Source organism: Hydrogenophaga sp. PML113 (assembly GCF_001777155.1).
GTDB classification, from domain to species: Bacteria; Pseudomonadota; Gammaproteobacteria; order Burkholderiales; family Burkholderiaceae_C; genus Hydrogenophaga; species Hydrogenophaga borbori.
Genome location: NZ_MIYM01000007.1, coordinates 1 through 111240, shown reverse-complemented (window position 1 = coordinate 111240; position 111240 = coordinate 1). Strand labels below are relative to the sequence as shown.

The 111240-nt window shown below is 68.8% G+C and carries 110 protein-coding genes, 2 tRNA genes and 1 pseudogene (1 of these 113 only partly in view); 51 read left to right on the top strand and 62 right to left on the bottom strand.

The window, feature by feature from the left end:
• Positions 1-638 carry the 3' portion of a phosphoserine phosphatase SerB gene (gene serB, locus BHU06_RS14810; protein WP_070399980.1) on the top strand. Its footprint begins 91 nt before the window's first position, so 638 of the gene's 729 nt are visible here — the last part of the coding sequence; the start codon falls outside the window, past its left edge; its stop codon occupies positions 636-638.
• Positions 639-1449: 811 nt separating this feature from the next.
• Here serB and BHU06_RS14800 read toward each other — a convergent pair.
• From BHU06_RS14800 to thrS, 13 genes are all read right to left on the bottom strand, one after another.
• Positions 1450-3249, bottom strand: coding sequence for a DUF3987 domain-containing protein (locus tag BHU06_RS14800; protein WP_083293254.1), 1800 nt, complete (start codon positions 3247-3249; stop codon positions 1450-1452).
• A complete protein-coding gene (locus tag BHU06_RS14795; protein WP_070399977.1) occupies positions 3249-3527 on the bottom strand; it encodes a hypothetical protein in 279 nt (92 codons plus the stop codon). The genes BHU06_RS14800 and BHU06_RS14795 overlap by 1 nt, the downstream gene beginning before the upstream one ends.
• 10 nt (positions 3528-3537) lie before the next feature.
• Complete coding sequence (locus BHU06_RS22160; RefSeq protein WP_254668181.1) at positions 3538-3780, bottom strand: AlpA family transcriptional regulator; 243 nt, start codon at positions 3778-3780, stop codon at positions 3538-3540.
• Positions 3781-4549: 769 nt separating this feature from the next.
• The gene (locus BHU06_RS14790) at positions 4550-5791 is read right to left on the bottom strand and encodes a site-specific integrase (RefSeq protein WP_070399976.1); all 1242 of its coding nucleotides are present in this window, start codon (positions 5789-5791) and stop codon (positions 4550-4552) included.
• Between the two features lie 193 nt (positions 5792-5984).
• Positions 5985-6061: transfer RNA gene (locus BHU06_RS14785), tRNA-Pro, on the bottom strand.
• Between the two features lie 37 nt (positions 6062-6098).
• Complete coding sequence (locus BHU06_RS14780) at positions 6099-6560, bottom strand: MerR family transcriptional regulator (RefSeq protein WP_070399975.1); 462 nt, start codon at positions 6558-6560, stop codon at positions 6099-6101.
• Between the two features lie 125 nt (positions 6561-6685).
• Positions 6686-7012 (bottom strand): integration host factor subunit alpha, encoded by a 327-nt coding sequence (locus BHU06_RS14775; RefSeq protein ID WP_009517529.1) that lies wholly within the window; start codon positions 7010-7012, stop codon positions 6686-6688.
• A gap of 29 nt (positions 7013-7041) precedes the next feature.
• Positions 7042-9462, bottom strand: a complete 2421-nt coding sequence (gene pheT, locus BHU06_RS14770) for a phenylalanine--tRNA ligase subunit beta (RefSeq protein WP_070399974.1) — start codon at positions 9460-9462, stop codon at positions 7042-7044.
• A 9-nt stretch (positions 9463-9471) separates the two neighbouring features.
• Positions 9472-10524, bottom strand: a complete 1053-nt coding sequence (gene pheS / locus BHU06_RS14765; RefSeq protein WP_070399973.1) for a phenylalanine--tRNA ligase subunit alpha — start codon at positions 10522-10524, stop codon at positions 9472-9474.
• 105 nt (positions 10525-10629) lie between these two features.
• A complete protein-coding gene (gene rplT, locus BHU06_RS14760; protein WP_009517526.1) occupies positions 10630-10992 on the bottom strand; it encodes a 50S ribosomal protein L20 in 363 nt (120 codons plus the stop codon).
• Between the two features lie 23 nt (positions 10993-11015).
• The gene (rpmI, locus tag BHU06_RS14755) at positions 11016-11219 is read right to left on the bottom strand and encodes a 50S ribosomal protein L35 (protein ID WP_070399972.1); all 204 of its coding nucleotides are present in this window, start codon (positions 11217-11219) and stop codon (positions 11016-11018) included.
• A gap of 185 nt (positions 11220-11404) precedes the next feature.
• Complete coding sequence (infC, locus tag BHU06_RS14750) at positions 11405-12010, bottom strand: translation initiation factor IF-3 (protein WP_083293252.1); 606 nt, start codon at positions 12008-12010, stop codon at positions 11405-11407.
• A gap of 115 nt (positions 12011-12125) precedes the next feature.
• Positions 12126-14033 carry a threonine--tRNA ligase gene (gene thrS / locus BHU06_RS14745; protein WP_070399970.1) on the bottom strand — a complete coding sequence of 636 codons (1908 nt, stop codon included), beginning with the start codon at positions 14031-14033 and terminating at the stop codon, positions 12126-12128.
• A 243-nt stretch (positions 14034-14276) separates the two neighbouring features.
• Here thrS and BHU06_RS14740 point away from each other — a divergent pair, with 243 nt between their 5' ends.
• Positions 14277-15146 (top strand): alpha/beta fold hydrolase, encoded by an 870-nt coding sequence (locus BHU06_RS14740; RefSeq protein ID WP_070399969.1) that lies wholly within the window; start codon positions 14277-14279, stop codon positions 15144-15146.
• Positions 15147-15332: 186 nt separating this feature from the next.
• Here the strand turns inward: BHU06_RS14740 and aceA are convergent, their stop codons facing one another.
• The gene (gene aceA / locus BHU06_RS14735) at positions 15333-16664 is read right to left on the bottom strand and encodes an isocitrate lyase (protein ID WP_070399968.1); all 1332 of its coding nucleotides are present in this window, start codon (positions 16662-16664) and stop codon (positions 15333-15335) included.
• 319 nt (positions 16665-16983) lie between these two features.
• Here aceA and BHU06_RS14730 point away from each other — a divergent pair, with 319 nt between their 5' ends.
• Complete coding sequence (locus BHU06_RS14730; RefSeq protein ID WP_083293251.1) at positions 16984-17886, top strand: DMT family transporter; 903 nt, start codon at positions 16984-16986, stop codon at positions 17884-17886.
• Positions 17887-17902: 16 nt separating this feature from the next.
• Here BHU06_RS14730 and BHU06_RS14725 read toward each other — a convergent pair whose 3' ends face one another.
• Positions 17903-18574: a sulfite exporter TauE/SafE family protein gene (locus BHU06_RS14725; protein WP_070399966.1), complete on the bottom strand. Its 672-nt coding sequence runs from the start codon at positions 18572-18574 to the stop codon at positions 17903-17905.
• Between the two features lie 8 nt (positions 18575-18582).
• Positions 18583-19980 carry an oxygen-independent coproporphyrinogen III oxidase gene (gene hemN, locus BHU06_RS14720; RefSeq protein ID WP_070399965.1) on the bottom strand — a complete coding sequence of 466 codons (1398 nt, stop codon included), beginning with the start codon at positions 19978-19980 and terminating at the stop codon, positions 18583-18585.
• Positions 19981-20095: 115 nt separating this feature from the next.
• Between hemN and fnr the strand changes: the two genes are divergently transcribed.
• A complete protein-coding gene (gene fnr / locus BHU06_RS14715; RefSeq protein WP_070399964.1) occupies positions 20096-20815 on the top strand; it encodes a fumarate/nitrate reduction transcriptional regulator Fnr in 720 nt (239 codons plus the stop codon).
• Here the strand turns inward: fnr and BHU06_RS14710 are convergent.
• The 9 genes from BHU06_RS14710 to BHU06_RS14670 form a co-directional block, all read right to left on the bottom strand.
• On the bottom strand, positions 20793-21041 hold the full coding sequence (locus BHU06_RS14710) for a hypothetical protein (RefSeq protein ID WP_070399963.1): 249 nt from the start codon (positions 21039-21041) through the stop codon (positions 20793-20795). The genes fnr and BHU06_RS14710 overlap by 23 nt on opposite strands.
• Position 21042: 1 nt before the next feature.
• Positions 21043-21333 carry a hypothetical protein gene (locus BHU06_RS14705; protein ID WP_070399962.1) on the bottom strand — a complete coding sequence of 97 codons (291 nt, stop codon included), beginning with the start codon at positions 21331-21333 and terminating at the stop codon, positions 21043-21045.
• Positions 21334-21352: 19 nt separating this feature from the next.
• Positions 21353-22777 (bottom strand): cytochrome c oxidase accessory protein CcoG, encoded by a 1425-nt coding sequence (gene ccoG / locus BHU06_RS14700; RefSeq protein ID WP_070399961.1) that lies wholly within the window; start codon positions 22775-22777, stop codon positions 21353-21355.
• Positions 22778-22817: 40 nt separating this feature from the next.
• Positions 22818-23729, bottom strand: a complete 912-nt coding sequence (ccoP, locus tag BHU06_RS14695; protein ID WP_070399960.1) for a cytochrome-c oxidase, cbb3-type subunit III — start codon at positions 23727-23729, stop codon at positions 22818-22820.
• A gap of 25 nt (positions 23730-23754) precedes the next feature.
• Positions 23755-23892 carry a cbb3-type cytochrome c oxidase subunit 3 gene (locus BHU06_RS14690; protein ID WP_070399959.1) on the bottom strand — a complete coding sequence of 46 codons (138 nt, stop codon included), beginning with the start codon at positions 23890-23892 and terminating at the stop codon, positions 23755-23757.
• 12 nt (positions 23893-23904) lie between these two features.
• Positions 23905-24531, bottom strand: a complete 627-nt coding sequence (gene ccoO, locus BHU06_RS14685; RefSeq protein WP_070399958.1) for a cytochrome-c oxidase, cbb3-type subunit II — start codon at positions 24529-24531, stop codon at positions 23905-23907.
• Positions 24532-24541: 10 nt separating this feature from the next.
• Complete coding sequence (gene ccoN, locus BHU06_RS14680; RefSeq protein WP_070399957.1) at positions 24542-25990, bottom strand: cytochrome-c oxidase, cbb3-type subunit I; 1449 nt, start codon at positions 25988-25990, stop codon at positions 24542-24544.
• A gap of 78 nt (positions 25991-26068) precedes the next feature.
• Positions 26069-26206 (bottom strand): cbb3-type cytochrome oxidase assembly protein CcoS, encoded by a 138-nt coding sequence (gene ccoS / locus BHU06_RS14675; RefSeq protein WP_070399956.1) that lies wholly within the window; start codon positions 26204-26206, stop codon positions 26069-26071.
• Positions 26207-26212: 6 nt separating this feature from the next.
• Complete coding sequence (locus BHU06_RS14670; RefSeq protein WP_070399955.1) at positions 26213-28489, bottom strand: cation-translocating P-type ATPase; 2277 nt, start codon at positions 28487-28489, stop codon at positions 26213-26215.
• Positions 28490-28604: 115 nt separating this feature from the next.
• On the opposite strand from BHU06_RS14670, the gene BHU06_RS14665 reads away from it, so the two are divergent.
• Entirely contained in the window at positions 28605-29048 is a 444-nt protein-coding gene (locus BHU06_RS14665) for a universal stress protein (protein WP_070399954.1), read from the top strand.
• Between the two features lie 37 nt (positions 29049-29085).
• Here the strand turns inward: BHU06_RS14665 and BHU06_RS14660 are convergent, their stop codons facing one another.
• The 6 genes from BHU06_RS14660 to BHU06_RS14635 form a co-directional block, all read right to left on the bottom strand.
• Positions 29086-30645, bottom strand: a complete 1560-nt coding sequence (locus BHU06_RS14660) for a malonyl-CoA synthase (protein WP_070399953.1) — start codon at positions 30643-30645, stop codon at positions 29086-29088.
• Positions 30646-30653: 8 nt separating this feature from the next.
• Complete coding sequence (locus tag BHU06_RS14655) at positions 30654-31424, bottom strand: enoyl-CoA hydratase/isomerase family protein (protein WP_070399952.1); 771 nt, start codon at positions 31422-31424, stop codon at positions 30654-30656.
• A 4-nt stretch (positions 31425-31428) separates the two neighbouring features.
• A complete protein-coding gene (locus BHU06_RS14650) occupies positions 31429-32424 on the bottom strand; it encodes a tripartite tricarboxylate transporter substrate binding protein (RefSeq protein ID WP_070399951.1) in 996 nt (331 codons plus the stop codon).
• A gap of 52 nt (positions 32425-32476) precedes the next feature.
• The gene (locus tag BHU06_RS14645; RefSeq protein ID WP_083293250.1) at positions 32477-33886 is read right to left on the bottom strand and encodes a malonyl-CoA decarboxylase; all 1410 of its coding nucleotides are present in this window, start codon (positions 33884-33886) and stop codon (positions 32477-32479) included.
• Positions 33883-34551 carry a GntR family transcriptional regulator gene (locus BHU06_RS14640; protein ID WP_070399950.1) on the bottom strand — a complete coding sequence of 223 codons (669 nt, stop codon included), beginning with the start codon at positions 34549-34551 and terminating at the stop codon, positions 33883-33885. Before BHU06_RS14640 ends, BHU06_RS14645 begins: the two co-directional genes overlap by 4 nt.
• 88 nt (positions 34552-34639) lie before the next feature.
• Positions 34640-35059, bottom strand: a complete 420-nt coding sequence (locus BHU06_RS14635) for a PaaI family thioesterase (RefSeq protein ID WP_070399949.1) — start codon at positions 35057-35059, stop codon at positions 34640-34642.
• Positions 35060-35254: 195 nt separating this feature from the next.
• Here BHU06_RS14635 and BHU06_RS14630 point away from each other — a divergent pair, with 195 nt between their 5' ends.
• Positions 35255-37861 carry a hypothetical protein gene (locus BHU06_RS14630; RefSeq protein WP_139147080.1) on the top strand — a complete coding sequence of 869 codons (2607 nt, stop codon included), beginning with the start codon at positions 35255-35257 and terminating at the stop codon, positions 37859-37861.
• Here BHU06_RS14630 and BHU06_RS22840 read toward each other — a convergent pair.
• Genes BHU06_RS22840 through BHU06_RS14615 form a run of 3 tightly spaced genes read right to left on the bottom strand, consistent with a single transcriptional unit; the run spans position 37842 to position 39929 of the window.
• Positions 37842-38174, bottom strand: a complete 333-nt coding sequence (locus BHU06_RS22840) for a hypothetical protein (protein ID WP_175442862.1) — start codon at positions 38172-38174, stop codon at positions 37842-37844. The two genes, BHU06_RS14630 and BHU06_RS22840, sit on opposite strands and share 20 nt — an antisense overlap.
• 17 nt (positions 38175-38191) lie before the next feature.
• Complete coding sequence (gene lgt, locus BHU06_RS14620) at positions 38192-39004, bottom strand: prolipoprotein diacylglyceryl transferase (RefSeq protein ID WP_070399946.1); 813 nt, start codon at positions 39002-39004, stop codon at positions 38192-38194.
• Between the two features lie 4 nt (positions 39005-39008).
• The gene (locus tag BHU06_RS14615; RefSeq protein WP_070399945.1) at positions 39009-39929 is read right to left on the bottom strand and encodes a LysR family transcriptional regulator; all 921 of its coding nucleotides are present in this window, start codon (positions 39927-39929) and stop codon (positions 39009-39011) included.
• 107 nt (positions 39930-40036) lie between these two features.
• Here BHU06_RS14615 and ilvD point away from each other — a divergent pair, with 107 nt between their 5' ends.
• Positions 40037-41731, top strand: coding sequence for a dihydroxy-acid dehydratase (gene ilvD / locus BHU06_RS14610; protein ID WP_070399944.1), 1695 nt, complete (start codon positions 40037-40039; stop codon positions 41729-41731).
• Between the two features lie 25 nt (positions 41732-41756).
• Here the strand turns inward: ilvD and BHU06_RS14605 are convergent, their stop codons facing one another.
• The gene (locus tag BHU06_RS14605) at positions 41757-41999 is read right to left on the bottom strand and encodes a TIGR04438 family Trp-rich protein (RefSeq protein ID WP_070399943.1); all 243 of its coding nucleotides are present in this window, start codon (positions 41997-41999) and stop codon (positions 41757-41759) included.
• 117 nt (positions 42000-42116) lie between these two features.
• Between BHU06_RS14605 and BHU06_RS14600 the strand changes: the two genes are divergently transcribed.
• Positions 42117-42422 carry a c-type cytochrome gene (locus tag BHU06_RS14600; RefSeq protein WP_070399942.1) on the top strand — a complete coding sequence of 102 codons (306 nt, stop codon included), beginning with the start codon at positions 42117-42119 and terminating at the stop codon, positions 42420-42422.
• 55 nt (positions 42423-42477) lie between these two features.
• Here the strand turns inward: BHU06_RS14600 and BHU06_RS23140 are convergent, their stop codons facing one another.
• Both BHU06_RS23140 and BHU06_RS14595 read right to left on the bottom strand, forming a co-directional pair.
• Positions 42478-42612 (bottom strand): hypothetical protein, encoded by a 135-nt coding sequence (locus BHU06_RS23140; protein ID WP_287492372.1) that lies wholly within the window; start codon positions 42610-42612, stop codon positions 42478-42480.
• Positions 42613-42780: 168 nt separating this feature from the next.
• A complete protein-coding gene (locus BHU06_RS14595) occupies positions 42781-43659 on the bottom strand; it encodes an MBL fold metallo-hydrolase (protein WP_070399941.1) in 879 nt (292 codons plus the stop codon).
• 107 nt (positions 43660-43766) lie between these two features.
• Between BHU06_RS14595 and BHU06_RS14590 the strand changes: the two genes are divergently transcribed.
• From BHU06_RS14590 to BHU06_RS14570, 5 genes are read left to right on the top strand one after another with little or no spacing between them, the layout of a single operon-like run.
• Entirely contained in the window at positions 43767-44078 is a 312-nt protein-coding gene (locus BHU06_RS14590; protein ID WP_083293249.1) for a helix-turn-helix transcriptional regulator, read from the top strand.
• 14 nt (positions 44079-44092) lie between these two features.
• Positions 44093-44530 (top strand): YeeE/YedE family protein, encoded by a 438-nt coding sequence (locus tag BHU06_RS14585; protein WP_070399939.1) that lies wholly within the window; start codon positions 44093-44095, stop codon positions 44528-44530.
• An 11-nt stretch (positions 44531-44541) separates the two neighbouring features.
• Entirely contained in the window at positions 44542-44973 is a 432-nt protein-coding gene (locus tag BHU06_RS14580; RefSeq protein ID WP_070399938.1) for a YeeE/YedE family protein, read from the top strand.
• 9 nt (positions 44974-44982) lie between these two features.
• Positions 44983-45399, top strand: coding sequence for a TIGR01244 family sulfur transferase (locus BHU06_RS14575; protein WP_070400114.1), 417 nt, complete (start codon positions 44983-44985; stop codon positions 45397-45399).
• Positions 45400-45415: 16 nt separating this feature from the next.
• Positions 45416-47146, top strand: coding sequence for a SulP family inorganic anion transporter (locus BHU06_RS14570; RefSeq protein ID WP_070399937.1), 1731 nt, complete (start codon positions 45416-45418; stop codon positions 47144-47146).
• A gap of 11 nt (positions 47147-47157) precedes the next feature.
• On the opposite strand, the gene BHU06_RS14565 is transcribed toward BHU06_RS14570, so the two are convergent.
• From BHU06_RS14565 to BHU06_RS14555, 3 genes are read right to left on the bottom strand one after another with little or no spacing between them, the layout of a single operon-like run.
• Positions 47158-47949 (bottom strand): extracellular solute-binding protein, encoded by a 792-nt coding sequence (locus BHU06_RS14565; RefSeq protein ID WP_239478341.1) that lies wholly within the window; start codon positions 47947-47949, stop codon positions 47158-47160.
• Positions 47950-47954: 5 nt separating this feature from the next.
• Entirely contained in the window at positions 47955-48707 is a 753-nt protein-coding gene (locus BHU06_RS14560) for a phosphate ABC transporter ATP-binding protein (protein WP_070399935.1), read from the bottom strand.
• Positions 48704-49432, bottom strand: coding sequence for an ABC transporter permease (locus BHU06_RS14555; protein ID WP_070399934.1), 729 nt, complete (start codon positions 49430-49432; stop codon positions 48704-48706). The genes BHU06_RS14560 and BHU06_RS14555 overlap by 4 nt, the downstream gene beginning before the upstream one ends.
• A gap of 98 nt (positions 49433-49530) precedes the next feature.
• Here BHU06_RS14555 and BHU06_RS14550 point away from each other — a divergent pair, with 98 nt between their 5' ends.
• Positions 49531-50658 carry a substrate-binding domain-containing protein gene (locus BHU06_RS14550; protein WP_070399933.1) on the top strand — a complete coding sequence of 376 codons (1128 nt, stop codon included), beginning with the start codon at positions 49531-49533 and terminating at the stop codon, positions 50656-50658.
• A gap of 13 nt (positions 50659-50671) precedes the next feature.
• Here the strand turns inward: BHU06_RS14550 and BHU06_RS14545 are convergent, their stop codons facing one another.
• Positions 50672-51535 carry a putative selenate ABC transporter substrate-binding protein gene (locus BHU06_RS14545; RefSeq protein ID WP_070399932.1) on the bottom strand — a complete coding sequence of 288 codons (864 nt, stop codon included), beginning with the start codon at positions 51533-51535 and terminating at the stop codon, positions 50672-50674.
• A gap of 243 nt (positions 51536-51778) precedes the next feature.
• On the opposite strand from BHU06_RS14545, the gene BHU06_RS14540 reads away from it, so the two are divergent.
• Entirely contained in the window at positions 51779-52999 is a 1221-nt protein-coding gene (locus BHU06_RS14540) for a hypothetical protein (RefSeq protein ID WP_139147079.1), read from the top strand.
• Between the two features lie 10 nt (positions 53000-53009).
• On the opposite strand, the gene BHU06_RS14535 is transcribed toward BHU06_RS14540, so the two are convergent.
• From BHU06_RS14535 to BHU06_RS14525, 3 genes are all read right to left on the bottom strand, one after another.
• The gene (locus tag BHU06_RS14535) at positions 53010-53600 is read right to left on the bottom strand and encodes a nitroreductase family protein (RefSeq protein ID WP_070399930.1); all 591 of its coding nucleotides are present in this window, start codon (positions 53598-53600) and stop codon (positions 53010-53012) included.
• 108 nt (positions 53601-53708) lie between these two features.
• Positions 53709-54746, bottom strand: coding sequence for an MBL fold metallo-hydrolase (locus BHU06_RS14530; protein WP_139147078.1), 1038 nt, complete (start codon positions 54744-54746; stop codon positions 53709-53711).
• Positions 54747-54830: 84 nt separating this feature from the next.
• Positions 54831-55826 (bottom strand): YafY family protein, encoded by a 996-nt coding sequence (locus BHU06_RS14525; RefSeq protein ID WP_070399928.1) that lies wholly within the window; start codon positions 55824-55826, stop codon positions 54831-54833.
• A gap of 80 nt (positions 55827-55906) precedes the next feature.
• On the opposite strand from BHU06_RS14525, the gene BHU06_RS14520 reads away from it, so the two are divergent.
• A complete protein-coding gene (locus tag BHU06_RS14520; RefSeq protein ID WP_070399927.1) occupies positions 55907-56470 on the top strand; it encodes a hypothetical protein in 564 nt (187 codons plus the stop codon).
• Between the two features lie 130 nt (positions 56471-56600).
• Here the strand turns inward: BHU06_RS14520 and coaBC are convergent, their stop codons facing one another.
• Positions 56601-57818, bottom strand: coding sequence for a bifunctional phosphopantothenoylcysteine decarboxylase/phosphopantothenate--cysteine ligase CoaBC (gene coaBC / locus BHU06_RS14515; protein ID WP_070399926.1), 1218 nt, complete (start codon positions 57816-57818; stop codon positions 56601-56603).
• Between the two features lie 113 nt (positions 57819-57931).
• Here coaBC and BHU06_RS14510 point away from each other — a divergent pair, with 113 nt between their 5' ends.
• From BHU06_RS14510 to BHU06_RS14490, 5 genes are all read left to right on the top strand, one after another.
• On the top strand, positions 57932-59602 hold the full coding sequence (locus BHU06_RS14510; protein ID WP_070399925.1) for a CTP synthase: 1671 nt from the start codon (positions 57932-57934) through the stop codon (positions 59600-59602).
• A gap of 22 nt (positions 59603-59624) precedes the next feature.
• A complete protein-coding gene (gene kdsA, locus BHU06_RS14505; protein ID WP_070399924.1) occupies positions 59625-60482 on the top strand; it encodes a 3-deoxy-8-phosphooctulonate synthase in 858 nt (285 codons plus the stop codon).
• A gap of 48 nt (positions 60483-60530) precedes the next feature.
• The gene (gene eno / locus BHU06_RS14500; RefSeq protein ID WP_070399923.1) at positions 60531-61814 is read left to right on the top strand and encodes a phosphopyruvate hydratase; all 1284 of its coding nucleotides are present in this window, start codon (positions 60531-60533) and stop codon (positions 61812-61814) included.
• A 120-nt stretch (positions 61815-61934) separates the two neighbouring features.
• The gene (locus BHU06_RS14495) at positions 61935-62210 is read left to right on the top strand and encodes a septum formation initiator family protein (protein WP_070399922.1); all 276 of its coding nucleotides are present in this window, start codon (positions 61935-61937) and stop codon (positions 62208-62210) included.
• A gap of 35 nt (positions 62211-62245) precedes the next feature.
• A complete protein-coding gene (locus BHU06_RS14490) occupies positions 62246-62770 on the top strand; it encodes a hypothetical protein (protein WP_070399921.1) in 525 nt (174 codons plus the stop codon).
• Positions 62771-62773: 3 nt separating this feature from the next.
• Here BHU06_RS14490 and BHU06_RS14485 read toward each other — a convergent pair whose 3' ends face one another.
• Together BHU06_RS14485 and BHU06_RS14480 are read right to left on the bottom strand one after the other, a co-directional pair.
• Positions 62774-63751, bottom strand: a complete 978-nt coding sequence (locus tag BHU06_RS14485; protein WP_070399920.1) for an Hsp33 family molecular chaperone HslO — start codon at positions 63749-63751, stop codon at positions 62774-62776.
• A 34-nt stretch (positions 63752-63785) separates the two neighbouring features.
• Positions 63786-64310, bottom strand: a complete 525-nt coding sequence (locus tag BHU06_RS14480) for a gamma carbonic anhydrase family protein (RefSeq protein ID WP_070399919.1) — start codon at positions 64308-64310, stop codon at positions 63786-63788.
• Between the two features lie 48 nt (positions 64311-64358).
• Between BHU06_RS14480 and BHU06_RS14475 the strand changes: the two genes are divergently transcribed.
• The 5 genes from BHU06_RS14475 to BHU06_RS14455 all read left to right on the top strand — a co-directional run bounded on the left by BHU06_RS14475 (position 64359) and on the right by BHU06_RS14455 (position 69970).
• A complete protein-coding gene (locus BHU06_RS14475; protein WP_070399918.1) occupies positions 64359-65222 on the top strand; it encodes a ferritin-like domain-containing protein in 864 nt (287 codons plus the stop codon).
• Positions 65223-65258: 36 nt separating this feature from the next.
• A complete protein-coding gene (dbpA, locus tag BHU06_RS14470) occupies positions 65259-66653 on the top strand; it encodes an ATP-dependent RNA helicase DbpA (protein WP_070399917.1) in 1395 nt (464 codons plus the stop codon).
• A gap of 197 nt (positions 66654-66850) precedes the next feature.
• Entirely contained in the window at positions 66851-67879 is a 1029-nt protein-coding gene (locus BHU06_RS14465) for a sensor histidine kinase (RefSeq protein ID WP_070399916.1), read from the top strand.
• Positions 67876-69360, top strand: a complete 1485-nt coding sequence (locus BHU06_RS14460; RefSeq protein WP_070399915.1) for an ATP-binding protein — start codon at positions 67876-67878, stop codon at positions 69358-69360. Before BHU06_RS14465 ends, BHU06_RS14460 begins: the two co-directional genes overlap by 4 nt.
• A gap of 31 nt (positions 69361-69391) precedes the next feature.
• On the top strand, positions 69392-69970 hold the full coding sequence (locus tag BHU06_RS14455; protein WP_070399914.1) for a DUF1439 domain-containing protein: 579 nt from the start codon (positions 69392-69394) through the stop codon (positions 69968-69970).
• A gap of 6 nt (positions 69971-69976) precedes the next feature.
• On the opposite strand, the gene xerD is transcribed toward BHU06_RS14455, so the two are convergent.
• Both xerD and BHU06_RS14445 read right to left on the bottom strand, forming a co-directional pair.
• Positions 69977-70894, bottom strand: coding sequence for a site-specific tyrosine recombinase XerD (gene xerD / locus BHU06_RS14450; RefSeq protein ID WP_070399913.1), 918 nt, complete (start codon positions 70892-70894; stop codon positions 69977-69979).
• Positions 70895-70902: 8 nt separating this feature from the next.
• Positions 70903-71841 carry a tripartite tricarboxylate transporter substrate binding protein BugE gene (locus BHU06_RS14445; protein WP_254668186.1) on the bottom strand — a complete coding sequence of 313 codons (939 nt, stop codon included), beginning with the start codon at positions 71839-71841 and terminating at the stop codon, positions 70903-70905.
• A gap of 256 nt (positions 71842-72097) precedes the next feature.
• Between BHU06_RS14445 and BHU06_RS14440 the strand changes: the two genes are divergently transcribed.
• The 5 genes from BHU06_RS14440 to BHU06_RS14420 all read left to right on the top strand — a co-directional run bounded on the left by BHU06_RS14440 (position 72098) and on the right by BHU06_RS14420 (position 77182).
• Positions 72098-73057, top strand: a complete 960-nt coding sequence (locus BHU06_RS14440; RefSeq protein WP_083293248.1) for a TAXI family TRAP transporter solute-binding subunit — start codon at positions 72098-72100, stop codon at positions 73055-73057.
• A 72-nt stretch (positions 73058-73129) separates the two neighbouring features.
• A complete protein-coding gene (locus BHU06_RS14435; RefSeq protein ID WP_070399911.1) occupies positions 73130-75184 on the top strand; it encodes a TRAP transporter permease in 2055 nt (684 codons plus the stop codon).
• Between the two features lie 13 nt (positions 75185-75197).
• Positions 75198-75608 (top strand): DUF1850 domain-containing protein, encoded by a 411-nt coding sequence (locus BHU06_RS14430; RefSeq protein ID WP_083293247.1) that lies wholly within the window; start codon positions 75198-75200, stop codon positions 75606-75608.
• 29 nt (positions 75609-75637) lie between these two features.
• Positions 75638-76552 (top strand): AEC family transporter, encoded by a 915-nt coding sequence (locus BHU06_RS14425; RefSeq protein ID WP_070399910.1) that lies wholly within the window; start codon positions 75638-75640, stop codon positions 76550-76552.
• A gap of 75 nt (positions 76553-76627) precedes the next feature.
• Positions 76628-77182, top strand: coding sequence for a glutathione peroxidase (locus BHU06_RS14420; RefSeq protein ID WP_070399909.1), 555 nt, complete (start codon positions 76628-76630; stop codon positions 77180-77182).
• A gap of 66 nt (positions 77183-77248) precedes the next feature.
• On the opposite strand, the gene BHU06_RS14415 is transcribed toward BHU06_RS14420, so the two are convergent.
• The 3 genes from BHU06_RS14415 to BHU06_RS14405 form a co-directional block, all read right to left on the bottom strand.
• On the bottom strand, positions 77249-78448 hold the full coding sequence (locus BHU06_RS14415; protein ID WP_070399908.1) for a branched-chain amino acid ABC transporter substrate-binding protein: 1200 nt from the start codon (positions 78446-78448) through the stop codon (positions 77249-77251).
• A gap of 163 nt (positions 78449-78611) precedes the next feature.
• Positions 78612-79043 (bottom strand): DNA polymerase III subunit chi, encoded by a 432-nt coding sequence (locus tag BHU06_RS14410; protein ID WP_070399907.1) that lies wholly within the window; start codon positions 79041-79043, stop codon positions 78612-78614.
• A 14-nt stretch (positions 79044-79057) separates the two neighbouring features.
• Complete coding sequence (locus BHU06_RS14405; RefSeq protein ID WP_070399906.1) at positions 79058-80551, bottom strand: leucyl aminopeptidase; 1494 nt, start codon at positions 80549-80551, stop codon at positions 79058-79060.
• 27 nt (positions 80552-80578) lie between these two features.
• On the opposite strand from BHU06_RS14405, the gene lptF reads away from it, so the two are divergent.
• From lptF to BHU06_RS14380, 5 genes are all read left to right on the top strand, one after another.
• A complete protein-coding gene (gene lptF, locus BHU06_RS14400; protein ID WP_070399905.1) occupies positions 80579-81685 on the top strand; it encodes an LPS export ABC transporter permease LptF in 1107 nt (368 codons plus the stop codon).
• The gene (gene lptG, locus BHU06_RS14395; RefSeq protein WP_070399904.1) at positions 81682-82800 is read left to right on the top strand and encodes an LPS export ABC transporter permease LptG; all 1119 of its coding nucleotides are present in this window, start codon (positions 81682-81684) and stop codon (positions 82798-82800) included. Before lptF ends, lptG begins: the two co-directional genes overlap by 4 nt.
• A 2-nt stretch (positions 82801-82802) precedes the next feature.
• Complete coding sequence (locus tag BHU06_RS14390) at positions 82803-83168, top strand: sirohydrochlorin chelatase (RefSeq protein ID WP_070399903.1); 366 nt, start codon at positions 82803-82805, stop codon at positions 83166-83168.
• Positions 83165-84109: a CysB family HTH-type transcriptional regulator gene (locus tag BHU06_RS14385; protein WP_070399902.1), complete on the top strand. Its 945-nt coding sequence runs from the start codon at positions 83165-83167 to the stop codon at positions 84107-84109. Before BHU06_RS14390 ends, BHU06_RS14385 begins: the two co-directional genes overlap by 4 nt.
• A gap of 112 nt (positions 84110-84221) precedes the next feature.
• Positions 84222-85400 (top strand): pyridoxal phosphate-dependent aminotransferase, encoded by a 1179-nt coding sequence (locus BHU06_RS14380; protein ID WP_070399901.1) that lies wholly within the window; start codon positions 84222-84224, stop codon positions 85398-85400.
• Between the two features lie 72 nt (positions 85401-85472).
• Here BHU06_RS14380 and BHU06_RS14375 read toward each other — a convergent pair whose 3' ends face one another.
• Together BHU06_RS14375 and hrpA are read right to left on the bottom strand one after the other, a co-directional pair.
• Complete coding sequence (locus BHU06_RS14375) at positions 85473-86189, bottom strand: (2Fe-2S)-binding protein (protein WP_083293246.1); 717 nt, start codon at positions 86187-86189, stop codon at positions 85473-85475.
• Positions 86190-86297: 108 nt separating this feature from the next.
• Positions 86298-90188: an ATP-dependent RNA helicase HrpA gene (gene hrpA, locus BHU06_RS14370; protein ID WP_070399900.1), complete on the bottom strand. Its 3891-nt coding sequence runs from the start codon at positions 90186-90188 to the stop codon at positions 86298-86300.
• A gap of 76 nt (positions 90189-90264) precedes the next feature.
• On the opposite strand from hrpA, the gene argA reads away from it, so the two are divergent.
• Positions 90265-91605 carry an amino-acid N-acetyltransferase gene (argA, locus tag BHU06_RS14365; RefSeq protein ID WP_070399899.1) on the top strand — a complete coding sequence of 447 codons (1341 nt, stop codon included), beginning with the start codon at positions 90265-90267 and terminating at the stop codon, positions 91603-91605.
• A 7-nt stretch (positions 91606-91612) separates the two neighbouring features.
• On the opposite strand, the gene BHU06_RS14360 is transcribed toward argA, so the two are convergent.
• Entirely contained in the window at positions 91613-92128 is a 516-nt protein-coding gene (locus BHU06_RS14360) for a disulfide bond formation protein B (RefSeq protein ID WP_070399898.1), read from the bottom strand.
• Positions 92129-92135: 7 nt separating this feature from the next.
• Positions 92136-92906: a ferredoxin--NADP reductase gene (locus BHU06_RS14355; protein ID WP_070399897.1), complete on the bottom strand. Its 771-nt coding sequence runs from the start codon at positions 92904-92906 to the stop codon at positions 92136-92138.
• Between the two features lie 242 nt (positions 92907-93148).
• On the opposite strand from BHU06_RS14355, the gene BHU06_RS14350 reads away from it, so the two are divergent.
• Both BHU06_RS14350 and BHU06_RS14345 read left to right on the top strand, forming a co-directional pair.
• Positions 93149-93424 carry an oxidative damage protection protein gene (locus tag BHU06_RS14350; protein WP_070399896.1) on the top strand — a complete coding sequence of 92 codons (276 nt, stop codon included), beginning with the start codon at positions 93149-93151 and terminating at the stop codon, positions 93422-93424.
• A gap of 55 nt (positions 93425-93479) precedes the next feature.
• Positions 93480-94610, top strand: a complete 1131-nt coding sequence (locus tag BHU06_RS14345; RefSeq protein WP_083293245.1) for an FAD-dependent oxidoreductase — start codon at positions 93480-93482, stop codon at positions 94608-94610.
• A gap of 26 nt (positions 94611-94636) precedes the next feature.
• Here BHU06_RS14345 and BHU06_RS14340 read toward each other — a convergent pair whose 3' ends face one another.
• On the bottom strand, positions 94637-95437 hold the full coding sequence (locus BHU06_RS14340; RefSeq protein ID WP_139147077.1) for a hypothetical protein: 801 nt from the start codon (positions 95435-95437) through the stop codon (positions 94637-94639).
• A gap of 186 nt (positions 95438-95623) precedes the next feature.
• Between BHU06_RS14340 and BHU06_RS14335 the strand changes: the two genes are divergently transcribed.
• The 12 genes from BHU06_RS14335 (at position 95624) to BHU06_RS14280 (ending at position 105343) form a co-directional block, all read left to right on the top strand.
• Positions 95624-97411, top strand: a complete 1788-nt coding sequence (locus tag BHU06_RS14335; RefSeq protein ID WP_070399893.1) for a nitrite/sulfite reductase — start codon at positions 95624-95626, stop codon at positions 97409-97411.
• Between the two features lie 14 nt (positions 97412-97425).
• The gene (locus tag BHU06_RS14330; protein WP_070399892.1) at positions 97426-97809 is read left to right on the top strand and encodes a DUF934 domain-containing protein; all 384 of its coding nucleotides are present in this window, start codon (positions 97426-97428) and stop codon (positions 97807-97809) included.
• A 9-nt stretch (positions 97810-97818) separates the two neighbouring features.
• Positions 97819-98556: a phosphoadenylyl-sulfate reductase gene (locus tag BHU06_RS14325; protein ID WP_070399891.1), complete on the top strand. Its 738-nt coding sequence runs from the start codon at positions 97819-97821 to the stop codon at positions 98554-98556.
• Positions 98553-99512 (top strand): sulfate adenylyltransferase subunit CysD, encoded by a 960-nt coding sequence (gene cysD, locus BHU06_RS14320; RefSeq protein ID WP_070399890.1) that lies wholly within the window; start codon positions 98553-98555, stop codon positions 99510-99512. The genes BHU06_RS14325 and cysD overlap by 4 nt, the downstream gene beginning before the upstream one ends.
• Positions 99512-100804, top strand: coding sequence for a sulfate adenylyltransferase subunit 1 (locus tag BHU06_RS14315; RefSeq protein ID WP_070399889.1), 1293 nt, complete (start codon positions 99512-99514; stop codon positions 100802-100804). Before cysD ends, BHU06_RS14315 begins: the two co-directional genes overlap by 1 nt.
• 101 nt (positions 100805-100905) lie before the next feature.
• Positions 100906-101235, top strand: coding sequence for a ferredoxin FdxA (gene fdxA / locus BHU06_RS14310; protein WP_070399888.1), 330 nt, complete (start codon positions 100906-100908; stop codon positions 101233-101235).
• 66 nt (positions 101236-101301) lie between these two features.
• Entirely contained in the window at positions 101302-102363 is a 1062-nt protein-coding gene (locus BHU06_RS14305; protein ID WP_070399887.1) for an NAD(P)/FAD-dependent oxidoreductase, read from the top strand.
• Between the two features lie 55 nt (positions 102364-102418).
• Positions 102419-102494 (top strand) — tRNA-Asn (locus BHU06_RS14300).
• Positions 102495-102564: 70 nt separating this feature from the next.
• Positions 102565-102927, top strand: a complete 363-nt coding sequence (locus BHU06_RS14295) for a VanZ family protein (protein WP_070399886.1) — start codon at positions 102565-102567, stop codon at positions 102925-102927.
• A 45-nt stretch (positions 102928-102972) separates the two neighbouring features.
• Positions 102973-103743, top strand: coding sequence for a leucyl/phenylalanyl-tRNA--protein transferase (gene aat / locus BHU06_RS14290; RefSeq protein WP_070399885.1), 771 nt, complete (start codon positions 102973-102975; stop codon positions 103741-103743).
• Positions 103740-104480: an arginyltransferase gene (locus BHU06_RS14285; RefSeq protein WP_070399884.1), complete on the top strand. Its 741-nt coding sequence runs from the start codon at positions 103740-103742 to the stop codon at positions 104478-104480. Before aat ends, BHU06_RS14285 begins: the two co-directional genes overlap by 4 nt.
• Before the next feature lie 80 nt (positions 104481-104560).
• The gene (locus BHU06_RS14280) at positions 104561-105343 is read left to right on the top strand and encodes an IclR family transcriptional regulator (RefSeq protein ID WP_070399883.1); all 783 of its coding nucleotides are present in this window, start codon (positions 104561-104563) and stop codon (positions 105341-105343) included.
• Positions 105344-105364: 21 nt separating this feature from the next.
• On the opposite strand, the gene BHU06_RS14275 is transcribed toward BHU06_RS14280, so the two are convergent.
• From BHU06_RS14275 to BHU06_RS22560, 5 genes and pseudogenes are all read right to left on the bottom strand, one after another.
• On the bottom strand, positions 105365-106519 hold the full coding sequence (locus BHU06_RS14275) for a serine hydrolase (RefSeq protein ID WP_070399882.1): 1155 nt from the start codon (positions 106517-106519) through the stop codon (positions 105365-105367).
• Between the two features lie 179 nt (positions 106520-106698).
• A complete protein-coding gene (locus BHU06_RS14270; RefSeq protein ID WP_070399881.1) occupies positions 106699-108240 on the bottom strand; it encodes a 2-isopropylmalate synthase in 1542 nt (513 codons plus the stop codon).
• 27 nt (positions 108241-108267) lie between these two features.
• On the bottom strand, positions 108268-109956 hold the full coding sequence (gene leuA, locus BHU06_RS14265; protein WP_070399880.1) for a 2-isopropylmalate synthase: 1689 nt from the start codon (positions 109954-109956) through the stop codon (positions 108268-108270).
• A 220-nt stretch (positions 109957-110176) separates the two neighbouring features.
• Positions 110177-110986, bottom strand: a complete 810-nt coding sequence (gene pssA, locus BHU06_RS14260) for a CDP-diacylglycerol--serine O-phosphatidyltransferase (protein ID WP_070399879.1) — start codon at positions 110984-110986, stop codon at positions 110177-110179.
• 116 nt (positions 110987-111102) lie between these two features.
• Positions 111103-111240: pseudogene (locus BHU06_RS22560) on the bottom strand (ketol-acid reductoisomerase); the annotation flags it as partial.

The window sequence follows — 111240 nt, the reverse complement described above, 5'->3', positions numbered from 1 at the left end:
TCGACATGGATTCCACGCTCATCAGCATCGAGTGCGTGGACGAGATCGCCGACGTGGTCGGCAAGAAGGCGGAGGTCGCCGCCATCACCGAGGCCGCGATGCGCGGCGAAATCACCGACTACAAGGACAGCCTGCGCCGTCGTGTGGCCCTGCTCAAGGGCGTGACCGTGGCCGACATGGAGCAGGTGCTGGTCGAGCGCCTGCGCATCAACCCCGGCGCGGCCGAACTCGTGCGCGCCTGCCAGGACGCCGGACTCAAGGTGCTGCTGGTCTCTGGCGGCTTCACCTATTTCGCCTACCGTGTGCGCGACACGCTGGGCATCGACTTCGTGCGCGCCAACGTGCTGGAGATCGCGAGCGGCGCGAACTGCGGCGAACTCACGGGCCGCATGGTCGACCAGACCTGGGGCGACATCTGCGACGGCGCCGAGAAGCGGCGCACCCTGCTGGAGGTGGCCTCGCTGCTGGGCATCGAGCCCTCGGAGTGCATTGCCATGGGCGACGGCGCCAACGACCTGCTCATGATGGGCGCGGCGGGCCTGTCCGTGGCCTACCACGCCAAGCCCGCCGTGCGCGAACAGGCCATGGTGTCCATCGAAACCGGCGGACTGGACCGCCTGCTGGAGGTGCTGCGCTGAAGCGCGGGCGCCCGAGACAAAAGAAAAAGCCCGTCATCGCAAGATGACGGGCTTTCGCATAAATGGCGTGGCGGGATTCCAAGGAATCACCTAAAGCATTGATTTAAAACACATCAAAGCGCAGGATTTCGATTTCGTTCCCCGATTTGTTCCCCGGTCGAAGCCTCGATACCCTGCTCTCCGCACCGTTGAATCAGTGCTGCGGCGACGGCCAGCAAGTCTGCGGCAGCATGTCGCCAGCAGACCACAAGCCGCCGGTGCAAGCACTACTCGCACCACACCTCGCACTTGTTGCGGGTTCGGAGATTGAGCAATGTCGCGCTCACGCAGACCCCAAAAGGGCTTCCTTCCAGGAACATCACGTCGTCTCCCTCTTCCATGTTGAAGCAATAGGTTTTTGCCTCGAACTTTTCCCCGTTGATTACGAACAACTCGTCGTTGTGGGACACCTCGATTGGGTATGCGTCAGCACGCCGCACTCCACCAACACGCGGCACCGCGCCCTGGGGGTACTGTGCTGTCGGCGGCGCAGGATGTGCTCTCGGCGGTGTTACTCCCGACGTAAGCGCACGTATCTCGCGCTCAGCACAAGACCTGTAAATGCTTGGCCCGAGACTTTGCGGGCAGGACTGCTGCACCCACGCACGGTTCTCAGCACTCAGTCGATCAAGCGTAGGCATCCCAGCCTTCAGCGCATTCAACTCCCGAGACAAGCACGCAATGGTCAGATTTGGGCCCAATGAGGCAGGACAGCTTCTGTGTGCCCAGTTCCGATCCGATTCACTGAGGGCCACCCATCACGCGCCCCCCTTCAACAGCATGGGGTGCAACAGGTAGCGCTCGCTGGGCCTGCCACGGCCCAATGCATCGCCGGATTGCACGGTCTCACGCCCCAGCCACCGCCGGCCACGGCCTCGCGCACGTAGCTCTGCAACTTGCCGGGTTGAATGCCCCCCAGCATGGCCAGGCACACGCGCGGCACAAACGATTCGCCGCGCCCGATGCGGTCAACCGCGTGGCCTTGGTTGCCGTCATAGCCGGTCAGGTAGAAGCCCCGCGCCCCTTCCTGCCCTTGGCGATCCATGCTGCACAGCAGGCCGTGTATTTCATCGCGGTACACCAGCAGGCCCCATGCGTTCACCGTCAACAGGTCGGCCAGCTTTTCCACGGTGGCGTCGTTGACGACATAGCGCCGCATCGTGGGTTCCTCGGGCGCATCCACCGGGGCCAGCATCGCGCGGGCCTTGGTCGGTTCCTTGATGGCCAGCGCACGCGCCTGTTTCTCGTTGGCTTCTGCGGCCAGTTTGGCCACCTTGGCGTCAAGCTCCCATGCCTCATGCGCCGCCGCCCATTGCTCACGCTCGCGGGTTTCCAGGCGGTGCAAGGGCTTCAACACCTCGGACAAAGCAGGCGACTTCATCACCCCCGGCCTGCCGACGATGGCACCCCACAGATTGGGCACCACGCGCCAGTCATCGCGCGCCTTGGGTGCCACAACAACACGCGCGCCAATCAGGCCCGACAACGCCACCACGGCCCCCACTGCCGGAAAGTCCGGCGGGCACTGCATCCGGTGCGCTATGTCGGCCACCCAGCCGCGCAGCGTCTCGGGCAGTAACTCGGGGTCAAACGCCTGCACCGCCGGCAAGGCATCGGGCAATGGTTCCGGCTCGGGCCACTCGGGCGCGTTGGCCGATGGCTCGGCATGCGCAGCCGCCTCGATACACGCGCGCACCGCGTCGGCCCCCGCGATCTGGTGCAGGTCGTTGAAGTCGGTCGCGCCATCGGGCCGGTCGCTGCCGAAGTCGGGCACCGCCACATACCCGCCCACGCATTGCGCGGCCTCGGTCGCTTTGCTCAGGCCCGGATTGCCGGGGGTGCGTGCGTCGTCATCAGCGGCCATGATGATTTTCAGCGCCGGGTGTTTGTCGCGCAGCGCCTCAACCACGGCCCGCAGGTTGCCCGCATTGAAGGCTACGGCCACAGCGTGCCCGGTAGCCTCATGAATGCTCGCGCCGGTGGCGTAGCCCTCGCACACGATCAACAGACCGTCAGGCTTGCCAATGGCGTGATAGCAGCCCTTCACCCGCCCGCCGGGTTGAAAGCGCTTCACTCCATCCGGTGCGATGCTTTGCAGGCTGTGCAGCATGCCCGACGTGTCGCGCATCGGGATCAGCAGGTGGTGCCCGCTGCACCTCACGCCGTGGGCCTCGATGCCTTTGCGGGTCAGGTAGTCATGCCCGGTGGCCGGCGTTGCGACCTTCCAGGCGAGCGCCGCCGCCTCGCGGGCCTGCTGCTGCACCTGGGCATGTTCGGCCTCGCGCTGCGCCTGCATGGCCCTGATCCGTTGCCGGTGGGCCTCGCGCTCAGCCGCCGTCATGTCGTTGTCGGCCTTCGCGCACCAGCTCGATTGCCGGCCACTGCGCCAGCACCCGAAGGCCCCGGCGGGTATGCCATCGCCATGCAACACGTACCAGCCAGAAGCGTCACCACGCCGCCCATTGGTGGGAAAGCGGTGCAATCGACCATCGGCCACTATGTCATCCGGTGGGGTTAAACCAGCGGCCAGGATTTCGGCGCGGAATTGTTCTATGGGGTCGGTCGCAACCATCACAACCGGCCCCCGATCTGTGCCAGAAATTGCGCCGCGTCGTGCAAGGTGGGCAGGTAGCGCACCAACCCCCAGCGTTCGACCCAGTAGGTCACTTTGCCGTCGGCCGGGTCCGTGCGGTGCAGCGAATGGCCACGCAACTCAAACGCCGCGCGCAGCCGGGAAAACGCTTTGTCGTTTCGCTCGCCGGTGGGAAAATCCAGATCGTTGATCGCGCCGCCTGCCGTGGGATTGCCGTCCCCGGTGGGCATTTCTTTTGGGGTGGTGTTGATCGCCATGTCCACCCCCTCAAGCCGCCATCAGCACGGCCAGCTTTTCCGCCCGCATTGCGTGCAACTGCTTCACCAGCGCCCGGATTTGCTCATCGCTTGCGCCAGCAACTCGCGCCGCGTTGATGGCCTTCACCTCATCATCGGGCCAGCCTACGGCCCTTTGTCCGATGGGTACGGGATTGGTGAAAAGTCCCGCCCTGATAGCGTTGTAGATACTCGCGTGCGAGCGGTGCCCGGTTTCGGCCTTGACGGCCGGCATACGTAGTAGTGACATAGTGAGTAAGCAAAAAAAAGCCCGCTGGGCAAAACCATGCGGGCATAAAAAAACCGGCCACCCTTGCGAGTTAGCCGGTCACGGTTTTGCCCTTGCGGGCAAATTCAGTCGATCACATCAAAGTGACAGATACAAACAAAAAGCCCGCAGATCGCGGGCTTTCAAAGAGTTAACGCCCCAAGGAAAGGGGTACAGGGAAAATTAGAGCGAGCAAGGCTTAAGCAACGGGTGGCCACCGTCATGCAGTGGATCACCCCCCCTTCAGAAGCCATATCGCCGGGAGGGAACGTAGGAACTGCTGCGGTAAGTTGCAGTAGCCCGGAAGAATCGCCGCGCGACACACTCAGCAGTGCGTGCAATCGGCTTCGATTTCTACAGGCGTGACTAATCCCCAAAATGGGGCGCCTCTTTTTGCTCTACCGCCAACACAGCGGCTCTGTCGGCATTGATCATCGGCGGTATGGGAAGGTGACAAAAAGACGCACCTCGCTCCGCCGGAGCGAAGAGTAACACACTTGTCTTTCTTTGTCGCGATGTGTTGTCCGCTATACAGGACAAGAACTAGGAAGCCACCAGAACTGGTGGTTTCAAAGCATCGGGACATAGCTCCGCCATCTTTCGACGTGCCCCTTTTTGCTGTTGGCCAGAACACCCGGCCTTTCTCGGCGGGCGGAGTTTAACGTGACTTCTCCCGATCAGGCAATGGACGTCTTTGGTAGCCAATGCCTGATGTAAATCGATACTCGTGCGCAGGCTAAGCGGCGCGATTCAGTTGAATCACATCAGCACCGGCAGCTAACTTGTCCAGGTAGTCCGCCCACCGCTGCATCATGTCTGCGCGTTGCTTCAGGTAGGTGGTGCGGTTGTAGGCACGCCCGTTGGCATCCTTCACCGCATGCGCCAATTGCGCCTCGATTACCAGCGGATCAAACTCCAGCACCTCATCCAACAGCGTGCGCGCCGTGGCCCTGAAGCCGTGGACGGTTTGCACATCGGGGCCATAGCCCAGCGTCAACAGCGCCGCGCGCAGTGTGTTGTCGCTGATCGGGATGGATCGGCCTTTCTCGCCAGGGAATAGCAGCACACCGTCGCCGGTGAGGTGGTGCAATTCGCGCAGGATCGCGACGGCCTGCGTGGGCAATGGCACCAAGTGCGGATCGCCGTTGGCCTTGCCGTCGTAGGTGCGTTTCATGCGCTTTGCCTGAATCGTCCACAGCGCCGCATCAAGATCGAACTCGGACCATTCCGCCGCGCGTAGCTCGGTCGGTCGCTGAAACAGCATCGGGGCCAGTTGCAGCGCCGCGCGCACCACAAGCCCGCCCTTGTATCCCCGGATGGCCCGGATCAACTCGCCCACCCTCACCGGGTCGGTAAGCGCCGCGAAGTGTCGGCCCTTGTGTGGCGTCAATGCGCCCTTCAAGTCCATCGCAACATTGCGGCCCGCCTTGCCGGTGGCCACCGCGTAAGCGAACACGCCCCGCGCCGTGGTGAGCACCCGGTGAGCCACATCCAGCGAACCGCGCGCCTCTACCCGTCGAAGTGTCTGCAACAACTCCACCGGCTCGACTTCGGCAATGCGCCGCTTGCCGATCCAGGGGAAAAGGTCTTTCTCAAGGTTGCGAAGCTCGCGCGTCTTGTGGTGAGCACTCCACAGCGCAGATTTTTTGCCGTACCACTCGCGGGCCACATGCTCGAAGGTTTCGCCCTCGCTCATGGCTTGCTTCAGCCGGTCCAGCTTGCGCGCTTGCACTGGGTCGAAGCCATCGGCCTTTTTCAGCTTCGCCGCATCGCGGGCTTTGCGCGCCGCCGTGAGCGTCACCGCTGGGTAACTGCCCAGCGCCATGCGAGTTTCCTTGCCGCTCACGTACAGCTTTTGAAACCAGCGCTTCGACCCCGCTGGCGAAACCTCAAGGTACAGCCCGCCGGAATCGGTCAGGCGCTCCCGCCGTTTGTCAGGTGGGCATGTGGCGTTTCTGCACTGGGCGTCGGTCAGCATGGGCGTTCCCCGGTCAAAACGGGGGGGTTGTTCCCCGGTCTGGGGAAAAACGGGGTTTTGTTCCCCGGTATGTTCCCCGGCGCCGTGCTGGCTGTCAATGTCGGTCCCTGTACGCCATAGCAGGATAAACCGTTGATTTGGCAAAGAAAAAGCCCGCTAGGTGGATGTTCCTAGCGGGCTTCGTCAGTACTAATGGTCGGCGTGGCGGGATTCGAACTCGCGACCCCTTGCACCCCATGCAAGTGCGCTACCAGGCTGCGCTACACGCCGACAAGCCTCGCATTATAGCCGGCAAAAAAGCGCGCTCTCAGGCCGATAGCCGAAGCAACTCACGAATCTCAAGCAGTTCGCGGCGCATGTCGCTCAACAGCGTGGGTTCGGCCGATGCCGCTGGCGCGGCGTGCGACACCATGGCCGACACCACGGTGGTGTCGTCGTCGTGGATGACGGCGTCCAGGTCGATCACGTCGATCGGATCTTCATCGTCCTGGCGGCGCTTCTCGCGCTCGGCCTGGGCCAGTTCCTGCAGCTTGTTGCGTGCACCGCTGATGGTGAAGCCCTGGTCGTACAGCAGCTCGCGGATGCGGCGGATCATCAGCACCTCGTGGTGCTGGTAGTAGCGCCGGTTGCCCCGGCGCTTCATGGGGCGAAGCTGCGTGAACTCCTGCTCCCAGTAGCGCAGCACATGCGGCTTGACGCCACACAGCTCGCCCACCTCACCAATGGTGAAGTAGCGCTTCGCTGGAATGGGGGGCAGCGATTTTTCCATGTAAATCAAGGCGGTAGAAACCGAAGCTTGAATTTACTCTAAGTCAGGAAACCCCGGGGACTACCCCGGGGCTTTTCGTGCGAAATGTTGTAAGCGACCCCTATCGGGCCGCGCGACAGCGCCGTTCAGCCGCCGATGACCGCCGCCTGCACCTGCTCCTTGAGCTTGGGACTGGCGTGGAAAGTGACAACCCGCCGGGCCTGGATGGCCACCGGTTCGCCGGTGCGCGGGTTGCGGCCCGGGCGGGCCGCCTTGGTGCGGATCTGGAAGTTGCCGAAGCCCGAGATCTTCACGTCCGTGCCATTGACCAGGCTCTCGGTGATGAGATCGAAGAAGGCGTCGATCATGTCCTTGGATTCCCGCTTGTTCAGGCCGATCTGGTCGAACAGCAGCTCGGCGAGCTGCGCCTTGGTGAGGGCGGGGGTTTCCAGGCTTTCGACGGCCAGTTCCATCGGGTTCTCCTTCTTGTCGGTGTCGGGGCTCAAGCGCGCAGACGGGCTTTCACGCGCTGCTGCAGGGACACGAGCGTCTGCTGCACGGCGGCTTCGATCTGTTCGTCGGCCAGTGTAGCGTCCTCACGGTTCATGACGAGGCGCACGGCCAGGCTCTTCTCATGCTCCGCCAGGCCGGGCACCGTGGCGCCTTTCTTCGGTCGGTAGACATCGAACAGCACGGCGTCCTGCAGCCAGGGGTTGCCGGCGGCGCGGATGGCGGCCATCACGGCGTCGTGCGAGACGGCTTCGTCGACCACCAGCGCCAGGTCGCGCTGCACCGGCTGGTGGCGGCTGACCGCGCGGAAGGCCGGCACCGGCCGGGCCAGCACGGCGTCGAGTTCCAGTTCGAACAGCACCGGCGCCTGGGGCAATTCGTATGCCTGGCGCCAGCGCGGGTGCAATTCGCCCACGTGACCGATGCAGCGGCCGTCCAGCCACACGGCCGCGCAGCGGCCCGGGTGCATCGCCGGGTGTTCGGCCGCGCGGAACTCGGCGCGGCGCGGCGCCAGCAAGGCCTCCACATCGCCCTTGGCGTCGAAGAAATCGGCTCCGCGATCGCTCTCGCCCCACTGCAAGGCGTTCAGCGGCCCGCCCGCGAGGCCGGCCACGCGCATGGGCTGGTCGAAGCCGGCCACGGTGGTGTCGCTGTCGGCCACGCCCGCGTCCTTGCGGAACACACGGCCGATCTCGAACAGGCGCACGCGCTCGGCGCGGCGGTCGAGGTTGAACTTGCACACCGCCACCAGGCTGCCGATCAGCGAGGAGCGCATCACGCTCATCTGGCTGGCGATCGGGTTGAGCAACTGGATCGGGTCGGCGTTGCCCGCGAGCTCACGCTCCCAGCGCTCTTCGACGAAGCTGAAGTTGATCGTCTCCTGGTAACCCAGCTGCGCGAGCTGGCGGCGCACGGCGAAAGCGCCGCGGCGCGCCTCGGGACGCAGCTTGGCGGTGATCGGCGCCAGCGGCGGCGCGGTGGGCAGTTGCTCGTAGCCCACGAGGCGCACCACTTCTTCGATCAGGTCCTCCTCGATCTGCAGATCGAAGCGGTAGAGTGGCGGCGTCACGGTGACCGTGCCCTCGCCCTCCTGCAAGGCCAGACCCAGGCGGCGCAGCGCACCCACGCACTGCGCCTGCGTGAGCGGCATGCCGATGACCTTGGCCGCGCGCGCCACGCGCAAGGTGACGGGCTTGGCCTCGGGCAGGCGCGCCACCTGGTCGTCCATGGGACCGGCCTGGCCGCCGCAAATCTCCAGCACGAGCTGCGTGATGCGCTCGATGTGCTCGACCGTCGTGGACGGATCGACACCACGCTCGAAGCGGTGGCCCGCGTCCGTGCTGAAGTTGTAGCGGCGCGACCGCCCGGCCACCGCCTTGGGCCACCAGAAGGCGGCCTCGATGTAGATGTTCTGGGTGTCGTCGGACACCGCGGTGGCGTCGCCGCCCATGATGCCCGCCAGCGACTCGACCGCCTGGTCGTCGGCGATCACGCCCACGCCGGCGTCCACCGCGATGGTGTTGCCGTTGAGCAGCTTGAGCGTTTCGCCCTCGCGCCCCCAGCGCACCTGCAGGCCGCCGTGGATCTTGTCGAGATCGAAGATGTGCGAGGGCCGGCCGAGCTCGAACATCACGTAGTTGGAGATGTCCACCAGCGCGGTGACGCTGCGCTGGCCGCAGCGCGCCAGGCGATCGACCATCCAGGCCGGCGTCTGCGCCCGGGTGTTCACGCCGCGCACCACGCGGCCGCTGAAGCGGCCACACAGGTCGGGCGCCTCGATGCGCACCGGCAGCCGGTCGTCCAGCGACACCGGCGCGGCCGGGAAGCTGGGCGCCTGCAGCGGCGCGCCGGTGATGGCCGCCACTTCGCGCGCGATGCCGTACACGCTCAGGCAGTGCGCCAGATTGGGCGTGAGCTTCAGGATGAACAGCATGTCGTCCAGCGCCAGCTGCTCGCGGATGTCGCGCCCCACCACGGCGTCGGCGGCGAGTTCGAGCAGGCCTTCGTGGCTGTCGGACAGCTGCAGCTCGCGCGCCGAGCACAGCATGCCCTGGCTTTCCACGCCGCGCAGCTTGCCGAGCTTGATGGCGAAGGGCTTGCCGTCTTCGCCCGGGGGCAGTTCGGCGCCCACCAGCGCGCAAGGCACCTTGATGCCCACGCGGGCGTTCGGCGCGCCGCAAACGATATTGAGCGGCACGCCCTGCCCCACGTCCACCTCGCACACCCGCAGGCGATCGGCGTTGGGGTGCTGAGCAGCGGACTTGATCTCGCCCACCACGACCCGGGTGAACGGCGGCGCCACCGGGCGCAGCTCTTCGACCTCGAGCCCGGCCATGGTGAGGGTGTCGGCAAGTTGCTGGCTCGTCAGCGGCGGGTTGCAGAAGCTGCGCAGCCAGGATTCGGGGAATTGCATGGTGGTCGCTTATCGGAACTGGCTGAGGAAACGCACGTCGCCGTCGAAGAACAGGCGCAGGTCATTGACGCCGTAGCGCAGCATGGTCAGGCGGTCGGGGCCCATGCCAAAGGCGAAGCCGATGTAGCGCTCGGGGTCGAGGCCCATGTTGCGCACCACGTTCGGGTGCACCTGGCCGGAGCCCGCCACTTCGAGCCAGCGCCCGGCCAGCGGGCCGCTCTGGAACTGGATGTCGATCTCCGCGCTCGGCTCGGTGAACGGAAAGAAGCTGGGGCGAAAGCGCAGCACCAGGTCGTCGCTCTCGAAGAAGGTGCGGCAGAAATCGGTGAAGACGACCTTGAGGTCCTTGAAGCTCACGTTCTCGCCAATCCACAGGCCCTCGCACTGGTGGAACATGGGCGAGTGGGTGGCGTCGCTGTCCACGCGGTAGGTGCGGCCCGGCGCGATGACGCGGATCTCGGGCATGCCCTGGCCGGCGTCCAGGGCCGCGCGGTGGCGCTTGACGTGCTGCACCGCGTGGCGGATCTGCATCGGGCTGGTGTGCGTGCGCAGCAGATTGGGCGCTTTCGCCGAGCCGCCTTCCACGTAGAAGGTGTCGTGCATGGAACGCGCCGGGTGGTCCTCGGGGGTGTTCAGGGCCGTGAAGTTGAACCAGTCGGACTCGATCTCGGGCCCCTCGGCCACCTCGAAACCCATGGAGCCGAAGATGGCCTCGATGCGCTCCAGCGTGAGGCTCACCGGGTGCAGCCCGCCCGCGCCGCGCTGACGGCCCGGCAGGCTCACGTCCAGGGCCTCGGCCTTGAGCTGGGCGTCCAGCTCCGCGTCGGCCAGGGCCTGGCGGCGCTGCGTCAGCGCGCCCTCGATGGCCTGCTTGGCCAGGTTGATCGCAGCACCGCGGGTCTTCTTCTCGTCCACCGACAGGGCAGCCATGCCCTTCATCAACTCGGTGATGCGGCCCGACTTGCCCAGGTAGCGCGCCTTGGCGTTCTCCAGGTCGGCCGGCGTGGCGGCCTGCGCGAACTCGGCGCGCGCCGCCTCGGCCAGGTTGTCCAACTCGTTCATTCGATGCGTGTCCGATGCAATGAAAAAAGGGTTGAAGCCGGCGGGTCACCCCTCAAGCCTCAACCCCTTAGAACGGCAGCGGGCGCCTGCGCGCCCGGCCGGGAATCAAGCGGTGGCCAGCTTGGCTTTGACCTGCTCCACGATGCTGCCAAAAGCCGCCGGGTCGTTGACGGCCAGGTCGGCGAGGACCTTGCGGTCGATCTCGATCTGGGCCTTCTTCAGACCGTTGGCGAACTGGCTGTAAGTCAGGCCGCAAGCGCGCGCACCGGCGTTGATACGCGCGATCCACAGCTGGCGGAACACGCGCTTCTTGGTGCGGCGATCGCGGTAGGCGTACTGGCCCGCCTTCATCACCGCCTGTTTGGCGATGCGGAAGACGTTGCCGCGGCGGCCGCGGAAACCTTTGGCCAGAGCCAGGACTTTTTTATGGCGGGCGCGAGCCGTGACACCACGTTTGACGCGAGGCATATGCTTCTCCTAGTTCGTCTTGATTACAGGCCAGCGAACGGCAGCATCTGCGCCATGTGACCCATGTTGGTCTCATGGACGTTGACGGCCCCGCGCAGGTGGCGCTTGTTCTTGGTGGACTTCTTGGTCAGGATGTGACGCTTGAAGGCTTGACCGCGCTTGACGGTGCCACCGGGACGAACGCGAAAACGCTTCTTCGCGCTGCTCTTGGTCTTCATTTTGGGCATGGAAATGCTCCTTTTGATTTGTGCTCGCGAGGCGCCGCGGCAACCAGCCACGGTCTTGATGGGCCCCGAGCCACTTCTGGTAAGGCCCTTTCGGGTCTTCCTTTCGGCACCGGCCTTGCGGCTGGTACCTCAAGCCGGCAGGGGACCAACCCTGCCCGCTCAATTCTTCAAACAACCCCGGCGTCTCAGGCCGCCGTGGGGCTGGCCGCCGGCGCCGCCGTTTCGGCCGCGGGCTTCGCCGCCACCTTCTTGCGGCTCGGCGCGATCATCATGATCATCTGGCGCCCTTCCAGCTTCGGGAACTGCTCCACGATGATCAGGTCACCCAACTCGTCGCGGATGCGGTTCAGCAGCGCCAGACCGAGTTCCTGGTGCGTGATCTCGCGGCCACGGAAGCGCAGCGTGATCTTGCACTTGTCGCCGTCGTCCAGGAACCGGCGGATGTTGCGCATCTTGATGTTGTAGTCGCCGTCGTCGGTACCCGGGCGGAACTTGACTTCCTTGATCTCGATGACCGTCTGCTTGGCTTTCGCTTCGGCCGCCTTCTTCTGTTCCTGGTACTTGAACTTGCCGTAATCCATCAGGCGGCACACCGGCGGATTCGCGGTGGCGGCGATCTCCACGAGATCGACGTCGAGCTCGCCAGCCATCCGAAGGGCTTCCTGCAAGCTCACGATGCCCAAGGGCTCGTTGTTCGGGCCGTTGAGGCGAACCTCGGGGGCCATGATTTCCCGGTTCAGGCGGTGCGCGCGTTCTTCACGCTGGCGGCGGTCGCGAAAGTTGGTAGCGATGGTGCGTTTCCTTCAAGTGGGCCGGTGAATCAAAAGCGGCCTGTCGGCCGCGGGGCTGCTCGCACCATGGGCGCCCGGTGATGCGGCGGCTTCACCGGGCCATGCCCGAGGGCGTTCAAGCCTTGGATGAAACCGATGTCGCGACGAGCTGGGAGAAGGCCTCCAGCGACATCACGCCCAGGTCTTTGTTGCCCCGGGCCCGCACCGCCACGGCGCCAGCGGCCTTTTCCTTGTCGCCCACAACGGCAATGAAAGGCAGCTTTTGCAATGCGTGCTCCCGTATTTTATACGTTATTTTCTCGTTGCGCAGATCTGTTTCGACTCTAAGCCCTTGATTCTGCAGTGATTTCGCGATTTCACGACAGTAATCGGCCTGCGCGTCCGTGATGTTGAGCACCGCCACCTGCACCGGCGCCAGCCAGGTGGGCAGCGCGCCGGCGTGCTGTTCGATCAGGATGCCAATGAAACGCTCCAGGCTGCCAACGATGGCGCGGTGCAGCATGATGGGGCGCTGCCGGGAGCCATCTTCGGCCACGTACTCGGCGTCCAGGCGCTCGGGCATGTTCGGGTCGACCTGCATCGTGCCGCACTGCCACTGGCGCCCCAGGGCGTCCTTCAGCGTGTACTCGATCTTCGGGCCGTAGAAGGCGCCCTCGCCCGGCAGGTACTCGAATTCGCAGCCCGACGCTCGCAGGCCCTGGGCCAGGGCGGCCTCGGCCTTGTCCCAGCTCTCCTCGCTGCCGATGCGCTTCTCGGGGCGCGTCGAGAGCTTGTAGAGGATCTCAGTGAAGCCGAAGTCCTTGTAGACCTTCTGCAGCAGCGTCGTGAAGGCGGCGACCTCGGCCTGGATCATGTCTTCGGTGCAGAAGATGTGGCCGTCGTCCTGCGTGAAGGCGCGCACGCGCATGATGCCGTGCAGCCCGCCCGTGGGCTCATTGCGGTGGCAGTTGCCGAACTCACCGAAGCGCAGCGGCAGGTCGCGGTAGCTCTTGATGCCCTGCTTGTAGATGAGGATGTGGCCAGGGCAGTTCATCGGCTTGAGCGCGTAGTCGCGCTTTTCCGACTCCGTGGTGAACATGTTCTCGCGGTACTTGTCCCAGTGGCCGGTCTTTTCCCACAGCGCCTTGTCCAGGATCTGCGGACCCTTGACCTCCAGGTAGCCGTTGTCTCGGTAGACGCGGCGCATGTACTGCTCCACCTCCTGCCAGACCACCCAGCCCTTGGGATGCCAGAACACCGTGCCGGGGCTGTGCTCGTCCAGGTGGAACAGGTCCAGCTCGCGGCCCAGCTTGCGGTGGTCGCGCTTCTCGGCTTCCTCCAGCATCGTCAGGTATTGCTGCAGCTCTTCCTTGGTGGCCCAGGCCGTGCCGTAGATGCGCTGCAGCATCTCGTTGCGGTGGTCCCCTCGCCAATAGGCGCCGGCCACCTTCATGAGCTTGAAGTGCTTGAGCTTGCCCGTGCTGGGCACGTGCGGACCGCGGCAGAGGTCCTCGAACCCGCCTTCACGGTAGAGGCTCACGTCCTCGTTGGCCGGGATGCTGGCGATGATCTCGGCCTTGTAGTGCTCGCCCATGGCCTTGAAGTGGGCCACGGCCTCATCGCGCGGCAACACGCGGCGCTCGACCTTCTCGTCCTTGTTGGCGAGTTCGGCCATGCGCTTCTCGATGGCGGCCAGGTCGTCGGGCGTGAAAGGACGTTTGTACGAAAAATCGTAGTAGAAGCCGTTCTCGATGACCGGGCCGATGGTGACCTGCGCCTCGGGATACAGCTCTTTCACGGCGTAGGCCAGCAGGTGGGCGGTGGAGTGGCGGATCATCTCCAGGCCGTCGGCGTCCTTGGCCGTGACGATCGCGAGCGAGGCGTCGCGATCGATGGTGTAGCTGGTGTCGACCAGCCGGCCGTCCACCTTGCCGCCCAGCGCGGCCTTGGCCAGGCCACTGCCGATGGAGGCCGCGACGTCGGCCACCGTCACCGGTGCGGGAAAGCTGCGTTGCGAACCGTCGGGAAGCGTGATCTGGGGCATGGTGGGTATCCGGAAAACAAAAAAGCGCGGCTGGGGCCGCGCTTTCATGGGGAAGAGGAAAAGGACTCGGGCAGGCGCGAACTGCTGGCCTCAAGAGGCCGCGAAGAAAAACGCCTGAGTTCGCGGTGTCATAACCGACATGCCTTTCTCGCTCTTTCTGGTGGACGGAAACATAGATTGTCCCACAAAGGGCCCTGGCCGTCCCCTGCGGACAGGGCACGGCGTTTGCCGGCAAGACGTCCCATGAATCCCATCACCCTTCTGCGGGTCCAGGGCACCGACGTGGCGGTCCGCCTGAGTGGCGACCGGGGCCAGCCAGCCCTGCTGATGATCCACGGCTTCCCGAGCTCGTCCGGATCGTTCCGGCACGTGATCGACCCGCTCGCGCGCGACTGCTTCGTGATCGCACCCGATCTGCCGGGCTTCGGCCGCTCTTCGCCCATCGAGCCAGCCTCCTTTTCGCGCCTGGCGGACATCGTCGGCGAACTGTTGGAGCGACTCGGGGTGGCCTCTTTCCACCTCTACCTGCACGACCACGGCGCAGCGGTCGGACTCCACCTCGCCACGCGCACGCCGGACCGCATCCGCGGGCTCATCGTCCAGAACGCCAACGCCCATGAGAGCGGCCTGGGACCGCAATGGTTGGCCACCCGGGCCTACTGGAAGGCCCCCTCACCCGAGCGGGAAGCCGAGGCGACCGCGCACCTGAGCTTCAAGGGAACACGCGACCAATATGTGGCCGGCATACCGGACGACCTGGCCGCGCGCATCGACCCGCAACAGTGGGAAAGGGACTGGCGCACCATGAACCTGCCCGGCCGGCTGGCGACGCAGCGCCAGCTGGTGCTGGACTACCGCCACCACGTCGCGCGCTTCGCGGACATCGCCGACTGGCTCGCCCGCTGGCAACCGCCAGCGCTGATGCTGTGGGGCCGGCACGACGCCTTCTTCGCGCTCGAAGAGACCCTCTCGTGGATGAAGGACCTGCCGCGCATGGAAGCGCACATCCTTGATGGCCCGCATTTCCTGCTGGAAACACACGCGGCCGAATGCGCGGCCCTCATGCGCGCCTTCATCGAACGCGTGGAAACACGGCACCGACCGAACCCCTGACCCACCCAACGTGGCCCCGAAGGTCGCGCCGTCAGCGCCCCCTGCCGAAAAGAAGCCCCCCTGGCAGACAGCGGAGCGGCTGGCGGATCGGACCGCCGGGCGGCCGACTGTCCGCCCCCCAGCAAAAAGGCCGCCCCGAAGGGCGGCCCTGTCTCCTCGAGTGTCCTCGCGATCCGTGGATCCGGCTCAGTGGAACTGCTCTTCCTCCGTCGAGCCCGTCAGCGCCTTCACGCTCGACGAACCGCCCTGGATCACCGTGGTCACGTCGTCGAAGTAACCCGCGCCCACCTCCTGCTGGTGCGACACGAAGGTGTAGCCCTGCTCGCGCGCCTTGAATTCGGGCTCCTGCACCATCTCCGTGTAGTGCTTCATGCCTTCGCCGCGGGCGTAGGCGTGGGCGAACTGGAAGGTGTTGAACCAGTTGATGTGGATGCCGGCCAGGGTGATGAACTGGTACTTGTAGCCCAGCGCCGAGAGCTCGTCCTGGAAACGGGCGATGGTCTTGTCGTCCAGGTTCTTCTTCCAGTTGAACGAGGGCGAGCAGTTGTAGCTCAGCAGCTTGCCCGGGCTCTTGGCGTGCACGGCCTGCGCGAATTCGCGCGCGAAGCCCAGGTCGGGCGTGCCGGTCTCGCACCACACCAGGTCGGCGTAGGGCGCGTAGGCCACGCCGCGGCTGATGGCCTGCTCCAGGCCGTTCTTGACGCGGTAGAAGCCTTCCTGGGTGCGCTCGCCGGTGAGGAAGGGCTTGTCGTTGGCGTCGTGGTCGCTGGTGATGAGGTTGGCTGCCTCGGCGTCGGTGCGGGCCAGCACGATGGTGGACACGCCCATCACGTCGGCGGCGAAACGTGCAGCGATCAGTTTTTCGATGGCTTCCTGCGTGGGCACCAGCACCTTGCCGCCCATGTGGCCGCACTTCTTCACGGCGGCCAGCTGGTCCTCGAAGTGCACACCGGCGGCGCCGGCCGCGATCATGTTCTTCATCAGCTCGAAGGCGTTGAGCACGCCGCCGAAGCCGGCTTCCGCGTCGGCCACGATGGGCAGGAAGTAGTCGATGAACTCCTTGCTGCCCGGCTCGATGCCGCGGCCCCACTGGATCTCATCGGCGCGCTTGAAGGTGTTGTTGATGCGTCGGACCATGGTGGGCACCGAGTCGTAGGCGTAGAGCGACTGGTCCGGGTACATGGTTTCGCTGGTGTTGCCGTCGGCCGCCACCTGCCAGCCCGACAGGTAGACCGCCTCCAGCCCCGCCTTGGCCTGCTGCATGGCCTGGCCGGCGGAGATCGCGCCGAAGGCGTTCACGTAGCCCTTCTTGGCGCCGCCGTTGATTTTTTCCCAGAGCTTTTCCGCGCCGCGCTTGGCCAGGGTGTGCTCGATGTGCATGCTGCCGCGCAGGCGCACCACGTCGGTGGCGCTGTAGCCGCGCTTGACGCCTTTCCAGCGCGGGTTCGTCGCCCAGTCTTTCTCCAGGGCTTCGATCTGTTGCGCGCGGCTGAGCTGTTCGGTGAGGGACTGGGGCATGGGGACACTCCTTGGGGGGGTTGATGGGTACCGGGGCGGCGTTCGCGGCAAAGGCGTTGCCGTTGGACATGACTCTAAGTCTTGTAGAAGACTTAAATCGTCTCTTATGTCTTATACAAGACAAAAATTTTCTTCTTATAAATCAATGAAATTTTCATTGATTTTTTCAATACGAAATTCAATTTCCCATATCAAGAAATTTTTCCGCGACGCAGCATTCCACATTTTCTTGATGTGAAAAGCAAATTCCTCATCCCGAAACCCACGCCAGTGGCTGAGGCATGATGCGGACCACCCCGCCCCCGCCCACACTTTTCCCGTGACCTCCCTTCACCGTGCCACGGCCTACGCTTGCCTGGCCCTGAGCATGGCGCTCGTGGGCAGCTATGTGGCGCTGTCCAAGCCCCTGGTGCTGGTGTTTCCGGTGTTCCTGCTGGCCTGGCTGCGCTTCGGCATCGGCGCCCTGGCCATGTGGCGCTGGCTGCGCAAGCCCGCCGACGAGCCCCCCCTGAGCCCGCGCACGCGCGCCCTGCTCTTCCTCGAGTCCTTCCTGGGCAATTTCCTGTTCTCCATCTGCATGCTCTACGGCGTGAGCCTGACCACCGCCGTGGCCGCGGGCGTGGTGATGTCGTCCATTCCCGCCGTGGTGGCGGTGCTCAGCGCCATCTTTCTGCGCGAGCGCATCGGCGCGCGCAGCGCGGCGGGCATCGCCTGCGCGGCCTTGGGCATCGGCCTCTTTTCGCTCGACAAGGGCGCCGGCCCGGCCGTGGGCGGCGCCCAGGCCCTGCTCGGCAACCTGCTCGTGTTCGCAGCGGTGGTGTGCGAGGCGTCCTACGTGGTCATCGGCAAGCGCCTCACCGAGGGCCTGGGACCCAAGCGCATCTCGGCCATCATCAACCTCTGGGGGCTGGCGCTGGTCACGCCCCTGGGCGTGTGGGCCGCGCTGAGCTTCAACTTCGGCGCCGTGGCCCTGCCCACCTGGGGCCTGTTGGTGTTCTACGCGCTGGCGGCCAGTGTGTGGACGGTGTGGCTGTGGATGACCGGGCTCAAGACCGTGCCCGCCTCGCAGGCCGGCGTGTTCACCGTGATGCTGCCCATCAGCGCGGCGCTCATTGGCGTGGTCTTCATGGGCGAACGCCTCAGCGGCCTGCAGCTGCTGGCTTTTGGCATCGCTCTGCTGGGCCTGGTGCTGGCCACACTCCCGAGCCGTACCAAGACCTGACGCCGGGCGGCGGTCTTCACAAGCACCACAGACCCGTCGGTTGGGTGATGCCCATCCACAGGGCCCAGCCCGAGGCCAGCAGCAGCGCCAGCCCCGCGAGCCGGATGCCCCAGGCGCCCGAGCGCGCCTCGCGCAGGCGCAGCAGCAACCAGGGCCCGGCGAACAGCGACACGGACGAGCCGATGGCGAACAGCGCCATCACCGCCGCGCCCTGCACCGCGTCGGCCGAGAGCGAGGCCACCAGCAGCGCCGAATAGAGCAGACCGCAGGGCATGAGCGCCCAGCCGAAGCCCAGCACCCAGGGCGCGCGCGGGCCCAGGCGGGCGATGGCGGGTTTCGCGCGGCGCCAGATGCCCTGGCCCATGCCGTCAACCCACGCCGGCTGGCGCGCCCGCCAGAGCAGCCAGGCGCCCAGCAGCAGGGCCGCGACGTGGAACATGGTCCACAGCGGCCGGATCACCTGCGTGTGCGCGCCCAGCCAGGCCAGCCCCTGCACCGAGCCCGCCGCCAGCGCTCCCACGCTGGCGTAGCCAGCGACGCGGCTGAACTGGAACGCCAGCAGCGCGCGCGTGCCGCGCTCGCCGGCCACACGGCCGATGCCCGCGCAGGCCGCGCCGCACATGGCGATGCAGTGCGGCCCACCCACCAGGCCCATGAGCAGCGCCGTGATCAGCAGTGAACCGGACATCGGTGCGCTCAGAGAATCCTTGAAAACCGCGCGCGGTCCTGGTCGGCCTGCAGGTGGCGGTCGAACACCATGGCGATCGCGCGCACCAGGTACCAGCCGGTTTCGGTCACCTGCACGCCCTGCTCGTCCATGGTGACCAAGCCCTCGTCCACGAAGGGCTCGAGCGCGCGCAGCTCGTTGGCGAAGTAACGGCGACTGTCGATCAGGTGCCCCAGGTCGATGGCCTCGAACTGCAGTTCGCCCTGGCACATCAGGGACATGATCACCGCACGGCGCAGCACGTCGTCGCGCGTGAGCGCCAGGCCACGCACGATGGGCAGGCGGCCCTGGTCGAGCAGGTCCACGTACTCGTCCAGGGTCTTGGCGTTCTGGCTGTAGGTGGCGCCCACCCGGCCGATGGCCGACACACCGAGCGCGATGAGGTCGCAATCGGGCTGGGTGCTGTAGCCCTGGAAGTTGCGGTGCAGCCGGCCCTGGCGCTTGGCCACGGCCAGGGCGTCGTCGGGAAGGGCGAAGTGGTCCATGCCGACGTAAACGTAGCCCGCCGCGCGCAGGATGTCCAGCGAGGCCGATAGCATGGCCAGCTTGTCGGCCGCGCCCGGCAACTCGGCCGCCACGATGCGCCGCTGCGGCTTGAAGCGCGCCGGCAGGTGCGCGTAGGCGTACAGCGCCACGCGGTCCGGCCGCAGGGCCTGCAGCTGCGCCAGCGTGCGCCGGAAGGACTCGGGCGTCTGCAGCGGCAGACCGTAGATCAGGTCCACGTTGACCGACTCGAAGCCGATCTGCCGCGCCGCGTCGACCAGCGCGAACACCTGCTCGGCCGGCTGCACGCGGTGCACGGCCTTCTGTACGGCGGGATCGAAGTCCTGCACACCGAAGCTCAGGCGGTTGAAGCCCAGGCGGTGCAGCGCGCGCAGGCGTTCGGCGCTCACGGTGCGCGGGTCCACCTCGATGGAGTACTCGCCGCCCGGCGCGAGCGCGAAGTGGCGCCGCAGCATGGCCATCAGGTCTTCCAGCTCGGCATCGCTCAGGAAGGTGGGCGTGCCGCCCCCCAGGTGCAGCTGGGACACCGACTGGCCCGCGCCCAGGTGCTCGATCTGCAGGTCCAGCTCGCGCGAGAGGTGGCGCAGGTACTCGGCGCCGCGCGAATGGTGTTTTGTAATAACTTTGTTGCAAGCGCAGTAGTAGCACACCGATTCGCAGAACGGGATGTGCACATACAGCGACAGGGGCAGCGCCATCGACCCGGCCCGCCGCTGTCCCAGCGCCAGACGGTAGTCCTGCTCGGTGAAGGCCTCCACGAAGCGGTCGGCCGTGGGATAGGAGGTATAGCGCGGCCCCGGAACGTCGAAGCGACGCAGCAGTTCATCGGGGATCACATGGCTCACGGCGGGTCCTTCTGGCATGGCCCCACTGTGCCGGCTGGCGGGCCCAGACGCCTTGATCCTGGTCAAGCGGCTCTGTGATCCCGAACCCAAAGGGGTATGCTCGCTCCCTGTCATGCACTCAGGAACGACGCACATGGACGCGCAACGCATCAAAGTGGCGTGCTCAAGCTGCAACCTTCGCGAACTCTGCCTGCCCATGGGCCTGAGCGCAGAGGAAATGGGCCAGCTCGACACACTGATTTCCTCCCGCAAGCGCGTCAAGCGCGGCGAAGCCCTGTTCTCCGTCGGCGATCGCTTCACCTCGCTCTACGCCGTGCGCTCGGGCTTCTTCAAGACCTGCGTGACCACCGCCGACGGGCGCGACCAGGTCACGGGTTTCCAGATGGCGGGCGAGATCATCGGCCTGGACGGCATCGTGAGCGACCACCATGCCTGCGACGCGGTGGCGCTGGAAGACGCCGAGGTCTGCGTGATGCCCTTCAACCAGGTCGAAGAGCTGTCGCGCCAGTTCACCCCGCTGCAACACCACGTGCACCGCATCATGAGCCGCGAGATCGTGCGCGACCACAGCGTGATGCTGCTGCTGGGCAGCATGCGCGCCGAGGAGCGGCTGGCGGCCTTCCTGCTCAACCTGGTGCAGCGCCTGCAGGCGCGTGGCTTCTCGCCGTCCGAGTTCAACCTGCGCATGACGCGCGAGGAGATCGGCAGCTACCTGGGCATGAAGTTGGAGACGGTGAGCCGCACCTTCTCCAAGTTCGTCGACGACGGCATCATCGACGTCAAGCAGCGCTACGTGCACATCAAGGACACCGAGGCGCTGCGGCGCATCGTCAATCCGCAGACCTGCTCCTGAGCGCTTCCTGCGGCGGCAAGGCCAGCCACAGGCTCAGGCTGCAGGCGACGGCCGTCACCGCCCAGAACACGAAGAAGGCCACCGTGTAGACGGCGGGGCGCGACCAGTCGAGCGCGACGCCCTGCCAGTGCAACTCGCCCGGGTCCACCACCGCGAACACCAGCATCTCCAACACGCCGGCCATCAGGAATGACGGCCAGCCCACCCACATCCAGCGGCGGCCCATGTCAGTGGCCACCCTCGCGGACCACGGGCGAGGCCGCGTGGTTGCGCGCCTGGTGCGCGGGCTGCAGGCCGATCAGCGCCTCGTCGCGCTGCGGGCCCTGCAGGCGGCGTGCCTGCTCCAGTGTGGCCTGGTAGGCGGCCTTGTCGAGCACCGGGTCGGCGCCCTCGATGGCGATGACGGCGGTGCCGATGGCCGCCACCACCACCACCAGCGGCCCGCCCACCACCAGCCACATGGGGCCCACGCGCCACCAGGGCTCGGGCGCGTCGGTGCTCATCGGATCGGGGTTCATGGGGTCTCCTGCGAAAGCGTCATCGGGGAACGAGGAAGGTGCTCTTCTCACGCACCCGCACGCGCTCGTCCTGGGCGGCGCGCACTTCGAACTGGATGGGGTGCGAGCCGCTCGCGGCCACCCCGGGCGGCACCTGGACCCGCGCGGCGACGGCGCGCACCTCGGCGGGCGCCACCTCCACACGATCGCCAGACGCCAGGGCGATGCCCGGCAGGCCCTCCACGCGCAGTTCGTAGGTCTGCGCCACCTCGGTGGCATTCATGATCTGCAGCCGGTAGACGTTCTCGACGCGGCCTTGCTCCACCTCGCGCGCCAGCGCGCCGCGGTCGCGGATCACGTCCACCTTGAGCGGCGTGCGCAGCCAGAGGCTGCCCAGCACCGCCAGCGACACCGCCAGCAACACGCCGCTGTAGACCAGCACGCGCGGGCGCAGGGCGCGGCGCAGCATCTGCGCGCGGTTCCAGCCCTTGGCGACACCGTTCTGCGTGGCAAAGCGGATCAGGCCACGCGGGTAGCCCACCTTGTCCATCACCTCATCGCACACGTCCACGCAGGCGGCGCAGCTGATGCACTCGTACTGCAGGCCTTTTCGGATGTCGATGCCGGTGGGGCAGACCTGCACGCACAGGGTGCAATCCACGCAACTGCCCAGACCAAGGGCCTTGGGGTCGGCCTTGCGGCTGCGCGCGCCACGCGGCTCGCCGCGCCCCTCGTCGTAAGTGACGATCATCGTGTCCCGGTCGAACATGGCGCTCTGGAAGCGCGCGTAGGGGCACATGTACTTGCACACCTGCTCGCGCAGGAAGCCCGCGTTGCCGTAGGTGGCCAGGCCGTAGAACAGGATCCAGAAGGTCTGCCAGGGCCCGAGCGACAGGCTGGCCACCAGGCCCGCGAGCTCACGGATCGGCGTGAAGTAGCCGACGAAGGTGAAGCCCGTCCACAGCGACAGCGCGCCCCACAGCCCGTGCTTGAGCGCGCGTTTGCCGAACTTGGCCGCGCTCATGGGCGCGGCGTCCAGGCGCAGCCGCGCGGAGCGATCGCCCTCGACCCGGCGCTCGATCCACATGAAAATTTCCGTGTACACCGTCTGCGGGCAGGTGAAGCCGCACCACAGGCGCCCGGCCACCGCCGTGAACAGGAACAGCGCCAGCGCCGAAATGACCAGCAGCCCGGTGAGGTAGATGAAGTCCTGCGGATACAGGATCAGGTCGAACAGGTAGAAGCGCCGCGCCTCCAGGTCGAACAGCACGGCCTGGCGGCCGTTCCAGGGCAGCCAAGCCAGGCCGTAGAACACCAGCTGCGTGGCCCACACGAAAAACCAGCGCCAGCGCGCGAACACGCCAGTGACCGAGCGCGACTGAATCTTCTCCTGCGCGGCATAGAGCGAAACGACGATTTCCTCGTCGTCGCCGGGCGGCGCGGGCTGGATCGGAATGGTCTTCATGTCGTCTGGCGGGCCCGACGCGCGGGCCGCCGCCGGGTCCTCAGGGTTTGGCGGGCCGGTTCGACAGGCCCCACACGTAGGCCGTCAGCACGCGGATCTGGTCGGCGTTGAGCAGCTGGTTCTGCGCCGGCATGCGGTTGTCGATGCCGTTGGTGATGGCGCGCACGATGGCCTCCTCGCCCCAGCCGTGCAGCCACACACCGTCGGTGAGGTTGGGCGCGCCCAGCGCGGTGTTGCCCTTGCCGTCCATGCCGTGGCAGGCCGCGCAGGCGGCGAACTTGGTTCGGCCCTGCGAGGCGCGCACGCGGTCGTGCGGGCTGTTGGACAGGCTGAGCACGTAGTGGGCGACGTTGCGCACATCGTCGGCGCTGCCCACGGCCGCGGCCATGGGCGGCATCACGCCGTGGCGGCCCTGGGTGATGGTGGTCTCGATGGCCGCGGGCTCGCCACCGTGCAGCCAGTCGCCGTCGGTGAGGTTGGGGAAGCCCTTGGAGCCGCGCGCGTCCGAGCCGTGGCACTGGGCACACTGGTTCATGAACAGGCGCTCGCCGATCGCCATGGCCTGCGCATCGCCGGCCAGGCGCTCGGGCGGCTGGTCGTGGAACTGCGCGTACAGCGGCGCGATGGCTTCCTGGTGGCGCTGCACCTCGACGGTGTGCTGGCCGCTGGACGTCCAGCCCAGCACGCCCGCGTAGCGGCCGTACATGGGGTACAGCAGGCCATAGGCCAGGGCGAAAACGATGGTGATGACGAACAGCCAGACCCACCAGCGCGGCAGCGGGTTGTTGAGTTCGCGCAGGTCGCCGTCCCACACGTGGCCGGTCGTGTTGTCCTGGCCCGGCTTGACCTTGGTGGTGCCGGCCACCCACAGCAGCACGCCGCAGGCCAGGATGCTGACCACCGTGATGGCGCCGACGTAGATGGACCAGAAGTCGCTGGTGAAATCGCTCATGATGGTTCCCGTGTGTGGGGGTGGCTCATTCGTCCTGGAACGGCAGGCGGGCCGCCTCGTCGAAGCGCTCGCGGTTGCGGCGCGACCAGGCCCAGGCCACGATGCCCAGGAAGACCAGCAGGCTGATGACGGTAACGATGGAACGCAGGGTGTTGATGTCCATGGCAGCCTCTCCTTACTTCAAGGCGGTGCCCAGCACCTGCAGGTAGGCGATGAGCGCGTCCATCTCGGTCTTGCCCTTCGCCGCCTCGCTGGAGGCGGTGATCTCCTCGTCGCTGTAGGGTGCGCCCAGGGTGCGCAGCGCCTTCATGCGCGCCGGCAGGCCAGCGGCGTCGACGGTTTTCTTCTCCAGCCAGCTGTAGGCCGGCATGTTGGACTCGGGCACCACGTCGCGCGGGTTGTTCAGGTGGATGCGGTGCCATTCGTCGCTGTAGCGGCCGCCCACGCGCGCCAGGTCGGGGCCGGTGCGCTTGCTGCCCCACTGGAAGGGGCGGTCGTAGACGAACTCGCCGGCCACCGAGTAGTGGCCGTAGCGCAGGGTCTCGGCCTGGAAGGGGCGGATCATCTGCGAGTGGCAGTTGTAGCAGCCTTCTTTCACGTACACGTCGCGGCCCGCGAGCTGCAAGGCGGTGTAGGGCTTGAGCCCTTCCACCGGTTGCGTGGTGGATTTCTGGAAGAACAGCGGCACGATCTCGACCAGGCCGCCGACCGAGACCACCAGGACGATCAGCACGATCATCAGGAAGTTGCTGGTCTCGATGCGCTCGTGCGTGAAGCCGGTGGGTTTGTCTTGTTGCGACATGCGATTCACCTCAGGCGTGGGCGGGTTGGGCGGCCGGAATGCGCACCGGCTCGATGCGGCCGTTGCGCGCCGTCATCACCGTGTTCCAGAGCATCACGCACATGCCGGCCAGGTACAGCAAGCCCCCGGCCAGGCGGATGACGTAGAAGGGGAAGGTCGCCTTGACCGATTCGACGAAGGTGTAGGTCAGGCTGCCATCGGGGTTGACGGCGCGCCACATCAGGCCCTGCATCACGCCGGCGATCCACATGGCGGCGATGTAGAGCACGATGCCGATGGTGGCGATCCAGAAGTGCAGCTCGATCGCGGGCACCGAGTACATCTTCTTCTGGCCGTACAGGCGCGGGATCAGGTAGTACATGGAGCCCATGGTCACCAGGCCCACCCAGCCCAGCGCGCCCGAGTGCACGTGGCCGATGGTCCAGTCGGTGTAGTGCGACAGCGCGTTCACCGTCTTGATGGACATCATCGGACCCTCGAAGGTCGACATGCCGTAGAACGAGAGCGAGACGATCAGGAAGCGCAGGATCGGGTCGTCGCGCAGTTTGTGCCAGGCGCCCGACAGCGTCATGATGCCGTTGATCATGCCGCCCCAGCTGGGCGCCAGCAGGATCAGCGAGAACACCATGCCCACGGACTGCGCCCAGTCAGGCAGCGCGGTGTAGTGCAGGTGGTGCGGACCCGCCCACATGTAGGTAAAGATCAGCGCCCAGAAGTGCACGATGGACAGCCGGTACGAATACACCGGGCGCTCGGCCTGCTTGGGGATGAAGTAGTACATCATCCCCAGGAAGCCGGCCGTGAGGAAGAAACCCACGGCGTTGTGGCCGTACCACCACTGCACCATCGCGTCCTGCACGCCCGCGTAGGCCGAGTAGCTCTTGGTGAGGCTCACCGGCAGGGCCGCGCTGTTGACGATGTGCAGCAGCGCCACGGCCAGGATGAACCCGCCGAAGAACCAGTTGGCTACGTAGATGTGGCGCACCTTGCGCAGGCCGATGGTGCCGAAGAACACCACCGCATACGCCACCCACACCAGCGCGATCAGGATGTCGATCGGCCACTCGAGCTCGGCGTATTCCTTGCCCTGTGTCATGCCCATGGGCAGCGTGATGGCCGCCAGCACGATGACCACCTGCCAGCCCCAGAAGGTGAAGGCGGCCAGACCGTCGGAGAACAGCCGGACCTGGCTGGTGCGCTGCACCACGTAGTAGCTGGCGGCGAACAGGCCGCAGCCGCCGAAAGCGAAGATGACCGCGTTGGTGTGCAGCGGTCGCAAGCGGCCGTAGCTGAGCCATTCGATGCCCAGGTTGAGGGCCGGCCAGGTGAGCTGCGCGGCGATGATCACGCCGACGAGCATGCCCACCACGCCCCAGAAAACGGTGGCCAGGGCGAACTGCCTGACCACCTTGTCGTTGTAGACCGTGGGGTCGGCGGATGCCTTGTTGTTGACGGCCATGCGGATACTCCTCTCGATGTTGCACCGGGAGTGTCCCGGCCCGGCGGCCGGACCGGCTTGACCTAGGTCAAGCCGGTGTCATTCCTCGTGGAGGATGCGTTCGCCTTCGCGCTCGACGCCGTCGAACTGGCCCGACTGCAGCGCCCACCAGAACACGCCGATGACGCCAAAGACGATGAGGACCGACAGCGGGATCAACAGGTACAGGACATCCATGGCGACTCAGCCTTTCGGTGCGGGTTCGGGGCGGCTCAGGCGCCAGGCGTTGCCGATGACCAGCAGCGAGCTGGCGGCCATGCCCAGGCCAGCCAGCCAGGGCGGCATCCAGCCGATCAGCGCCAGCGGCACGCAGACCGCGTTGTAGAGCGCCGCCCAGGCCAGGTTCTGGCGCACCACGCGCCGCGTGCGCCGGGCCTGCAGCAGGCTGTCCACCACGTCCATCACGCGCCCGCCCTGCACCACGGCGTCGCTGCGCGCCTGCGCCAGCGGCGCGGCGCGGCCGAGCGCGAAGGACGCGTCGGCCCAGGCCAGCACGGGGCCGTCGTTCAAGCCGTCGCCCACCATGGCGACGCGCCAGCCTTGGCGCTGCAGGGCCTGAACCTCGGCCAGCTTGCGCTCGGGCGTGGCCTCGGCCAGCACATGGTCCACGCCCACGGCCTGGCCAATGCGGTGGGCCTGCGAGGCGCGGTCGCCCGACAGCAGCCATGTCTGCATTCCCAGGGCGCGCAGGCGCTGCACGGCCACGCGCGCGTCCTCGCGCAGGCCCTCGCTGAGGGTGATGGTGGCCAGCCAGCCGTGCTCGTCGACCAGGTAGGTGCGCGGGCCTTCGGCGTCGTGCTCGGGCATGGCGCCGGTGAACAGGGGCGAACCGAGCTTGAGCCAGCGACCGTTGGCCAGGCGCGCGGAAATGCCCTGCCCCGGCTCCTCGTGCCAATCGAACAGGGGCTCGTCGGCCGGCGGAGCCGCCGCCGCGACGGCGCGCGCCACCGGGTGCAGCGAATCGCGCGCCAGCGCGGCCGCCAGCGCCAGCACCTGGGAGCGGTCGGCGCCGCTGCGCAGCAGCACCTCGCGCAGCATCAGGTGCTCGCGCGTCAGCGTGCCGGTCTTGTCGAACACCACGGCGTTCACCGAGGCCATGGACTCCAGGGCCTGCAGGCGGCGCACCAGCACGCCGCGGCGTGCCAACGCGCCGGCCGAGGCCAGCATGGCCGCCGGCGTGGCCAGCGACAGCGCGCAGGGACAAGTGACGATGAGCACGGCCACGGCGATGGCCAGGGCGCGCGAGGGATCGACCTGCCACCAGGCAAAGGCGGCGGCGGCGGCGGCCAGCATCACCAGCACCAGGAAGGGCCCGGCGATGCGGTCGGCCAGCACGGCCAGACGCGGCTTGTCGGTGGCGGCGCGCTCCATCAGCCGCACGATCTGGGCGTAGCGCGTGTCCACGCCCACGCGGTCGAGCCGCAGGCGCACCGGCCCGGCGAGGTTGAGGCTGCCGGCCACCAGGGCATCGCCGCAGCGCCGCGTCTGCGGGCGCGCCTCGCCGGTGAGCAAGGCCTCGTCGACCGAGGCGCGCGCGTCGAGCAGCACGCCGTCGCCAGGGAAGGCCTCGCCGGCGCGCACCCAGACCACGTCACCGGCCGCCAGCCGGCGCACCGAGACGGTTTCGCGCGCGCCGTCCGCGCGCTCGCGCTCGCAGGTGGCGGGCAGGCGGTTGATCAGCGCGTCCAGCGCGCCGGCCGTGCGCTGGCGCAGGCGCGCCTCCAGGTAGCGCCCGCCGAGCAGGAAGAACACGAACATCGTGAGCGAGTCGAACCAGACCTCATGCCCCCAGGGGCCGCTGGGGTCGAAGGTGGCGGCCGAGCTGGCGAGGAAGGTGACCAGGATGCCCACGGACACCGGTGTGTCCATGCCGACGCGGCGGGCCTTGAGATCGGCCCAGGCGCGTTCGAAGAAAGGGCCGCTGGCGAAGAACACCACCGGCAGGCTGATGACCCAGCTGGCCCAGCGCAGCAGCTGTTCGATGTCGGGCGGGATGTCGCCCGGCGCGGCCACGTAGGCGGGCCACGCGTACATCATCACCTGCATCATGCAGAAGCCGGCGACGAACAGGCGCCACAGGGCCTGGCGGGTCTCGCGCAGGCGCTCGTCGATGGACAGGGCCTGCTGCAGCGGCAGCAGGCGGTAGCCGCGGTCGCCCACGCGCCGGGCCACTTCCGACAGGCGCACCCGGTCGGGGTCCCAGCGCAGCTGGAGGCGGCGCGTGCCGGCGTGCACGCGAACCAGTTCCACGCCGGGCACGCTGTCCAGCGCGGACTCGATGGTGTCGGCGCAGGCCGCGCAGTACATGCCCTGCACCACCAGCACCGACTCGCGCTGCGCGTCCACCCCGTCCACGGGCTGGGTGAACGCGGCCTGCTCGACGGGGTCGTCGAGCACGGCGAAGTCATCGGTGACCGTGAGGGGGCCCCGGTGCTCGCTCGACCAGGTGGCGGAACTCATGGGGGCGTAGGGTACTCGCAAAGGCTGCGCCATCCCCTTGACGCAGGTCAAGCCGGGCGGTGCCGCCCGGGGGTAGCCTGGGGCTCCGTTTCATCATTCCATGAGGAGAAGAACCATGTACAAGCGCATCCTCGTCGCCACCGATGGCTCCAAGCTGTCCCAGAAGGCAGTGGAGCACGCCCTGTCCCTGGCGGACCTGACCGGGGCCGAAGTGGTGGCCCTGAAGGTGGTGCCGCGCTACCCGCAGACCTATTTCGAAGGCGGCGTGACCCTGGCGGCCTCCGAGGTGGCCCGCATCGAGAAGCAGTGGCAGACGGACGCCATGGACGCGGTGAACGCGGTCAAGGCGGCCGGGCAACTGCTGGAAGTGAAGGTCAAGCCGGTCACGGCCAAGGGTGACCTGATCGCGGAAGCCATCATCGCCACGGCCAAGAAGCAGAAGTGCGACCTGATCGTGATGGCCTCGCACGGGCGGCGCGGCATCAAGCGGCTGCTGCTCGGCAGCGAGACGCAGCAGGTGCTGACGCACTCGCACACGCCGGTGCTGGTGCTGCGCTGAGCCAGGCGCGGGCGCCGCCGGGCGCCCGCCCCCGCCTTCAGGCGAACAGTCCCTTGTACTGTTCGCGCAGCAGGTTTTTCTGCACCTTGCCCATGGTGTTGCGGGGCAGTTCGCTCACCACGAAGCAGCGCTTGGGGATCTTGAAGTTGGCCAGCCGCGCCTTCAGCGCCCCGATCAGCACCTCCGGGTCCGGCGCGCCTTCCGGGCGGGGGATCACGATGGCCACGCCCACCTCGCCGAAGTCGGGGTGCGGCACGCCCACCACCGCGCTCTCGGCCACGCCGGGCATCTCGTTCAGCGCACCCTCGATCTCGGCCGGGTAGACGTTGTAGCCGCCCGAGATGATCAGGTCTTTGCTGCGCCCCACGATGGTCACGTAGCCGCGCTCGTCGATGCGGCCCACGTCTCCCGTCTTGAAGTAGCCGTCGGTGGTGAACTCCTCGGCCGTCTTCTCGGGCATGCGCCAGTAGCCCGCGAACACGTTGGGCCCACGCACCTGGATGCCGCCGATCTCGCCCGTTTCCACCGGACGGCCCGCCTCGTCGACCACGCGCAGGCTCACCCCCGGCAGCGGGAAGCCCACCGTGCCGCCCCGGCGCTCGCGCTCGCCGTTGTGGCGCTCGTCGGGCGCGTAGGGGTTGGAGGTGAGCATGATGGTCTCGCTCATGCCGTAGCGCTCCAGGATGGTGTGGCCCGTGCGTTCCTGCCATTCGTTGAAGGTCTCGATCAGCAGCGGCGCCGAGCCCGAGACGAACAGCCGCATGCCCGCCACCCGTTCCCGCGTGAGCGCGGGCTCGGCCAGCATGCGCGTGTACAGCGTGGGCACGCCCATGAACACGGTGGCGCGCGGCAGCAGGCCAATGACGGCCTTGGGGTCGAATTTGTTGAGCCACAGCATGGCGCTGCCATTGATGAGCGCGCCGTGGATGGCCACGAACAGGCCATGCACATGGAAGATGGGCAGCGCGTGGATCAGCACGTCGCCCTTCTGCCAGCCCCAGTACGACTGCAGCACGCGCGCGTTGCTCAGCATGTTGCCGTGCGTGAGCATGGCGCCCTTGCTGCGCCCCGTGGTGCCGCTGGTGTAGATGATGACCGCGAGGTCGTCGGGCCCGCTGTGCGCCACGGCGTGCGTGTCGGCGTGGTGCGAGGCGCGCTCCAGCAGCGTGCCGCCGCGGTCTTCGCCGAGCGTGAACACGTGGCGCGTGCCGGCCTTGAACGCGATCTTGCTGACCCAGCCGAAGTTGGCCGGGCTGCACACCACCACGGCGGGCTCGGCATTGCCCACGAAGTACTCGATCTCGCCGGACTGGTAGGCGGTGTTGAGCGGCAGGTACACATGGCCGCTGCGCAGCACCGCCAGGTAGAGGATGAGGTTCTCGACCGACTTCTCCACCTGCACCGCGATGCGCGAGCGCGCCGGCAGCCCCAAGCCGTCGATCAGGTTGGCCAGCATGGCACTGGCGCGGTCGAGGTCGCGCCAGCTGTAGCACAGGCCGTCGCTGGCGCCACCCACCACCTCCACGGCGGTGGTGTCCAGGTCGGCGGGGAAGGCCGCGCGCAGCGCGGCGTAGAGGTTGTGGTTCTGCGGGTTCATGGAGGGACTCAGAAGGCGGGCGTTCGCTTGTCGAGAAAGGCGGCGATGCCTTCCCGGTGCTCGGCGTGACCGGCGTAATCGTAGGCGCTGTCGAGCAGCGCGTCGGCGGGCGCGCCGCCGGCCAGGGCGCGCAGGGTGCGCTTGTTCAGCCGAGCGGCCTCGGGGGAGAGCGTGGCCATGCGCCGTGCGCGCGCCAGCACCTCCTCGGCCAGCAGGGCTTCGGGCACCACGGCGTGCAGGAAGCCGCGCGAGAGCATGGTGGGCGCGTCCAGCACGGCCGCCTGCAGCAACATCTCGCGCGCGCTGGCCAGGCCTGCCTCGCGCGCCACCAGCTCGGCCTCGCGCGGGGCCATGGGAAACCCCAGGCGCGCGATGGGCGCGCCGAAGCGGGCCGAGGCACTGGCCACGCGGATGTCGCAGCAGCTGGCGATCTCCACGCCCGCGCCCATGCAATGGCCGTCGATCATCGCGATGACGGGCTTGTCGCAGGCCAGCAGCGCGGACAGGCCGCCCCAGACCTCGCGCTCGTGGAAGTCGCGCAGGCTGGCCTCGTCGAAGCGGAAGCCGGGGTACTCGGCGATGTCGCCGCCCGCGCAGAAGTGGCCGCCCTCGCCCGCCACGACCAGCGCGCGCACCTCGGCGCGCGCGGCCACGGCGGCCAGGGCTTCGGCGAGTTCGCGCCACATCGCGCGCGACATGGCATTGAACTTCGCCGGGCGGCGCAGGGTCAGGCGCGCGATGGCGCCGTCGATGGCCAGGTGCAGTCCGTCGGCGGGCAATCCATCACTCCAGCTTGGCGCCCGAGGCCTTGACCACCTGGGCCCACTTGCGCACCTCGGCGCTGACGAACTGGCCGAAGGCCGGGCCGGTGATGTCGGGGAACTCGGCGCCCTGGGCAGCCCACACGCCCTTGGCCTCGTCGGTGCTGCAGGCCTTGCGGATCTCCTCGATCGCGCGCGCCTGCGCGTCGGCCGGCGTGCCCTTGGGCGCCCACACGCCGTACCAGGTGGTCACGTTGTACTGGGGCAGGCCCACCTCGGCCGCGCAGGGCACGTCGGGGAAGGCCGGGTTGCGCTTGGCGCCCGACACCATCATGGGCTTGATGCGCCCGCCCTTGATGTGGCCGGCCGAGGAGCCCAGGCCGTCGAACATGACGTCCACGTTGCCCGCGATCAGGTCGGCCAGCGCCGGGCCGGCGCCCCGGTAGGGAATGTGCGTGATGAAGGTGTTGGTCTGCTGCTTGAACAGCTCGCCCGCCAGGTGGTGCGAGGTGCCGCTGCCGGCCGAGGCGTAGTTGAGCTTGCCCGGATTGGCCTTGACCTGCGCCAGGAAGGCCTTGAAGTCGGGTGCGGTGATGTTCTTGGGGTTCACCACCACCACCTGCGGCACGCTGGCCACCAGGATCAGCGGCACCAGGTCGGTCTCGATGTTGTAGTCCAGCCTGGGGTACATGCTGGGCGCGATGGAGTGGTGCACGGCGCCCATGAACAGGGTGTAACCGTCGGGCGCGGCCTTGGCCGCGATGCTGGCGCCCACGGTGCCGCCGGCGCCGCCGCGGTTGTCGATGACCAGCGCCTTGCCCGACAGGCGCGCGAACGAGGCCGCCATGGGGCGCGCGAAGGCGTCGGTGCCGCCGCCGGCCGGGAACGGCACGACCATGGTCACCGGGCGCGAAGGCCAGGTCGATTGCGCGCGCGCGACCTGGCTGCCGATGGGGCCGAGCACGGCGCTCGCGGCAGCGGCGCGCAGCAGCGCGCGCCGTTGGATGGGCTGGTTCATGTGGTCTCCTTGGTGGTTATGAAGCCGACGCGACCTGGCGCCCAGGTCCGCGTCAACGGTACAGGGCCTCGACGGCCCCGCCTATCGGGACTTTTCCCGCTGCCAGCATGGCCCTGTGCTTGTCCAGGCGCCGCAGATCGTAGAGGTAGTTCACCATCAGGCCGAAGGACTGCTTGTTGCCCTTGGCCGAAGGATCGCCGCCCCAATGGATGCGCTCGATCCGCGCGCCGTTGCCCAGGTGGAATCGCGCCACCGGGTCCAGCGGCTCGCCGTTGCGCAGCTCCTGGCCCAGGTAGCGCGCGGTCCAGGCGAGCAGGGCCTGGCGCTCGGGCGCCTTCTCGTCGAGTTCCGTCCAGCGCTCCCAGGCGGCGAGCAGCTCGGGCGGGGCCTGCCGGGACAGCCAGGCGCGCAGGCCCGGAATGGGCGACAGGGTGGCGAAGGTGCGCAGGCGCGGAAACTCCTCTTTCAGCGTCTCCACCACGCGCTTGATCAGCGAGTCGCCGAAGCTCACGCCGCGCAGGCCGACCTGGGTGCTGCTGATGGAATAGAAGATGGCGGTGGTGGCGCGCGAGAGGTCGGCCGGCGCGGCCGACTCGTCCAGCAGCGGCGTGATGCTGCCAACGATGTGATTCATCAGCGCCACCTCCACGAAGATCAGCGGCTCGCCCGGCAGGCGCGGGTGGAAAAAGCCGTAGCAGCGGCGGTCGCTGTCCAGCCGGTTCTTCATGTCGGCCCAGCCGCGCACGTCGTGCACCGCCTCGTAGCGGATGAGCTTTTCGATCAACGAGGCCGGCGAATCCCAGCTGATGCGGCGCAGCTCCAGGAAGCCGACGTCGAACCAGGTGGAGAACATGTACTCCATCTCCACGTCCAGCGCCTGCAGGCGCGGCTCCTGGCGCAGCGCGGGCTGCAGTTCGGCGCGCAGCGCCACCAGGAAGGGAATGCCCTGGGGGTTGGCGCTGAAGCGCTGCAGGATGCGCCGGCGCGGCGACACCGTGGCGCGTCGGTAGCGCACCTCGGCGGCGGCCTCGTCGGGCGTGCCCACGGCCGCCTGGTACTCCGACTGGGCCCGCTTCACCTTCTGCGGGTCGGCCATGAAGTGCTCGCTCATGAGCAGCCAGAGGTCGCGGCGCTGGGCGGGCTCGGCCTTGCCGTACCAGTCGATCAGGGCCTGCGCCCGCCGCCCGCCCTCCACCTCGCTGACCATGGGGTCCACCACCGCCTTGATGTCGTCCAGCAGGCGGCGCAAGGCGCGCGGCGCCAGGGCCTCGCCTTCCTGGCGCAGGCGCGCCCCCAGGCGCTCGGCGGTGGAACGCGGCGCGGGCGCCGGCGCGGCCGGGGCCGCCGGGCGAAGGCGGGAGACGCGCTCGGCGATCCACTGCGGGGCGTCGAGGCGGATACCCCCACGCTGCGCGCGCCGCGCCGCGGACCGAAGGCCTTGCCAAGGCTGGGCAAGGCTCATGCGCTCAACCTCGACTTCTGCTGCCGCGCCAGCTCGCGCAGCGCCACGCGCTGGCGCGTGAGGTGGGTGCGCATGGCCGCCTCGGCGCCCTCGGCGTCGCGCGCCTTGAGCGCGGCGAACACGGCCAGGTGCTCCGACAGGCTCTGCTCCAGCCGGCCCGGCGCGCGCAGCTGCTGCTGCCGGGCCAGCTTGAGGATCTTGCGCAGGTCGCCGATGACCTGGGCCAGCCAGCGGTTGTCGGCCAGCGCGATGATGGCCTCGTGGATGGCGTAGTTGACGGCGTAGTACTCGTTGATGCGCTTGGCGCGCGCGGCGCGCTGGAGCTTGTCGTGCAACTGCTCCAGCGCGGCGAGCTCGGCGTCGCTGGCGTTGCCCGCGGCCTCGAAGGCGCAGCGGCCCTCCAGCAGCGCGATCACGGGGAAGATCTCGTCGAGGTCGCGCTCGGTGACCTCGGCCACGAAGCAGCCGCGGCGCGGTTCGTGGCGCAGCAGCCCCTCGGCGGTGAGCACCTTGAGCGCCTCGCGCAGCGGCGTGCGCGAAATGCCCAGGGCCGCGCACAGGGCGGGCTCGTCCAGGTAACTGCCGGGCGCGAGCTCACCCGAGAAGATGCGCTCGCGCAGTTGCGAGGCCGCTTCATCGTGCAGGGAGTTGAGCACCACGCGCATGGGTAATCACTGGTAATTACAGCTAATTCTTTCAGCCCCAAACGGCGTCCCGGCACGGGGAAAACCCGTGCCACCGACCGGCGGCGGTTCAGCCCCCGGCCTTGGGGTACAGCACCATCTGCGTGCAGCGGAACAGCGCCAGGGTCTTGCCGGTCTCGCGGTGGGTCACGGTGGCGTCCCACACCTGGGTGGTCCGGCCCAGGTGCGCGGCCTTGGCCACGCAGTCCAGCGTGCCCTCCAGCGCCGTGCCCAGGTGGTTGGACTTGAGTTCCACCGTGGTGAAACCGTTGGCCCCGGGCGGCAGGCTGGCGAGGCAGCCGCAGCCGGCCGAGGTGTCGGCCAGCGTGACCAGGCTGCCCGCGTGCAGGAAGCCGTTGGGCGCCATCAGGGCCTCGCGCACCGGCAACTCGGCACGCACCTCGCCCGAGGCGACGTGGGTGACAACAAGGCCCAGGTGGCCGGGCAGTTTGCCGGCGCTGCGCTGGTTGAAGCTTTCGGGGGTGATCATGGCTGGCTCTCCTCGCGTGGCGGCAGCGGCTGCGCCGGTGGCGGCGCCCATTCTGCGGCATCCCTTCGATCCGCCCCACGGCCTCGTCCCACCACGCAGCTGTGACGGCGCCTCGCCAGCGGGAACCCCCACCAACCGCCCGCGACGAATCCGCGCCCGTGCCCGACGGCACGCCACACAAAGGTCCAGCCCGCCATGCGCCGCGCCTCCGGCCCCGATGCCCTCACCAAGACCCGTTCCCGCAGCCTCTCCATCGGCAAAGCCACCGAGGCCCCCAAGTCCAGCGCCCTCACGCCACCGCATCCGCCCCAGCACCCCAAAGGCCCGCCTGAGCCTCCCACCGAAACCCCGGTACCGGACCACTGGACGCACCCCGCCCTGGCGCCACGAGGTCACCCAAAAGACGGCGACCCGCGCCAGGTGATCGAACAGAGGTTCAACCACCGCCTAAGCGCGATCGCGTCGTACGGCCAGCCGGAGCGCGTGCGCCACGCCCACCAGGCCGCCACCGCGCTGATGGACTTGTTCGCGCTGTTCGGCTGGCCGGGCGCGCTGTGCCTGTCGTTGGTGCAAGACAACGCGCTGTGGGACGCCTTCCTTCTGCCGACCCATGCGCCGCATATCCAGCACGACAGTGCGCCGCACAGGGCGCAGTGGCCCGGCCCGAGCCTGCGGCCACCGATCAATGGCCGCGTCCTGGCCTCGGTGATCGCGGCCTTGCTGGCGCTCGGCGAACACACCCGTGCGCAAGCGGTGCTCGACGCCTGCCCCCAGGCCAAGAACCGGCGGGTCGTGCTCAAGTGGCTGCTCAGACACCCCGGCGCCCCTTTGCTGCGGCTGAAATCCACCGACGCGGCCGCCGCCTTCGAGCGGGTGCTGAGGGACATGCTCAAAGAAGAGCACGCCGGCTTCTATGGTCGGTACGGACCGGCGATCGAGGCCCTGCTCGTCCACTGGCACCCCCCCGCGAACCCGTCTACCGTCGACGGCATTCGCGACACGCTCATCGAGCTGGGCGTCGCCATCGTGTTCGACCCACACGGCCATGCGCTGCTGGTCGCCCAGAGAGACCTGGCCTCCCCGGCGCTGGACAGCCTGGCGGACTATGTCCACCAGGCCCTTCCCCATCCCGACTGGAGCCCGTCCGTGCCCGGCGTGGTGTGCGATGCGCTGGCCCTCCTGGGTGTCGTGGTCAATTTCCAGGGCCGCTTTCTCTTCCATCGCAAGGGCGGACCGGCCCAGATCCGCCGCGACATCGCATCGCTGACGCCGTCCAGGTACCGCGAAGTGGCGCGCTTCGTTCGCCGGTGCGCCACGGCACTGATGGCCAATCATCAACACCCCGCGCTGACCCTGACCTTGATTCGGCTCTGCGCCGAGATGGACGACCCCGAACGGGCCGGCGACGGCGCCTTTCAGCAGGCCGCTCGGCAGGCCATGCTGAACCACGGGGTCATCCACTCCGGTCTCCTCGGTTATGACCCCGGATCCGGGCGCATGCCCCTGCGCGAGATGGACGCCCTGCTGGACGAGGTGCAGGAGATCCTGTCGCCCGAGACGGCGCTCCTGTTCATCGTCGGCGCCATGCGCTACCTCGCGCAGATCCAGCCACAGGACCCGTCGCCGGAGAACGCGCGCGCACAGGCCGAATGGCGGCAACTGCGTCAGCGCCTGCTCGACCGCCTGGTGGAAGCCTTCACCCGACTGACACACCGTTGCGCGGAGCCGCTGGACCCCGACTGGATGGCCCTCGCGCGCTGGGTGTGGGTGACGCAGGCCACGCTGCGCCTGCTGCCGCCCGACGAAGACCGGCTGCCGCCCCGCTCAGACAGCGCCGTGCATGCCCCTTGCCTCGCTTTGTTCGCCTCGCAGAGCACGGCCTTGCGCCACACCCTGAAGCTGCTGTGCGAGCCCGCCTTGCTCGAAACCACACCGGCCATGCCCTACGCCCCGGTGACCGCGCCAGAGCTGTTCCTGCTCTGCGCGCCGCCGACCCGTCTCGCCGTTCTGCGCCTGCCCTTGCCAGGGCTCTGGCTCTCCATGCCACCGGCGTTCGACCCGGACCTGTTCTTCGCCAACATCCCCGAACTGCCCCTCGAAACCCTGGCCGATCAATGGGCGCATCTGCTGCCCTACATCGAGCCCCACATGCATTTCAGCGACATGAGCGACACGCTGTACCGCTTGCTGGAGGCCGCCAACATCGGCGCGCTGATCGACCATTTGCGCCAGCGTCCACAGGGCCATCGGTGGGCCTACTACCTGCTCAGAGCCTTTCGCGAGCGCCTTGAAGAGTCGCCGTCCATGCTTCGCCCCCGGGGCCTGCCAGCGCTGCTGGCGTGGTGCGGGCGGGTCGCGCTGTTGTACTTGGCCCAGGGCAACCGCGACCCCTGGGCCAACTGGCTGCATTTCCTCAGCGAATGCGCCAACCGGGAAAACTCACATGAACCGCAGGAGCCGCTGTCGGTGGCCGATTGGCTCGTCCTCGGCCACTACCTGCCGCTCTGCCCCGATCGGGACATCGCCCGCACCCAACTCGAACAACTGTCGGGCGATCGGCTCGGCGCGCGGGCGCACGCCTACCTGCTGCTGGGCTGGCTGCGCCAGCGCTTCGCCGAAGTGGCCAGCCCCCCGTGCCGCGAACAAGCGGTGCCCACGGTCCCTCATTGGCTGTTCCAGACCGTGGCCAAAGCGGCGAAGTCCCTCACCCGAAGCTGGGCCGAGGCCGAGAAGCTGGCCTTGCGCAACGAGCTCAAGCCCATGGCCACGCAGTACGGGGCGCTCAGGAAGAAGCACCCATGAGCTGGACGCGGGCCGCGTCCAGCACCACCCCATCGGCGTCGGCGTCTTCACCGCTGTCGTCGCCATTCGTCCCGTCCACCGGGCCCAGGCCACGGCGGGGCAACAAGGCGCGGCCCGAAAGGTCATCGACCCGGATGGCGTGCGCCGTCGCGACCCACTCCACCGCGACCCACTCCACCGCGACCCAGGCCGCAGCGTCCGCCCGCGGCTCCCGTTCGAGCAGCACCCCGGGAGCATCCTGCATCGCCTGTGTCAACCGGCCAGTGGTCGCGCCGTCCCCCTGCACCCTCCGCAGCAACTGGTCGAACGCCACGCCGCGTCCTGTCCCGATCAGGCCGCCGTACCGCGCCGCCCGCTCCACCACCACAGGCCGATGCCGCCCACGATCATGGGCACGCACAGCCACTGGCCCATGCTCAGGCCCAGGGCCAGCAGGCCCAGGTAGGCATCGGGTTCGCGGAAGAACTCGGCGATGAAGCGGAACACGCCGTAGCCCAGCAGGAACAGGCCCGAGACCTGGCCCGTCCGGCGCGGCCGGCGCGCATAGAGCCACAGCAGCACGAAGAGCAGCACCCCCTCCAGCAGGAACTGGTAGACCTGCGAGGGGTGGCGCGGCAGATCGCCCGCGCCGCGGAACACCATGCCCCAGGGCAACGAGGGATCGGCCACGCGGCCCCACAGTTCGCCATTGATGAAGTTGCCCACGCGACCGGCCGCGAGGCCCGTGGGCACGCAGGGCGCGACGAAGTCCATCACCTGAAAGAAAGGCCGGCCGCGGCTTCGCGCGTACCAGACCATGGCCAGCATCACGCCAATGAGCCCGCCGTGAAAGCTCATGCCGCCCTGCCACACGTAGAACACCTCCAGCGGGTGCTGCAGGTAGTAGGCCGGCTGGTAGAACAGGCAGTAGCCCAGGCGACCGCCCGCCACCACGCCCAGCACGCCGAGGAACAGGATGTCCTCCACGTCGCGCGCTTCCCAGGGGCGCGGCTGGGTGATGCTGGCGTACGGCTCGTGGCGCAGACGCAAGCGGCCGAGCCAGAAGAACAGCGCGAAGGCCGCGAGGTAGGTCAGGCCGTACCAGTGGATGGCGAGCGGCCCGATCTGCAGGGCCACGGGGTCAATCTGGGGGTGTTGCAGCATGCGGCTATTGTGAACGCCCGGCATCGATGAAGCGCTGCAGCGCCGGGCTGAGCGCAGCGTCGCGCCAGACCAGGCTGGTCTCGCACTGCGGCACGGCCTGGCCGCGCGGCAGAACCACGGGGCGATAGACCACGCCGGGCCGCTGGAATTGCCGCACGCTCTGCGGCACCCAGGCCAGACCCAGCCCGGCCGACACCAGGTTCACGATGGTCTGCATCTGGATCGCCTCCTGCGCCACCCGAGGCTCGCGCCCGGCGGCGCGGTACAGGCGCGTGAGTTCGTCGAACACCTCGGGCAGGATGCGGCGCGGGAACATCACCAGCGGCTCGTCCGCCACCGCCGCGAGCGACAGGCGCGTTCGCGCCGCCAGCGGGTGCGCCTCGGGCAAGGCCAGCACCAGCGGCTCCGTCACCAGGGCCCAGTGCTGCAGGCCCGGAGCGCTGTCGCCCGGCGCGTGCAGCACGAAGCCCGCGTCCAGGTCGCCGCGGGCGATGAGATCGCGCTGCACGTCGCCCGTGGCCTCGATCAGCTCCAACGCCACCCCTGGCCAGCGCTCTCGAAACGCCCGCACCCAGGGTGGCAGCAGGCTGAAGCCCACGGTGGAGACAAAGGCGATGCGCAGCCGCCCGCTTTCGCCCTGCGCCGCCGAACGCGCCAGCGCGGGCAGCGCCTGCGCCCGGCGCAGCAGCTCGCGCACCTCGGGCAGCAAGGCCTCGCCCGCCGCGCTCAGGGCCACCTGGCGGCGGCTGCGCTCGAACAGGCGAACGCCCAGCGCCGCCTCCAGCGAGGCGATGGCCTGCGTCAGCGCGGGCTGCGTGAGGTGCAGCCGCGCCGCTGCGCGGCCGAAGTGCAGCTCCTCGGCCAGCACGGCGAACTGGCGCCATTGTCGCCATTCGCCGCGCTGCGGGTTTTGTCCTTTGTTCATAAGCCCAGCATATCAATGAGCCCAGCCGATCCGATTGGATGCCCCTGCGGCGCTGGCGCATACTGCGAAGCTTTCCCCTCCTTCCCACGAGACCCGAGAGAGACGACATGGCCGACAAGACCCCCCGACAGGTTCTGCGCAGCGACAACATCACCCAGGGCAAATCGCGCGCGCCCAACCGCTCCATGTACTACGGCATGGGCTACAAGGAAGGCGACTTCGGCAAGCCCATGGTGGGCGTGGCCAACGGGCACAGCACCATCACCCCCTGCAACAGCGGCCTGCAGAAGCTCGCCGACGCGGCCGTGCAGGGCATCGTGGAAGCCGGTGGCAATCCGCAGATCTTCGGCACGCCCACCATCTCCGACGGCATGGCCATGGGCACCGAAGGCATGAAGTACTCGCTGGTCAGCCGCGAGGTCATCGCCGACTGCATCGAGACCTGCGTGCAAGGCCAGTGGATGGACGGCGTGGTCGTCGTCGGCGGCTGCGACAAGAACATGCCCGGCGGCCTCATGGGCATGCTGCGCGCCAACGTGCCGGCCATCTACGTCTACGGCGGCACCATTCTGCCGGGCAAGTGGAAGGGCCAGGACCTCAACATCGTCAGCGTGTTCGAGGCCGTGGGCCAGAACGCGGCCGGCAAGATCAGCGACCAGGAACTCAAGGACATCGAGCAGCACGCCATTCCCGGCACCGGCTCCTGCGGCGGCATGTACACCGCCAACACCATGAGCTCGGCCTTCGAGGCCCTGGGCATTTCCCTGCCCTACTCGTCCACCATGGCCAACCCCCACGACGAGAAGCAGAACTCGGCCAAGGAATCGGCCAAGGTGCTGATCGAAGCCATCAAGAAAGACATCAAGCCGCGCGACATCGTCACCAAGAAGGCGATCGAGAACGCCGTGGCCGTGATCATGGCCACCGGCGGTTCCACCAACGCGGTGCTGCACTTCCTGGCCATCGCGCACGCGGCCGGCGTGGAATGGTCCATCGACGACTTCGAGCGCATCCGCCAGCGCACGCCGGTGCTGTGCGACCTCAAGCCCAGCGGCAAATACCTCGCGGTGGACCTGCACAACGCCGGCGGCATCCCGCAGGTGATGAAGATCCTGCTCAAGGCCGGCCTGCTGCACGGCGACTGCCTGACCATCAGCGGCCAGACCATCGCCGAGGTGCTGAAGGACGTGCCCGACGAACCGCGCAAGGACCAGGACGTGATCCGCCCGATCAACGATCCCATGTACGCCCAGGGCCACCTGGCCATCCTCAAGGGCAACCTCTCGCCCGAGGGCGCGGTGGCCAAGATCACCGGCCTGAAGAACCCGGTGATCACCGGCCCGGCGCGCGTGTTCGACGACGAGCAGTCCGCGCTGCAGGCCATCCTGGACGGCAAGATCAAGGCCGGCGACGTGATGGTGTTGCGCTACCTGGGCCCCAAGGGCGGCCCCGGCATGCCGGAGATGCTGGCGCCCACGGGCGCGCTGATCGGTGCCGGCCTGGGCGAAAGCGTGGGCCTGATCACCGACGGCCGCTTCAGCGGCGGCACCTGGGGCATGGTGGTGGGCCACGTGGCCCCCGAGGCCGCCGCGGGCGGCAACATTGCGCTGGTGCACGAGGGCGACTCCATCACCATCGACGCCCACCAGCTGGTGCTGGAACTCAACGTGGCCGAGGCCGAGCTGGCGAAACGCCGCGCCGCCTGGAAAGCGCCGGCCCCGCGCTACACGCGCGGCGTGCAGGCCAAGTTCGCGTTCAACGCGGCCAGCGCCAGCAAGGGCGCGGTGCTCGACAACTTCTGAGCCGACGCGAGCGGCGGGCGCTGCCTCAGCGGCGCCTGCCCGTCTTGATCCCCAGCGCCTCGCGCTGCTTGTCGAGGCGGTCGCGCTTCTTCTGGTCCATCTTTTCCACGGCCTTGCGCTTGGTGTAGCCCGAGAAGTCGGCCCAGGCCCACCAGGCCGCGGCCAGCGCGAACGGGGCCAGCACGATCCACCAGGACCATTCGGCGACCGGGCCGAATTCCAGGTATTTCATCAGCAAGAGCGCGATGCCCAGACCCAGCAAATACATCTCAGCCTCCGGTAAATGACCGGTAAATTCCGGCAAAGAAAATCCGATAACAGGGGCTCGGCCAACCCAGTCGATAGAATTTGCCCCGTTCGCCCCTGACATTCCAAAGGACATCCCATGAAACGTGCGCTTCTGATTATGGCCGCCATGACCACCCTGGCGGCACCCGCCATGGCCGACGAGGCCCTGGCCAAGGCCAAGAACTGCATGGCCTGCCACGCGGTGGACAAGAAACTGGTCGGCCCTGCGTACAAAGACGTGGCCAAGAAGTACGGCAACGACGCCAAGGCCGTCGACATGCTGGCCACCAAGATCATGAAAGGCGGCTCGGGCGTGTGGGGCGCGATTCCCATGCCCGCCAACCCGCAGGTGAGCGAGGCCGAGGCCAAGAAGCTCGCGGCCTGGGTGCTGAGCCAGAAGTAATTTCACGCCCCCACAAAAAATGCCGGCATCGCGCCGGCATTTTTTATGGGCCATGTCAGCTACGCCAGGGCAGCTCCAGTGCCTGCCCGTCGGGCAGGCGCACGGGCACCGGCGTCTGCCCGAACACGCCCGTCAGCTCCAGGGACGTGGCGCCCACGCTGAACAGTTGGTGCAGCTTCTCGCGCGGCAACACCACGCTCCGGCCGGCGCCGAAGCGCTGGACCTCGCCGTCGATGTGCAGCTCGCCTGCGCCCGCCCGACATGCCCATCCACCGGCTGATGCCCACGCAGCGGCTCATGCCGGCGCTTGGGCGGGTGCTGGCCGATGCGCTGACCGAGGCCTTCGCCGCGCGCTGACTCACAGCGCGTTCACCGGAATCTTCAGGTAGGACACCCCGTTGGCCTCGGGCGGCGGCAACTCGCCCGCGCGGATGTTGACCTGCACCGACGGCAGGATCAGTGTCGGCATGTCCAGCGTGGCATCGCGCTTCGTGCGCATCTCGACGAACTGCGCCTCGCTCACGCCGTCGTGCACGTGGATGTTGTTCGCGCGCTGTTCGGCCACCGTGGTTTCGAAGCGCACTTCGCGGCCATTGGGCGGGTAGTCGTGGCACATGAACAGGCGCGTGTCGCCCGGCAACGAGAGCAGGCGCCGCACTGAGGCGTACAGCGTTTTGGCGTCGCCACCGGGAAAGTCGCAGCGCGCGGTGCCCACGTCGGGCATGAACATCGTGTCGCCCACGAACACCGCGTCGCCCACGTGGTAGGCCGCGCAGGCGGGCGTGTGGCCGGGCACGTAGAGCACCTCGGCCTCCAGTTCGCCGATGCGAAAACGCTCTCCCTCCTGAAAGAGGTGGTCGAACTGCGAGCCGTCGAGGCGGAACTCAGGCTCCAGATGGAACACGGCCTTGAACACTTTTTGCACCTGCGTGATGCGCCCACCGATGCCGATGCGCCCGCCCAGGTGCTTCTTCAGGTAGGGCGCGGCCGACAGGTGATCGGCGTGCGCGTGCGTTTCCAGGATCCATTCGACCTTGAGGCGGTTGGCGCGCACATAGTCGATCACCTGGTCGGCCGAGGCCGTGCGCGTGCGGCCCGACTTGGGGTCGTAGTCCAGCACAGAGTCGATGATGGCCGCGGGCGTGCCCGGGCCGTTGTGCACGACGTAGGTGACGGTCCAGGTGGCGGGGTCGAACAGCCCTTGGACCTGGGGCCGGACGGTGGTGGCGACGGACATGGCAGGCTCCTTTCAATAAGTGAACAACAATATATTGACAAACAATCTATCAGTCAATATAGTGTAGACCGTACCGCCGATGAACGGCACATTGAATGGAGTGTCCCATGCCTGCTGCCAAGCTCGACATCGATGACATGCAATCGGCCGCCGCCGAGGCCTGTCGCCTCATGAAGGTGCTGTCCAACCCCGACCGCCTGATGCTGCTGTGCCAGCTGTCCCAAGGCGAACACAACGTGGGCGAACTCGAGGCCGCGCTGGGCATCACGCAGCCCACGCTGTCCCAGCAGCTCACGGTGTTGCGCGACGAGGGGCTGGTGCTCACGCGCCGCGAGGGCAAGCACGTTTTCTACAGCATCGACAGCCCACCCGCGCAGGCCGTCATCCGCACCGTGTACCAACAGTTCTGTTCCCGTTGAAGGAGTTTTCCACCATGACGATCGATTGGGTCAATTTCACGCCCTGGGCCTCTCTGGCCGGCGGGCTGCTGCTGGGCCTGGCCTCGGCGCTTTTCATCCTGCTCAATGGCCGCGTGCTGGGCATCAGCGGCATCGTGGGCGGCCTGCTGAACCCCAAGGCCGGGGACATCGGCTGGCGCCTGGCCCTGGTCGCGGGCCTGCTGGTGTCGCCGCTGGTGTTCGTCTGGCTGGCGCCCGCGGGCTGGCTGAGCGCGCCGCGCATCGACGCCAGCACCGGCCTGGTGGTGCTGGCCGGCCTGCTGGTGGGCATCGGCACCCGCTACGGCTCGGGCTGCACCAGCGGCCATGGCGTGTGTGGGCTGTCGCGCCTGTCGCCGCGTTCGCTGGTCGCCACGCTGGCCTTCATGGCCACCGGCTTCGCCACCGTGTTTGTCATCCGTCACCTGATCTGAGGACACCAACCATGCAGAAACTCTCCGCATTTTTCATCGGCCTGTTGTTCGGCCTGGGCCTGATGCTGTCGGGCATGACGGACCCCGGCAAGGTGCAGGGCTTCCTGGACCTGGCCGGCGCCTGGGACCCCTCCCTCGCCTTCGTCATGGGGGGCGCGATCGCCGTGGGCCTGCTGGCCTTCGCGGTGGCCAAACGGCGCACGCGCAGCTTCCTGGGCTCGGGCATGTACCTGCCCAAGGCCACGGAAATCGACCGCCGGCTGGTGCTGGGCAGCCTCACCTTCGGCGTGGGCTGGGGCCTGGCGGGCTTTTGCCCCGGGCCGGGGCTGGTGTCCATGGCCGCGGGCGAGGTCAAGGGTCTTGTCTTCGTGCTGGCCATGCTCATGGGCATGGTCGTGTTCGAATGGCTGGAGCGCATGAGCGCGAAGACCCGCACGACCTGAAGGATGACCATGGACCTCAAACGCCTCACCCCCACCCTGTCCGTTGCCCCCCAAATCGCGCCGGACGACCTCCCCGCCGCCGCCGCCGCCGGCTTCACCACGCTGATCTGTAACCGGCCCGATGGCGAGCAGCCCGGCCAGCCCGACCACGAGACCATGGCGCGCGCCGCTCAGGCGGCCGGCCTGCGCTTCGTGTTCCTGCCCGTCGTGACCGGACAACTGAACGAAGCACAGGGCCGCGCCTTCGGCGAAGCGCTCGCGCAGGCCGAGGGCCCCGTGCTCGCGTACTGCCGCAGCGGCACGCGCAGCACCCAGCTCTGGGCGCTGTCGCAGGCCGGCCAGCGCCCCTGGGCCGAGGTGCTGCAGGCGGCCGCCGCCGCGGGTTATGACCTCAGCCGAATGCCCCCACCCTCAGCGCGGACCTGAGCGCCGCCACACCGCCATGAACCTGTCCACACGCCACTGGTGGCCCGACCTGCCCATGAGGCATTGGGCCCGCGGGTACGGCCGCGACACCCTGCTGCGCGACGCCGTCGCGGCGGTCATCGTCACGCTCATGCTGATCCCGCAGAGCCTGGCCTACGCCCAGTTGGCGGGCCTGCCGCCCGAAGTCGGCCTGTACGCCAGCGTGGCGCCACTGCTGGCCTACGCCCTGCTCGGCACCAGCCGCGTGCTGGCGGTCGGCCCGGTGGCCGTGGTCTCGCTGATGACGGCCGCCGCCGTGGGCGAACACGCCGCGGCCGGTAGCGCCCACTACCTGGCGGTGGCGATCACGCTGGCCTTCCTCTCGGGACTGATCCTGCTGGCCATGGGCCTGCTGCGCCTGGGCTTTCTCGCGCACTTCCTGAGCCACCCGGTCATCGCGGGCTTCATCGCGGCTTCGGGCCTGCTGATCGCGGCCAGCCAGCTCAAGACCTTGCTGGGGGTGTCGGCCGGCGGGCACAACCTGGTGGAGATGCTGGCGGCGCTGTGGGCGCAACGCGGCCAGGTGCATGGCCTCACACTGGGCATCGGCGCGGCCAGCCTGGCCTTTCTGTTCTGGGTGCGGCGCGGCCTGCAGCCGCTGCTGCGCCGCCTGGGCGTGCCGCCGCGCGCGGCCGAGCTGGGGGCCAAGGCCGGGCCGGTGGCCGCCATCATCGGCGCCACGCTGTTCACCTGGGCGGTCGACGGCGGCGCGCGGGGCGTCAAGCTCGTGGGTGCGGTGCCACAGGGCCTGCCGCCATTCACCCTGCCCTTGTGGGACCTGGCGCTGTGGCAAACGCTGCTGGTGCCCGCGCTGCTGATCAGCGTGGTGGGCTTCGTGGAGTCGGTCTCGGTGGGCCAGACGCTGGCCGCAAAGCGCCGCCAGCGCATCGAGCCCGATCAGGAGCTGGTCGCCCTGGGGGGCAGCAACCTATCAGCCGCGTTCACGGGCGGCTTTCCCGTCACCGGCGGCTTCGCGCGTTCGGTGGTGAACTTCGACGCCGGCGCACAGACGCCCGCCGCCGGCTTGTACACCGCCGTCGGCATTCTGCTGGCCTCGCTGCTGCTGACGCCGGCCCTCTTCCACCTGCCGCAGGCCACGCTGGCCGCCACCATCGTGGTGGCCGTGCTGTCGCTGGTGGACGTCGGCATCCTGCGCCGCACATGGATGTACTCGAAGGCGGACTTCATCGCCGTGCTCGCCACGCTGGTGGCCACGCTCGCGGTGGGCGTGGAAAGCGGCCTGGTGGCCGGCGTGGGCGTGTCGCTGGCCCTGCACCTGTGGCGCACCAGCCAGCCGCACATCGCCGAGGTCGGCCAGGTGCCTGGCACCGAGCACTACCGCAACGTGCTGCGCCACCAGGTCATCACCCACCCGCAGGTCTTGGCCCTGCGCATGGACGAGAGCCTGTACTTCGCCAACGCGCGCGCGCTGGAGGACCGCATCAACGCCGCCGTGGCGCAGCGCCCGGCCTTGCGCCACGTGGTGCTGCAGTGCTCGGCCATCAACGACATCGACGCCAGCGCGCTCGACAGCCTGGAGGCCATCGACCAGCGCCTGCGCGACGCCGGCCTGCAGCTGCACCTCTCGGAAGTGAAAGGCCCGGTGATGGACAAGCTGCAGCGCAGCGACTTCCTGCAGCGCCTGAGCGGGCGCGTGTTCCTCACGCACCACCAGGCCGCCGTGTCACTGGCGCCAGCGGACGACTGAGCGCCCGGGGCTTACTTCGCGGCGTTCGGGAAAAACAACTGCTCGCCGCCGATCTTGTAGGCGGCGATGGCGGCCTGGCCGGCGGGGCCGGTGACCCAGTCCACGAACTTCTGGCCCTCGGCGGTCTTTACCTGCGGGTGCTTGGCCGCGCTCACCAGCATCACGCCGTACTGGTTGAACAGGCGCTGGTCGCCCTCCACCAGCACCGTCAGGTCGCCCCGGTTCTTGAAGTTGAGCCAGGTGCCGCGGTCGGTGAGCACGTAGGCATTGGCGCCCGAGCCGATGTTGAGCGCCGGGCCCATGCCGCAGCCACATTCCTTGTAGCCACTGCCCTTGTCGTCGCCCCCGGTCATCTTCCAGAAGCGCAGTTCGGCCGCGTGCGTGCCGCTCTTGTCGCCGCGCGAGATGAAGGGCGCGTTGGCCGCCGCAACCTTCTTGAGCGCGGCCACGATGTCCTTGCCCGCGGTCTTGGCCGGGTCGGCCTTGGGGCCCACGAGCACGAAGTCGTTGTACATGACCTCCTGGCGCTTGGCGGCGAAGCCCTCGGCCACGAACTTCTCCTCGGCCACCTTGTCGTGCACGAAGAGCACGTCGGCGTCGCCGCGGCGCGCCATGTCGATCGCCTGGCCGGTGCCCAGGGCCACCACCTTCACGTCGATGCCCGTGGCCTGCTTGAACTGCGGCAGGAGGTGACCGAACAGCCCGGACTGCTCGGTGGACGTGGTGGACGCCACGACGATGCTCTGCGCGAGCGCGGCGCCGCCGATCAGCAGGCCGGCGGCCAGGGTGAGGACGGAACGGATGGGTTTCACCAGCTTTCTCCTTGAACGAACAAATGGGCGTGCGGGCACACGGCGCGCAACAGGTCGGCGTTGAAAAAATCGTGCACGGGCAGGTCGGCGAGCACACGGCCCTGCTCCAGGTAGACGACGCGGCTGGCCAGGCGCTTGACCTGGCCGAGGTTGTGGCTCGCGAACACCAGCGTGGTGGGCTGGCCCTGCGCGGGCGTGGTGGTGAACTCGGCGATGAGCTGCTCGACCTCGCGCTTGGCGTGCGGGTCCAGGCTGGCGGTGGGCTCGTCGAGCAGCCAGATGTCGGGCTGCAGGGCCCAGGCGCGCGCCAGCGCCAGGCGCTGCTGCTGCCCGCCCGAGAGGGCGCGGCCGTTGCGCTGTGCGAGCTCGGCCAGGCCCACGCGCCGCAGGGCGGTGAGCGCCAGTGTGCGCGCCTCGCCCCAGCGCCGCCCCTGCAGCCACAGGCCCAGGGCCACGTTGTGCAGCGCGCGGATGCGCAGCATGTGCGGACGCTGGAACAGCATGGCCACGCGCTGGCCGCCCGGCGCCCGCAGCGTGCCCGCCGTGAGCGGCAACAGCCCGTGCAGGGTGCGCAGCAGCGTGCTTTTGCCGCTGCCATTGGCGCCGATGAAGGCCACGCGCTCGCCGGGCAGGATGCGCAGGTTCACCTCGTCCAGCGCGGGCGGGCGCGGCGCCGGCCCCAGGCGCACCTGGGCGCCGCGCAGCTCGAAACACGGCTCGGCGATGGCGGTGGGCGGCACCCCGCTCATGCGGCCGCTCCAACGGGCAGCAGCCCATCTTGCCGCTCGCGCCAGCGCCGCACCAGAGACACCAGGGCATTGAGCACCAGCACCACGGCCAGCAGCACCAGGCCCAGGCCCAGCGCCAGCGGCAGGTCGCCCTTGCTGGTTTCCAGGGCGATGGCGGTGGTCATGACGCGCGTGAAGCCGTCGATGTTGCCGCCCACGATCATCACGGTGCCGACCTCGGCGATGGCGCGGCCGAAGGCCGTGATGAAGACCGTGAGCAGCGCGTAGCGCTCGTCCCAGGCCAGCAGCAGGCTGCGCGTCAGCGTGCCCGCGCCCATGGAACGCAGCTGCTCGCCGTGGCTGCGGTCGGCGTCCTCCACGGCCTGGCGCACCAGGGCGGTCACCAGCGGCAGCACCAGCACGGCCTGCGCCACCACCATGGCCTCGAAGTTGAACAGCCAGCCCAGGAAGCCGAGCGGCCCCGAGCGCGACAGCAGCAGGTACACCACCAGCCCCACCACCACCGCCGGCACCGCCAGCGCGGTATTGAGCAGCGTGAGCACCGCGCCGCGCCCGGCGAAGCGCGCGGCCGCCAGCCAGGCGCCCAGCCACAGGCCCAGGGCGTAGGCGATGCCAGTGGCGGTGACGCTGACCGCCAGCGACCGCCACACGATGGCCCACAGGCCCGCATCGCCGGAAAGGATGAGCCCGATCGCGGTCGCCACGCTATCGGCAAAGGTGTTCATATGTGGGCGAGCTTAGCGAGCCAGAGACCTGCCCGCGCTACGTACTGACGCGGTATGAACCTTGGTGCATAAGACACCTTGATGCACACTTGACGACCATGCGACGAATCGAGCTGGCGTACCAACTGAGCACGCGCGAGCGGCCCGCCGGCAATGGATCGGCCCTGCTGCGCAACCCCATGATGGACGTGCTGCACGCCGTGAAGGCCTCGGGCTCCATCTCCGGCGCGGCGCGCGAGCTGGGCCTGTCCTACCGCCACGTGTGGGGGCAGCTCAAGGAATGGGAGGCCGATCTCGGCCAGGGCCTGATCTTCTGGGAGCGCGGCCAGGCCGCGCGCCTCACGCCCTTCGGCGACAAGCTGCTGGCGGCCGAGCGCCTGGCCCAGGCCCGGCTGGGCCCGCAAATGGAGAACCTGCGCGCCGAGCTCGAACGCGCCTTCGCGCTCATGCTCGACGGCGAGGCCGCCGAGCACCCCCAGCTCACGCTCTACGCCAGCCACGACCACGCCCTCGCCGAGCTGGTGGACTTCGCGGCGCGCGACGCCGGCGGCAGCGGCCAGGGGGAAGCCCAGCGCCTGCACCTGGACGTGCAGTTCTGCGGCAGCGTGGACGCCATCCGCGCGCTCAACGAGGGCCGCTGCAAGATCGCGGGCTTTCACACGCAACCTTTCGCTGCAGCCAATACGCTGACGGCCCGCACCTACCGCCCGCTGCTCAAGCCGGGTCTGCACAAGATCATCGGCTTCGCGCGGCGCACGCAGGGTCTGATGGTGGCGCCCGGCAACCCGCTGCGCCTGCGCGACGTCGCCGACGTGGCGCGGCTGCAGGCGCGCTTCGTCAACCGCGCCAAGGGCACAGGCACCCGCCTGCTGCTGGACGAGCTGCTGGCCCAGGCCGGCCTGCCACCGGGCGACGTGGACGGCTACGAGCGCGTGGAGCGTTCGCACGCGGCGGTGGCGCACGCCGTGGCCAGCGGCAGCGCCGACGTGGGCCTCGGCACCGAATACGCGGCGCGCAGCGCCGGCCTGGGCTTCGTGCCCGTCACCGACGAGCGCTACCTGCTGGTCTGTCTGAAGAACACCCTGGACGAGCCGCCCCTGCAGCGCCTGCTGGAGCGGCTGCGCAGCCGCGCCTGGCAGGAGCGCCTGGCCGCCCTGCCCGGCTACCGGCCGGACCACTGCGGCGAGGTGGCGGCTATGAAGCGGCTGCTGCCCTGGTGGGGCTGAGCCGCCCGCGCCCTCACAGCAGGTTCGCGCTGCGCGCGGCCGCCTCGATGCCCTTGTAGTTGTCCGCCTTGGTGGGCACGAAGCGGGTGGCGCGCTGCAGGTCCAGCACCTCTTTGCCTTGCGGCGTGGCGCGGTCCAGCTTGAGCAGCGCGGCGGCGAGCTTCTCGCGCTGCGCGGCGGGCATGTCGGCGTGCACCGACCAGTTGTAGTCGTAGTACGGCGGGGTGGTGAAGATCACGCGCACCTTGGTCGTGTCGACCTTCTTGTCGGCCACGAACTTCTCCCACACCGAGATGTTCAGCGCCCCGCCCTGCACCTTGCCCGAGGCCACGGCCGCGATGGTGGCGTCGTGCGCGCCGCTGTAGGCCACGCGGGCGAAGTCCTTCTCGGGGTTGATGTTGGCCTGCAGCAGGAAGCTGCGCGGCATGAGGTGGCCCGAGGTGCTGCTCTGCGAGCCGAAGCTCACGTCCTTGCCCTTGAGGTCGGCCAGCGACTTCACGGCCGGGTCGCTGGAGATGAAGACCGAGCGGAACTTCTCGTCTTCCTCGCGCTGCACCAGCGGAATGATCTTGCCGCCCGAGCGCACATTGGCCTGCACGAAGGTGAAGCCGCCGAACCAGGCCATGTCCACCTTCTTGTTCACCAGCGCCTCCACGGCGGCGGCGTAATCGGTCACGGGCGTGTACTCCACCTTCATGCCCAGCGCGCCCTCGAGGTACTTCACCAGCGGCGCGGCCTTGCGCGCCAGCTCGGTGGGCGATTCGTCGGGGATGGCGGTGACGCGGAACACCTGCTGGGCCTGCGCGGCGGCGGTTATCAGGCCGACGCCCAGCACAAGGGCGTTGCGAAAGCGGTGGAGCGGGGAAAGGCGGGTCATGGTGGTTTCCTGATGAAGGGAGGAAAGGACTCAAGGAAGCGGCAACGGGCGCGGCCTTGCGAGAAAGGAAGGCGGCATGCCCTGGCGGGGCCCGGCGCGCGGGCGGCGCATCGGACCGCGAATCCTAGTCCACGCGGCATCCGTCAGGCCGTCGACCGACTGCCTTGCAACAAACGGAATGGCGGACGTTACGCAGATGGCCGCGACCCCCCACCGTCCACTGACCCACCGCCCCATCCCTCAATGAAACGCACCAGCGCCGCCATTTCGAATCCCCAGCCCACCGGGACAAGCCACCAGACAAGGTTCAACGGATCGACACAAAAACCCGCTGAATCGCCCCCCCCGCTGACTGCGGCCAGCGCCGGCCAGCGGGTCATGGACATCCTCAACACCGCCGCATCCAGCGCCTGTGAGCTCTCCCCCTTGTTTCGCGAAATGAACAATCAAGGGATACGTGAACTGAAATTGAGCGGCCAGCTCCGCGAAGAGGGTTATGCCGCGTTGCTGGAGCTCTTTTCATTCCATCAATACCTTCTGCGCAATGAGGTCAACGCGCTGGATTTTTCACACATGGAACTTCCGCAATTGAGCTCACTGCTGAAGCTGTTCGAAGAACAGGCGCAGCTGGAATCCATCGATTTTTCTTATGTGGGTTTCCCGGCCTCAAAGGGGTCGACAACGCAAAAGCCTTCTCTTCAGGTCAGCCATCTCGCCGCCATTGCCAGGATCGTTGAAAACAGTGGCGGCCTGAAGCACCTGAGCCTGAACGGTGCCAGGCTCATGGGCAGCGACAAGCCCAGCCACGCGCTGATCTACTTCAGAGACGCGCCGCTCTTCAAGCTGTTGAGCGCCTGCGCGAAGGCGCCCCGGATGGAGCGCCTGGAATTGCGCGATTGCCACCTCACCGAACGCGACCTGGACAACCTCCAGGGTGTGCTCGACCAACCAGCCAAGGACGGCGGCCTCAAACCACTCGGCGCACTCAAGTCATTGGATCTGAGTGGCGACCAGCAGGCCGGTCTCTACCAATGGAAGCACTTCTTCAGGAGCCTCGCCCGGCATGCCCACCTGCAAACACTGTCGCTGCCGGACGGGGTGGCCCAATACGTGCAAGCACAGTCTGCGCAAGTGCGGCAGGAAATCGCGCGCGACATTGCGAGCTGCCCCCAGCTGGCAACCCTCACGCCCCCGGCATTGGCCAACGTCCCGGAAATCTGGCAGGCCATGCTGAAAAGCCATGCGAAACAGCAGCAGGAGCTGCTACAGAACGTGGCGCTGATCGCTCGAAGCTACCCCGGCATGCACAACGTTGCGCTGGGACTCACGCTCCAGGCCGTGAACAAAGAGCTGGCGCTGGACCCCGACAACCTACCGAAGAGGCTTGACTTCCCCCCTGCCCAAGAAGATTTCAAGATGCCGGTCTATTCGCCCACCACCACGGGCCCCCTCCACAACAGCTGAGGCCCGGCCCTCACCCCGGCCATTCGCCCAGCAGCTCGTCCGGCGAAGGCTTGTGAAACTTCGGCTGGCCCACGCCCACCGGCGTGCCCAGCACCATCCAGCCCACCAGGGTTTCGCCGGGCCGGCAGAAGGCCGACATCACGGCTTCGGCGCGCACCTTGCTGCCCGAGAGCATCTTGCCGCCATAGCCCAGCGCGTGAGCTGCCGTCAGGAAGTTGGCGAGCGCGCCGCCCAGGGCGATCCACTGCTCATGCACCGTGGCCACCGGGTGGCCGGCGTCGATGCGCGCGACCACGGCCACCAGCAGCGGTGGTTCGGTGGCGCGCCCGCGGTCGCGCCGCGCCTGCTCGGCGGGCTTGCCCTGCGCCAGGGCCACGGATTCGAAGAGGTCGGCCAGGCGCTGCCTGGCCTCGCCACGCACCACGGCGAAGCGGTAAGGCACCAGGCCCGCGTGGTCGGGCGCGCGCAGCGCGGCGGCGGCCATGCGCCGCAGATCCTCGGGCGGGGGTGCGGGCTCGCGCAGGTACTTGGTACCAACCGACAGGCGCGACAGCAGAGGCTCAAGCGGGTCGGCGGGCGCGGGATCGCGGGGGGTGTTCATGGCGGCGGGCTGTGCGGTGGGTGTGTCAGAACACGAGTGTGCGCCAACGCAGGTCGCTGGCGCGGGCCATGAACCTGGGGCTCGGCCCCTCAGGGCCGGCCAGCGCGCTCAGAACGCCTCTTTCTCCGCTTCCAGGTACGCCAGGCTGGTGTACTTGCCGATGTTGCTGTCGAAGCCCTGCATGCGCGCCGCGCGCGAGGCCACGCGCGGATCGGCCAGCACCAGGCCCTTGGCCTTGTCCAGCGGCAGGCCTTCTTTCACCGCCTTCAGGCAGGGCTCGTAAATGCCGCGCAGGAAGTCGCCGTAGGTCTGGAGCAGGTCGCGGCTGGCGTGGCCGTGGCCGGGCACCCAGAGCTGCTCGCCCAGGTCCTTCATGAGCGTGTCGTAGGTCTTGAAGGTACCCACGTAGGAGCCGTCGTCGATGTTGGCGATGCGGTTGCCCATGGCGATGTCGCCGACGTAGGTGAGGCGGTCCTGCACCACCTCCATGCACAGGTCGGACGGCGTGTGCGCCACGCCGTGGTGGTGCAGGCGCAACTGCACGTCGCCGTAGTCGAACACCTGGCCGGGCCGCACGTCGGTGTTGGGTGCGACGATCTTCGTGCCCAGCGTGGCCTGGTTGGTCCAGCGCTCCATCATGCCGCGCCAGGCATTGCCCTCGGCCCCCAGGATCTGCTCGCGCGTGTGCGGCAGCGCATGGATGGGCACGCCGGGGAAGGCCTCGGCGAAGGCGTGGTTGCCCAGCCAATGGTCGCCGTGGTAATGGCTGTTGAACACGGCCACCACGGGCCGGTCGGTCACGCGGCGGATCATGCGGATCGCCATCTGCCCGATCTGCAGCGAGCCCCCCGAATCCAGGACCACCACGCCCTTTTGCGTGACCACGAAGACCACGTTGGCCATCATCCCCTGGTTCTGCGGGGTGGGAAATCCGTCCTCGGCGAACACCATCCACACGTGCGGGGACAGCTGTTGCGCGGGGATGTCGGGCATGGGCGGGCCGAGCACGAAGTCGCGCACCTGCTGCGCGAACAGCCGCGCCTCGGGCACGGCGGCCAGGCCGGCGGCGCCCAGCGCCAGGCCGGCACCGGCGCGCAGCCAGTGGCGACGGGTGAGGCCATCGGTGGGGAGGTGGCGGGCGGGCATCGGCGTATCCATCAGTTGTTGCTTATTTTTGGATCATAGCCAGACCGACGGGGAACGGCGCGGCGCCCGGCCCTTGTCGACCGCTCACCGGGGCCGGGACAGACCGTCCAGGGGTGTGGCGTGGCGCGCCCGGATGGCTTCGGCCTGCCGCGCGACCTCGGCGCGCAGCGCCGCCGGCGCCACCACCTCGACCTCGGCGCCGTGGCCCAGGATCTGCCGCGCGCCGTGCTCGACCGATTCCAACGCCCACAGGACGCAACGCCAGCCGTCGGGCGCCCTGTCCTGCGGCGTCACCGGCACCTCGGCGAAACGGTTGCGCTCGTGCTCCAGCCAGCCCATCGCCCGGGGCGACGCCAGCACCCGGGCCTGCAGCGGCCGCAACCCGGCCTCGAACCGCGCCGACGACTCCTGCCAGTAGCGCGCCAGGTCGAAGCCGCGGGGGCGCCGGAAGCCGCTGCCCAGAAGCGCCAGGTCCTGCACGCTGGCCAGGCGGTAGGTGCGCACGGCGGTCTGCCCGGTTTCGCGCGCCGCGAGGTACCAGGCGCCGGCCTTGAGCACCAGCCCCAAGGGCTCCAGTTCCCGCCGCGACAGGCCGCGCCAGCTCATGTAGTCGACCCGCAGGCGCTTGCCGCTCCAGACGGCCTGCGCCGCTTCCCGAAGGAAGGCCGGTGTGTCGGAGGTCCGATACCAATCCAGGGGATCGATGTGCAGCCGCTCGGCCACCACGGCCGCCTGGTCGCGCCAGGGCGCCGGCACGCTGGCCATCAGCTTGAGCCGCGCCGACGCGGCGGCCTCGCCCAGGCCCAGCGCCGTTGCCGGCCCCGGCAGGCCGGCCAGCCACAGGGCGTTCGCCTCGTCGCCGGTCATGCCGGTGAGCTGCGTCGTCCAGCCCGGCTGCAGCTGGAATCCGCCCTGGTGGCCTCGCTCGCCCCACAGGGGCACGCCGGCCGCTGAGAGCTGATCGATGTCGCGCAGGACGGTGCGCTCGGACACCTCGAGCGAGCGCGCGATGGCGCCGGCCGTCAAACGACCGTGGGCCTGCAGCAGCATGAGGATGGACAACAGGCGGTGGGCTTTCATGGCCGCTCAATCATGACACCCCTTGTCATATTGATGGTGCCAGCATCGCCCCTCCTTCATCACCACAAGGCAGGCGCACCATGAACACCCCAGACCCCGGCGCAACGAGCGCGAAGCAGGACTTCGATTTCCTGGTCGGCCACTGGACCACCCGCCAGCGGCGCCTGAAACAGCGCCTACAGGGCAGCGACGAATGGGAAACCTTCACCGCCTCCACCACCAACCAGCACCTGCCGGGCGGCGTGATCAACTTCGACACCCTGGTCGCGCCGACCTGGAAACCGGGCTGGGTGGGCATGTCGCTGCGCCTGTTCAACCCCGCGACCAACCTCTGGAGCATCTACTGGGTCACCAACGAAGGCGGCGGCATCGACCCCGCGACGGGACAGCTCGGCGCCCCGGTGGTCGGCCGCTTCCAGGGAAGCGAAGGTGTGTTTGAGGGCGAGGACCGGTTCGAGGAACGCACGGTCCGCGTGCGCTTCCATTGGCAGCGCTGGGGCAGCGAGCGGGCGCGCTGGCAGCAGGCCTTCTCCGACGATGGCGGGCGCAGCTGGGAGGTCAACTGGATCATGGATTTCGAGCGCGAGGCGCCTTCCTCGGCCGACCCTTGCTCGAACCGCAGGAAGCATTGGCCAGGGCCGTGATGGGCCGGTTCCGCGACCTCGATGCGCCCGACCACTTCGTCTGGCTGCGCGGCTGTGCCAGCAGGGGCAGCCGCACCCACCGCGCGTTCGGCGATCCAGGCCTGAGCGCCACGGCCGCCGGAGTCGCTGCTCAGCGGCGCGGCAGCCGGCGGGCGATCTCGCTCACGAGTTGGCGCGCCAGGGCCAGCTTGGCGGCGCTCGGCAACTCGGTGCTGCCGGCCTCGTCCACCAGCAGCAGCGCGTTGTCGTCGCGGCCGAAGGTGTCGGGCCCGATGTTGCCCACCAGCAGCGGCACGCCCTTGCGCGCGCGCTTGGCCTGGGCGTGGGCGAGCAGGTCGTGGCTTTCGGCGGCGAAGCCCACGCAATACAGCGCGCCGGCCTGGGCGCGCGGGCTGGCGGCCACGCCGGCCAGGATGTCGGGGTTCTCCACGAAGGCCAGGGCGGGCACCTCGCCGCTGCCGTCCTTCTTGATCTTCTGGCCGGACGTGCTGGCGGGGCGCCAGTCGGCCACGGCGGCGGCGGCGATGAAGACATCGGCCGCGTCGGCGCTGGCCAGCACGGCGCGCTGCATGTCCTGGGCGGACATCACGTCCACCCGCTGAACCCCGCGCGGCGTGGGCAGGGCCACCGGGCCGGCCACCAGCGTCACCTGGGCACCGGCCTCGTGAGCGGCGCGCGCGAGCGCGAAGCCCATCTTGCCGCTGGAGCGGTTGGTGAGGCCGCGCACCGGGTCGATGGCCTCGAAGGTGGGCCCGGCCGTGATGAGCACGTGCCGGCCCGCCAGCGCCTTGGGCCGGAAGTGGCGCACCAGCTCGTAGAGCAGTTCGTCCGGCTCGAGCATGCGGCCATCGCCGGTTTCGCCGCAGGCCTGCTCGCCCGCGCCCACGCCCAGCACCACGGTGCCGTCGGCGCGCAGCTGCGCCAGGTTGCGCTGGGTGGCGGGGTGGGCGTACATCTCGCGGTTCATGGCCGGGGCCACGATCAGCGGCACGCGGTCCAGCGGCCGGGCCAGGCACAGCAGCGAGAGCAGGTCGTCGGCGCGGCCGTGCAGCAGCTTGGCCATGAAGTCGGCGCTGGCCGGCGCGATGACGATGGCATCGGCCTCGCGGCTGAGGTTGATGTGGGGCATGTTGTTGCCCTCGCGCGGGTCCCACTGCGAGCCGTAGACCGTGCGGCCCGACAGCGCCTGCATCGTGACCGGCGTGATGAAGTGCTCGGCCGCCTCGGTCATCACCACCTGCACCGTGGCGCCGGCCTTCACCAGGCCGCGGCAGAATTCGGCGGCCTTGTAACAGGCCACGCCGCCGCTGAGGCCCAGCACGATGTGTTTTCCCGCGAGATCGCTCATGGAGGCGCAATGTAGCAGCGCTCCGCGAGAAGCCCTGGCGGACGGGCCCAGCGGGAGGGGCCACCTATAATCGGAATTTCCCACCTGAGCCAGCCCCCGGGCTGGCCCGAGTCATGACCAAATACGTGTTCGTCACCGGCGGTGTGGTGTCCTCCCTGGGCAAGGGCATTGCTTCTGCGTCTCTCGCCGCGCTGCTCGAATCGCGCGGCCTCAAAGTCACCCTCATCAAGCTCGACCCGTACATCAACGTGGACCCGGGCACCATGTCGCCGTTCCAGCACGGCGAGGTGTTCGTCACCGACGACGGCGCCGAAACCGACCTGGACCTGGGCCACTACGAGCGTTTCATCGAAACGCGCATGCGCCAGTCCAACAACTTCACCACCGGCAAGATCTACCAGTCGGTGCTGGAGAAGGAGCGCCGCGGCGACTACCTCGGCAAGACCGTGCAGGTGATCCCGCACGTCACCAACGAGATCCAGGAATTCATCCGCAAGGGCTCGGGCGAAGGCACGCCCGACGCGGTGGACGTGGCCATCGTCGAGATCGGCGGCACCGTGGGCGACATCGAGTCCCTGCCGTTCCTGGAGGCCGTGCGCCAGATGAGCCTGCGCCTGGGCCCCAACAGCTCGGCCTTCCTGCACCTGTCCTACCTGCCCTGGATCGCCGCCGCCGGCGAACTCAAGACCAAGCCCACGCAGCACACCGCCAAGGAGCTGCGCGCCATCGGCATCCAGGCCGACGCCCTGCTCTGCCGCGCCGACCGCCGCATCCCCGACGAGGAACGCGCCAAGATCAGCCTGTTCAGCAACGTGCCCGAATGGGGCGTGATCAGCATGTGGGACGTGGACACCATCTACAAGGTGCCGCGCATGCTGCATGAGCAGGGGCTGGACGGCCTCATCTGCGACAAGCTGCGCCTGAACACGCCGCCGGCCAACCTCAAGCGCTGGGACGACCTGGTGCACGCGGTCGAGAACCCGCAGGGCACGGTGCACATCGCCATGGTCGGCAAGTACGTCGACCTGTCCGACAGCTACAAATCGCTCAACGAGGCCCTGCGCCACGCCGGCCTGAAGAACCAGGCCAAGGTGGCCATCGAGTACGTCGACTCCGAAACCATCGCACCGGCCAACGTGGCCCAGGTGCTGGGTCGCTTCGACGCCGTGCTGGTGCCCGGCGGCTTCGGCAAGCGCGGCATCGAGGGCAAGATCTGCGCGGCGCGCTTCGCCCGCGAGCAGAAGGTGCCCTACCTGGGCATCTGCCTGGGCATGCAGGTGGCCACCATCGAATACGCGCGCCACGTGGCCGGCCTGAAGGACGCCAACAGCACCGAGTTCGAGCCCAGCACGCCGCACCCCGTCATCGCCCTCATCACCGAGTGGAAGGACGCCGACGGCAGCATCCAGCAGCGCGACGCCAATTCCGACCTCGGCGGCACCATGCGCCTGGGGGCGCAAAGCTCCGACGTGGCCAAGGGCACGCTGGCGCACAGCATCTACGGCGACGTGGTGACCGAACGCCACCGCCACCGCTACGAGGCCAACGTGAACTACCTCGACCGGCTGCGCCAGGCCGGGCTGGTGATCTCCGCGCTGACCCAGCGCGAGCACCTGACCGAGATCGTGGAGCTGCCGCAGGCCGTGCACCCCTGGTTCATGGGCGTGCAATTCCACCCCGAGTTCAAGTCCACGCCCTGGGCCGGCCACCCGCTGTTCAACGCCTACATCAAGGCGGCGCTGACTCACCAGGCGCAGCGCCGGCCCGCCCGGGCCGTGGCCTGAGACCCCGACGGAGAGCCCCACGATGAAGCTCTGCGGTTTCGACGTCGGCCTGGACAAGCCCTTCTTCCTCATCGCCGGCCCCTGCGTCATCGAGTCCGAGCAGCTGCAGATGGACGTGGCCGGGCGGCTGAAGGAGATCACCGGCTCGCTGGGCATCCCCTTCATCTTCAAGAGCAGCTTCGACAAGGCCAACCGCAGCAGCGGCAAGAGCTTCCGCGGCCCCGGCCGCGAGGCTGGCCTGGCGGTGCTGGCCAAGGTCAGGGCGCAGCTCGGCGTGCCCGTCATCACCGACGTGCACAGCGAGGACGACATCGCCCCCGCCGCCGCCGTGTGCGACGTGCTGCAGACGCCGGCCTTCCTGTGCCGCCAGACCGACTTCATCCGCGCCGTGGCGCAGAGCGGGCGGCCGGTGAACATCAAGAAGGGCCAGTTCCTCGCGCCGCACGACATGAAGAACGTGATCGACAAAGCCCGCGACGCGGCCCGCGACGCTGGCCTGCCCGAGGACAGCTTCCTCGCCTGCGAGCGCGGCGCGAGCTTCGGCTACAACAACCTCGTCTCCGACATGCGGGCCCTGGCCATCATGCGCGAGACCGGCGCGCCGGTGGTGTTCGACGCCACCCACAGCGTGCAGCTGCCCGGCGGACAAGGCACCAGCTCGGGCGGCCAGCGCGAGTTCGTGCCCGTGCTGGCGCGCGCCGCGGTGGCGGTCGGCGTGTCCGGCCTGTTCATGGAAACCCACCCCGACCCGGCCAAGGCCTTGAGCGACGGCCCGAACGCCGTGCCGCTCAAGCACATGCCCGCGCTGCTCGAAACGCTGCTCGCGCTCGACGCCGTGACCAAGAAGAACGGCTACCTCGAAGACCGCTTCAACGCCTGAGCCGCGCCCTGTTTTCTTTGACTTTCCGAACCAGAGGACCCTTGATTCATGAGTGCCATCGTTGACATCGTCGGCCGCGAAGTGCTGGACAGCCGCGGCAACCCCACCGTCGAGTGCGACGTGCTGCTGGAGAGCGGCGTCATGGGCCGCGCGGCCGTGCCTTCGGGCGCGTCCACCGGCTCGCGCGAGGCCATCGAGCTGCGCGACGGCGACAAGAGCCGCTACCTGGGCAAGGGCGTGCTCAAGGCGGTGGAGCACATCAACACCGAGATCAGCGAGGCCGTTCTGGGCCTGGACGCCTCCGAGCAGGCCTTCCTGGACAAGACCCTGATCGACCTGGATGGCACCGAGAACAAGAGCCGCCTGGGCGCCAACGCCATGCTGGCCGTCTCCATGGCCGTGGCCCGTGCCGCCGCCGAGGAAGCCGGCCTGCCCCTGTACCGCTACTTCGGCGGCATGAGCGCGGTGCAGATGCCCGTGCCCATGATGAACGTCATCAACGGCGGCGCGCACGCCAACAACAACCTCGACCTGCAGGAGCTGATGATCATCCCCGTGGGCGCGCCGAACTTCCGCGAGGCCCTGCGCTGGGGCGCCGAGGTGTTCCACGCGCTCAAGAAAATCCTGCACGACAAGGGCATGAGCGTGGCGGTGGGCGACGAAGGCGGCTTCGCGCCGAACGTCGAGAGCCACGAGGCCGCGCTGCAGCTGCTGATGGACGCCATTTCGGCCGCCGGCTACACCCCGGGCGACCAGATCGCGCTGGGCCTGGACTGCGCCGCGAGCGAGTTCTACAAGGACGGCAAGTACGCGCTGGACGGCGAGGGCCTGCAGCTCAGCGCCGAAGAGTGGACCAACATGCTGGCCACCTGGTGCGACAAGTACCCCATCGTCAGCATCGAAGACGGCATGGCCGAGGGCGACTGGGACGGCTGGAAGGTCCTCACCGAGCGCCTGGGCCAGCAGGTGCAGCTGGTGGGCGACGACCTGTTCGTCACCAACACCAAGATCCTGAAGGAAGGCATCGACAAGGACATCGCCAACTCGATCCTGATCAAGATCAACCAGATCGGCACGCTGACCGAAACCTTCGCCGCCATCGAGATGGCCAAGCGCGCGGGCTACACCGCCGTCATCAGCCACCGCAGCGGCGAGACCGAGGACAACACCATCGCCGACATCGCCGTGGGCACCAACGCCGGCCAGATCAAGACCGGCTCGCTCTCGCGCTCGGACCGCATGGCCAAGTACAACCAGCTGCTGCGCATCGAGGAAGACCTCGGCGAGGTGGCCGTGTACCCGGGCCGCGCCGCCTTCTACAACCTCCGATGAAAACAACCGTGCGACGCATGAAATGCCCGGACCAGGGGGTGCCGCGGAACCGGCTTTGCCGGGCCGCAGGCGCCGCCCCCTTGAGGGGGTCGCACGAAGTGCGGCGGGGGTGAGACCAGTATGGCCAACCGCCTGATCCCCGGCCTGCTGGTCGCGCTGCTGCTGGTGCTGCACGCGCAGCTCTGGTTCGGCCGGGGCAGCGTGCCGCAGGTGGCGCAGCTGCGCCGCGACCTGGCCGCCCAGCTGGAGGCGAACGAGCTGGCGCGCCAGCGCAACGCGCAGATCGCCAGCGAGTTGCGCGACCTCCAGGAAGGGCTGGAGATGGTCGAGGAACTGGCGCGCCAAGACCTCGGCATGGTCAAGCCCAACGAGGTTTTCGTGCAGATCGCGCGCTGATCCCCGCGGATCGGCGCCCTTCCCCTTCCCGTCCCATGCTCACCGTGGCGCTGCTCGGCGGGCCGCTCACCGGCAAGCGCACGCTGGCGCGCCAATTGCGCGAGGCCCTGGACGCGCGGGGCATCGCCGGGGTTGTGATCGCCGACGCCACCGCGCTGATGGCGGCGGCCCACAACGAGCTTCGTTTCAATGACCGCGGCCTCTGGCCCGAGGCCCTGGCCGCGCAGCGCCGCATCGGCCTGACGCTGCTGATGGGCCTGGACCTGCCCTGGGTGCCCGACGGCCGGTTCCGCGACGGCCCCGCCGTGCGCGAGGCCATCGACGCCCTGTTGCGCCGGGAGCTGCAAGGCGCGGGCATCGGCTTCCAGACGGTCTATGGCCAGGGCGCGCGGCGCCTGCAGGCCGCGCTGCGCGCCGTGGGGGCCGCCCTGGGCCGCGAACTGCTGCCCGACGACCCGCTGCTGCGCGAGGGTTCGGGCCGCTGGGCCTGCGAGGCCTGCAGCGACCCCGACTGCGAGCACCGCCTGTTCAGCGCCCTGCTTGCGCGCCGCGGCGGCTGAACCTCACTGCGGCCGGTCGGTCCCGGGCGGCTGCGCCAGCGGCTGCAGGAACACCTGCGCGGCATCCACCGGATCGAAGGTGTATTGCGCGCCGCAGAAATCGCAGTTGACCTCCACCTGGCCCTGCTCTTGCAGGATGGACTCGATCTCCTCGCGCCCCAGCGAACGCAGCATGCCGCCCACGCGCTCGCGCGAGCAGGTGCAGGCGAAGCGCGGTCCCGCGCCGGCCAGCAGCGGGTCGAAGCGGCGCAGGTTCTCTTCCCAGAACAGGCGGCGCAGGATGGTGTCGGCGTCCAGCCCCAGCAGCTCTTCGCGCTTGAGGCTGCTGGCCAGGATCGCGATGCGCTGGTAGTCCTCGTTGCGGCCGATCTGGTCCTCGTCGCGCTGCACCGACTGGCCGGCCAGGTTGGCCTCACCCTGCAGCGGCAGGCGCTGGATCAGCAGGCCGGCGGCCATCTTGTCGTTCGCCGCCAGCACCAGCTTGGTGTCGAGCTGCTCGCTCTGCAGCATGTAGTGCTCGATCACCTCGCTGAGCTTCTCGAGCTTCTCGTGGCGGTCGCCGAACAGCGGCACCACGCCCTGGTAGGGCTGCTGACCGGGCTGGCGGTCCTTGGGATCGAGGGTGATCGCGCAACGGCCCTGGTTGGTGGCGTTGACCATGTGCGACAGGGGCGCGTCGTCCGCCACCTCGCCGGCCACCGTGGCGGTGGCGCGCAGGCTCAGGTCGGGCTGCACCTCGGCCACGGCCAGCTTCACCGGGCCGTCGCCGTGGATCTGCATGACCAGGGCGCCGTTGAATTTGATGTTGGCCTGCATCAGCGTGGCCGCCGCCGTCATCTCGCCCAGCAGCTCGGTCACGGCCGCGGGGTAGCCGCCGGCTTGCGCGCGGCGCTGCAGGATCTCCTGCCAGGCGTCGGTGATGCGCACCAGCATGCCGCGCACCGGCAGGCCCTCGAACACGAATTTGTGGAGCTCGGACACGGGGTTCCTTCGACCAAAGCGGCTCAGGTGGCGCTCAGCCGGTCTTTTTCAAGCCCTTGCGGTAGCGCTGGGCGTTCTCGACGTAGTGGGCCGCGCTGCGGCGCAGGCCCTCGATCTGCTCGGGCGTGAGCTGGCGCACCACCTTGGCGGGGCTGCCCAGGATCATGGAGCCGTCGGGAAACTCCTTGCCCTCGGTCACCAGGGCGCGCGCGCCCACCAGGCAGTTCTTGCCGATCTTCGCGCCATTGAGCACGGTGGCGCCGATGCCGATCAGCGACTCGTCGCCGATGGTGCAGCCGTGCAGCATCACCTGGTGGCCGATGGTCACGCGCTCGCCCACCACCAGCGGGAAGCCGACGTCGGCGTGCATCACGGTGCCGTCCTGCACATTGCTGCCCTGGCCGACGGTGATGGTCTCGGTGTCGCCGCGCAGCACCGCGCCGAACCAGACGCTGCTGTCTTCGTGCAGGTGCACGTTGCCCATGACCTGCGCGCTGTCCGCGACCCAGGCCGAATCGGCCAGGGTCGGTGCCACGCCATCGAGTTCGTACAAAGCCATGCGGCGGTCTCCTCGGGTGCTCGGGTGTCGAAACCTAGAATTGTAGGGATGCCCCCCACCGTACCCGCCGAGACGCCCGCCAGCCTGCGCGAGCAGGCCCTGGAAGCCCTGTGCACGGCCGATCCCACGGCCAAGGCGGCGGCCACGCACGCGCTGTGGGCCCGTTGGCGCGCCCTGGGCGGCGCCGACGAATCGGCCTGGGCCGCGCAGGCCGGCATGGCGCCCGACCCGGCGCGCCCGCTGCCTGGCCGGCCCGAGCGGCCCGAGCTGGTGCCACCCCAGGTCGTGGCCCAGCGCTCGCCCTTCACGCGCGAGGGGCTGGCCGCGCTGCTGCACGCCATCGCCCACATCGAGTTCAACGCCATCGACCTCGCGCTGGACGCGCTGTGGCGCTTCCCCGGCCTGCCGCTGGACTTCTACCGCCAGTGGTTGCAGGTGGCGCACGAGGAGGCCACGCACTTCGGCCTGCTGCGCGAGCTGCTGCTGACCCTGGGCCACGACTACGGCGACTTCCCCGCCCACAACGGCCTGTGGGAGATGTGCGTGAAGACCCAGCACGACCCGTTGGCGCGCATGGCCCTGGTGCCGCGCACCCTGGAGGCGCGCGGCCTGGACGCCACGCCGCTGATCCAGTCGCGCCTGCGCCAGGTGACGGCGCGCGAGGTGAAACAGGAGGCCCAGCGCGCGGTCGAGATACTGGACACCATCCTGCGCGACGAGATCGGCCACGTGGCGGTGGGCAATCGTTGGTACGGCTGGCTGTGCGCGCAACAGGGCATCGAGCCCCTGAGCCACTACCGCCGCCTGGCGCGCGAGCACGCGGCGCCGCGCCTGAGGCCGCCGTTCAACGACGCCGCCCGGCGGGCGGCGGGCTTCACCCAGGCCGAACTGGACGCCCTGCTCGGCCCCTGACGCCGGCGAACTGGGCAAACCCGGACAATCGGAGGGATGACTTCCGCTTCCCCCACCGCGTTCAGCGCCCTCCCCCTGTCCCCCGCCACCCTGGCCAACCTGGAGCAGCTGGGCTACACGGCCATGACGCCGATCCAGGCCGCCGCCTTGCCGCCGGCCCTGCTGGGCAAGGACCTCATCGCCCAGGCCAAGACCGGCAGCGGCAAGACGGCCGCCTTCGCCCTGGCGCTGCTGGCCAACCTGAACCCGCGCCGCTTCGCCGTGCAAACGCTGGTGCTGTGTCCCACGCGCGAGCTGGCCGACCAGGTGAGCACCGAGGTCCGCCGCCTTGCGCGTGCGGCGGACAACGTCAAGGTGGTGGTGCTCTGCGGCGGCGTGCCGCTGCGCGGGCAGCTGGCCTCGCTGGAGCACGGCGCGCACATCGTGGTGGGCACGCCGGGGCGGGTGATGGACCACCTGGAGCGCGGCAGTCTGCGGCTGGACGCGCTGAACACCCTGGTGCTCGACGAAGCCGACCGCATGCTCGACATGGGTTTCTTCGACGACATCGCCACCGTCGCCAAGCAGTGCCCCGCGGCCCGCCAGACCCTGCTGTTCTCCGCCACTTACCCCGAAGGCATCGCCCAGCTCAGCGCGCGCTTCATGCGCGAGCCCATCACCGTGAAGGTGGAGGCCCAACACGCGGGCGCGCAGATCGAGCAGCGCTGGTACGAGGTGAGCGAGACCCAGCGCCTGGACGCGGTGGGCCGCCTGCTCGCCCACTTCCGCCCCGCCAGCGCGCTGGCCTTCTGCAATACCAAGGCGCAGTGCCGAGACCTGGTGGCCGTGCTGCGGGCCCAGGGCGTCGGTGCGCTGGCGCTGTTCGGGGAGCTGGAGCAGCGCGAGCGCGACCAGGTGCTGGTGCGCTTCGCCAACGGCAGCTGCCGGGTGCTGGTGGCCACCGACGTGGCCGCGCGCGGCCTGGACATCGCCAGCCTGGGCGCCGTCATCAACGTGGACGTGACGCCCGATCCCGAGGTGCACATCCACCGCATCGGCCGCACCGGCCGGGCGGGCGAAAGTGGCCTGGCGCTGAACCTGGCCAGCCTGGACGAAATGGGCAGCGTGGGCCGCATCGAGCAGCTGCAGGGCCAGGCGTCGGCCTGGTTTCCCCTGAGCGAACTGGTGCCCACCGGCCAGGGCCCGCTGCTGCCGGCCATGGCCACCTTGCACATCCAGGGCGGCCGCAAGGAAAAGATCCGCCCCGGCGACGTGCTGGGCGCGCTCACGGCCGACCTGGGCTACACGCGCGAACAGGTCGGCAAGATCAACGTCAACGACTGGTCCACCTATGTCGCGGTGGAGCGTGGCATCGCGCAGCAGGTGGCCAGCCGGCTGAACGCCGGCCGCATCAAGGGCAAAGGCGTGAAGGTGCGGGTGCTGGAAGACTGAGTCCCATCGGGCGGGCACCGCGGTATCGGGCGTTGCCCGCCGATCAAACGGCAAGGGTTAACCCTTTGTCCGACGGGCTGGCACCGTGCGCCGTGACGCGTTGCGCAATGAGCGGGGCCACGACGCGCTCAACCTCTGCCCCGCTTGAGCCGATACGTTTGGTGACATAACATGCCGCAGGGGAGGAACGCCTTGCCATGCCGAGCAACCGCATCGAACTCGACGACTACCTGGGTCAGGCATTCCACCGCATGCCCGTCGCCATGATCGTGGTGAACCAGCGCGGCCAGATCACACGCCTCAATCAGCTCGCCGAGACCACCTTCGGCTACGAGGCCAGCGAGCTCATCGGCCAACCCGTCGAGGCCCTCATTCCCCAGCGCTTCCGCGCCGCCCACCCGCACTACCGCCAGGGCTTCCTGGCCGAGACCAGCGCGCGCCCCATGGGCCTGGGCCGCGACCTGAGCGGCCTGCGCAAAGACGGCAGCGAGTTCCCGGTGGAAATCGGCATCAACCCGGTGGAAACCGACGAGGGACCGATGATCCTGTCGGTGATCCTGGACCTGTCCGAACGCAAGCAGGCCGAGAAGCGCATCCAGGACGCGCTCACGCAGAAGGACCTGCTGCTGCGCGAGGTGCACCACCGCGTGAAGAACAACCTGCAGGTGATCCACAGCCTGCTCGACCTGCAGGCCCTCAAGCTGGCCGACCACGAGGTGGTGGAGGTGCTGCGCGACAGCCAGAACCGCATCCGCTCGATGTCGCTGATCCACCAGACGCTGTACCAGTCGCGCAACTTCGCGCGCGTCGATTTCCAGCGTTTCCTCGACGAGCTGCTGCCCAGCCTGACCGAGTCCTACCGCTCGGTGGCGGGCCTGGTGTCCATCGCCATCGACGCGCACGAGGTCAAGCTGCCCATCAACGAGGCCATCCCCTGCGGCCTGGTCATCAACGAGCTGGTGAGCAACGCGCTCAAGCACGGCTTCACGCAGGGGCGCGGCGGGCAGATCACGGTGTCCGTGCAGCAGCATGGCGAGCGCACGATCGAGCTGTCCGTCAGCAACGACGGCCACGCCATCCCCGGCACGCTCGACCTCGAACAGACCACCACGCTGGGGCTGCAGCTCGTGCAGCTGCTCACGCGACAGCTCAACGGCAGCTTGGACATCCAGCGCGCGAACCCCACGCGGTTCACGCTGCGCTTCGACCTGGAGGGGGAGGCATGACCGCCGCAGCGAGTGCATCGAAGATCCTGATCGTGGAAGACGAAGGCATCGTCGCCTTCAACCTGCAGCAGCGGCTGCAGCACATGGGCTACCGCATCACCGGCCTGGCCGAATCGGGCGCCGAGGGCCTGGCGCTGGTCTCGCGCGAGCGGCCCGACCTGGTGCTCATGGACATCCACATCAAGGGCGAAATGGACGGCATCGAGCTGGCCCGCGCGCTCAACCGCGACTTCGACCTGCCCATCATCTACCTCACCGCGTACTCGGAAGACACCACGCTGGAGCGCGCGCGCCGCACGCGGCCCTACGGCTACCTCATCAAGCCCTTCTCCGAACGCGAGCTGCACGCCACCGTGCAGATGGCCCTGGAGCGCCACGCGATGCAGTCGGCGCTGAGCGAGAGCCAGGCGCTGCTGCGCCAGTCGCTGGACGCCGCGGCCATGGGGCTGATCGACTGCCTGCCCACGGCCGACCGCCTGCACCTGAGCGGGCCGCCGGCCGAACGGTTGGGACTGGACCCCGCCGGGGAGCACCCGCTGTCGGCCCTGTTGGCGCGGCTGGACGAGGCCGGGCGCGAGCGCCTGAGGGACGACTGGGCGCAGCCCGGGCCGCGGCGCCACACCCTGCGCGCGCGGACCATGGACGGCGGCCACCGCTGGCTGCAGCTCGACACCGTGGCCGACCCGGACGGCCGGGTGCGCGGCGTGGTGCAGGACGTCACGGAACGCGAACAGGCCCGCCTGGCGATGCAGCGCGTCAACGAAGAACTCGAAGACCGCGTGCTGGAGCGCACCGCCGAGCTGCGCCAGCACGTGCGCGAGCTCGAGGCCTTCAGCCACACCGCGGCGCACGACCTGCGCTCGCCCATCCGCGCCATCTCGGGCCTGGGGCAGATCCTGGCCGAAACCCACGGCGCCGCGCTGGGCGACGACGGCCGCCGCATGCTCGATCGCATGTCGCACGCGGCGCACCGCATGGGCGAGCTCATCGATGCGCTGCTGAGCCTGTCCAAGCTGTCGCGCGCGCCGCTGTACCGCGCCGAGGTGGACCTGGGCGCGCTGGCGCGCGAGGTGGAGCGCGCCCTGCGCGAGGCCGAACCCGCGCGCGAGATGCGCGTCGAGGTGGCCGACGGCCTGCGTGTGCAGGCCGACCACGCGCTGATCCGCAGCGTGATCGACAACCTCATGCGCAACGCCTGGAAGTTCACTCGCGAACGGGAGCAGGGCCTCATCGAGGTCGGCCGGCAGGACGAGGACGGGCGGGTGGTGTACTTCGTGCGCGACAACGGCTGCGGCTTCGACATGGTCCACGCCGACAAGCTCTTCGGTGCCTTCTTCCGCCTGCACGACGAGCAGCACTACGGCGGCTCGGGCCTGGGGCTGAGCATCGCCCAGCGCATCGTGCAGCGCCACGGCGGCGAGATCTGGGCCCAGGGCGAGGTAGGCCGGGGCGCCACGGTGTACTTCACGCTGGGCGGCTGAACCCTCACGGCGGGTGGGCCTCCAACCGCCCATGCACCGCCGAACCCTGCTCCTCTCCTTCCCCTGGCTGTGCGCCGCACTCGGCGCCACGGCAACGGCCCGCGCGGCGGACGCCGACCAGGGCAAGCCCGCCGGGTACGCCGTCTCCACCGAGCAGATACAGCAGGCGCTGGCGCAGCGCTTCCCGCTGCGTTACCCGGTGCCCGGCGTGCTGAACCTGGACCTGCAGACGCCCCGCCTGCGCCTGCTGCCCCAACGCAACCGTCTGCTCGCCGAGATGGCGGTGCAGGCCAGCGGCCCGGCCCTCCACCGCACGCACCAGGGCGGTTTCGACGTCGACTTCGCCCTGCGCTACGAGGCCAGCGACCGCACGCTGCGCGCGCAGCAGCTGCACCTGAGCCGCCTGCGCTTTCCCACGCTGCGGCCCGAGGTGGTGGACATGCTCAACGCCTACGCTCCCGCGCTGGCCGAGCAGTCGCTGCGCGACGTGGTGCTGCACCAGCTGCAGCCACAGGACCTGAAGGCCGTGGAGGCCATGGGCCTGCAGCCGGGCCCCATCACCGTGACCGAGACGGGCCTGGTGATCGGCCTGGTCCTCAAGCCACTGTGACGGCCCTCAGCCGCGCGGGTGGTGCTGCGCCACCACCGTCTTGAGCCGCTCGCGCGCCACATGGGTGTAGATGGTGGTGGTGGAGATGTCGGCGTGGCCCAGCAGCATCTGCACGGCGCGCAGGTCGGCGCCGTGGTTGAGCAGGTGGGTGGCGAAGGCGTGGCGCAGGGTGTGCGGCGACAGCGGCGCGGTGATGCCGGCCTCGCGCGCGTAGCGCTTGACCAGCTGCCAGAACATCACGCGCGTCATGGCCGAGCCGGCGCGCGCGCCGCGCGAGGTGACGAACAGGTCCTCGCTCGCCAGGCCGCCCAGGATCGCCGGCCGGCCTTCGGTGAGGTAGCGCTGCAGCCAGTCGCCCGCCACCTGGCCGAAGGGCACCAGCCGCTCCTTGTTGCCCTTGCCCGTGATGCGAAGCACCTGCTCGGCCAGCCCCAGGTGCCAGGTCTTGAGGGTGACCAGTTCGCTCACGCGCAACCCGCTGGCGTACATCAGCTCCAGCATGCTGCGGTCGCGCAGGCCCAGCGGGGTGCCGTCGTCCGGCGCGGCCAGCAGGGCCTCCACCTGGGCCTCGCTCAAGGTCTTGGGCACGCGCAGCGGCTGGCGCGCGGGCGCCAGCCGCAGGGTCGGGTCGGCGGTGATGAAACGCTCGCGCAGGGCCCAGCGGTAGTAGCGGCGAAACACCGTGAGGCGGCGGTTCGCCGTGGTGGCCCGCGTCTGCGCGTGGCGCTCGGCGAAATAGCCGTGGATGTCGGCTTCCAGCGCCTCGGGCAGGGCCTTGCCCTGGCCGCGCAGCCAGGCGTCGAAGAGCGCCAGGTCGCGGCGGTAGGCATCCAGGGTGTTGCGCGACAACCCCTCTTCGAGCCAGAGGCTGTCGATGAAGGCCGACAGCGTGGGGTGCTCGTCGGCCTTCTTGCTGGGGGCCATCCGCCGAATCAGTCGAGCCGCAGCTTCTGCTTGGCCACCACCTGCTTGTAGACCTCGAACTCGGCCTTGATCTGCGCCGCGAACTCGCTCGGCGAGTTGCCCACCACCAGCGAGCCGGTGTCCTCGATGCGCTTGCGCACCGCCGGATCCTTCAGCGCCTCGGCGGCGGCGGCGTGGATCTTGTTCACCACATCGGCCGGCAGGCCCTTGGGACCGATCAGGCCGTAGTAGGCCATGCGGTTCACCGGCTCCAGGCCCATTTCCTTGAAGGTGGGCACGTTGGGCAGGGCCGCCACGCGCTGCGGCGCCGCCACCGCCAGCGCGATCAGGCGCCCGCCCAGGATATGCGGCAGCGCCGAGGGCAGGTTGTCAAAAATGATCGGCACCTGGCCACCGATGGTGTCGTTGAGGGCCGGGCCCGCGCCGCGGTAGGGAATGTGCGTGATGAAGGTGCCCGTCAGGCTCTTGAACAGCTCGGTCTGCAGGTGGCCGATGCCGCCCGTGCCCGAGCTCGCGTAGCTGTACTTGCCGGGGTTCTTCTTCACCTCTTCGAGAAAGGCCTTGAAGTCCTTGGCCGGGAAGCTGGGGTGCACCGCGATCACGTTGGGCGTGGCCGCGATGTTCATGATGGGCGTGAAGTCGTTGAGCGTGTCGTACGGGATCTTGGGGTTGATCGCCGGGTTGGCCGCCGTGGTCGACACCGTGGCCACGCCGATGTAGTGGCCGTCGGGCGTGGCGCGCGCCAGTTCCTGCGCCCCCACCACGCCACCGCCGCCGGCGCGGTTGAGCACGATCACGTTCTGGCCCAGCGCCTTGCCCAGCGGTTCGGACATGACGCGGGCGATGATGTCGGTGGTGCCGCCGGGCGCGAACGGCACCTGCAGCGTGACGGGCTTGCTGGGAAAACCCTGGGACAGCACCGGGCCGGCGGCAAGAACCAGGCCCATGGCCAGGGCGGCCAGGTTGACGGAGCGACGTAGGACCATGCGATGGACTCCAAAGGGGGAAATGACGGCGACGCGGCACGCAAACAGCATGCCCACGGCGGGCGCCATTGTGGGCCACGGCCCCACGACAGGCATCCGTGGTGCTACGGCCTGGGGAAAACCCGGGGCCGCCTACGCGTTTCCCGCGAAGCGCGGGGGCCGAACCCTGGGTTAAGGTCGCCCATCCCTCATCCACCACAACATCAGGAGACATCGCATGCGTCTGATCCGCCACATCGGCCTGGGCATCAGCCTGGCCGCCGCACTCGCCGCCAGTGGCGCCGCCCTGGCGCAACAACAGTTCGTCAACGTGCTGACCGGCGGCCAGGCCGGGGTGTACTACCCGCTCGGCGTGGCGCTGGCGCAGGTGTATGGGCAGAGCATTCCGAACGCGCGCGCCACCGCGCAGGTGACCAAGGCGTCGGCCGAAAACCTCAACCTGCTGCAGGCCGGCCGCGGTGAACTGGCCTTCTCCCTGGCCGACGCGGTGTCCGACGCCTGGAACGGCAACGCCGAGGCTGGCTTCACGAAGAAGCTCGACAAGCTGCGTGGCCTCTCGGCCACCTACAACAACTACATCCAGATCGTGGCCAGCGCGGACTCGGGCATCAAGACCTTGGCCGACCTGAAGGGCAAGCGGGTGTCCGTGGGCGCCGCGCGCTCGGGCACCGAACTCAACGCCCGCGCCATCTTCAAGGCCGCGGGCCTGGGCTACCAGGACCTGGCCAAGGTGGAGTACCTGCCATTCGGCGAATCGGTCGAGCTCATCAAGAACCGCCAGCTCGACGCCACGCTGCAGTCCGCCGGCCTGGGGGTGGCCTCCATCCGCGACCTGGCCACGGCGGTGAAGATCGTGGTGGTGCCGATCCCCGCCGAGGTCGTTGCGAAGGTCGGCGATCCGGCCTATCAGCCGGCCACCATCCCGGCCAACACCTACGGCGGCCAGGCGGCCGATGTGCCCACGGCGGCGATCCCGAACTTCCTGGTCACGCATTCCGGTGTTTCCGACGAACTGGCCTACCAGATGGCCAAGCAGCTCTACGCCAACCTGGACAAGCTGCACGCCGCGCACAACGCGGCCAAGGCCATCAACCCCGCCAATGCCATCAAGGGCATGCCGGTTCCCCTGCACCCGGGCGCCGAGCGCTACTACAAGGAAGCGGGCCTCATCAAATAGGCCTTCTGCCTTGAACACACGGCCCCGCACGGGGCCGTTCTGCTTTCTTGCCCGTCCCGAGTCGAGGATTTCATGAGCGACGCGACACCCTCTGCCGACACCCCCACCCACGCGCCCTTGCGCGGCGCCATCTTCTGGGTGGCCATCGCCTTCTCGGCCTACCAGATCTGGATGGCCTCCTTTCATCCCCTGTCGAGCCAGGTGATTCGGGCCATCCACGTGGGCTTCGTCCTGCTGATGATCTTCGCCCTGTACCCGCCCTTCGGACAGCGCGAGGGGGCACTGGGCGCGCTCGGCCGAGCGCTGGGGTGGGTGCTGGGCGGGGTCGGCTTCCTGTTCGGGCTGTACCACTGGGTCTACGAAGCCGACCTGACCGCGCGCGCGGGCGAGCTGATCGCACCGGACTGGGTGGTCGGTGTGGTCACCATCGCACTGGTGTTCGAGGCCGCGCGACGGGTCATGGGCTGGGGCCTGCCGCTGATCTGCGCGATGTTTCTTGCCTACGCCCTGTTCGGCCAATACCTGCCCGGCGTGCTCGCCCACCGGGGCTATGGACTCGACCAGGTCGTTGGCCAACTCGGCTTCGGCACCGAGGGCATCTACGGCACGCCCACCTACGTGTCGTCCACCTACATCTTTCTGTTCATCCTGTTCGGCGCCTTCCTGGAACAGGCCGGCATGATCCGCCTGTTCAACGACTTCGCCATGGGCACCGTGGGCCACACCCGAGGCGGCCCGGCCAAGGTGTCGGTCATCTCCTCCGGACTGATGGGCACCATCAACGGTTCCGGCGTGGCCAACGTGGTCACCACGGGCCAGTTCACCATTCCGCTGATGAAACGGTTCGGCTACTCGCCGGCCTTCGCCGGCGGCGTGGAGGCCACCGCCAGCATGGGCGGGCAGATCATGCCGCCGGTGATGGGCGCGGTGGCCTTCATCATGGCCGAGACGATCAACGTGCCCTACGTGGACATCGTCAAGGCCGCCCTGATTCCCGCCATCCTCTACTTCGGTACCGCGTTCTGGATGGTGCATCTCGAAGCCGGCCGCAAGGGCCTGCTGGGACTGCCCAAAGACGAATGCCCCAATCCCTGGACCGCCGTCAAGGACCGCTGGTATCTCCTGCTGCCACTGGCCGGCCTGGTCGGCCTGCTGTTCTCCGGCTACACACCGCTGTTCTCGGGCACGGTGGGGCTGGGGCTCACGGTCATCCTGATCTTCGGCGCCGCCGTCATCAGCGGCGTCAAAGGCCATACGCTGCGCGTGCTGGCCTGGGTGCTGCTGGGCCTGGCCACGGCGGGCTTCTACCGCTTCGGGGTGGGCACCTTCTACGTGATCACGCTGCTGTTGATCGCCCTGACCTTTGCGCTTCGCCGCGGCGGCGATGCCCGCCAGCTGGCCGTGCAGAGCCTGGTGGATGGGGCGCGCCACGCGCTGCCGGTGGCCATCGCCTGCGCGCTCGTGGGCGTGATCATCGGGGTCATCAACCTCACGGGCGTGGCGGCCGAAATCGGTGGACGCGTGATCGCCATCGGGCACGACAACCTGTTCCTAGCCCTGCTGCTGACCATGCTCACCTGCCTCGTGCTGGGCATGGGCATTCCGACCATCCCCAACTACATCATCACCAGCTCGCTCGCCGCACCGGTGCTGCTGGAACTCGGCGTGCCGCTGATCGTCTCGCACATGTTCGTTTTCTACTTCGGCATCATGGCCGACCTCACGCCACCGGTGGCCCTGGCCTGCTTCGCGGCCGCGCCCATCGCGCGGGAGACGGGGCTGAAGATCAGCGTTCAGGCGATCCGCGTGGCCATCGCCGGGTTCATCATGCCCTTCATGGCGGTGTACTCCCCCGCGCTGATGCTGCAGAGCGACGACTGGGGCGCCGTGGCCTACGTCGTCCTCAAGGCGGTGCTGGCCATCGCCATGTGGGGGGCCGGCGCCATCGGCTTCCTGTTCGCGCCGCTGGCGTGGTGGGAACGCCTGTGGGCGGTGGTGGCTGCCTGCTTCCTGGTGGCCGCCCTGCCACTCACCGACGAGATCGGCCTGGCGGCGATCGTGCTCTTCGTCGCCTGGCACTGGTGGCGCACGCGCCGCCCGGCGATGGGCCGGGCCGGCGCGCGCTGAGGCGGGCGGCCAAGTGTCGGCGGGTCTGCTGGGGCTGTGCCTGGCGCTGGCCGCCGCCCCGCAACAAGTGGTCTTCGTGCCGGGCCGGCACTTCACCCTGGCGTGGACGCACAGCATCGAAAAGGTGCGCTGGGAAGAAGACTACGAGGTGAGCGGACCGCCCGCGCGCCTGTTGGCCAGCGCCGCGCGCATCAAGGGCTCCGCGGCGGGCATGGAACCGCCGCCCGACGCGCGGTTGCGCGACGGCTGGTACCACTACACGCCCACGGAGCGATCGCCCCGGCGGCTGCCGCTCACGCGCTCGGAGTTCACCGCCGACTTCGAGTTGTGCGTGAACGGCCGCTGCCAGCCCATGGGCCACTGGCTGCCCTCCGATGGCAACGTCACCGAAATGACGGCCTGCGAGCGGGCGGCGTCGCGCTGAGGCCACGTCGCGCCCTTACGATTCGCGCCGTGAACTTCGCCCAACTGCTCTTTCCCGATTTCTCGCTCATCCTGTGCGGCTACCTGGTGTGCCGCTTCACCAAACTCAACCGCCCGGTGTGGGAGCAGGTCGAGAGCCTGGTCTATTACTTCCTGTTCCCGGTGCTGCTGTTCCAGAGCATCGTCAAGAACCCGCTGGACCTGGGGGCCGCCTCCGCCCTGGTCGGCGCGGCCGTGTCGCTCGCGCTGTGCGCCATCGCCCTCACCTACTCGCTGCCGCACTGGCCCTGGCTGGGCCGGCGCATCGACGTGCGGCTGCACGCGGCCAGCGCGCAGGTGGGCTTTCGCTTCAATTCCTTCATCCTGCTCGCGCTGGCCGACCGGATCGCCGGCCCGCAGGCGCTGCTGATGGTGGCGGTGATCATCGGCTGCTGCGTGCCCATCTTCAACGTGGGGGCCGTCTGGCCCATGGCGCGCCACGCCAACAAGGGCTTCGGGCGCGAGCTGCTGCGCAACCCGCTGATCATCGCCACCGCCTCGGGCCTGCTCGCCAACCTGCTGGGCTTCTCGCTGCCCGACTGGCTCTCGCCCACGGTCAACCGCATCGGCCAGGCCTCGCTGGCGCTGGGTCTCATGGCGGCCGGCGCGGGCATGCAGTTCGGCAGCATGGCCTCGGCCAAAACCCTGGCGGTGGCGGTGCTGGCCATCAAGCACCTGGCCATGCCGCTGATGGCCTTCGGCCTGGCCCGGCTGTTCCGGCTGGACGCCACGCAGACCGCCGTGCTGCTGACCTTTTCCGCCGTGCCCACGGCGTCGAGCTGCTACGTGCTGGCTGCGCGCATGGGCTACAACGGGCCCTACGTGGCGGGACTGGTGACGCTGTCCACGCTGCTGGGCATGCTGAGCCTGCCTTTCGCGCTGGGGGTGCTGGGCGGCCTTCGCTAGGGCTTCCCCCGGCTCGCGCCAGGGGCGCTGGGACGCCCGGTTGTCGACCGTCGGGCGGCGGCCCACAATCCCCGCATGAAACGCCGCCACCTCTGCCTCGCCGCCCCGCTGGCCCTGCTGGGCGCCCCCTTTGCCCGGGCGGGCGCCTGCCCCGCCCTGTTGAACCACCGCTTCCCCCGCCTGCAGGACGGCGCGCCGCAGGACCTGTGCCAGTACGCGGGCAAGGTGCTGCTGGTGGTCAATACCGCCAGCTACTGCGGCTTCACCAAACAATACGAAGGCCTGGAGGCGCTGTTCGCCAAGTACCGCGAGCAGGGGCTGGTGGTCCTGGGATTTCCGTCGAACGATTTCGCCCAGGAAACCGGCGATGCGAAGCAGATCGCTGAGCTGTGCTTCAACACCTACGGCGTGCGCTTCCCCATGTTCGACAAGAGCGTGGTCACGGGCGCGCAGGCCAACCCGCTGTACCTGCAGCTGCGCCAGGCCACCGGCGTGTCGCCGCGCTGGAACTTCCACAAGTACCTCGTCGGCCGCGACGGCCACGTGATCGATCAGTTCGCCAGCGCCACCGAGCCCATGGGCCACACCCTGACCCGGGCCGTGGAGGCGGCACTGGCGGCCAAGGGCTGAGCGCCGCCCGCCCAAAGAAAAAGCCACCGCGAGCGGTGGCTTTTTGCTTGCCGAGGGCTGAGGGGATCAGCGGATCACGGCGATGGTGGTGCGGTTGCCGCCCTTGTAGGTCATGAGCGTCAGGGCACCGTTCTTGATGTCGCCCTTCTCGTCGAACTCGATCTTGCCGGTCACGCCGTTGTAGTTCGTGGCCTTGAGCGCGGGCAGGTAGACCTTCGGGTCGGCCGAGCCGGCGGTGACCATGGCGTTGGCCATGACCTTGACGGCGTCGTACACGTACGGGGCGTACACCTGCACGTCGGCGTTGAACTTGGTCTTGAAGTCGGCGCGGAACTTGTCCATGCCGGCCTTCTGCTCGCCCTCGACACCACCGGCCTCGGCGCAGTAGACCTGCTCGTCGCTGATGCCGTCGCCGGCCAGCTTGGGCAGCTCGGAGGTGCAGATGCCGTCGCCGCCCATGAACTTGGCCTTGATGCCGAGCTGCTTCATCTGCTTGAGCATGGGGCCGGCCACGGCGTCCATGCCGCCGAAGAACACCACGTCCGGCTTCTTGGCCTTCAGGGTGGTCAGGATGGCGTTGAAGTCGGTCGCCTTGTCGTTGGTGAACTCGCGGCCCACCACGGTGCCGCCAGCGGCCTTCACGCCCTTCTCGAACTCGTCGGCCACGCCTTGGCCATAGGCCGTGCGGTCGTCGATCACGGCCACGTTCTTGGCCTTGAGGGTTTCGATGGCGTACTTGCCGAGCGTGCCGCCCAGGTGCACGTCGTCGGCCACCACGCGGAACGCGCCCGGGAAGCCCTGACGGGTGTACTTGGGGTTGGTCGCCGAGGGCGAAATCTGGGGGATGCCCGCGTCGTTGTAGAGCTGCGAGGCGGGGATGGTGGTGCCGGAGTTCAGGTGGCCGATGACGCCGTTGACCTTGGCGTCGACCAGCTTCTGCGCGGCGGCCGTGCCCTGCTTGGGATCGGCGGCGTCGTCTTCGGCCAGCAGCTCGAACTTGGCCTTGGCGCCACCGATGGTGAGGCCGGCGGCGTTCAGTTCCTCGATCGCCATGCGGGCGCCGTTCTCGTTGTCCTTACCCAGGTGAGCGATCGCGCCGCTGGTGGGGCCGACGTGACCGATCTTGACCACGACCTCCTGCGGTGCGGCCGGAGCGGGTGCCGCAGCGGGCGCCGCGGCGGGAGCGGGAGCAGCCTCTTCCTTCTTGCCACAGGCGGCGAGCGCGACGGCGGCGGCAAGCACTGCCAGTTTCATGTTCACTTGCATGGGATTTCCTTGATAAGGATGGATTGATTTGCGGAGGGAACTTTTTTTCTCCACCGCATAAAGATACTCCAAAACGATCCGGCTTTTGGCCGGGACAGCAGCCTAAAGCAGGGTTCGGAGAGCCGTTCGAGGGTTTTCCTGAAGCCCTCGCGCGGCCCGGGGCTCACTCGCTGGCGGCCTTCAGGTCGTGGCGCTGCGGCTCGATGCCGTCGGCCTGGTAGCGGCGCCAGCGCTGGCGCGCCGAGGCGCGGTCCTCGTCGTTCAGGCCCACGACCTCGATCACGCGCTCGAAGCGCGTGTAGTCGTCCGGCACGGCCTCGCCCAGGTTGACCAGCACCTGGGTGGGCGCGCGCTGGTCCGGCCGCTCGAGCAGGTGGATGGGCGAGTGGCGGCGCGTGGGCTCGGGGTCGGCCTGAACACAGTGGGGCACGAACTCGCCCTGGGCGAGCAGCCACAGCCCGCGGTCCAGGGCGTCGATCTGGTCGCCGGGCGCCAGCACGGTCACGCGCGCGCCCTTCAGGTAGGCCTTGCGCAGCAGGCGGCAGACGTAGGCGGCCTTGTCGGGCGCGTTGAAATGAAAGGCCACCTCGGCCACGGCGCGGCCCGGCTTCAGCGGCTGGCGGTGCGCGCCTTGGCCTTGGCTTTCGCCTGGCCGGCGGGGCGCGCGGCCTCGTTCAACAGGTACTGCAGCAGCAGCGGCACCGGGCGGCCGGTGGCGCCCTTGGCCGCGCCACCGCGCCAGGCCGTGCCGGCGATGTCCAGGTGCGCCCAGGGCAGTTCGGTGGCGAAGCGCTGCAGGAACTTGGCCGCCGTGATGGCGCCGCCCGCGCGACCGGCCACGTTGGCCACGTCGGCGAAGTTCGACTTCAGGCCCTCGGCGTAGTCGTCGTCCAGCGGCAGGCGCCAGCACAGGTCGCCCGACTGCTCGCCGGCCTCGGCCAGGGCCGCGGCCAGGTCGTCGCGCGCGCTGAACAGGCCGCTGCGCACCGCGCCCAGGGCGATGACACAGGCGCCCGTGAGCGTGGCGATGTCGACCACCGCGCGCGGCTTGAAGCGCGCGGCGTAGGTGAGCGCGTCGCACAGGATCAGCCGGCCCTCGGCGTCGGTGTTGAGGATCTCGATGGTCTGGCCGCTCATGCTCTTGACCACGTCACCGGGCTTGATGGCGCGCCCGTCGGGCATGTTCTCGCAGCTGGGGATGAGGCCCACCACGTTGATGGCCGGCTTGGCCTCGGCCAGGGCGGCGAAGGTGCCCAGCACGCTGGCCGCGCCGCCCATGTCGAACTTCATTTCGTCCATTTCGGCCGCCGGCTTCAGGCTGATGCCGCCGGTGTCGAAGGTGATGCCCTTGCCGACCAGCACCACGGGGGCGTCGGCCTTGGCCGCGCCCTGGTAGCGCAGCACGATGAAGCGCAGCGGCTCGGCCGAGCCCTGGGCCACCGCCATGAACGAGCCCATGCCCAGGGCCTCCACCTCGCGCGGGCCCAACACCTCGGCCTTGATGCCGGGCAGGCGGCCGAGCTGGCGCGCCGCGTCGGCCAGGCGGCTGGGCGTGGCGTGGTTCGCCGGGCGGTTGGCCCATTCCTTGGCGAACTCCACGCCCGCCACCACGGCCTTGCCGGCCTGGAAGCCCGAACGCACGGCGCCGGCGTCGTTCACGCCAAAGGTGACCTTGGCCAGGGCGCGCGGCTTGGCGCTCGGCTTGGTGGTGGTGTACACGTAGGAGGCGTCGGCGCAGGCCTGCACGGCGGCGCGCAGCCCATCGGCGTCGACCGCCACGAGAGAGAACACCACCGCCAGGCGGGTGACGCCCGGCGCCTTGAGCTGGGCCACGCCCGCGCCCACCGCCTTGCGCAGCGCGGCCGCGTCGGCCGTGCCGGCGCGCACCAGCAGCACGCGCGGCGCCTTGATGCCTTCGGGCCGGTAGCAGGCCAGGCTCTTGCTCACGCCGCCTTCCAGGTCGTCGTCCTTGAGCGCCCGGGCCACCAGCGCGTGCAGCGGCGACTGGCCCTTGGGCAGCGCATCGGGCACCAGCACCAGCAGCGCATCGGCGGGGAATTCGGCGGCCTGGGCCGGGCTCAGGGTCTTGAGGTCGAAGTTCATAATTCGGGTTCGTTCTGTAGCCAATCGATGTTATTCCATTCGTCCATCCGCAAGGAGCTGGCCCGCAGCTTCGGGGCCACCCTGGTGATCCTCTTCACCATCGTGCTCACCATGCTGCTCATCCGCACGCTGGGGGCGGCGTCCAAGGGCAGCGTCGATCCCCAGGAGATCATGCTGGTGCTGGGCTACACCGTCATCGGGCGCATGCCCACGGTGCTCACCCTGGCGCTGTTCATCTCCATCGTGTTCACGCTCTCGCGCATGTACCGCGACAGCGAAATGATCATCTGGTTCACCAGCGGGCGCTCGCTGGGGGGCTTTCTGGGGCCGCTCCTGCGCTTCGCCTGGCCGGTGCTGCTGGTGATCATGCTGATGGTGTTCTTCGTCTGGCCCTGGGCGAACCAGCAGGTGAACGACCTGCGCGACCGCTTCGAGCGGCGCGGCGACCTGGAGCGCGTGGAGCCCGGGCAGTTCCAGGAATCCTCCAGCGGCCGGCGCGTGTTCTTCATCGACAAGGACACGGCCGACGGCACCGAGGGCCGCAACATCTTCATCTCCAGCTCCGAGGCCAACGGCAGCGAAACCATCACCTCGGCGCGCTCGGGCCGCATCGAGTGGCTGGACGAGCGCCAGTTCCTGATGCTCAACAACGGGCAGCGGCTCGAAACGCGGCCCGATGGCAGCCTGCGCGTGAGCGACTTCGCCGAGTACGGCACGCAGATCGGCCAGGCGGGCGGCAACCTGGGGGCGGGCGTGGAGCTCAAGGCCCGCCCAAGCTGGGAACTCATCATGGACCCCAACCGCGCCAACCTGGCCGAGCTGGGCTGGCGCGTGGGCCTGGCGATCACGGCCTTCAACTTCGTGCTGATCGCCCTGGCCACCACCGTGGGCAACCCGCGCGCGGGCCGCAGCGGCAACCTGTTCTTCACGCTGTTCGCTTTCGTCTTCTATTACAACCTGCTCAACATCGGGCAGAACTGGGTGGCGCGCGGCGTGATCGATCTGCTGCCCTTCATGCTGGGCCTGCACGGCGGCGTGCTGCTGCTCACGCTGGTGTGGTTCTACAAGCGCCACCAGGGCCTGAGCCTGCGCGACCTGCTCACCGGCTGGCGCCGCCGGGAGGCCGACGCATGAAAACCATCCGCCGGCTGATCTATGGCGAGGTGTTCGCGGCCGTGTTCTTCGTGCTGCTGGCCTTCCTGTCGCTGTTCTTCTTCTTCGATTTCGTTGACGAATTGCCCGACATCGGCAAGGCCTCGGTGCTCGACCCGACGCGCGTCTACGGCCTGCCGGACGCCCTGCTCTACGTGGGCCTGCTCACGCCCAGCCGCATCTACGAGCTGCTGCCGATCGCGGTGCTGATCGGCTCGGTGTTCGTGCTTGCGCGCCTGGCCCAGGGTTCGGAATACACCATCCTGCGCACCAGCGGACTCGGGCCCTGGCGCGCCCTGCGCACCATGCTGGGGCTGGGGGCGGTGTTCGTGCTGCTGACCTTCGCCATCGGCGATTACCTGGCGCCGCTGGCCGACCGCGGCGCTCAGCTGCACAAGGCGCGCTTCCAGGGCGCCATCAGCCTGGGCCAGACCGGCGCCTGGCTGAAGGAGAAGCAGCCCTACAGCAACTTCTCGGTCAACGTGGGGTCGATGTCGCCGCAAGGCGATCTGGGCAATGTGCGCATCTTCGAGTTCAACAACCAGGGCTTCCTGGTGTCCACGCTGCACGCGCAGAGCGGGCGCATCGAGGCCGACGAGAGCTGGACGCTGCGCAAAGTGGAGCGGCGCGAGTTCGACGCCGCTGGCCAGCAGTCGGCCAAGGTGCAACGCAGCACGCTGGAGAGCTTTCGCTGGCCCACCAGCCTGAACGCCGAAATGGTGTCGGTGGCCCTGCTCAAGCCCGAGCGCATGCGCACGGCCGACCTGTTCGCCTACATCCGCCACCTGGAGGCCAACGGCCAGACCGCTCAGAGCCACGAGATCGAGTTCTGGCGCAAGGTGTTCTACCCGCTGTCCTGCCTCGTGATGGTGGTGCTGGCCCTGCCCTTCGCCTACCTGCACTTCCGCTCGGGCAGCATCACGGGCTACGTGTTCGGTGGCGTGATGATCGGCATCAGCTTCTTCCTGCTCAACAACGTGTTCGGCTACATCGGCAACCTCAACCAGTGGCAGCCCTGGCTGGCGGCGGCCTCGCCGGCGCTCATCTATTCGGTCTTCTCGCTGGGCGCCTTCGGGTGGCTGGTGCTCAAGCGCTGACCATGCTGGGCGTCATCGTCTTCGCCCATGGCTCGCGCGACCCGCAATGGCGCGCGCCGGTGGAGGCCGTGGCACGGCGCATCGCCGAGCGCGCGCCCGACACGCTGGCCGGCACCGCCTACCTGGAGCTCACGGAGCCCGATCTGCCCACGGCCGCGCGGGTTCTGGTGCGCGCCGGCGCCACGCGCCTGCGCGTGCTGCCGCTGTTTTTCGGCATGGGCCGGCACGCGCGCGAGGACCTGCCCCAGCTGGTGGAGGGTCTGCGGCGGGAGCACCCGTCCGTGCCCGTCGAGCTCATGCCCACCGCCGGCGAAGACCCGCGTTTGATCGATTTGCTGGCCACACAGGCCTTGAAGGAGGGTGCATGAACCTGCACCAGTTCAAGTTCGTGCAGGAGGCGGTGCGCCGCAACCTCAACCTCACCGAGGCCGCCAAGGCGCTGCACACCTCGCAGCCCGGCGTGTCCAAGGCCATCATCGAACTGGAGGACGAGCTCGGCATCGAGATCTTCGCCCGCCACGGCAAGCGCATCAAACGCGTCACCGAGCCGGGCCAGCAGGTGCTCAAGAGCATCGACATCATCCTGCGCGAGGTGAACAACCTCAAGCGCATCGGCGAGCAGTACTCGGCGCAGGACAGCGGCACCCTGTCCATCGCCACCACCCACACCCAGGCGCGCTACGTGCTGCCGGGGCCGGTGGCCGCGCTGCGCCAGGCCTACCCCAAGGTCGGCATCAGCCTGCACCAGGGCTCGCCCGACCAGGTGGCGCGCATGCTGATCGAAGAGGTGGCCGAGATCGGCATGGCCACCGAATCGCTGGTGAACTACCCCGAGCTCGTCACCCTGCCCGCCTACGAATGGCAGCACGTGCTGGTGTTCCCCTTCGACCACCCGATGCTCGCGCGCGAGCGCATTGGCCTGGAAGAGCTGGCGCAGTTGCCGCTCATCACCTACCACCCCAGCTTCACCGGGCGCACGCGCATCGACCAGGCCTTCGCGCTGCGCCACCTGCAGCCCAACATCGTGCTCGAGGCCATCGACTCGGACGTGATCAAGACCTACGTGAAGCTGGGCATGGGCGTGGGCATCGTGGCCGAGATGGCGGTCAAAGGCGAGAACCAGACGCCCGACCTGGTCTCGCGGCCCGCGGGCGCGCTGTTCGGCCACAACCTGGCCCGCGTGGCCTTCAAGCGCGGCACCTACCTGCGCCAGTTCGTGCTGCGCTTTGCCGAGCTGCTGTCCGAGCGCCTGTCGCGCGAGCTGATCCAGCGCGCCATGGCCGGCGAACCCGACGAATATGACATTTGACACCCCCGCGCCGGCCTGACGGCCGTCACCCCCTCAAGGGGGCAACACCAGCGGCCCAGCAAAGCCGGTTCCGCGGTGTTTCTCGATCCGCCACCGCAAGCGCCACGCTCTCATGACCTCGAACGCACCTCGCACCCCCGCTCTCACCTCCCGCCTGCCCCAGGTGGGCACCACCATCTTCACCGTGATGTCCACGCTGGCGGCCGAGCACGGCGCGGTCAACCTCGGCCAGGGTTTTCCCGACTTCGGCTGCGACCCGGCCCTGCTGGACGCGGTCGACGGGGCCATGCGCGCCGGCCACAACCAGTACCCGCCCATGACCGGCGTGCCCGCGCTGCGCCAGGCCATGGCCGACAAGGTGCAGGCGCTGTACGGCCGCCGCTACCACCCGGACACCGAGATCACCGTCACCGCCGGCGCCACGCAGGCCATCCTCACCGCCATCCTGGCCGTGGTGCACCCGGGCGACGATGTCATCGTTCTGGAGCCCTGCTACGACAGCTACGTGCCCAACATCGAGCTGGCGGGCGGGCGCGTGGTGCGCGTGCCGCTGGTGCCGGGCAGCTTCCGCCCCGACTTCGACGCCATCGCCGCGGCCATCACGCCGCGCACGCGCGCCCTGATCGTCAACACCCCGCACAACCCCAGCGGCATGTGCTGGACGGACGCCGAGATGCGCCGCCTGGACGAGCTGCTGGCGCCCACCGACATCGTGCTCATCAGCGACGAGGTCTACGAGCACATGGTGTTCGACGGCGTGCCGCACCACAGCGCCGCGCGCTACCCCGGCCTGGCGGCGCGCGCCTTCATCGTCAGCAGCTTCGGCAAGACCTACCACGTGACCGGCTGGAAGGTGGGCACCGTGCTGGCGCCCGCGCCGCTCACGGCCGAATTCCGCAAGGTGCACCAGTTCAACGTGTTCACGGTGAACACGCCCATGCAGCACGCGCTGGCCGCCTACATGGCCGACCCCGCGCCCTACCGCGATCTGCCGGCCTTCTACCAGCGCAAGCGCGACCTGTTCCGCCAGGGCCTGGCGAAGACGCGGTTCCGGCTGCTGCCGGGCGAAGGCACCTACTTCCAGTGCGTGGACATCTCCGCCCTGGCCGTGCCCGAGCGCGAACTGCCGGAGGCCGATTTCTGCCGCTGGCTCACGACCGAGATCGGCGTGGCGGCGATCCCGCTGTCGGCCTTCTATGGCGACGGCTTCGACCAGAAGGTGGTCCGCTTCTGCTTCGCCAAGAAGGACGAGACCCTGCTCGCCGCTCTGGAGCGCCTGCAGCGGCTGTGACCGATCCGGCGCCGGGCCGCCCCCGGCCGGATCGGCCCCCTGGGGGGCCGCCGTGGCGCGTGCAGACCGTGCTCAGCAACGGATGGGGTTGCGGCAGAAGCGCTCCAGTTCGCGCACCGTGCTGCGCCCCGCCACCGCCTGGCGCACGCCGGGCCCCATCTCCAGGCTCAGCTTCATTTCGTACTTCTTGAAAAACGCCTCGAACAGCTCGCCGCCGAGCGTGCCGGTGGCGGTGAGCTGATCGCTCCTGGCGTCGTGCTCCAGCAGCACCGCGCACAGCGGCTGCTCGGCCGGGCCGCGCAGCACCTGGGCGCCGCGCGCGGGGTCGTACTGGCTGTGGTCGGCGCAGCAGTGGATCAGGTCGTTGCCCTGGCTGGGCGTCTGCGGGTTGGCCGCCGGGCCTTTGCGGAAGCTGATGAAGCTCAGCTCCTTCGTGGGGTAGACCAACTGGTGCGCGCAGATGGCCGAAAAGGCCACCACGCTGCGCTTCGCCCCCACGCCGCCGGGCCATTCGTAGGCCTGCTTGTCCTGGGTCGCCAGCTTCGTGGGCGGCGCGGCCTTGCCCAGGTCGAGCAGGAAAACCGGCGTGGCCTCGAAGGGGTAATGGAACACGTAGTTGACCTGGGCGCGCAGCTGGCTGGCCTTGACCGGCTGGCCCTGCTCGTCCACCAGCAGGGTGCGCGCGTAGGCGCGCGGCCGGGCGTCGGCGGCCCAGGCGGTGCGGGCCAGAACGCCGCTCAGGGCGGCGGCGCCGACGGCGCACGATTCGACGAAATCACGGCGGTCCATGGGCGGTCTCCTCATGACCGCGCCAGTGAATCGCAGCAGGCCCCGCCCGTCAATTCGCGGCGGCCATGCCCGAGCGCCGCGTGGGTGAAACGCCGGAACCGGCGGCCCTCAGGCCTGCAGCTGGGCCCAGGCCTTGTCGAGCCGCTTCAGGCTCACCGGCTGCGGCGTGCGCAGTTCCTGGGCGAAGAAGCTCACGCGCAGCTCTTCCAGCAGCCAGCGCAGCTCCTGCAGGCGAGGGTCCTGCACGCCCTTGCGCTCGGCCACCAGGCGCCAGTAGCGCTGGTCCTGCGGCTTGAGCTCGGCCAGGCGCGCGGCGTCGCGCGCGGGGTCGCCGCGCTGCTTGTCCAGCCGCAGTTGCACGGCCTTCAGGTAACGCGGCAAATGCTGCAGCTGCGCGTGCGGCGTCTCGACCAGAAAACGCCGCCCCACCAGGCGCTGCAACTGCTGGGCGATGTCGGCGGCCACGTCGGCGGGCGGCTTGGCGTCTTTCAGCTTGCGCTGGGCGGCGGCGAATTCGGTGAGGATGGCGCCGGCCGAGCGCGCGATCTCGGCGGCGATGAGGTTGAGTCGCCCACGCCCGTCGGCCACGCGCTGCTCGAAGGCCTTGGCATCGGCCGGCAGCGGCTCCTGCAGGAAGGCGCGGTCCAGCGCCAGCTCCAGGAGCTGCTGGCGCAGCTCTTCCAGCGTGCCGCCGCCGCGCTCCTTGTCCACGCCCATGAAGGCCGCGCCCATGGCCTGCAGGCCGGGGATGTTTTTCTCCAGGTACTTCAGCGCGTCCTTGATCTGCAGCGCCACCAGGCGGCGCAGGCCCTCGCGGTGGCGCGCCTGCGCCAGTTCGGGCTCGTCGAAGACCTCGATGCGCACCGCGTCGCCGTCGTCCACCAGCGCCGGAAAGCCGATCAGGGTCTGGCCGCCGCGGCGGATCTCCAGCAGCTCGGGCAGCTCGCCGAAGTCCCAGCGGGTGTGGCGCTGGCTGGCGTCCACCGCAGGCGCGGCCGGCGGCGCTGCCTTGGCCACGCGCGTGGCCTGGCCCGCCAGGGCCGGCGATGGCGCGCCTGGCGAAGCACCCGCCGGCGCCGGCACGGCCGCCGGCACCTTGAGCGCCGCCAGGGCCTGGAAGGCACCGCGCGCCTGCGACCCCAGCTCGGCCTTGAGCGCGGCCAGGCTGCGCCCCTGGCCCAGCTGGCGGCCGTGCTCGTCCACCACGCGCAGGTGCATGAAGAGGTGCGCCGGCAGCTGGTCGGCCTTGAGGTCGTTGCGCACGATGTCGAGCTGGGTCGCCGCGCGCACCAGCTTGAGCACGGCGTCGAGGAAGTTGCCCTGGGCGAAGCCCTCGGGCGCGCACAAGGCCTCGGTGAAGCGCTCGGCCGTGGCCGGCAGCGGCACCAGGCGCGAGCGCGGGCGCTGGTGCAAGGTTTTGAGCAGGGCCAGTACCTTGTCCTTCAGCATGCCGGGCACCAGCCAGTCGATGCGCTCCTCGCTCACCTGGTTGAGCGCGTAGATGGGCACCGTGACCGAGAGGCCGTCGCGCGGATCGCCGGGCTCGTGCAGGTAGGCCGCGGCGCAGTCCACGCCGCCCAGGCGCACGGTGCGCGGGAAGGCCTGGGCCGTGATGCCGGCGGCCTCGTGGCGCATGAGGTCCTCGCGCGTGAGGAACAGCAACTTGGGGTTCTCGCGCGCGGCCTGGGCGTACCAGCGCTCGAAGGCGGCGCCGTTGCACAGCTCGGCCGGGACCTGTTCGTCGTACCAGGCGTAGATGACCTCGTCGTCCACCAGCACGTCCTGCCGGCGCGACTTGTGCTCCAGCTCCATCACCTGGCGCACCAGTTTCTGGTTGGCGGCCAGGAAGGGCAGCTTCGTGTCCCACTCGCCCTGCACCAGGGCCTCGCGGATGAAGATCTCGCGCGCGCCGGTCGGGTCGATGCGGCCGTAGTCGGCGCGGCGGTTGTGGTAGATCACCAGACCATAGAGCGTGGCGCGCTCCAGCGCCGACACGCGCGCGGCCTTCTTTTCCCAGTGCGGGTCCAGCAGCTGCTTCTTGAGCAGGTGCGCGCCCACGCGCTCCACCCAGGCGGGCTCGATGGCCGCGATGCCACGCCCGAACAGGCGCGTGGTCTCCACCAGTTCGGCGCAGACGATCCAGCGGCCGGGCTTCTTGCTGAGATGGGCGCCGGGGTGGCGGTGGAATTTGATGCCACGCGCGCCGAGGTACCAGTCCTCGGTTTCGCTCTTGACGCCCAGGTTGCCGAGCAGGCCGCTGAGCATGGCGCTGTGCAGCTGCTCGTAGCTGGCCGGCGTGGTGTTGGGCTTCCAACCCTGCTCGCCCACCACGGTGTGCAACTGGCTGTGGGTGTCGCGCCACTCGCGCACGCGGCGCACGTTGATGAAGTTCTCGCGCAGCAGGTTCTCGTATTGGCGGTGGCTGAGCTTGTGCGCCTGCCCGTGGCCGCCACGGCTGTCCTCCAGCCACTTCCAGAGCTTGAGCGTGCCGGTGAACTCGCTCTTCTCGTCGTCGAACTTGGCGTGCGCCTGGTCGGCCTGGGCCTGCTTGTCGATGGGCCGGTCGCGCACGTCCTGCACGCTGAGCGCGGCGGCGATGACCAGCACCTCGTCCAGCGCGTGGTGCTCGCGCGCGGCCAGGATCATGCGGCCCACGCGCGGGTCCAGCGGCAGCCGCGCGAGCGACTGGCCGGTGGGCGTGAGTTGGTTGTCGTCGTCCACCGCGCCGAGTTCGGCCAGCAGCTGATAGCCGTCGGCGATGGCGCGCCGCTGCGGGGCGTCGACGAAGGCGAAGTCTTCCACCGCGCCCAGGTGCAGGGCCTTCATGCGCAGGATGACGCCGGCCAGCGAGCTGCGCAGGATCTCGGGGTCGGTGAAGCGGGGGCGGTTGTTGAAGTCCGCCTCGTCGTAGAGGCGGATGCAGATGCCGTCGGCCACCCGTCCGCAGCGGCCCGCGCGCTGGTTGGCCGCGGCCTGGCTGATGGGCTCGATCTGCAGCTGCTCGACCTTCTGGCGAAAGCTGTAGCGCTTGACGCGCGCGGTGCCGGCGTCGATGACGTAGCGGATGCCCGGCACCGTGAGCGAGGTCTCCGCCACGTTGGTGGCCAGCACGATGCGGCGCTGGCCGTGCGGCTGGAAGATGCGGTCCTGCTCGGCCTGGCTCAGGCGCGCGAACAGCGGCAGCACCTCGGCATGGCGGTTCAGCGGCTGGTGGGCCAGGTGCTTGCGCAGGTGGTCGGCGGCCTCGCGGATCTCGCGCTCGCCCGGCAGGAAGATCAGGATGTCGCCGCCCTGGCCGCCGCGCCACAGCTCGTCCACGCCGTCGGCGATGGCGTCGTTCAGATCGAACTCGCGGCTTTCCTCGAAAGGCCGCCAGCGCACTTCGACGGGGTAGGTGCGACCCGAGACCATGAGCACCGGCGCCGGGCCCTTCGACGAGGAAAAGTACGCGGCGAAGCGGTCGGCGTCGATGGTGGCCGAGGTGACGATCACCTTCAGGTCGGGCCGGCGCGGCAGCAGCTGGCGCAGGTAGCCGAGCAGGAAGTCGATGTTGAGGCTGCGCTCGTGCGCCTCGTCGATGATGATCGTGTCGTAGGCGTTCAGGTCCGGGTCGGTCTGCGTCTCGGCGAGCAGGATGCCATCGGTCATCAGCTTGACCGAAGCCTCGCGCGAGAGCCGGTCCTGGAAACGCACCTTGTAGCCCACCACCTCGCCCAGCGGGGTCTTCAGTTCCTCGGCGATGCGCTTGGCCACCGAGCTGGCGGCGATGCGCCGCGGCTGGGTGTGGCCGATCAGGCGGCCGCGCTGGCCGGGCTTCGCATTCAGGCGGCCGCGCCCCATGGCCAGCGCGATCTTGGGCAGCTGCGTGGTCTTGCCCGAGCCGGTCTCGCCGCAGACGATGACCACCTGGTGCTCGCGCACCGCCGCCTCGATCTCGTGGCGGCGCGCCGACACGGGCAAGGCCTCGGGGAACTCCAGGTGCAGGGCGGGCGTGGGCAAAACGGGACTTCGGTGAAAATCGGCGAACCCGCGATTATCCGGTGCCCCCACGCCCCCTGCAGCCACCCCCGACCTGATGTCCAACGTCTTCAACTTCACCTTCGTCCCGTGGTTCCGCTCGGTCGCGCCGTACATCCACAAGCACCGAGGCAATACCCTGGTGGTGGGCATCGCGGGTGAGGCGATCGCGGCGGGCAAGCTGCAAAACCTGGCGCAGGACCTGGCACTGATCCAGAGCATGGGCGTGAAGATCGTGCTGGTGCACGGCTTCCGGCCGCAGGTGAACGAGCAGCTGCGCCTCAAGGGACACGAGGCGAAATACTCGCACGGCATGCGCATCACCGACGAGGTGGCGCTGGACTGCGCGCAGGAAGCCGCCGGCCAGCTGCGCTACGAGATCGAGGCCGCCTTCAGCCAGGGCCTGCCCAACACGCCCATGGCCGGCGCCACGGTGCGCATGATCTCGGGCAATTTCGTCACCGCTCGGCCCGTGGGCCTGATCGACGGCGTGGACTTCCTGCACTCGGGCCTGGTGCGCAAGATCGACACCGACGGCATCCAGCGCTCGCTGGACATGGGCGCCATGGTGCTGCTCTCGCCCTTCGGCTTCTCGCCCACCGGCGAAGCCTTCAACCTCACCATGGAGGACGTGGCCACCTCCGTGGCGGTGTCGCTGCAGGCGGACAAGCTGATCTTCCTCACCGAGATTCCCGGCATCCGCGTGGACGCGGCCAACCCAGACAGCGAGATCGACACCGAGCTGCCCCTGGCCGACGCCAAGCGCCTGCTCGCCAGCCTGCCCAAGCCCGAGCGGCCCACCGACACCGCCTTCTACCTGCAGCACTGCATCCGCGCCTGCGAAGGCGGCGTCGAGCGCAGCCACATCCTGCCCTTCGCGGTAGACGGCTCGCTGCTGCTGGAGATCTACACGCACGACGGCATCGGCACCATGGTGGTGGACGAGAAGCTGGAGAGCGTGCGCGAGGCCTCGATCGACGATGTCGCGGGCATCGTGGCGCTGATCGAGCCGTACGAGAAGGACGGCACCCTGGTCAAGCGCGACCGCCACGAGATCGAGCGCGACGCCGGGCTCTACACCATCATCGAGCACGACGGCGTGATCTTCGGCTGCGCCGCGCTCTACCCCTACCCCGAGGAACGCACTGGCGAGATGGCCGCGCTCACGGTATCGGGGCAGTCACAGAGCCAGGGCGACGGCGAGCGCCTGCTCAAGCGCATCGAGGCGCGCGCGCGCGCCCAGGGGCTGCAGAGCATCTTCGTGCTCACCACGCGCACCATGCACTGGTTCATCAAGCGCGGCTTCGTGCAGGTCGGCGCCGACTGGCTGCCCGAGGCGCGCAAGCGCAAATACAACTGGGACCGGCGCAGCCAGGTGCTGGTGAAAAAGCTGGCCTGAACGCCGCTCAGGCCGCCGCGCGGCGGCGCGCCAGCAGCATCCAAGCGGCCAGCCCCCCGAAGGCCACGAACCACAGGAAAGACCAGTTCGCGATCGTCAGACCGAGGAAGGTCCAGTCGACCTTGGCGCAGTCGCCGCTGCCGCGAAAGATCATGGGAATGGCGCGACCCAGCGGAAAGGCCTCGATCATCCCGAAGAAGTCGCGCCCGCAGGCCATGATCTCGGGCGGGTTCCACTGCAGCCAGCTCTGGCGCGCGGCGGTAAAGGCGCCGAAGGCCGCGAACAGGCCCATCAGCGACACACCGGAGGCGCGCGCCACCGGCGAACGCAGACAGGCCGCCACGCCCGCCAGCACCGCCACCAGGATCAGCGCGTAGCGCTGCACGATGCACATGGGGCAAGGCTCCAGCCCCACCACGTGCTGCAAATACATGCCGAAGGCCAGCAGGGCCACGCTGACCGCGGCGATGAGGGCGAGCACCCGTCGGGGACGCTGGCCGGGCAGCGCGAGCAAGCCGTTCATGCCGGCCTCAGCTCACGAAGGCGCGTTCGATGACGAACTCGCCCGGCGTGGTGGTGTTGCCTTCCTTGAAGCCCAGCTTCTCGCACAGGGCCTTGAGGTCGCGCAGCATTTCGGGGCTGCCGCAGATCATCACGCGGTCCTCGGCGGGGTTGAGCGGGGGCAGGCCCAGGTCCTTGGCGACCACCCCGTCGGCCAGCAGCTGCGGGATGCGGCCCTGGTGCATGAAGGGTTCGCGCGTGACCGTGGGGTAGTAGAGCAGTTTCTGTTTGACCATGTCGCCGAGGAATTCGTCCTGCTTGAGCTGCTCTGTGATGAGCTCGCGGTAGGCGAGTTCCTTGACCTGGCGCACGCCGTGGATCAGCACCACCTGTTCATAGCGCTCGTAGGTCTCGGGGTCGCGGATGATGCTCATGAACGGCGCCAGGCCGGTGCCCGTACCCAGCAGGTACAGGCGCTTGGCCGGCAGCAGGTAGTCGGTGAGCAGCGTGCCGGTGGGCTTGCGGCCCACGATGACGGTGTCGCCGGGCTGGATGTGCTGCAAGCGCGAGGTGAGCGGGCCGTCCTGCACCTTGATGCTGAGGAACTCCAGGTGCTCCGCCCAGTTCGGGCTGACGATGCTGTAGGCTCGCAGCAGGGGCTTGCCGTCCACCCGCAGGCCGATCATCGTGAAATGGCCGTTGGAGAAGCGCAGCGAGGTGTCGCGCGTGGTGGTGAAGCTGAAGAGCCGGTCCGTCCAGTGGTGAACGCTCAGCACGCGCTCTTCGTTGAATGCACTCATGATGAAAGATGATCCCGGGAGAAAGACGGGTCGTTATTGTAGAAAGTGGCGCTGTCGCGGCGGCGTGGCCCGACCCTGACGGGATTGAGGCCGATCAAAGATTGCTACAGTGCGGGCCTCGCGATGGCCCGTGACCGCTGGTCGCGCATCTTGCCGCAGCGGCGCGCGAAACCGAACGAATCGTTTATTCCATCCGATATAACTCCCTCGCATAAAGAGGGGCCCACGACAAGGATTCACCGATGGCACGAATGGTTCAATGCATCAAGCTCGGCAAGGAAGCCGAAGGCCTGGATTTCCCGCCCTACCCCGGCGAACTGGGCAAGAAGATTTTCGAGAACGTGAGCAAGGAGGCCTGGGCCGCCTGGCTCAAGCAGCAGACCATGCTGCTCAACGAGAACCGGCTCAACATGGCCGACGCCCGCGCCCGCCAGTACCTGGCGCGCCAGATGGAAAAGCACTTCTTCGGCGAAGGCGCCGACCAGGCCGCCGGCTACGTGCCGCCCAGCGCGTCCTGATGCCCGCCACCCCGGCACCTGCAGGCCCGCCGCGCGCGGGCCTCTTGCTTTGCGCATGCCAGCCCCTGACGAGACGCGCCGAGCGCTGGTGATCGGCGCCGGCCTGGCGGGCGCGGCGGTCACGGCCGCGCTGTGCCGGCGCGGTTGGCGCGTCACGCTGCTCGACGCCGCGGAGGGCCCGGCCCGCGCGGCCTCGGCCCTGCCGGTGGGCGTGCTGAGCCCGCACCTCACGCGCCAGCCCACACCGATGTCGCGCCTCACGGCCCTGGGCGTGCCCATCGCGCGGGCCGAGCTGGAGCGCCTGGTGGCCCCGGGCGCCGGCTGGCAGGCGGCGACGATCGACAACCGCGGCGCCCACGCCCCCGGCCAGCAGCCCGCCGCGCTGGTGCGCCCGGGCGCCTTGGTGCTGGCCTGGCTGGCCGAGGCCGGCGAGCGGCTGGACACCCGCTGGAATGCGCCCGTGGCGGGCCTGTCGCGCGGGACCGGCCAGTGGCAGGCGCTGGACCCCGCGGGCCGGACCATCGCCGCCGCGCCGCACGCCGTGATCGCCGCCGCACTGGGCAGCCGCGATCTCGCGCCCGAGGCCGGCGGCGCCTGGCCGCTGGGCCCGGTGTTGGGCCAGATGAGCCTGGGCGCGCTGGACGGCGCGCCGCTGAGCGAGCGGCCGCAGCGCGACGACGGCGTCTTCGTGCCGGAGTACCGCGACAGCGGGCTAGCTCCGCGCTGGCCGGCGGCGATCTGGGCCATGGGCTCGACCTATGCGCGCGGCCGCACCGACACCGCCCTGAGCGATGCCGCCCACCGCGACAACGCCGCCCGGCTGCGCGCCCTGGCACCCGCCGCCGCCGACCGGCTGGAGGACGGGCTCGCGCAAGGCCGTCTGCTGGGCTGGGCCGGCGTGCGCTGCGCCTCCATGGACCGACTGCCCCTGGTGGGCGCCGCGCCCGACCCGGCGGCCTGGGCCGCGCGCGACAGCGCGGGCCACGCGGCATCGGCCGTGCCCCGACTGCCCGGGCTTTGGTTGCTCACGGCCCTGGGTTCGCGCGGGCTGTCGCTGGCCGCGGCCTGCGGCCAGTGGCTGGCGGCCGAGATGGACGGCGAAGCGCCGGGCCTCGACGCCGAACTGCGCACCGCGATCGACCCCGCGCGCTTTGCCTGGCGGCGCGCGCGGCGCACCCGCGGCTGAGCCGCCGGCCGGCGCTCGGCCCCGGCTCAGAGCATTTCCAGGTAACGCGACACCACCGGCGGCTGCAGCGGCAGCGCCAGCAGGCCCGAAACGCCCAGGCGGCGCGTGTGCGCGCGCACCCGCCGCCGGTGCCACCAGCCCGTCAGGGGGCCGGCGAAGCGCTGCGCGTGCTCGCTGGTCGCCAGGGTCATGGCCTCGGGGTAGCGCTGGCGGAACAGCTGCATCAGGCCCCAGGCGTCGATGTGGTGGTCGTCGAGGTTGAACACCCCGCACAGGTAGTGGTGCTGGGCCATGCACTCGGCGGCGCGTTCGGTGCTCGGTGCCTCATCGATATAGGGCACGGCCGCCTGCGTCAGCCGCTCTCGCAGGTAGCCGGACTCGTTCGCCGCGATGCCCACCACCAGGGCCCGGCGCACCTCGACCAAGGGAAATTCGCCAAGCTCGATGTCCAGCGGCGCGGGCTGGGACACGTCCAGGTCCAGGAAACCGGAATCGCTCTGCGTGGCGGCGAAGGTGGTGTCCAGGTCGTGCAGCAGGTGCGCCCAGGCGATGGGCCGCGCCACGACCCGCCAGGCGTGCTCGGGCGCCTGCTCGCCCACCCAGATGAGCCGCTGACCGGGGCGCGGCGCGCGCGCATGCACCAACACGGCTTCGGCGCAGTCGCCATCCACCAGCAGCACGGGGGGCATTTCTTCCAGCAGGCCCGAGGCCGCCCGCCAGGGTCCGTAGGACACCTCGCGCTCACGCGAGAGCCGGAAAACGGTGTTCAACGCGTGGCGCTCCACGTCTGAGAAACCGATCACCTGAACCCGAACGACGCTCGTCATGTTGGGGGATGTTACTTCAGACAAATTGTGATAGCCAATTTTGCTCCATGGGCCACCAGGATTTGCTTATTCCAAATTGATATACAGGCATAAAAAAAAAGTAGTTCGTCGAATAAAGCCAACTTTCTACAGTGCCGGGCATCCCCACGAATCGCCGACCGCTCCGGTGGTCCCATCGCCCGATCCATGTACCGCCACGACGCTTTCGACCGCCAGTTCGTGCAACAGCGCGCCGCCCAGTACCGCGACCAGCTGGAGCGCTGGCAGGCCGGCACCCTCTCCGACGACGCCTTCAAGCCGCTGCGCCTGCAGAACGGCTGGTACATCCAGCGCTTTGCGCCCATGCTGCGTGTGGCCGTGCCCTATGGGGAGATCAACAGCGAGCAGCTGCGCGTGCTGGCCCGCGTGGCGCGCGAGTTCGACCACAAGGAAGACAACGACATTTCCAAGGCCAACGCCGGCCTGTCCGACGTGCCGAGCCTGCCCGACCGCACGGCGCACTTCACCACGCGCTCCAACGTGCAGTTCAACTGGATTCCACTGGCGCGCTCGGCCGACGTGATGGAGTTGCTGGCCAGCGTGGGCCTGCACGGCATCCAGACCAGCGGCAACTGCATTCGCAACACCACCTCCGATGCCCTGGCCGGCATCGCCGTGGACGAGGTGGCCGACCCCCGGCCCTTCGCCGAGATCCTGCGCCAGTGGAGCACCCTGCACCACGAGTTCGCCTTCCTGCCGCGCAAGTTCAAGGTGGCCATCACCGGCGCCCGCGAAGACCGCGCCGCCACGCCCTGGCACGACGTGGGCCTGCGCCTGCTGCACAACGTCGACGGCGAGCTGGGCTTCCAGGTGCGCGTGGGCGGCGGCATGGGCCGCACGCCCATCATCGGCACCGTGCTGCGCGAGTTCCTGCCCTGGGACCAGATGCTCAACTACCTGGAAGCCGTGGTGCGCGCCTACAACCGCTTCGGCCGGCGCGACAACATGTACAAGGCGCGCATCAAGATCATCGTGAAGGCCGAGGGCCAGGCCTTCGCCGACCAGGTCGAGGCCGAGTACCGCGACATCCTCGAGCTGGACGGCGCGCCGCACACCATCACCGCCGCCGAGCTGGCCCGCGTCAGCGCCTTCTTCACGCCGCCCGCGCTGGCCTGCGACCGCAAGAGCGCCGACGCCAAGATCGCCCACATCCTCAAGGCCGCGGCCGAGGACGACCTGGAATTCAGCCGCTGGCTCACCCGCAACGTGGTGGCGCACAAGAACCCCGACCTGCGCGCGGTCACGCTCTCCTTCAAGCGCCTGGGCCAGTCGCCCGGCGACGCCACGGCCGAGCAGCTGGAGCGCGCGGCCGAGCTGGCCGACCGCTTCTCCGGCGGCGAGGCGCGCGTGACGCACACGCAGAACCTGCTGCTGCCCTGGGTGCGCTGCGACCAGTTGCCCGAGCTGTGGCGCGAGGCGCGCCGCCTGGGTCTGGCCAAGCCCAACATCGGCCTGCTCACCGACATGATCGCCTGCCCCGGCGGCGATTTCTGCGATCTCGCCAACGCGCGCTCGCTGCCCATCGCCCAGGCCGTGCTCGCGCGCTACGCCGACCTCGACGAGCTGCACGACATCGGCGAGATCGACCTGCACATGAGCGGCTGCATCAACAGCTGCGGCCACCACCACAGCGGCCACATCGGCGTGCTCGGCGTCGACAAGGACGGCCAGGAGTGGTACCAGGTGACGCTGGGCGGCTCCGACGGCAAGCGCCTGTCGGGCGAGGCCACGCCGGGCAAGGTCATCGGCCCGTCCTTCGCGGCCAACGAGGTGCCCGAGGTCATCGAGGCCCTGCTCGACACCTACCGCGCCCAACGCGAGGACGGCGAACCTTTCATCGCCACCCTGCGCCGGATCGGCCTCGACCCGTTCAAGCAGGCCGCCAACGCCGTGCGCAGCACCACCGCGCGTCCCGTCGACGCCGCCACTGTCTGAACCAGGAGCCGAACATGAGCATCCAGCTGCTGCGCGCCGACACCTTCAGCCCCCCCGAAACCGAGGCCGAACGCCGCGTGCTGGCCAACACCGACGACCCACGCGAGGCCGACCTGAGCGGTGTGCGCGTGGTCGAACTGCAGTTCCCCAAGTTCAGCGACGGCCGCGCCTTCAGCCAGGCCTTCCTGCTGCGCCGTCGCCTGGGCTTCACCGGCGACATCCGCGCCACCGGCGAGGTGCTGATCGACCAGCTGCTGCAGATGCAGCGCAGCGGCTTCAGCCAGGCCGTGCTCAAGGCCGACCAGGACCTGGCGCACGCCGAGCGCCTGCTGCGGCACTACGGCGGCTTCTACCAGGGCGACGCGTTGCAGCCGCAGCCGCGCTTCGCGAACGCCTGAGGACCTGCCATGAGCGCCATCGATCTCTACAACCACCCCTCGGCCGACTTCGCGGCCAAGGTGGAGCGCGCCATCGCGCTGCTGCGCGAGCAGGCCTCCGCGCACCCACGCCTCACGCAGGCGTCCAGCCTGGGCGCCGAGGACATGGTGGTCACCCACCTGGTCCACCTCGCCGGCGTCGAGGCCAGCGTCTTCGTCCTGGAGACCGGCAAGCTGCACGCCGAAACCCTGGCCATGATCCCCAAGATTGAACGCCGCTACGCCACCAGCGTGCGCGTGTTCCGGCCCAGGCACGAATCGGTGGTGCACTTCGTGCGCCGCCATGGCGAGGACGCCATGTACCGCAGCATCGAGCTGCGCAAGGCCTGCTGCGACGTGCGCAAGATGGAGCCGCTGTCGCGCGCCCTGGCCGGCCACGACGGCTGGATCACCGGCCTGCGGCGCGAGCAATCGAACGCGCGCGCCGAGGTTGGCGAAGTGATCCAGGAACCCGAGCGCGTGAAGATCAGCCCGCTGGTGGACTGGACCTGGGGCGACGTGTGGCATTTCATCGCCTTGCACGGCCTGGACACCAACGAACTGCACGACCGCTTCTTCCCCAGCATCGGCTGCGAGCCCTGCACCCGCGCCATCAGCGTGGGCGAGGACTTCCGCGCCGGCCGCTGGTGGTGGGAGCAGGAAAGCGCCAAGGAATGCGGGTTGCACGTGCCGCCCGCCGCCTCCTCTCTCGATCGGACCCCCGCATGAACGCCCGCCCAGACCCCGCCGTGATCGAAGCCGCCCTGCTGCACGACAGCGGCCACCAGCTCAGCAACGCCCACCTGGACGCGCTGGAAGAAGAAACCATCTTCATCCTGCGCGAGGTGGCCGGCGCCTTCGAGCGCCCCGCCCTGCTCTTCTCGGGCGGCAAGGACTCGCTGGTCATGCTCAAGTGCGCCGAGAAGGCCTTCGGCGCCGGCCGCATTCCCTACCCGCTGCTGATGATCGACACCGGCCACAACTTTCCCGAGGTGACGGATTTCCGCGACCAGCGCGCGAAAGAACTCGGCGCCGAGCTGATCGTTCGCCGCGTGGAAGACTCCATGGCGCGCGGCACCGTGCGCCTGGCCCACCCGGGCGAGAGCCGCAACGTGCACCAATCGGTCACGCTGCTGGAGGCCATCGAGGAGTTCCGTTTCGACGCCCTGATCGGTGGCGCGCGGCGCGACGAAGAAAAGGCGCGCGCCAAGGAGCGCATCTTTTCGCACCGCGACGGCTTCGGCCAGTGGCAGCCCAAGGCCCAGCGCCCCGAGCTCTGGACCCTGTTCAACACCCGCCTGCAGCCCGGCGAGCACTTCCGCGTGTTCCCCATCAGCAACTGGACCGAGCTCGACGTCTGGCAGTACATCGCGCGCGAGGACATCGGCCTGCCCTCCATCTACTACACCCACCCGCGCGAGGTGGTGGACCGCCGCGGCCTGCTGGTGCCGGTGACCGAGCTCACCCCGCCGCGCGAAGGCGAGCGGGTGGAACGGCGCGACGTGCGCTTTCGCACCGTGGGCGACATCACCTGCACCTGCCCCGTGGAAAGCACGGCCGCCACGCCGCAGCAGATCGTGATTGAGACCCTGGCCGCCGAGGTCAGCGAGCGTGGCGCCACCCGCATGGACGACAAGACCAGCGACGCTTCCATGGAGCGCCGCAAGAAAGAGGGTTACTTCTGATGAGCACCGCCACCTCGCAAGACACCCGCGCCGCGCTGCGCCTGATCACCTGCGGCAGCGTCGACGACGGCAAGAGCACGCTCATCGGCCGCCTGCTGGTCGACAGCAAGGCCGTGCTGCAGGACCACCTGGCCGGCGTGCAGCGCCTGGGCCAGACCGACCTGGCCCTGCTCACCGACGGCCTGTCGGCCGAGCGCGAGCAAGGCATCACCATCGACGTGGCCTACCGCTACTTCAGCACCGAGCAGCGCAAGTTCATCATCGGCGACGCCCCGGGCCACGAGCAGTACACGCGCAACATGGTCACCGCGGCCAGCAGCGCCGACGCCGCCGTGGTGCTGGTCGACGCCACCAAGCTCGACTGGCGCGACCCCGCCCTGGCCCTGCTGCCGCAGACGCGCCGCCACAGCCTGCTGGTCAAGCTGCTGCGCGTGCCCTCGGTGGTGTTCGCGGTGAACAAGCTCGACGCGGTGGACGACGGTGCCACCGCCTACACCCACATCAAGGCCGCGCTGTACGCCTTTGCCCAGCAGGCCGGGCTCGACGTGACGGCCGTGGTGCCGGTGTCCGCCCTGAACGGTTGGAACGTGGTGGACGAGGCAGCGAAAGCCGGCTGGTGCGGCTACCACGGCCCCACGCTGCTGGAAATCCTGGAGCACCTGCCGGTAACGGAACCCGACGCCGAGCTGCCGCTGGCCTTCCCGGTACAGTGGGTGGAGAAGTTCTCGTCCTCGTCCGACACCTCCCAGGGTCGGCGCGTGTTCTGGGGCCGCGTGGCCGCCGGGCAGTTGCGCCCGGGCCAGGCTGTGCGCGTGGCGCCCCGGGGCCAGACCGCCGTGGTGGCGCAGGTGCTCGACCATGTGCGCCGGCCCGGCGAGGTGTCCGCCGGTCACAGCGCGGGCATCGTGCTCGACCGCGAGCTCGACGTCTCACGCGGCGACTGGCTGCTCGGGGTGGACGACGCGGACGCCTCGCTCGACGCGCAGCGCGAGATCGCCGCCACCGTCGCCTGGCTGGACGACGAGCCCCTGGTGCCGGGCCGCGTCTACTGGGCCCTGCACGGCCACCGCTGGGTCAAGGCCAAGGTCAAGCGCATCGCGCACCAGCTCGACATCCACACCCTGGCCGAACACGACGCCCGCGAACTGCCGCCCAACGCCATCGGCCACATCGAACTCGCGCTGCAGGAGCCGCTGGCCACGCGGCCGTTCGCCGAATCGCGCGCCCTGGGCTCGCTGGTGCTGGTGGACACCGCCAGCCACCGCACGGCCGGCGCCGTGCTCGTGCGCTGAATAACCCCACAGACACCGACCGGGAAGCCACCAAGGGCAAGCCCGGCCGGTCGGGTGCGGCACCGTAAAATCACCGCTTTCCGTCTGCCCGATCCGCCACCATGACCCACGTCGTCACCGAAGCCTGCATCCGCTGCAAGTACACCGATTGCGTCGATGTCTGCCCCGTGGACTGCTTCCGCGAAGGCCCGAACTTCCTCACCATCGACCCCGACGAGTGCATCGACTGCGCGGTCTGCATCCCCGAATGCCCGGTGAGCGCCATCTACGCCGAGGAAGACCTGCCCAAGGACCAGCTGCACATGACGGCGCTCAACGCCGAGCTGGCCCGCCTGCCCACCTGGAAGAGCATCACCAAGCGCAAGGCCGCGCTGCCCGACGCCGAAGAGTGGAAGGACAAGACCGGCAAGCTCGACCAGCTGATCCGCTGAGTCCATGAGCGCCGCCCGGCCGCCCGAAGGCGCTCGCGCCGCAGCGCGCCGAGCAAAGGTTTTCCAGTGACCCCTACCGCGCCGATCGAGACCGACGCGCTCGTCATTGGTGCCGGCCCCGTGGGGCTGTGGCAGGTCTTCCAGCTCGGCCTGCAGGACATCCGGGCGCAGGTGGTCGACGCCCTGCCCCACGCCGGCGGTCAGCCCGCCGAGCTCTACCCCGACAAGCCCATCTACGACATTCCCGGCCTGCCCGTGTGCAGCGGCCGGGAGTTGGTCGATCGGCTGCTGCTGCAGGTCAAGCCCTTCCAGCCCCGGCTCCACCTCGACCAATCGGTGAGCGCGCTCGCGCGCGAGGCCGATGGCCGCTGGGCCGTTCGCACCAGCGCGGGCCAGGACTTCCTCGCGCGCCTGGTGTTCATCGCCGCGGGCGTGGGCGCCTTCCAGCCCAAGCGCCTGAAGCTCGACGGCATCGAGGCCCTGGAAGGCCAGCAGGTGCACCACCGCTTCGACGCCACCCGCGACTGGCGCGGCCAGCATGTGGTGGTGCACGGCGGCGACGCGCTCGCGATCGACTGGGCGTTGCGCCTGCTCGACAGCGCCCAGCCCCCCGCGGGCCTGAGCCTGCTGCACCGGCGCGAGGTGCTGCAAGCCGACGACGAGGCCGCGCTCGCGCGCGTGCAAGACGCCATCGCCTCGGGCCGCGTGAGGCTGGTGGTCGGCCAGCCCCTGGGGCTGGACCTGGAAGGCGCGCGGCTGCGCGGCCTGCAGTTGCTCGATCCCCAAGGCCAGACACAGACCCTGGCGCTGGACCAATTGATCGTCGCCCTGGGCCTGTCGCCGCGCCTGGGGCCCATCGCCGACTGGGGCCTGGCCATGGAGCGCAAGCAGCTCGTGGTGAACCCCGAAAGCTTCGAGACCAGCGAACCCGGCCTGTACGCGGTGGGCGACATCAACACCTACCCGGGCAAGAAAAAACTCATCCTCTGCGGCTTCCACGAAGCCACGCTGGCCGCCTTCGCCGCCGTCGCGTGTTTGCGCCCCGAGGAGCGCGTACCGCTGCAATACACCACCACCAGCCCCCGCCTGCACCGGCTGCTCGGCGTGGCCCCCGAGGCAGAACGCTGACTTTCTTCGGGCCCGCCCGGAAACGCTTCAAAACAACGCTATAATTTGAGGCTGTTCCCTGATAGCTCAGTCGGTAGAGCGACGGACTGTTAATCCGCAGGTCCCTGGTTCGAGTCCAGGTCGGGGAGCCACCCAACACCCGCACAACGGCCTTCTCGCGAAGGCCGTTGTCGTTTTTGCGCCTTCGTCTTCACGCACGCCATGCAACGCCTGATCGCCGTGGGGTTCTGGTGCAGCCTGCTCGGCCTCACCATCGCCTCGCTGGTGCCGGTCGAACTGCTGCCGCCGCAGGCCATGAACATCTGGGACAAGGCCCAGCACGCCCTGGGCTTCGCCTGGCTGGCGCTGTGGGGACTGCTGGCCTACCCGCGCCGGGCCGGCGCGGTGGTGGCGGGGCTCATCCTGTGGGGTGGTCTGATCGAACTCATGCAACTGGCCGCGGGCTGGCGCTACGGTGAATGGATCGATTGGCTGGCCGACGCCATCGGTGTGCTGACCGTGTGGCTGCCCTGGCGCCTGCTGCCGGGACGCCTGACCGGTCGCGTTTTGCCCGCGCGCACTTGATGCCGCGGGGGCGCCGCGCACAATAGCGGCCATACCTCTCGCGCCATGACCCAGACGCCCCCGACCCGACCGCTGCCCTGGCTGGAGCCGGGGGAGCCCTTCCCGCCGGTGGAACAGGCCTGGGGCCCGCACGACCCCGCCCCCGGCCTGTTGGCCGCCGGCGGCGTGCTGGACGTGCCCACGCTCGTGGCCGCCTATTCGCGTGGCATCTTTCCCTGGTACAGCTCGGGCCAGCCCATCCTGTGGTGGAGCACCGATCCGCGCATGGTGCTGTCGCCGACCGAGTTCCGGCTGCACCGTTCGCTGCGCAAGACCATCCAGAAGCTGCTGAACGCGCAGCGGCTGGAGCTGCGCATCGACCACGACTTCGAGCGCGTGATCCTGGCCTGCGCCCAGACCCCGCGCGACGGCCAGAGCGGCACCTGGATACTGCCGGCCATGGTGCAGGCCTATACGCGCCTGCACCGCGCCGGCATGGCCCATTCGGTGGAAACCTGGATCGACGGCGAGCTGGCCGGCGGCCTGTACGTGGTCAACCTCGGTGCCATGGTGTTTGGCGAATCCATGTTCAGCCGGCGCAGCGACGCCTCCAAGATCGCCCTGGCGGGCCTGATGGCGCTGTGCCGGCGGCACGGCATCACGCTGGTGGATTGCCAGCAAAACACCGCCCACCTGGCCTCCATGGGCGGGCGGCTGATGCCGCGCGATCCCTTCGTGCAGCACGTGCGCCTGGCGCTGCTGCAGCCCGCGCCCCGATGGGAATTCCGGCCCGTATACTGGCGCGAGCACCTTTCCATCGGCGACGAACGCGCGTGACGCACCTCAAGGACCTCCCGCTCCAGGCGCTGCAGTTCTACGCCACCGCGCCCTATCCCTGCAGCTACCTGGCGGGACGGCAGGCGCGCTCCCAGGTGGCCACGCCCAGCCACCTCATCCACAACGACGCCTATTCCGATCTGGTCACGCACGGCTTTCGTCGCAGTGGCATGTTCACCTACCGCCCTTACTGCGACGGCTGCAGCGCCTGCGTGCCGCTGCGCGTGCCGGTGGCGGGCTTCCAACCCAACCGCAGCCAACGGCGCAGCCAGCGCCAGCACAGTGGGTTCATCACCCGTGTGCTCAAGCTGTGCTTCATGCCCGAGCACTACCAGCTGTACCTGCGTTACCAGAACAGCCGCCACGCGGGCGGCGGCATGGACCACGACAGCGTGGACCAGTACACCCAATTCCTGCTGCAAAGCCGCGTCAACTCGCGCCTGGTGGAGTTCCATGAACCCGACGCCCAGGGCCGGCCGGCGCGGCTCAAGATGGTCTCGATCATCGACGTGCTCAACGACGGCCTCTCCGCGGTCTACACCTTCTACGAGCCCGACGAGCGCTGCAGCTACGGCACCTACAGCGTGCTCTGGCAGATCGAGCAGGCGCGGGCGCTCGAGCTGCCCCACGTCTACCTGGGCTACTGGATCGCGCAGAGCCCCAAGATGAACTACAAGGCCAGCTTCCGCCCGCACGAGGTCCTGGTGGACGGCCGCTGGACCGCGGCCGACGCCTGATTCGATCCCACCGCAGGGTTTTTCACCGATGCTGCGGTGCGGCGATTTCATCTTGTAAGATGGGGTTTGCACATCCGACCATGAGCAAACGATCCGACTCCCCCCCCACCGCCCCCACCGTTCAGGTGCTGGAGCGCATGTTCAACCTGCTGGAGGTGCTGGCCTCGCGCGAGGAGGCGGTCTCGCTGAAGGAAATCAGCGAGAAGACCGGCCTGCATCCCTCCACGGCGCACCGCATCCTCAATGACCTGACCATCGGCCGCTTCGTCGACCGCCCCGAGGCGGGCAGCTACCGGCTGGGCATGCGCTTGCTGGAGCTCGGCAACCTGGTCAAGGCCCGGCTGAGCGTGCGCGACGCCGCCCTCGGGCCCATGCGCGAGCTGCACAAGCAGATTCAGCAGCCGGTGAACCTCAGCGTGCGCCAGGGCGATGAGATCGTCTACGTGGAGCGCGCCTACAGCGAGCGCTCGGGCATGCAGGTGGTGCGTGCCATCGGAGGCCGTGCGCCGCTGCACCTCACCTCGGTGGGCAAGCTTTTCCTGGCCGACGACGACCCCACGCGCGTGCGCGCCTACGCCACCCGCACCGGCCTGGCCGGCAATACACGCAACAGCTTCACCCAGCTGCCGGCACTGGAGCGTGAACTCGCGCAATGCCGCCAGGCTGGCGTGGCGCGCGACAACGAGGAACTGGAGATGGGCGTGCGCTGCATGGCCGCCGGCATCTACGACGACCAGCGCAAGCTGGTGGCGGGTTTGTCGATCTCGGCGCCGGCCGATCGCATCGACGAAGGCTGGCTGCCCCGCCTCAAGGCCACGGCGGCCGAGATCTCGGCCGCGCTGGGCTTTCCGGCCAGCCGCTGACGCGCCGGCCTTGCCCGGGCATCAGCCCTGGGGACGCACCTTGCTGGCGAGCAATTCGCCCTGGTGCTCCACCCAACGGCGCACGCGCTCGGCGTCCTGCACGCGGCCCAGCTTGCCACTCGCGTCAAGGAACACCATGATCAGTTGGCGGCCGGCCACGCGGGCCTGCATCACCAAGCAGCGACCCGCTTCGGAGATGTAGCCGGTCTTCTGCAGGCCGATGTCCCACTCGGGGTTCTTCACCAGGCGGTTGGAGTTGTTGTACTGCAGCGTGCGGCGGCCCACGTCCACTTCATAACCCGGCGACGTGGACAGGTCGCGCAGCATGGGGCGTTCATAGGCGGTCGACACCAGAGTGGCCAGATCGCGGGCGCTCGAGCGGTTGTCGCTGGACAGCCCCGTGGGCTCCACGTAGCGCGTGTCGTGCATGCCCAGCTCGGCGGCCTTGGCGTTCATGCGGCGCACGAACACATCGAGGCCACCGGGATAGGTGCGGCCCAGCGCATGCGCCGCGCGGTTCTCGCTCGACATCAGCGCCAGGTGCATCAACTCGCCGCGCGTCAGCTGGGTGCCCACGGCCAGGCGCGAGCGGCTTCCCTTGAGGGTGTCGACGTCCTCGCTGGTGATGGTGATCACCTCGTTCATGTTCAGGCCCGCCTCCACGACGACCAGGCCGGTCATGAGCTTGGTGAGCGAGGCGATGGGCAGCACGGCCGAATCGTTCTTGGAGAACAGCACCTCATTGGTCTGCTGGTCCACGACCAGGGCCACGCTGGAATTCAGGTCCAACGCGTCGTCCATGCCATGCAGGCCGAGGCGCTGGCCCACCGACACCACCGGTGGCGTGGCCACGCGCACCACGCTGGGTTTGGCGCTGATGGCACGGGGCTTGGACGCGGGCGCTGCCTTGACCAGCGTGAGCTTGCGCGAAGCGACGCTTTGCTTGCGCTTGGCGGTGGTGACCCTGGTGGTCTTGGTGACCTTCTTGGTGGAGCGGCTGGCCACCTTGGGCTTGCTGGTCTTCTTGACCGGGGCCTTGGCAGCCTTGCTCGTCTTGCTGGTCTTGGCCGAGGAACCGGAGGCCGCTTGCGCCACACCCGTCGGCCCGAGCGCCCCGATCAACGCAACCGCCATAGCAGCAATCAGCGATTTCAGGGCGATCGGACGGAACAACATGACTCAACTCCAGCAAGACGGGACCAGCGCTGGGGCGGAGTATAGGGAGTCAGAAAAAAATCAGCAATATCAAAAGCTTGGACGGTGGTCTTAAGTGATCGGTGGAATAGACGCGCGTTTGGAGGTCAATTTCCACCGATCAATAAGGAAGTTCTACAAGTCGTTGAAACGTTTGAACTTTATCCCTGTGCCGCCACCCGGTCGGCCTTGCTGTGCAGTTTGTTGAGTGCGCTCAGGTAGGCCTTGGCCGACGCGACCACGATGTCCGGGTCCGCGCCCACGCCGTTGACCACGCGGCCACCATGCTGCAGCCGCACGGTGACCTCGCCCTGACTTTCGGTGGAGCCGCTGGTGATGGCGTTCACCGAATACAGCAGCAACTCGGCGCCACTCTTGACGTGCTGCTCGATCGCCTTGAGCGAGGCATCGACCGGGCCGTTGCCGTCGCTGTCGCCGCGCAGTTCCTTGCCATCCACGGTGAACACCACGCTGGCGTGCGGACGCTCGCCGGTCTCACTGCGCTGGGCCAGCGAGACGAAGCCGTACTGCTCCTTCTCGGCGGTGACGCTCTCGTCGCTCGCCAGGGCCAGGATGTCCTCGTCGAAGATCTCGGCCTTGCGGTCGGCCAATTCCTTGAACTTGGCGAAGGCCGTGTTGATCTCGGCCTCGGACGCCATCTCGATGCCCAGCTCCTGCAGGCGCTGCTTGAAGGCGTTGCGGCCCGAGAGCTTGCCCAGCACGATCTTGTTGGCGCTCCAACCCACGTCCTCGGCGCGCATGATCTCGTAGGTGTCGCGCGCCTTGAGCACGCCGTCCTGGTGGATGCCGCTGGCGTGCGCGAAGGCGTTGGCGCCCACCACGGCCTTGTTGGGCTGCACCACGAAGCCGGTGGTCTGGCTCACCATGCGACTGGCGGGCACGATCTGAGTGGTGTCGATGGCCACGTCGAGGCCGAAGTAATCGCGGCGCGTGCGCACCGCCATCACGATCTCCTCCAGCGAGCAGTTGCCCGCGCGCTCGCCCAGGCCGTTGATGGTGCATTCCACCTGGCGCGCGCCCCCGATCTTCACGCCCGCGAGCGAGTTGGCCACGGCCATGCCCAGGTCGTTGTGGCAATGCACGCTCCAGATCGCCTTGTCCGAGTTGGGAATCTTCTCGCGCAGGGTGCGGATGAAATGGCCATAGAGCTCGGGCACCGCGTAGCCCACGGTATCGGGGATGTTGAGCGTGGTCGCGCCTTCCTTGATCACGGTCTCGAGCACGCGGCAGAGAAAGTCCACGTCGCTGCGATAACCGTCCTCGGGGCTGAACTCGATGTCCTGCACCAGATTGCGCGCGAAACGCACCGACTGCTTCGCCTGCTCCAGCACCTGCTCGGGCGTCATGCGCAGCTTCTTCTCCATGTGCAGCGCGCTGGTGGCGATAAAGGTGTGGATGCGCGCGCGGTTGGCGCCCTTGAGCGCCTCGGCCGCGCGCGCGATGTCGCGGTCGTTCGCCCGCGCCAGCGAGCACACCGTAGAGTCTTTGATGTGGTCAGCGATGGCCTTCACAGACTCGAAGTCCCCGTTGGAGCTGGCCGCAAAGCCGGCCTCGATCACGTCGACTTTCAGGCGCTCGAGCTGGCGCGCGATGCGCAGCTTCTCGTCCTTGGTCATGGACGCGCCGGGTGATTGCTCGCCATCGCGCAGGGTGGTGTCGAAAATGATCAGCTGTTCGCTCATGGGGGCTCCTTGTTGTGTTCGCGCGCCTCAGGGCGCCACGCGTTCCATCGTTTCCTGCGTCTGCTCGGGCGCCACGCGCCGCAGGCCCGAAACGATGGCCTTAAACGAGGCGGACACGATGTTCGTGTCACGCCCCACGCCGAAAACCGTGTGGCGCTCGTCCACGCGCAGTTCCATGTAGGCCATGGCCTGCGCCTGGGCACCGGCGCCGATGGCGTGCTCATGGTAGTCGAGCACGCGCACCGACCGGCCGGTGGCCGCGTTGAGCGCATTGACGAAGGCGTCGATGGGCCCATTGCCCTGCCCTTGCACGGGCACCACCGCGCCCGCCCAGTCCACGTCGGCCGTGACACGCACGCTGCCGCCGGCCAGCTCGGTGGTGGTCGCGTTCGCAGGTGCAGGCGCCGACAGGGCGTACTCGCGCTCGAACAACTGCCACAAATCCTTGGCCGTGAGTTCCTTGCCGTCCAGGTCCATCACGGCCTGCACCACCTGGCTGAACTCGATCTGCAGGCGGCGCGGCAGCTCCACGCCGTACTCGGTCTCGAGCAGGTAGGCGATGCCACCCTTGCCCGATTGGCTGTTCACGCGGATCACGGCCTCGTAGCTGCGGCCCAGGTCCTTGGGATCGATGGGCAGATAAGGCACGTTCCAGATGTCGTCCGCCCGGCGCGCCGCGAAGGCCTTCTTGATCGCGTCCTGGTGCGAGCCCGAGAACGAGGTATAGACCAGGTCACCCACGTAGGGGTGGCGCGGATGCACGGGCAGTTGGTTGCAGTGCTCCACGGTCCGGCGGATCTCGTCGATATCGGAAAAATCCAGCCCGGGCGACACGCCCTGGGTGTAGAGGTTGAGCGCGACGTTGACGAGGTCGAGGTTGCCCGTGCGCTCGCCATTGCCGAACAGGCAACCCTCCAGCCGATCGGCCCCGGCCATGAGCGCGAATTCGCCCGCCGCCGTGCCGGTACCGCGGTCATTGTGCGGGTGCACCGACAGGACGATGGATTCGCGCCGCGCCAGGTGGCGGTGCATCCACTCGATCATGTCGGCGAAGATATTGGGCGTGCTGTGCTCCACCGTCGACGGCAGGTTGACGATGCACTTGTGCTCGGGTGTGGGCGCCCAGACCGCGGTGACCGCATCGACCACCCGCTTGGAGAAGGCGAGTTCGGTGCCCGAGAACATCTCGGGCGAGTACTGGAACGTCCAGCGCGTGTCCGGCTGCTCGGCCGCCAGGCGGGCGAACAGTCGCGCGTTGTCCACGGCGAGCTCCACGATGGCGTCCTCGTCCATGCCCAGCACCACGCGCCGCATGATCGGCGCAGTAGCGTTGTAGAGGTGGACGATCGCGCCGCGCGCACCTCGCAACGCCTCGAAGGTGCGGCGGATCAGGGGCTCGCGGGCCTGGGTGAGCACCTGGATCGTCACGTCGTCGGGGATCAGGTTCTCTTCGATCAGGCGGCGCACGAAGTCGAACTCGATCTGCGAGGCCGAGGGGAAGCCCACCTCGATTTCCTTGAAACCGATCTTCACGAGCTGCTGGAACATGCGCAGCTTGCGCTCCAGGTCCATGGGCTCGATCAGTGCCTGGTTCCCATCGCGCAAATCGGTGCTCAGCCAAGCGGGGGCCTTTTGGATCACGGCGTCTGGCCAGGTGCGGTCCTTGAGGCCGACGGGCCGAAAAGCGGCGTACTTGCTTGCAGGTTGCTTCAGCATGGTGTGGACTCTCTCGTGTCGACAGAACCCGCAACCCCAAAATACAAACGGCCCGTTGCGGGTGCAAACGGGCCGTTGGTGTGAGTCGCTCGCGCGCTACCGCATCTGCCCGTGAAGGACAGCCAGTAGTAGCAGCGAGGCGGCTTGGGAAAACATGCGATGCAATGTATCACAAAGCCCGCGAGGGCCGATAGGGCTTGTCCATGGGCTCAATGGCCGATCAGTCGTGCAGACCGCGTTCGTCGGGCTCGTCGGTGGAGGTGCTGATCACGCTGGTGGGCCGGCCCTTGGACTTTCGCCACAGGTACACCCCATAGCCCGACAGGCCGTAGACCACGAACAGCAGGAACAGCACGGTGGGCGGGTGGATGTTGATCACCGCGATGCCCAGGGCCACCAGCACCAGCGCGGCGAAAGGCACGCTCTTCTTCAGGCTCAGGTCCTTGAAGCTGTAGAAGGGCACGTTGGTCACCATGGTGAGGCCGGTGTAGAGCGTGAGCACGAACATCACCCAGCTCACGTCCTGCGGCGGCACCCCCGCCTCCTGCATGAGCCAGATGAAGCCCGCCACCAGCGCCGCCGCCGCGGGTGACGGCAGGCCCTGGAAGTAGCGCTTGTCCACCACACCCGTGTTGACATTGAAGCGTGCGAGGCGCAGCGCGGCGCAGGCGCAATAGACGAAGGCGGCGATCCAGCCCCAGCGCCCCAGGTCGCGCAGGCTCCATTCGTAGGCGATGAGCGCGGGCGCCGCGCCGAAGGACACCATGTCGGAGAGCGAATCCATCTGCTCGCCGAAGGCGCTCTGCGTGTTCGTGAGGCGGGCCACGCGACCGTCCAGGCTGTCGAGCACCATGGCCACGAAGATGCCCACGGTGGCGAGGTCGTAGCGGCCGTTCATGGCCATGACCACCGCGTAGAAACCGCCGAACAGCGCGGCCAGGGTGATCATGTTGGGCAGGAAGTAGATGCCCTTGGGGCGCCGACGCGCCTCGTTCAGGGGCTCCACTTCGGTGTCGTTTCCGTCGTGCATGTCGTGTGTTGGGATGAAATCCGTCGTCCGGAAAGCCATGCAGTGTACGTGGGGGCGAACAAACAAAAAAGGGCCAGGGCCGCGCACGGCCCTGGCCCGGGAACGGCGCTTGCCGATCAGTTGCGGGTCTGGTCGACCAGCTTGTTCTTGGCGATCCAGGGCATCATGGCGCGCAGCTGGGCGCCCACCACCTCGATGCTGTGCTCGGCCGTGTTGCGCCGGCGCGCCGTCATGCTGGGGTAGCCCGTGCGCCC

Bases quoted from the DNA above. Each gene is read 5' to 3' on its own strand.
- BHU06_RS14800 (WP_083293254.1), bottom strand. From the start codon at position 3,249: ATGGTTGCGACCGACCCCATAGAACAATTCCGCGCCGAAATCCTGGCC.
- BHU06_RS14795 (WP_070399977.1), bottom strand. From the start codon at position 3,527: ATGGCGATCAACACCACCCCAAAAGAAATGCCCACCGGGGACGGCAAT.
- BHU06_RS22160 (WP_254668181.1), bottom strand. From the start codon at position 3,780: ATGCCGGCCGTCAAGGCCGAAACCGGGCACCGCTCGCACGCGAGTATC.
- BHU06_RS14790 (WP_070399976.1), bottom strand. From the start codon at position 5,791: ATGCTGACCGACGCCCAGTGCAGAAACGCCACATGCCCACCTGACAAA.
- BHU06_RS14780 (WP_070399975.1), bottom strand. From the start codon at position 6,560: ATGGAAAAATCGCTGCCCCCCATTCCAGCGAAGCGCTACTTCACCATT.
- BHU06_RS14775 (WP_009517529.1), bottom strand. From the start codon at position 7,012: ATGGAACTGGCCGTCGAAAGCCTGGAAACCCCCGCCCTCACCAAGGCG.
- pheT (WP_070399974.1), bottom strand. From the start codon at position 9,462: ATGCAATTCCCCGAATCCTGGCTGCGCAGCTTCTGCAACCCGCCGCTG.
- pheS (WP_070399973.1), bottom strand. From the start codon at position 10,524: ATGAACGAGTTGGACAACCTGGCCGAGGCGGCGCGCGCCGAGTTCGCG.
- rplT (WP_009517526.1), bottom strand. From the start codon at position 10,992: ATGCCTCGCGTCAAACGTGGTGTCACGGCTCGCGCCCGCCATAAAAAA.
- rpmI (WP_070399972.1), bottom strand. From the start codon at position 11,219: ATGCCCAAAATGAAGACCAAGAGCAGCGCGAAGAAGCGTTTTCGCGTT.
- thrS (WP_070399970.1), bottom strand. From the start codon at position 14,033: ATGCCCCAGATCACGCTTCCCGACGGTTCGCAACGCAGCTTTCCCGCA.
- BHU06_RS14740 (WP_070399969.1), top strand. From the start codon at position 14,277: ATGAATCCCATCACCCTTCTGCGGGTCCAGGGCACCGACGTGGCGGTC.
- aceA (WP_070399968.1), bottom strand. From the start codon at position 16,664: ATGCCCCAGTCCCTCACCGAACAGCTCAGCCGCGCGCAACAGATCGAA.
- BHU06_RS14725 (WP_070399966.1), bottom strand. From the start codon at position 18,574: ATGTCCGGTTCACTGCTGATCACGGCGCTGCTCATGGGCCTGGTGGGT.
- hemN (WP_070399965.1), bottom strand. From the start codon at position 19,980: ATGCCAGAAGGACCCGCCGTGAGCCATGTGATCCCCGATGAACTGCTG.
- fnr (WP_070399964.1), top strand. From the start codon at position 20,096: ATGGACGCGCAACGCATCAAAGTGGCGTGCTCAAGCTGCAACCTTCGC.
- BHU06_RS14710 (WP_070399963.1), bottom strand. From the start codon at position 21,041: ATGGGCCGCCGCTGGATGTGGGTGGGCTGGCCGTCATTCCTGATGGCC.
- BHU06_RS14705 (WP_070399962.1), bottom strand. From the start codon at position 21,333: ATGAACCCCGATCCGATGAGCACCGACGCGCCCGAGCCCTGGTGGCGC.
- ccoG (WP_070399961.1), bottom strand. From the start codon at position 22,777: ATGAAGACCATTCCGATCCAGCCCGCGCCGCCCGGCGACGACGAGGAA.
- ccoP (WP_070399960.1), bottom strand. From the start codon at position 23,729: ATGAGCGATTTCACCAGCGACTTCTGGTCCATCTACGTCGGCGCCATC.
- BHU06_RS14690 (WP_070399959.1), bottom strand. From the start codon at position 23,892: ATGGACATCAACACCCTGCGTTCCATCGTTACCGTCATCAGCCTGCTG.
- ccoO (WP_070399958.1), bottom strand. From the start codon at position 24,531: ATGTCGCAACAAGACAAACCCACCGGCTTCACGCACGAGCGCATCGAG.
- ccoN (WP_070399957.1), bottom strand. From the start codon at position 25,990: ATGGCCGTCAACAACAAGGCATCCGCCGACCCCACGGTCTACAACGAC.
- ccoS (WP_070399956.1), bottom strand. From the start codon at position 26,206: ATGGATGTCCTGTACCTGTTGATCCCGCTGTCGGTCCTCATCGTCTTT.
- BHU06_RS14670 (WP_070399955.1), bottom strand. From the start codon at position 28,489: ATGAGTTCCGCCACCTGGTCGAGCGAGCACCGGGGCCCCCTCACGGTC.
- BHU06_RS14665 (WP_070399954.1), top strand. From the start codon at position 28,605: ATGTACAAGCGCATCCTCGTCGCCACCGATGGCTCCAAGCTGTCCCAG.
- BHU06_RS14660 (WP_070399953.1), bottom strand. From the start codon at position 30,645: ATGAACCCGCAGAACCACAACCTCTACGCCGCGCTGCGCGCGGCCTTC.
- BHU06_RS14650 (WP_070399951.1), bottom strand. From the start codon at position 32,424: ATGAACCAGCCCATCCAACGGCGCGCGCTGCTGCGCGCCGCTGCCGCG.
- BHU06_RS14645 (WP_083293250.1), bottom strand. From the start codon at position 33,886: ATGAGCCTTGCCCAGCCTTGGCAAGGCCTTCGGTCCGCGGCGCGGCGC.
- BHU06_RS14640 (WP_070399950.1), bottom strand. From the start codon at position 34,551: ATGCGCGTGGTGCTCAACTCCCTGCACGATGAAGCGGCCTCGCAACTG.
- BHU06_RS14635 (WP_070399949.1), bottom strand. From the start codon at position 35,059: ATGATCACCCCCGAAAGCTTCAACCAGCGCAGCGCCGGCAAACTGCCC.
- BHU06_RS14630 (WP_139147080.1), top strand. From the start codon at position 35,255: ATGCGCCGCGCCTCCGGCCCCGATGCCCTCACCAAGACCCGTTCCCGC.
- lgt (WP_070399946.1), bottom strand. From the start codon at position 39,004: ATGCTGCAACACCCCCAGATTGACCCCGTGGCCCTGCAGATCGGGCCG.
- BHU06_RS14615 (WP_070399945.1), bottom strand. From the start codon at position 39,929: ATGAACAAAGGACAAAACCCGCAGCGCGGCGAATGGCGACAATGGCGC.
- ilvD (WP_070399944.1), top strand. From the start codon at position 40,037: ATGGCCGACAAGACCCCCCGACAGGTTCTGCGCAGCGACAACATCACC.
- BHU06_RS14605 (WP_070399943.1), bottom strand. From the start codon at position 41,999: ATGTATTTGCTGGGTCTGGGCATCGCGCTCTTGCTGATGAAATACCTG.
- BHU06_RS14600 (WP_070399942.1), top strand. From the start codon at position 42,117: ATGAAACGTGCGCTTCTGATTATGGCCGCCATGACCACCCTGGCGGCA.
- BHU06_RS14595 (WP_070399941.1), bottom strand. From the start codon at position 43,659: ATGTCCGTCGCCACCACCGTCCGGCCCCAGGTCCAAGGGCTGTTCGAC.
- BHU06_RS14590 (WP_083293249.1), top strand. From the start codon at position 43,767: ATGCCTGCTGCCAAGCTCGACATCGATGACATGCAATCGGCCGCCGCC.
- BHU06_RS14585 (WP_070399939.1), top strand. From the start codon at position 44,093: ATGACGATCGATTGGGTCAATTTCACGCCCTGGGCCTCTCTGGCCGGC.
- BHU06_RS14580 (WP_070399938.1), top strand. From the start codon at position 44,542: ATGCAGAAACTCTCCGCATTTTTCATCGGCCTGTTGTTCGGCCTGGGC.
- BHU06_RS14575 (WP_070400114.1), top strand. From the start codon at position 44,983: ATGGACCTCAAACGCCTCACCCCCACCCTGTCCGTTGCCCCCCAAATC.
- BHU06_RS14570 (WP_070399937.1), top strand. From the start codon at position 45,416: ATGAACCTGTCCACACGCCACTGGTGGCCCGACCTGCCCATGAGGCAT.
- BHU06_RS14560 (WP_070399935.1), bottom strand. From the start codon at position 48,707: ATGAGCGGGGTGCCGCCCACCGCCATCGCCGAGCCGTGTTTCGAGCTG.
- BHU06_RS14555 (WP_070399934.1), bottom strand. From the start codon at position 49,432: ATGAACACCTTTGCCGATAGCGTGGCGACCGCGATCGGGCTCATCCTT.
- BHU06_RS14550 (WP_070399933.1), top strand. From the start codon at position 49,531: ATGCGACGAATCGAGCTGGCGTACCAACTGAGCACGCGCGAGCGGCCC.
- BHU06_RS14545 (WP_070399932.1), bottom strand. From the start codon at position 51,535: ATGACCCGCCTTTCCCCGCTCCACCGCTTTCGCAACGCCCTTGTGCTG.
- BHU06_RS14540 (WP_139147079.1), top strand. From the start codon at position 51,779: ATGAAACGCACCAGCGCCGCCATTTCGAATCCCCAGCCCACCGGGACA.
- BHU06_RS14535 (WP_070399930.1), bottom strand. From the start codon at position 53,600: ATGAACACCCCCCGCGATCCCGCGCCCGCCGACCCGCTTGAGCCTCTG.
- BHU06_RS14530 (WP_139147078.1), bottom strand. From the start codon at position 54,746: ATGCCCGCCCGCCACCTCCCCACCGATGGCCTCACCCGTCGCCACTGG.
- BHU06_RS14525 (WP_070399928.1), bottom strand. From the start codon at position 55,826: ATGAAAGCCCACCGCCTGTTGTCCATCCTCATGCTGCTGCAGGCCCAC.
- BHU06_RS14520 (WP_070399927.1), top strand. From the start codon at position 55,907: ATGAACACCCCAGACCCCGGCGCAACGAGCGCGAAGCAGGACTTCGAT.
- coaBC (WP_070399926.1), bottom strand. From the start codon at position 57,818: ATGAGCGATCTCGCGGGAAAACACATCGTGCTGGGCCTCAGCGGCGGC.
- BHU06_RS14510 (WP_070399925.1), top strand. From the start codon at position 57,932: ATGACCAAATACGTGTTCGTCACCGGCGGTGTGGTGTCCTCCCTGGGC.
- kdsA (WP_070399924.1), top strand. From the start codon at position 59,625: ATGAAGCTCTGCGGTTTCGACGTCGGCCTGGACAAGCCCTTCTTCCTC.
- eno (WP_070399923.1), top strand. From the start codon at position 60,531: ATGAGTGCCATCGTTGACATCGTCGGCCGCGAAGTGCTGGACAGCCGC.
- BHU06_RS14495 (WP_070399922.1), top strand. From the start codon at position 61,935: ATGGCCAACCGCCTGATCCCCGGCCTGCTGGTCGCGCTGCTGCTGGTG.
- BHU06_RS14490 (WP_070399921.1), top strand. From the start codon at position 62,246: ATGCTCACCGTGGCGCTGCTCGGCGGGCCGCTCACCGGCAAGCGCACG.
- BHU06_RS14480 (WP_070399919.1), bottom strand. From the start codon at position 64,310: ATGGCTTTGTACGAACTCGATGGCGTGGCACCGACCCTGGCCGATTCG.
- BHU06_RS14475 (WP_070399918.1), top strand. From the start codon at position 64,359: ATGCCCCCCACCGTACCCGCCGAGACGCCCGCCAGCCTGCGCGAGCAG.
- dbpA (WP_070399917.1), top strand. From the start codon at position 65,259: ATGACTTCCGCTTCCCCCACCGCGTTCAGCGCCCTCCCCCTGTCCCCC.
- BHU06_RS14465 (WP_070399916.1), top strand. From the start codon at position 66,851: ATGCCGAGCAACCGCATCGAACTCGACGACTACCTGGGTCAGGCATTC.
- BHU06_RS14460 (WP_070399915.1), top strand. From the start codon at position 67,876: ATGACCGCCGCAGCGAGTGCATCGAAGATCCTGATCGTGGAAGACGAA.
- BHU06_RS14455 (WP_070399914.1), top strand. From the start codon at position 69,392: ATGCACCGCCGAACCCTGCTCCTCTCCTTCCCCTGGCTGTGCGCCGCA.
- xerD (WP_070399913.1), bottom strand. From the start codon at position 70,894: ATGGCCCCCAGCAAGAAGGCCGACGAGCACCCCACGCTGTCGGCCTTC.
- BHU06_RS14445 (WP_254668186.1), bottom strand. From the start codon at position 71,841: ATGGGCCTGGTTCTTGCCGCCGGCCCGGTGCTGTCCCAGGGTTTTCCC.
- BHU06_RS14440 (WP_083293248.1), top strand. From the start codon at position 72,098: ATGCGTCTGATCCGCCACATCGGCCTGGGCATCAGCCTGGCCGCCGCA.
- BHU06_RS14435 (WP_070399911.1), top strand. From the start codon at position 73,130: ATGAGCGACGCGACACCCTCTGCCGACACCCCCACCCACGCGCCCTTG.
- BHU06_RS14420 (WP_070399909.1), top strand. From the start codon at position 76,628: ATGAAACGCCGCCACCTCTGCCTCGCCGCCCCGCTGGCCCTGCTGGGC.
- BHU06_RS14415 (WP_070399908.1), bottom strand. From the start codon at position 78,448: ATGCAAGTGAACATGAAACTGGCAGTGCTTGCCGCCGCCGTCGCGCTC.
- BHU06_RS14405 (WP_070399906.1), bottom strand. From the start codon at position 80,551: ATGAACTTCGACCTCAAGACCCTGAGCCCGGCCCAGGCCGCCGAATTC.
- lptF (WP_070399905.1), top strand. From the start codon at position 80,579: ATGTTATTCCATTCGTCCATCCGCAAGGAGCTGGCCCGCAGCTTCGGG.
- lptG (WP_070399904.1), top strand. From the start codon at position 81,682: ATGAAAACCATCCGCCGGCTGATCTATGGCGAGGTGTTCGCGGCCGTG.
- BHU06_RS14390 (WP_070399903.1), top strand. From the start codon at position 82,803: ATGCTGGGCGTCATCGTCTTCGCCCATGGCTCGCGCGACCCGCAATGG.
- BHU06_RS14385 (WP_070399902.1), top strand. From the start codon at position 83,165: ATGAACCTGCACCAGTTCAAGTTCGTGCAGGAGGCGGTGCGCCGCAAC.
- BHU06_RS14380 (WP_070399901.1), top strand. From the start codon at position 84,222: ATGACCTCGAACGCACCTCGCACCCCCGCTCTCACCTCCCGCCTGCCC.
- BHU06_RS14375 (WP_083293246.1), bottom strand. From the start codon at position 86,189: ATGGACCGCCGTGATTTCGTCGAATCGTGCGCCGTCGGCGCCGCCGCC.
- argA (WP_070399899.1), top strand. From the start codon at position 90,265: ATGTCCAACGTCTTCAACTTCACCTTCGTCCCGTGGTTCCGCTCGGTC.
- BHU06_RS14360 (WP_070399898.1), bottom strand. From the start codon at position 92,128: ATGAACGGCTTGCTCGCGCTGCCCGGCCAGCGTCCCCGACGGGTGCTC.
- BHU06_RS14355 (WP_070399897.1), bottom strand. From the start codon at position 92,906: ATGAGTGCATTCAACGAAGAGCGCGTGCTGAGCGTTCACCACTGGACG.
- BHU06_RS14350 (WP_070399896.1), top strand. From the start codon at position 93,149: ATGGCACGAATGGTTCAATGCATCAAGCTCGGCAAGGAAGCCGAAGGC.
- BHU06_RS14345 (WP_083293245.1), top strand. From the start codon at position 93,480: ATGCCAGCCCCTGACGAGACGCGCCGAGCGCTGGTGATCGGCGCCGGC.
- BHU06_RS14340 (WP_139147077.1), bottom strand. From the start codon at position 95,437: ATGACGAGCGTCGTTCGGGTTCAGGTGATCGGTTTCTCAGACGTGGAG.
- BHU06_RS14335 (WP_070399893.1), top strand. From the start codon at position 95,624: ATGTACCGCCACGACGCTTTCGACCGCCAGTTCGTGCAACAGCGCGCC.
- BHU06_RS14330 (WP_070399892.1), top strand. From the start codon at position 97,426: ATGAGCATCCAGCTGCTGCGCGCCGACACCTTCAGCCCCCCCGAAACC.
- BHU06_RS14325 (WP_070399891.1), top strand. From the start codon at position 97,819: ATGAGCGCCATCGATCTCTACAACCACCCCTCGGCCGACTTCGCGGCC.
- cysD (WP_070399890.1), top strand. From the start codon at position 98,553: ATGAACGCCCGCCCAGACCCCGCCGTGATCGAAGCCGCCCTGCTGCAC.
- BHU06_RS14315 (WP_070399889.1), top strand. From the start codon at position 99,512: ATGAGCACCGCCACCTCGCAAGACACCCGCGCCGCGCTGCGCCTGATC.
- fdxA (WP_070399888.1), top strand. From the start codon at position 100,906: ATGACCCACGTCGTCACCGAAGCCTGCATCCGCTGCAAGTACACCGAT.
- BHU06_RS14295 (WP_070399886.1), top strand. From the start codon at position 102,565: ATGCAACGCCTGATCGCCGTGGGGTTCTGGTGCAGCCTGCTCGGCCTC.
- aat (WP_070399885.1), top strand. From the start codon at position 102,973: ATGACCCAGACGCCCCCGACCCGACCGCTGCCCTGGCTGGAGCCGGGG.
- BHU06_RS14280 (WP_070399883.1), top strand. From the start codon at position 104,561: ATGAGCAAACGATCCGACTCCCCCCCCACCGCCCCCACCGTTCAGGTG.
- BHU06_RS14275 (WP_070399882.1), bottom strand. From the start codon at position 106,519: ATGTTGTTCCGTCCGATCGCCCTGAAATCGCTGATTGCTGCTATGGCG.
- BHU06_RS14270 (WP_070399881.1), bottom strand. From the start codon at position 108,240: ATGAGCGAACAGCTGATCATTTTCGACACCACCCTGCGCGATGGCGAG.
- leuA (WP_070399880.1), bottom strand. From the start codon at position 109,956: ATGCTGAAGCAACCTGCAAGCAAGTACGCCGCTTTTCGGCCCGTCGGC.
- pssA (WP_070399879.1), bottom strand. From the start codon at position 110,986: ATGCACGACGGAAACGACACCGAAGTGGAGCCCCTGAACGAGGCGCGT.